General features: G+C 42.5%; 80 protein-coding genes (1 of these 80 only partly in view). 31 read left to right on the forward strand and 49 right to left on the reverse strand.

Annotated elements, in window-relative coordinates; all coding sequences use genetic code 11:
• The 4 genes from LHL20_RS08445 to LHL20_RS08460 all read left to right on the forward strand — a co-directional run.
• Nucleotides 1-162: the end of a VC0807 family protein gene (locus tag LHL20_RS08445; RefSeq protein WP_159627074.1), read on the forward strand. It extends 540 nt beyond the left edge of the window; only the last 162 of its 702 coding nucleotides appear in the window; its start codon lies beyond the left edge, outside the window; the stop codon is at nucleotides 160-162.
• 157 nt (nucleotides 163-319) lie between these two features.
• Nucleotides 320-1,036: an ABC transporter ATP-binding protein gene (locus LHL20_RS08450; RefSeq protein ID WP_226432975.1), complete on the forward strand. Its 717-nt coding sequence runs from the start codon at nucleotides 320-322 to the stop codon at nucleotides 1,034-1,036.
• Entirely contained in the window at nucleotides 1,033-3,645 is a 2,613-nt protein-coding gene (locus tag LHL20_RS08455; protein WP_226432976.1) for an ABC transporter permease, read from the forward strand. The genes LHL20_RS08450 and LHL20_RS08455 overlap by 4 nt, the downstream gene beginning before the upstream one ends.
• Nucleotides 3,642-4,916 carry a lipocalin-like domain-containing protein gene (locus LHL20_RS08460; protein ID WP_226432977.1) on the forward strand — a complete coding sequence of 425 codons (1,275 nt, stop codon included), beginning with the start codon at nucleotides 3,642-3,644 and terminating at the stop codon, nucleotides 4,914-4,916. Before LHL20_RS08455 ends, LHL20_RS08460 begins: the two co-directional genes overlap by 4 nt.
• A gap of 10 nt (nucleotides 4,917-4,926) precedes the next feature.
• On the opposite strand, the gene glsB is transcribed toward LHL20_RS08460, so the two are convergent.
• The 3 genes from glsB to LHL20_RS08475 all read right to left on the reverse strand — a co-directional run bounded on the left by glsB (nucleotide 4,927) and on the right by LHL20_RS08475 (nucleotide 8,706).
• A complete protein-coding gene (glsB, locus tag LHL20_RS08465) occupies nucleotides 4,927-5,835 on the reverse strand; it encodes a glutaminase B (RefSeq protein WP_226433040.1) in 909 nt (302 codons plus the stop codon).
• An 87-nt stretch (nucleotides 5,836-5,922) separates the two neighbouring features.
• On the reverse strand, nucleotides 5,923-7,377 hold the full coding sequence (locus LHL20_RS08470; RefSeq protein ID WP_202262067.1) for an alkaline phosphatase: 1,455 nt from the start codon (nucleotides 7,375-7,377) through the stop codon (nucleotides 5,923-5,925).
• A gap of 372 nt (nucleotides 7,378-7,749) precedes the next feature.
• Nucleotides 7,750-8,706: a chemotaxis protein CheV gene (locus tag LHL20_RS08475; protein ID WP_226432978.1), complete on the reverse strand. Its 957-nt coding sequence runs from the start codon at nucleotides 8,704-8,706 to the stop codon at nucleotides 7,750-7,752.
• Nucleotides 8,707-9,104: 398 nt separating this feature from the next.
• Here LHL20_RS08475 and LHL20_RS08480 point away from each other — a divergent pair, with 398 nt between their 5' ends.
• From LHL20_RS08480 to LHL20_RS08500, 5 genes are all read left to right on the forward strand, one after another.
• Nucleotides 9,105-10,700 (forward strand): isocitrate lyase, encoded by a 1,596-nt coding sequence (locus tag LHL20_RS08480; RefSeq protein ID WP_202262069.1) that lies wholly within the window; start codon nucleotides 9,105-9,107, stop codon nucleotides 10,698-10,700.
• 312 nt (nucleotides 10,701-11,012) lie between these two features.
• On the forward strand, nucleotides 11,013-11,957 hold the full coding sequence (locus LHL20_RS08485; RefSeq protein WP_159627081.1) for a LysR family transcriptional regulator: 945 nt from the start codon (nucleotides 11,013-11,015) through the stop codon (nucleotides 11,955-11,957).
• Between the two features lie 104 nt (nucleotides 11,958-12,061).
• Nucleotides 12,062-14,242, forward strand: a complete 2,181-nt coding sequence (locus LHL20_RS08490; protein WP_226432979.1) for a malate synthase G — start codon at nucleotides 12,062-12,064, stop codon at nucleotides 14,240-14,242.
• A gap of 226 nt (nucleotides 14,243-14,468) precedes the next feature.
• Entirely contained in the window at nucleotides 14,469-15,419 is a 951-nt protein-coding gene (locus LHL20_RS08495; protein ID WP_226432980.1) for a hypothetical protein, read from the forward strand.
• 135 nt (nucleotides 15,420-15,554) lie between these two features.
• Complete coding sequence (locus LHL20_RS08500) at nucleotides 15,555-16,430, forward strand: patatin-like phospholipase family protein (protein ID WP_226432981.1); 876 nt, start codon at nucleotides 15,555-15,557, stop codon at nucleotides 16,428-16,430.
• 98 nt (nucleotides 16,431-16,528) lie between these two features.
• On the opposite strand, the gene LHL20_RS08505 is transcribed toward LHL20_RS08500, so the two are convergent.
• Genes LHL20_RS08505 through LHL20_RS08525 form a run of 5 tightly spaced genes read right to left on the reverse strand, consistent with a single transcriptional unit; the run spans nucleotide 16,529 to nucleotide 20,430 of the window.
• Entirely contained in the window at nucleotides 16,529-17,545 is a 1,017-nt protein-coding gene (locus tag LHL20_RS08505) for an NAD-dependent epimerase (RefSeq protein ID WP_226432982.1), read from the reverse strand.
• Nucleotides 17,546-17,573: 28 nt separating this feature from the next.
• Nucleotides 17,574-18,692 carry a nucleotidyltransferase domain-containing protein gene (locus tag LHL20_RS08510; protein WP_226432983.1) on the reverse strand — a complete coding sequence of 373 codons (1,119 nt, stop codon included), beginning with the start codon at nucleotides 18,690-18,692 and terminating at the stop codon, nucleotides 17,574-17,576.
• Entirely contained in the window at nucleotides 18,676-19,545 is an 870-nt protein-coding gene (locus LHL20_RS08515; protein WP_226432984.1) for an HprK-related kinase A, read from the reverse strand. The genes LHL20_RS08510 and LHL20_RS08515 overlap by 17 nt, the downstream gene beginning before the upstream one ends.
• The gene (locus tag LHL20_RS08520; RefSeq protein ID WP_202262076.1) at nucleotides 19,536-19,766 is read right to left on the reverse strand and encodes a hypothetical protein; all 231 of its coding nucleotides are present in this window, start codon (nucleotides 19,764-19,766) and stop codon (nucleotides 19,536-19,538) included. Before LHL20_RS08520 ends, LHL20_RS08515 begins: the two co-directional genes overlap by 10 nt.
• A complete protein-coding gene (locus LHL20_RS08525) occupies nucleotides 19,759-20,430 on the reverse strand; it encodes a hypothetical protein (RefSeq protein ID WP_202262077.1) in 672 nt (223 codons plus the stop codon). The genes LHL20_RS08520 and LHL20_RS08525 overlap by 8 nt, the downstream gene beginning before the upstream one ends.
• A 292-nt stretch (nucleotides 20,431-20,722) precedes the next feature.
• Between LHL20_RS08525 and LHL20_RS08530 the strand changes: the two genes are divergently transcribed.
• Entirely contained in the window at nucleotides 20,723-22,381 is a 1,659-nt protein-coding gene (locus LHL20_RS08530) for an FAD-binding protein (RefSeq protein ID WP_226432985.1), read from the forward strand.
• A gap of 36 nt (nucleotides 22,382-22,417) precedes the next feature.
• On the opposite strand, the gene LHL20_RS08535 is transcribed toward LHL20_RS08530, so the two are convergent.
• Nucleotides 22,418-23,194: a S1 family peptidase gene (locus tag LHL20_RS08535; protein ID WP_202262079.1), complete on the reverse strand. Its 777-nt coding sequence runs from the start codon at nucleotides 23,192-23,194 to the stop codon at nucleotides 22,418-22,420.
• 28 nt (nucleotides 23,195-23,222) lie between these two features.
• Here LHL20_RS08535 and LHL20_RS08540 point away from each other — a divergent pair, with 28 nt between their 5' ends.
• Together LHL20_RS08540 and LHL20_RS08545 are read left to right on the forward strand one after the other, a co-directional pair.
• Nucleotides 23,223-23,972, forward strand: a complete 750-nt coding sequence (locus tag LHL20_RS08540; RefSeq protein ID WP_226432986.1) for a YdcF family protein — start codon at nucleotides 23,223-23,225, stop codon at nucleotides 23,970-23,972.
• Nucleotides 23,973-24,088: 116 nt separating this feature from the next.
• The gene (locus LHL20_RS08545) at nucleotides 24,089-24,916 is read left to right on the forward strand and encodes a PEP-CTERM/exosortase system-associated acyltransferase (protein WP_226432987.1); all 828 of its coding nucleotides are present in this window, start codon (nucleotides 24,089-24,091) and stop codon (nucleotides 24,914-24,916) included.
• A gap of 167 nt (nucleotides 24,917-25,083) precedes the next feature.
• On the opposite strand, the gene LHL20_RS08550 is transcribed toward LHL20_RS08545, so the two are convergent.
• The 3 genes from LHL20_RS08550 to LHL20_RS08560 form a co-directional block, all read right to left on the reverse strand.
• The gene (locus LHL20_RS08550) at nucleotides 25,084-25,959 is read right to left on the reverse strand and encodes a PEP-CTERM sorting domain-containing protein (RefSeq protein WP_226432988.1); all 876 of its coding nucleotides are present in this window, start codon (nucleotides 25,957-25,959) and stop codon (nucleotides 25,084-25,086) included.
• A 132-nt stretch (nucleotides 25,960-26,091) separates the two neighbouring features.
• Nucleotides 26,092-28,806: a tetratricopeptide repeat protein gene (locus LHL20_RS08555; protein WP_226432989.1), complete on the reverse strand. Its 2,715-nt coding sequence runs from the start codon at nucleotides 28,804-28,806 to the stop codon at nucleotides 26,092-26,094.
• A 10-nt stretch (nucleotides 28,807-28,816) separates the two neighbouring features.
• The gene (locus LHL20_RS08560; protein WP_226432990.1) at nucleotides 28,817-29,896 is read right to left on the reverse strand and encodes a glycosyltransferase; all 1,080 of its coding nucleotides are present in this window, start codon (nucleotides 29,894-29,896) and stop codon (nucleotides 28,817-28,819) included.
• 84 nt (nucleotides 29,897-29,980) lie between these two features.
• Between LHL20_RS08560 and LHL20_RS08565 the strand changes: the two genes are divergently transcribed.
• The gene (locus tag LHL20_RS08565; RefSeq protein ID WP_226432991.1) at nucleotides 29,981-31,093 is read left to right on the forward strand and encodes a GNAT family N-acetyltransferase; all 1,113 of its coding nucleotides are present in this window, start codon (nucleotides 29,981-29,983) and stop codon (nucleotides 31,091-31,093) included.
• Here LHL20_RS08565 and LHL20_RS08570 read toward each other — a convergent pair.
• From LHL20_RS08570 to wecB, 4 genes are read right to left on the reverse strand one after another with little or no spacing between them, the layout of a single operon-like run.
• Nucleotides 31,083-32,141 carry a FemAB family XrtA/PEP-CTERM system-associated protein gene (locus LHL20_RS08570; protein ID WP_226432992.1) on the reverse strand — a complete coding sequence of 353 codons (1,059 nt, stop codon included), beginning with the start codon at nucleotides 32,139-32,141 and terminating at the stop codon, nucleotides 31,083-31,085. The genes LHL20_RS08565 and LHL20_RS08570 overlap by 11 nt on opposite strands.
• Nucleotides 32,134-33,162 (reverse strand): hypothetical protein, encoded by a 1,029-nt coding sequence (locus tag LHL20_RS08575; protein WP_226432993.1) that lies wholly within the window; start codon nucleotides 33,160-33,162, stop codon nucleotides 32,134-32,136. Before LHL20_RS08575 ends, LHL20_RS08570 begins: the two co-directional genes overlap by 8 nt.
• A gap of 27 nt (nucleotides 33,163-33,189) precedes the next feature.
• Nucleotides 33,190-34,440 carry a UDP-N-acetyl-D-mannosamine dehydrogenase gene (wecC, locus tag LHL20_RS08580; protein ID WP_226432994.1) on the reverse strand — a complete coding sequence of 417 codons (1,251 nt, stop codon included), beginning with the start codon at nucleotides 34,438-34,440 and terminating at the stop codon, nucleotides 33,190-33,192.
• A 4-nt stretch (nucleotides 34,441-34,444) separates the two neighbouring features.
• On the reverse strand, nucleotides 34,445-35,566 hold the full coding sequence (gene wecB / locus LHL20_RS08585; RefSeq protein WP_226432995.1) for a non-hydrolyzing UDP-N-acetylglucosamine 2-epimerase: 1,122 nt from the start codon (nucleotides 35,564-35,566) through the stop codon (nucleotides 34,445-34,447).
• 216 nt (nucleotides 35,567-35,782) lie between these two features.
• Here wecB and LHL20_RS08590 point away from each other — a divergent pair, with 216 nt between their 5' ends.
• From LHL20_RS08590 to LHL20_RS08610, 5 genes are all read left to right on the forward strand, one after another.
• Entirely contained in the window at nucleotides 35,783-36,739 is a 957-nt protein-coding gene (locus tag LHL20_RS08590; RefSeq protein ID WP_226432996.1) for a polysaccharide deacetylase family protein, read from the forward strand.
• Entirely contained in the window at nucleotides 36,732-37,958 is a 1,227-nt protein-coding gene (locus LHL20_RS08595) for a glycosyltransferase (protein WP_226432997.1), read from the forward strand. The genes LHL20_RS08590 and LHL20_RS08595 overlap by 8 nt, the downstream gene beginning before the upstream one ends.
• Nucleotides 37,959-38,077: 119 nt before the next feature.
• Complete coding sequence (locus LHL20_RS08600; protein WP_226432998.1) at nucleotides 38,078-40,690, forward strand: hypothetical protein; 2,613 nt, start codon at nucleotides 38,078-38,080, stop codon at nucleotides 40,688-40,690.
• A gap of 265 nt (nucleotides 40,691-40,955) precedes the next feature.
• Entirely contained in the window at nucleotides 40,956-42,005 is a 1,050-nt protein-coding gene (locus tag LHL20_RS08605) for a glycosyltransferase family 4 protein (RefSeq protein WP_226432999.1), read from the forward strand.
• A complete protein-coding gene (locus LHL20_RS08610) occupies nucleotides 41,998-43,041 on the forward strand; it encodes an acyltransferase family protein (protein ID WP_226433000.1) in 1,044 nt (347 codons plus the stop codon). Before LHL20_RS08605 ends, LHL20_RS08610 begins: the two co-directional genes overlap by 8 nt.
• Here LHL20_RS08610 and LHL20_RS08615 read toward each other — a convergent pair whose 3' ends face one another.
• From LHL20_RS08615 to LHL20_RS08680, 14 genes are all read right to left on the reverse strand, one after another.
• Nucleotides 43,042-44,475 (reverse strand): oligosaccharide flippase family protein, encoded by a 1,434-nt coding sequence (locus tag LHL20_RS08615; RefSeq protein ID WP_226433001.1) that lies wholly within the window; start codon nucleotides 44,473-44,475, stop codon nucleotides 43,042-43,044. It lies immediately after the preceding gene.
• 259 nt (nucleotides 44,476-44,734) lie between these two features.
• Complete coding sequence (locus tag LHL20_RS08620; protein WP_226433002.1) at nucleotides 44,735-45,559, reverse strand: sulfotransferase domain-containing protein; 825 nt, start codon at nucleotides 45,557-45,559, stop codon at nucleotides 44,735-44,737.
• 8 nt (nucleotides 45,560-45,567) lie between these two features.
• Nucleotides 45,568-46,740, reverse strand: coding sequence for a glycosyltransferase (locus LHL20_RS08625; RefSeq protein WP_226433003.1), 1,173 nt, complete (start codon nucleotides 46,738-46,740; stop codon nucleotides 45,568-45,570).
• Nucleotides 46,741-46,746: 6 nt separating this feature from the next.
• Nucleotides 46,747-48,627 carry an asparagine synthase (glutamine-hydrolyzing) gene (gene asnB / locus LHL20_RS08630; protein ID WP_226433004.1) on the reverse strand — a complete coding sequence of 627 codons (1,881 nt, stop codon included), beginning with the start codon at nucleotides 48,625-48,627 and terminating at the stop codon, nucleotides 46,747-46,749.
• 184 nt (nucleotides 48,628-48,811) lie between these two features.
• Entirely contained in the window at nucleotides 48,812-49,126 is a 315-nt protein-coding gene (locus tag LHL20_RS08635) for a hypothetical protein (protein WP_226433005.1), read from the reverse strand.
• 3 nt (nucleotides 49,127-49,129) lie between these two features.
• Nucleotides 49,130-50,707, reverse strand: coding sequence for a GMC oxidoreductase (locus LHL20_RS08640; RefSeq protein ID WP_226433006.1), 1,578 nt, complete (start codon nucleotides 50,705-50,707; stop codon nucleotides 49,130-49,132).
• A complete protein-coding gene (locus tag LHL20_RS08645; RefSeq protein WP_226433007.1) occupies nucleotides 50,697-51,998 on the reverse strand; it encodes an O-antigen ligase family protein in 1,302 nt (433 codons plus the stop codon). Before LHL20_RS08645 ends, LHL20_RS08640 begins: the two co-directional genes overlap by 11 nt.
• 10 nt (nucleotides 51,999-52,008) lie before the next feature.
• On the reverse strand, nucleotides 52,009-52,404 hold the full coding sequence (locus tag LHL20_RS08650; RefSeq protein WP_226433008.1) for a hypothetical protein: 396 nt from the start codon (nucleotides 52,402-52,404) through the stop codon (nucleotides 52,009-52,011).
• A complete protein-coding gene (locus tag LHL20_RS08655) occupies nucleotides 52,388-53,533 on the reverse strand; it encodes a glycosyltransferase (protein ID WP_202262100.1) in 1,146 nt (381 codons plus the stop codon). The genes LHL20_RS08650 and LHL20_RS08655 overlap by 17 nt, the downstream gene beginning before the upstream one ends.
• A complete protein-coding gene (gene asnB / locus LHL20_RS08660; RefSeq protein ID WP_226433009.1) occupies nucleotides 53,511-55,436 on the reverse strand; it encodes an asparagine synthase (glutamine-hydrolyzing) in 1,926 nt (641 codons plus the stop codon). The genes LHL20_RS08655 and asnB (LHL20_RS08660) overlap by 23 nt, the downstream gene beginning before the upstream one ends.
• Nucleotides 55,437-55,441: 5 nt before the next feature.
• Nucleotides 55,442-56,251, reverse strand: coding sequence for a glycosyltransferase family 2 protein (locus LHL20_RS08665; protein WP_226433010.1), 810 nt, complete (start codon nucleotides 56,249-56,251; stop codon nucleotides 55,442-55,444).
• A gap of 4 nt (nucleotides 56,252-56,255) precedes the next feature.
• On the reverse strand, nucleotides 56,256-57,746 hold the full coding sequence (gene xrtA / locus LHL20_RS08670) for an exosortase A (RefSeq protein WP_226433011.1): 1,491 nt from the start codon (nucleotides 57,744-57,746) through the stop codon (nucleotides 56,256-56,258).
• Nucleotides 57,727-58,563, reverse strand: a complete 837-nt coding sequence (locus tag LHL20_RS08675; RefSeq protein ID WP_202262104.1) for an XrtA system polysaccharide deacetylase — start codon at nucleotides 58,561-58,563, stop codon at nucleotides 57,727-57,729. Before LHL20_RS08675 ends, xrtA begins: the two co-directional genes overlap by 20 nt.
• Before the next feature lie 2 nt (nucleotides 58,564-58,565).
• Nucleotides 58,566-59,978, reverse strand: a complete 1,413-nt coding sequence (locus LHL20_RS08680) for a TIGR03013 family XrtA/PEP-CTERM system glycosyltransferase (RefSeq protein WP_202262105.1) — start codon at nucleotides 59,976-59,978, stop codon at nucleotides 58,566-58,568.
• A gap of 149 nt (nucleotides 59,979-60,127) precedes the next feature.
• Here LHL20_RS08680 and LHL20_RS08685 point away from each other — a divergent pair, with 149 nt between their 5' ends.
• The 4 genes from LHL20_RS08685 to LHL20_RS08700 are packed head-to-tail and all read left to right on the forward strand — an operon-like array spanning nucleotide 60,128 to nucleotide 65,018.
• Nucleotides 60,128-60,760 (forward strand): XrtA/PEP-CTERM system exopolysaccharide export protein, encoded by a 633-nt coding sequence (locus LHL20_RS08685; RefSeq protein ID WP_202262106.1) that lies wholly within the window; start codon nucleotides 60,128-60,130, stop codon nucleotides 60,758-60,760.
• A gap of 31 nt (nucleotides 60,761-60,791) precedes the next feature.
• Nucleotides 60,792-62,360, forward strand: a complete 1,569-nt coding sequence (locus LHL20_RS08690) for an XrtA system polysaccharide chain length determinant (RefSeq protein ID WP_226433012.1) — start codon at nucleotides 60,792-60,794, stop codon at nucleotides 62,358-62,360.
• Complete coding sequence (locus LHL20_RS08695) at nucleotides 62,360-63,367, forward strand: XrtA-associated tyrosine autokinase (RefSeq protein WP_226433013.1); 1,008 nt, start codon at nucleotides 62,360-62,362, stop codon at nucleotides 63,365-63,367. Before LHL20_RS08690 ends, LHL20_RS08695 begins: the two co-directional genes overlap by 1 nt.
• Nucleotides 63,336-65,018: a TIGR03016 family PEP-CTERM system-associated outer membrane protein gene (locus tag LHL20_RS08700; RefSeq protein WP_226433014.1), complete on the forward strand. Its 1,683-nt coding sequence runs from the start codon at nucleotides 63,336-63,338 to the stop codon at nucleotides 65,016-65,018. The genes LHL20_RS08695 and LHL20_RS08700 overlap by 32 nt, the downstream gene beginning before the upstream one ends.
• A gap of 132 nt (nucleotides 65,019-65,150) precedes the next feature.
• Here the strand turns inward: LHL20_RS08700 and LHL20_RS08705 are convergent, their stop codons facing one another.
• Both LHL20_RS08705 and hldE read right to left on the reverse strand, forming a co-directional pair.
• Nucleotides 65,151-66,218, reverse strand: a complete 1,068-nt coding sequence (locus LHL20_RS08705; RefSeq protein ID WP_226433015.1) for an XrtA/PEP-CTERM system-associated ATPase — start codon at nucleotides 66,216-66,218, stop codon at nucleotides 65,151-65,153.
• Nucleotides 66,219-66,331: 113 nt separating this feature from the next.
• Nucleotides 66,332-67,762, reverse strand: a complete 1,431-nt coding sequence (hldE, locus tag LHL20_RS08710; protein ID WP_226433016.1) for a bifunctional D-glycero-beta-D-manno-heptose-7-phosphate kinase/D-glycero-beta-D-manno-heptose 1-phosphate adenylyltransferase HldE — start codon at nucleotides 67,760-67,762, stop codon at nucleotides 66,332-66,334.
• Here hldE and LHL20_RS08715 point away from each other — a divergent pair.
• Nucleotides 67,761-68,138: a GIY-YIG nuclease family protein gene (locus tag LHL20_RS08715; protein ID WP_319003220.1), complete on the forward strand. Its 378-nt coding sequence runs from the start codon at nucleotides 67,761-67,763 to the stop codon at nucleotides 68,136-68,138. The two genes, hldE and LHL20_RS08715, sit on opposite strands and share 2 nt — an antisense overlap.
• A 31-nt stretch (nucleotides 68,139-68,169) precedes the next feature.
• Here the strand turns inward: LHL20_RS08715 and LHL20_RS08720 are convergent, their stop codons facing one another.
• Entirely contained in the window at nucleotides 68,170-69,075 is a 906-nt protein-coding gene (locus LHL20_RS08720) for a DUF350 domain-containing protein (RefSeq protein ID WP_226433017.1), read from the reverse strand.
• Nucleotides 69,076-69,172: 97 nt separating this feature from the next.
• Between LHL20_RS08720 and glnE the strand changes: the two genes are divergently transcribed.
• Complete coding sequence (gene glnE / locus LHL20_RS08725; RefSeq protein ID WP_226433018.1) at nucleotides 69,173-72,076, forward strand: bifunctional [glutamate--ammonia ligase]-adenylyl-L-tyrosine phosphorylase/[glutamate--ammonia-ligase] adenylyltransferase; 2,904 nt, start codon at nucleotides 69,173-69,175, stop codon at nucleotides 72,074-72,076.
• A 30-nt stretch (nucleotides 72,077-72,106) separates the two neighbouring features.
• Here glnE and LHL20_RS08730 read toward each other — a convergent pair whose 3' ends face one another.
• The 4 genes from LHL20_RS08730 to LHL20_RS08745 all read right to left on the reverse strand — a co-directional run bounded on the left by LHL20_RS08730 (nucleotide 72,107) and on the right by LHL20_RS08745 (nucleotide 74,975).
• Nucleotides 72,107-72,724 carry a TcpQ domain-containing protein gene (locus LHL20_RS08730; RefSeq protein WP_226433019.1) on the reverse strand — a complete coding sequence of 206 codons (618 nt, stop codon included), beginning with the start codon at nucleotides 72,722-72,724 and terminating at the stop codon, nucleotides 72,107-72,109.
• Nucleotides 72,725-72,964: 240 nt separating this feature from the next.
• The gene (lpxL, locus tag LHL20_RS08735; protein WP_226433020.1) at nucleotides 72,965-73,894 is read right to left on the reverse strand and encodes an LpxL/LpxP family Kdo(2)-lipid IV(A) lauroyl/palmitoleoyl acyltransferase; all 930 of its coding nucleotides are present in this window, start codon (nucleotides 73,892-73,894) and stop codon (nucleotides 72,965-72,967) included.
• Nucleotides 73,895-74,019: 125 nt separating this feature from the next.
• Nucleotides 74,020-74,277, reverse strand: a complete 258-nt coding sequence (locus LHL20_RS08740) for a DUF3081 domain-containing protein (RefSeq protein WP_159627118.1) — start codon at nucleotides 74,275-74,277, stop codon at nucleotides 74,020-74,022.
• Between the two features lie 143 nt (nucleotides 74,278-74,420).
• Nucleotides 74,421-74,975: an outer membrane beta-barrel protein gene (locus tag LHL20_RS08745; RefSeq protein WP_226433021.1), complete on the reverse strand. Its 555-nt coding sequence runs from the start codon at nucleotides 74,973-74,975 to the stop codon at nucleotides 74,421-74,423.
• A gap of 266 nt (nucleotides 74,976-75,241) precedes the next feature.
• Here LHL20_RS08745 and LHL20_RS08750 point away from each other — a divergent pair, with 266 nt between their 5' ends.
• Nucleotides 75,242-77,491 (forward strand): acyl-CoA dehydrogenase, encoded by a 2,250-nt coding sequence (locus LHL20_RS08750; protein ID WP_226433022.1) that lies wholly within the window; start codon nucleotides 75,242-75,244, stop codon nucleotides 77,489-77,491.
• 173 nt (nucleotides 77,492-77,664) lie between these two features.
• Complete coding sequence (locus tag LHL20_RS08755; protein WP_226433023.1) at nucleotides 77,665-78,339, forward strand: hypothetical protein; 675 nt, start codon at nucleotides 77,665-77,667, stop codon at nucleotides 78,337-78,339.
• A gap of 121 nt (nucleotides 78,340-78,460) precedes the next feature.
• Here the strand turns inward: LHL20_RS08755 and LHL20_RS08760 are convergent, their stop codons facing one another.
• Entirely contained in the window at nucleotides 78,461-80,965 is a 2,505-nt protein-coding gene (locus tag LHL20_RS08760) for a TonB-dependent receptor (RefSeq protein WP_226433024.1), read from the reverse strand.
• Nucleotides 80,966-81,447: 482 nt separating this feature from the next.
• Between LHL20_RS08760 and LHL20_RS08765 the strand changes: the two genes are divergently transcribed.
• The 3 genes from LHL20_RS08765 to LHL20_RS08775 all read left to right on the forward strand — a co-directional run bounded on the left by LHL20_RS08765 (nucleotide 81,448) and on the right by LHL20_RS08775 (nucleotide 87,250).
• Nucleotides 81,448-83,466 (forward strand): putative bifunctional diguanylate cyclase/phosphodiesterase, encoded by a 2,019-nt coding sequence (locus LHL20_RS08765; RefSeq protein WP_226433025.1) that lies wholly within the window; start codon nucleotides 81,448-81,450, stop codon nucleotides 83,464-83,466.
• A 12-nt stretch (nucleotides 83,467-83,478) separates the two neighbouring features.
• Complete coding sequence (locus tag LHL20_RS08770) at nucleotides 83,479-84,057, forward strand: thymidine kinase (protein ID WP_226433026.1); 579 nt, start codon at nucleotides 83,479-83,481, stop codon at nucleotides 84,055-84,057.
• 289 nt (nucleotides 84,058-84,346) lie between these two features.
• Nucleotides 84,347-87,250, forward strand: coding sequence for a TonB-dependent receptor (locus LHL20_RS08775; protein WP_226433027.1), 2,904 nt, complete (start codon nucleotides 84,347-84,349; stop codon nucleotides 87,248-87,250).
• 50 nt (nucleotides 87,251-87,300) lie between these two features.
• Here LHL20_RS08775 and LHL20_RS08780 read toward each other — a convergent pair whose 3' ends face one another.
• On the reverse strand, nucleotides 87,301-88,326 hold the full coding sequence (locus tag LHL20_RS08780; protein ID WP_226433028.1) for a LacI family DNA-binding transcriptional regulator: 1,026 nt from the start codon (nucleotides 88,324-88,326) through the stop codon (nucleotides 87,301-87,303).
• Nucleotides 88,327-88,463: 137 nt separating this feature from the next.
• Complete coding sequence (gene upp / locus LHL20_RS08785; RefSeq protein WP_226433029.1) at nucleotides 88,464-89,093, reverse strand: uracil phosphoribosyltransferase; 630 nt, start codon at nucleotides 89,091-89,093, stop codon at nucleotides 88,464-88,466.
• Nucleotides 89,094-89,398: 305 nt separating this feature from the next.
• Here upp and LHL20_RS08790 point away from each other — a divergent pair, with 305 nt between their 5' ends.
• The gene (locus LHL20_RS08790) at nucleotides 89,399-90,682 is read left to right on the forward strand and encodes a pectinacetylesterase family protein (RefSeq protein ID WP_226433030.1); all 1,284 of its coding nucleotides are present in this window, start codon (nucleotides 89,399-89,401) and stop codon (nucleotides 90,680-90,682) included.
• A gap of 11 nt (nucleotides 90,683-90,693) precedes the next feature.
• On the opposite strand, the gene LHL20_RS08795 is transcribed toward LHL20_RS08790, so the two are convergent.
• The 8 genes from LHL20_RS08795 to LHL20_RS08830 all read right to left on the reverse strand — a co-directional run bounded on the left by LHL20_RS08795 (nucleotide 90,694) and on the right by LHL20_RS08830 (nucleotide 99,823).
• Complete coding sequence (locus LHL20_RS08795) at nucleotides 90,694-90,915, reverse strand: XRE family transcriptional regulator (RefSeq protein ID WP_159627131.1); 222 nt, start codon at nucleotides 90,913-90,915, stop codon at nucleotides 90,694-90,696.
• Nucleotides 90,916-91,231: 316 nt separating this feature from the next.
• Nucleotides 91,232-91,741 (reverse strand): WbuC family cupin fold metalloprotein, encoded by a 510-nt coding sequence (locus LHL20_RS08800; RefSeq protein WP_226433031.1) that lies wholly within the window; start codon nucleotides 91,739-91,741, stop codon nucleotides 91,232-91,234.
• 24 nt (nucleotides 91,742-91,765) lie between these two features.
• Nucleotides 91,766-93,826, reverse strand: coding sequence for a glycoside hydrolase family 97 protein (locus LHL20_RS08805; RefSeq protein ID WP_226433032.1), 2,061 nt, complete (start codon nucleotides 93,824-93,826; stop codon nucleotides 91,766-91,768).
• 102 nt (nucleotides 93,827-93,928) lie between these two features.
• Nucleotides 93,929-94,933, reverse strand: a complete 1,005-nt coding sequence (gene ylqF, locus LHL20_RS08810) for a ribosome biogenesis GTPase YlqF (protein WP_226433033.1) — start codon at nucleotides 94,931-94,933, stop codon at nucleotides 93,929-93,931.
• 49 nt (nucleotides 94,934-94,982) lie between these two features.
• Nucleotides 94,983-95,744: a TrmH family RNA methyltransferase gene (locus LHL20_RS08815; protein ID WP_226433034.1), complete on the reverse strand. Its 762-nt coding sequence runs from the start codon at nucleotides 95,742-95,744 to the stop codon at nucleotides 94,983-94,985.
• Nucleotides 95,745-95,837: 93 nt separating this feature from the next.
• Entirely contained in the window at nucleotides 95,838-96,626 is a 789-nt protein-coding gene (locus LHL20_RS08820) for a transglutaminase-like domain-containing protein (RefSeq protein WP_226433035.1), read from the reverse strand.
• Nucleotides 96,623-97,861 (reverse strand): hypothetical protein, encoded by a 1,239-nt coding sequence (locus tag LHL20_RS08825; RefSeq protein ID WP_226433036.1) that lies wholly within the window; start codon nucleotides 97,859-97,861, stop codon nucleotides 96,623-96,625. The genes LHL20_RS08820 and LHL20_RS08825 overlap by 4 nt, the downstream gene beginning before the upstream one ends.
• 15 nt (nucleotides 97,862-97,876) lie before the next feature.
• On the reverse strand, nucleotides 97,877-99,823 hold the full coding sequence (locus tag LHL20_RS08830) for an aminotransferase class V-fold PLP-dependent enzyme (RefSeq protein WP_226433037.1): 1,947 nt from the start codon (nucleotides 99,821-99,823) through the stop codon (nucleotides 97,877-97,879).
• Nucleotides 99,824-100,049: 226 nt separating this feature from the next.
• Between LHL20_RS08830 and LHL20_RS08835 the strand changes: the two genes are divergently transcribed.
• Complete coding sequence (locus LHL20_RS08835) at nucleotides 100,050-100,706, forward strand: crotonase/enoyl-CoA hydratase family protein (protein WP_226433038.1); 657 nt, start codon at nucleotides 100,050-100,052, stop codon at nucleotides 100,704-100,706.
• Nucleotides 100,707-100,817: 111 nt separating this feature from the next.
• Here LHL20_RS08835 and LHL20_RS08840 read toward each other — a convergent pair whose 3' ends face one another.
• The gene (locus tag LHL20_RS08840) at nucleotides 100,818-101,336 is read right to left on the reverse strand and encodes an Mpo1 family 2-hydroxy fatty acid dioxygenase (RefSeq protein WP_226433039.1); all 519 of its coding nucleotides are present in this window, start codon (nucleotides 101,334-101,336) and stop codon (nucleotides 100,818-100,820) included.
• Nucleotides 101,337-101,669 lie beyond the last annotated feature (333 nt).

Below are 101,669 nucleotides of genomic sequence, written 5' to 3' on the forward strand. Positions count from 1 at the left end.
GGCACCACTGCCTACACAGAAGAGCTTGGCCGAATGACAGCTCTCAGCTACCCCGTCATTGTTATTCCAAGCATGGTGCTATTGATTGCAGCGCTATGGTATTTATTTGCTCAGATAAAAAAGGTTACTGGCGAAGAGCTTGACGACTTCATCAATCAATAAGCACATCTACACCACCTGATTACAATATGAGTTTACAAAAGCGGCACTGACAAGTAGTGCGCTTTTGTTTTTATCATTTGGTTTTTAACCAAAATGCCATTCTGTTGCGTATACTGAAGACACTGTTTTGTTAGCGTTTTTTTGAGTTTACGCATTTATGCTTACCATCAATGGTCTGTCTAAGTCCTTTTCTTCTGATGTACTGCTTTTAGACCGTTTGTCACTAACGGTCAAGGCAGGTGAATCAGTGAGCATTCAAGGTGCATCAGGGTGTGGAAAATCTACCCTACTCTCACTTATTGCCGGTTTCGATGCACCTGACGAGGGTCAAATCTATGTAGGAAACGAGCGCATTTTTGATAGCCAAGTCGCTGCCAGCAAAGGCGCATCTATTAAAAGGCCTGCTACCACAGGCAAACTTGATGATTTTCGCAAGCAATACCTTGGCATTGTATTTCAAAGCTATAACCTTTTTGACTGTTTCAACGCTTATGACAACATTGCCTTTACCTCACGGTTAAAAGGCAACTTTGATGCAGAGTATCAGCAGCATTTAATGCAAGAGTTGGGGATCGCTCATCTTGCCAAAAAGCCAATACACTTGCTATCTGGTGGTGAGCAACAACGCTGCGCCATTGCTCGCGCATTGGTACACCGCCCTGCTTTGGTACTTGCTGATGAACCTACGGGAAACTTAGACGAAGCAACCAGTGATGTAGTCTCAACATTATTGTTTGATGTTTGTCGCAGTACTAACACCGCGCTTGTCGTAGTAACCCATAGCCAAGAAGTGGCAGAAAAAGCCGTTATGGAAACCAAACTTCACGCTGGAAAGCTGGTTTCACTTACCAATAACCAAAGTGCATGCGGATGAAAAGCGCCCTGCACACTTTCGGATTAACATTAAAAACGCTTTTTGCAATGGCAAAAAAGCGATGGCTCGAGCCGCTTCTTATTATTGCTGCTATTGCAGTGGCGAATGCAGGTCTTATAACAGTATTGCTTATCAATGAAGGCGCCGAACAAGGCGAGTTATTAGAAAGCAAAGACAAGCTATTTACCGACAATGTATTGGTCCCCATCAACAGCGACCTGTCGCTAACTAAAGAAGATTATGTAAAAGCGCGATTGGTGGGGTTTACTCAACTTGCCGCGCTTGCTCAGCGCACTGTGCGCGTATCGTGTGGCGACGCGACATCAAGAACATTTAATGTCAACATCATGGGCGTAGACACCCAAGTACTGATGAGTCACTTTGTTAGCGTATCGAATTTACAAAACGGCGGCGCATGGCTTAGCACAGAAATGCAGGGGCAAAACAATACTGCTGTAAGAGGCCTCATGCACCCTGCTACATTGGGCGAAATAGCATGTAAAAACCTTGTGTCGTCAGACGTAAAATGGCCATCGATTATCAATCCTGTTGTGAGTGCTGCTGTTCCCCAAGATACTATAGTTATCGCTATTGCCGACTTTTATCGGCACGACGTCACTGTGCAAGATACGCCGCTTTCAGGTTTGTTATCGCTCATGCCGTTGTCCAGTCAGGACATTGAAGCGCTAAACAGCATTACCTCAGTCACATTAGTTAAACCTCAAAATACGTTTGCCCAAGAAACAGGGTCACTCCCAGATAGCTTTAAGCTTAACCTTTGGGCAATGAGTGCACTTATGGGTGTTGTTGCACTATTCATCGTGTTAAACGCGCTTAACCTGATGTACCGCACACGTTTGCCCAATATGATTCGACTAAGACAGCTAGGCATTCAAAGCTATATTCTATCCTTAGCACTTGTTACTGAGCTTCTGCTCTATTGTGTGTTTGGCATCCCCCTTGGCATGATTGCTGGTTTTAATGCGGCCTCCTGGCTATCCCCAGTGATTAGCGGTACGTTTTCTTCTTTGTTTAGCGCTGTCTTCATAACGCCAGACGTCAATTTGCTCTCGATATTTTTATTTGCGCTTACTGTGACCTTCACTTCGCTAGTTGTCTTTTCACTATTGCCAGTCAGCCAACTAGCCAATGCCCTCTCACACCGTAAAATAAAGCAAGAAAGCCAGGCTTCTCTAGCGCAAGCTAGTGTGATTTCATGCATAGTGCTTTTAGTACTTTATCTGTTGTCACACTTCGTTTCTTCCACAACACTCGCACTTGGCTATGTTGCCGCATTACTGCTTAGTAGCTGCGCGTTGGTCTTACTTTGGTTGCCTATATTGACCACATGGCTTGCTAAAGTTACGCCAAAACGTTGGGTGGTGTTATTTTTTGTTGTTTCAAATATGCAGTCGCTGTCATCTAAGTCACGATTGGCCGTTTGCGCATTTTTTATCGCACTTACCGCCAATATTGGTATGAACACCATGACAAGCAGTTTCCGAGACGCGACTGTTGACTGGTTAAAGCAACGCCTTTATGCCCCTGCATACCTTTATACTGATATGCTGTATTCAGATATCGTGTTGCCAGACAGCCTCGATGCAACCCCCTTGATGAGGTTAAAAGCCACCTTGAATGAGCAGAGCATTTCTGTCTCTAGCTACCCCCTTCATACCGAGGGAAAAATCGCATTGCTACTTGATAATGCGATGGATGATGCGTGGGAGCAGTTTTCAAAAGGCCAAGGGGTTTTTATTAATCAACAATTGGCACTGATGAACAACGTGCGCATTGGCGACACACTCTCTTTGTCGAACTATTCATTGGCAACAAATAGAAGCGGTTTAGACAAGAACATCACTACCCTTACGGTTGATAGCGACACCCTAGACGATACCCTGTTTAGTAAAAAGCAAGCGTGGCGTGTACTGGGTATATACCCTGACTACGGCAATACACAAGGGCAAATATTTGTCCCCCTTCCCCGTTTATTGTCAGCTCGTAAGGAAAACAGTGGGCTAAATAACATGTTGTTTTCTGGGGCTATGGCACTGTATCCAGCTACTCAAGATTCTGCTTCTGCAAGCACACTAATAGACAGCACACTAACAGACAGCGCAATAACAGAGTTGGCGGCACCATTTGGCAATGCCTATTCAAAAACACACCTACTTAACCAGTCGCTTAAGGTTTTTGATCGCACGTTTTTGCTAACCGATGGACTGAATATCACCACGCTCGTCGTCGCCGGCATTGCCTTTGCGGTATCGCTAACGGTTTTAGCTTTAGGTAACGCTCCGCAATTGAATACATTGCGGGCACTGGGTGTCAGTCGCCTACAAGTGAAAAGCGCGCTGTTTACACAGTATTTTTTGCTTTGCCTTGTAACCGCGATATTGGCCATTCCCTTTGGTATTTTCTTAGCTTACGTGTTTATTGTTATGGTAAACAGGTACGCATTTAACTGGGTGTACCCCATTGTCATTCAGACTGACGTAATAATGTCCAGCGTGATGCTCTCGCTTGCCATTGTGTCAGTGGTTTTACTTTTGCCACTCGGGAAACTTGAACCAAAGGTCGACCTTCGCCAGGAGGTACAGCTATGAATAAGTCATTGAAACGCGTAGGTCTATTCTTAGTTGTCGCAGGCATTACCGTGTTTTTTAGCTTTTTGCTGATACCAGAAACAAAGAACACACCTAATAAAGACAGTGCGCCTTTAGCCCAAAACGACAGGCCTCGACAATTTTTCGGTGGCATAACCGCACAAGATGCAGACATTGCCGCGCAAAGTTTCGCGCAAGTAACGAAAGATAAGCTTCTAACCTTGCCTAACGATCACAAAAGCCATCCAGATTATCAGTTAGAGTGGTGGTATCTCACGTTTGTGTTAGAAGATGACCACAAAAATGAGTACGGCCTTCAATATACGTTGTTTAGATTTAAGCCCCCTAGCAGTAGTAAAGTCGCTGAAAGCAATTGGGCTAATACTCAGCAATGGATGGGGCATGTTTCACTACACACCAACACACAGCACTATTTTGAAGAGAGATTCGCAGCAGGCGGTGTGGGTAATGCTTATGTAAATGGCAGTCCGTTCGAAGCGATTATAGACGACTGGTCATGGCGTACCTCGGCTCCAAACAATATTCAATCCATGTTCCCGTCATCCCTAAAATTATCACTGAAGAACAAAAATGCCACGGGAAAAAGTTCGCCATCACGAGACCAAGCACTTGCATTAGGCGAATCAGTGTCTATTGATTTATCGCTCGATACTTCAGGCCCATTTGTAAAGCAAGGCGATAATGGATATAGCCGAAAAACGCTAGATGAACGACTTCGCTCTTACTATTACAGCCAACCGTTTATCAACGCAAAAGGAAACCTACTAATTAATGGAAAATCAATTGGTGTTAAAGGGCTTGGATGGTTTGACCATGAATGGACCAGTCATCTTGCCAACAGCGATGCCATGGGATGGGATTGGTTTTCGCTGCATTTAGACAATGGAGACAAACTCATGGCATTTCGTATGCACTCTACTCCATCAAGTTCTGCAACTGCCCTGTCAGATATTTTTACTACTGGTACTTATATGACCTCAAGCGGCCTTAAAAAGACGTTATCAGATGAACAATTATCAATAATACCAGTAGAAAACGAAACTATTACAACTCGAACTGGGCCGCGCGATGTCCCCACGTCATGGCGTATAGTGCTTAAAGACACGGCCAGTGATCTTGCACTTGATCTTAATATAAGCCCCTTTAAAGCCAATCAATGGAACGAAAGCGCATTTCCCTACTACGAGGGACGCGTTAATCTATCGGGTACTCATACTGGAACAGGCTTTTTAGAGCTAACCGGCTACTAATACGTAAGGCCTAGTAAATTGACCAATTAATACGCTCACTAAGCGATGTTAATGCCGCTACACCCAGCTGTGAATTGCCCACACTATTAAGCGCTGGCGAGAATACGCATATAGAAAAACGACCAGGCACTACAGCAACAATGCCACCCCCTACACCACTTTTACCTGGAAGGCCTACCTTAAAAGCAAAACTTCCTGCCTCGTCATACATACCACTTGTTGCCAATAACGCATTAACCTGCTTGGTTTGGTATGGCGTGAGTACTTGCTCATTGGCACATGAAGACATGCCCGCATTCGCTAAAAAGCTGGTCGCACGCGCTAAGTCTTCACAGCTCATTTCAAGGGCACAGTTATGGAAATAATTGCGAAGTACATCTTCAACCTCATTCTCAAAGTTACCGTATGCTTTCATCAAGTAAGCCATAGCGGCATTTCGAGAACGGTGTTCGAACTCAGATTCTGCCACCACCTTGTTTACAACAATATCGCCATTGCATGACAATCTTCGTACGAAGTCACGCATAGCAATATGGGGGGAGGCAAACCGCGACTGAACCATGTCGCTCACCACCAGTGCGCCTGCATTGATAAATGGATTGCGTGGAATACCATTTTCATATTCAAGCTGTACTAGTGAGTTAAAGGGCAAACCAGAAGGTTCACACCCTACCCGTTCCCACATACTTTCACCATAGTGATTAATGGCAAGAACAAGGTTAAACACCTTCGAAATACTTTGAATTGAAAAAGGGACGCCAGCATCACCAATAGACGTAATTTGACCGTGAGTATCACAGATAGCAATACCAAACTGACGAGGGTTTACAGACGCCAATGCGGGTATATAGTCGGCGACCTTACCCATTCCCAGCATGGGTTCGACCTCGTCAAAAATGTCCTGTAGCAAGTTGTACATGTCGTTATTCATCAATACCACTTCTGTTATTGGTGTGTATAAAAATAAAGCGCCTCAAGGGCGCTTTACCAATACAAATCGTTTGTGTTAGTTGCAGTGCCAATCTTCTTTGAAGTTACATGCATCATCGTCATCGGTAAGCTCGATATTGGTTTCTACTTTAGTTTCAGCAGGAACGTTCTTTTTAAACGGCTTTTTATCTAAAAAACTGAAAATCTTTTTCGCAATATCAGTGTTATCAATTTGGCCCATAAAGCTGGTGTATCCAGCACCGAATGCAAATACTTCTACGTCTACACCCGTGTGGCCACCGGTAGTCCATCCAGTATTGGTTTTGGTGTCTAAAAACGCCTTAACCGCCATAAAGCGAGATTTGTCATCTTGGTTAGCTACGCTTTCAAGGGTAGCAAGTTCTTCTTCCGTTAACGACAAGCCAAGATTCTGAGCGACATACTCACCTGGTTTTTCTTCGTTAGGCATTGCCATAGCAATTGTCATTACTGATGCCTGCATATTTTTGAGGTGCTCTGGGCTCCAGCGATAATCACCATTTGCACCAATGGTAAGTCCACCTGTGCTGTGGTCAGCAGTAAGTATTACCAAGGTGTCAGGGTTAGCTTTAACATAGTCGCGCAAATACTCCATAGTTTGCGCAAGGTCGTGCATTTCTGCCATAGCAGATGCGATGTCATTTGCATGGCCTGCCCAATCAACTTGGCTCGCCTCTACCAGCAAGAAAAAGCCATTGTCGTTCTCAAGATGCTTGATCGCATTTTTCGTTAGGTACTGAAGGCGATTTTTACGCTTGTCATCGAGTACTGCTGGCAACGCTACAGGCGCAAATAAACCAAGTACATTACTACCAGCAGGAATTGATGCTAGACGATTATAAGAATCGGCATATTCATATCCTGCATCGATAAATTGCGCGAGAATATCGCGATCTTCACGCTCGAAATAAGACGTTCCACCACCTAACATAACGTCGGCAACAAATTTGCCGTCTACACGGACGTCATAAAAATCTTCAGCAATTTCGTTGTAGTTTTTACGGCTTTCATTGTGTGCAATATAAGAGGCAGGCGTTGCATGAACAATTTGCGAAGTCACTGCAAGTCCAGTACGCATGCCTTTACTTTTGGCATAATGCATTACGGATTTAACAGGTTTCTTATTAACGTCTACGCCAATAGCGCCATTATAAGATTTTACGCCAGTGGCCAATGCAGTCGCAGCCGCAGCAGAATCAGTTACATAACCAGAGACTTTTGCAGGATACGTTGAGGCATTGCCCACTAAAATGTCGTCAAACACAACCGTTTCAATATTGTCAGTGGCAGGGTCATCAACATAGTTGCGATAGGCTGTGGTATACGCGGGCCCCATACCGTCGGCAACAACCATTATAATGTTTTTTGGTACATTACTTTGAGACGCTGTTGTTGGCGCAGAAGACGCTGCGTTATCAGTGATGCCACAGCTTGCTAAGAACGTAACTGACGCACATGCTAGTAACGATGTACGAACAAATTGTTTAATCATCTAAACTTCCCTGAAGTATGTACGCACTACCTAGTGATTAATAGACCGGTAATGCGCATAAAAAATGCTTATTTCTCTGTCGCGCTTAAGTGTGCTTCTTTAGACTTTCGCCCTGAAACGCTTTTTTGTCAGAGCACGCTCTGCGCGTAAGTTTATATTATACGAGTGTTCTCTGTGCACTAGCGAAAAGCACATTCCACCTGCACACGGCGACAGGTGCCATTAGTGTAAAACACACACAGTGTATCCTCAAAGCTTTCCGCAAAAATAATAAGTATTACAAAAATATTGGCCAAATACAGATTTGGTCACACAAAGGCGTGAACCGCCGTCAAATTAAGGCGGAGGTAAGAGAAAGCAGCGGTAGGAAATTTATTTTTGACTGGCTAAAAATTCTCGCAGGCGCTGCTGCGCAACATCAACAAGCATATCTGGCTGAAACTTTGAAATAAAACGGTTACACCCTACTTTTTCAACCATCGCATCATTAAAACTGCCACTAAGTGACGTATTAAGCGCAATAAACAGGTCGTCCATTCTAGGGTCATTTCTAACCTCTGAAGTAAGTCTATACCCATCCATTTCCGGCATTTCAGCATCGGTAAACATCAATAGAATTTCGTCCGATGGGCGTTTACCTTCATCTGCCCATGACTGCAATAATTTAAGCGCTTCTGCACCGTTTTTACGCTCAATAATTGACACGCCTAATTGTTCTAGTGTGTCGCGTATTTGTTTACGGGCCGTGCCTGAATCATCAACTATCAAGATTTGTTTACCGTTGAAGTGATTTACAATTTCGGTATCAAGCACCTCTTCTGAAATCGAGGTATCGTAATCAATGATTTCAGCTAATACTTTTTCAACATCAATGATTTCTACAAGCTCAGTTTTTCCATCAATATTCACCTGAGTTATAGCGGTTAAATAGTTTGACTTGCCAATACCACTAGGTGGCGGTTGGATATCGCCCCACGACGTATTAACTATGCTTTTGACTTCACCAATAATGAAGCCCTGAACACTGCGGTTGTACTCTGTGATAATAACGTTTTTGGCAAAGTCTTCTGCAACTGTAGAGCGCATCTTAATTGCCTGGCGAAGGTCGATGATGGGGATAGATTTACCTCTATAATTCATCACCCCTTTTAAATTATAGTGCGAACCTGGCATCATATTGAGCTTGGGAACGTTTATTACCTCTTTGATTTTAAAAACGTTCATTGCAAAAATATGACGAGTGCCTAACTGAAACATCAAAAGCTCAAGCCTATTCTCGCCAACAAGCTTGGTTCTCTGATCGACCGACGATAAGACACTGTTACCCATATCACTCACTTTTCTTTATAAATCAATGCACTTAATGATACATATAGCATCATCGCGACAATCTACCTTGCACTTGCGGGCAAGGCAATTACTCTTTTCGGTAATCTATCAATTAAATTGTAGACCCACGCGCCTTACTTTGCTGTGAAGTGCAAGGTGTAGCGCATAGTGCGTAGGTTCACAGTAACATTAACTCATCACGTATTTGCCCCCTACTCCACTCGATACTCTACCCGACACCCACCCACAAACATTCACCAAATGAATGGCGGCAATGCTGATTATATATTTCTATTATTCAACTTTGCGCACTAGGATGAAATGGAACTAACGGGAACGCCCTACAGCGTAAACGCTAATAACGTTAAGTATTTTAATTATAGTCGGGAGAGACGCTCATGTCGCAATATCAACAAGACATTGATAACTTCGCCACATTAAAAGCAGCACAGAAAGGAACATGGGAAGGTATTAACCCTGAGTTCGCTGCTCGCATGAAAATTCAAAACCGTTTTAAGACGGGCCTAGACATCGCTCGCTATACGGCAAGCATCATGCGCAAAGACATGGCTGAATATGACGCAGATTCGTCTCAGTACACACAGTCACTAGGTTGCTGGCATGGCTTCGTTGGTCAGCAAAAAATGCTTTCAGTTAAGAAGCATCAAGGTACCACGAATAAAAGCTACCTTTACCTATCAGGTTGGATGGTAGCAGCGCTACGCTCTGAGTTTGGTCCACTTCCAGACCAATCTATGCATGAGAAAACATCAGTATCAGCGCTTATCGAAGAACTTTACACTTTCCTTCGTCAAGCTGACGCTCGTGAGCTAGGAGATCTTTTCCATAAACTCGACGACGCAAAGAAAAATGGCGGCGATGTAGCGGCTATCCAAGCAGAAATCGACAACTACGAAACACACGTAGTACCAATTATCGCTGATATCGATGCAGGTTTTGGTAACGAAGAAGCGACTTACCTTCTAGCTAAGCAAATGATTGAAGCTGGCGCGTGCTGTATTCAAATCGAAAACCAAGTGTCAGATGCGAAGCAATGTGGTCACCAAGACGGCAAAGTAACGGTTCCACACGAAGACTTCCTAGCTAAAATCAACGCAGTTCGCTATGCGTTCTTAGAACTTGGCGTAGATGAAGGTGTTATTGTTGCACGTACCGATTCACTAGGTGCTGGCCTTACTCAAAAGATCCCTGTGTCTACTTCTGAAGGCGACCTAGCTGCACAATACAATGCATTCTTGAAAACGACTGACGTTGCAAGCGCAGACGACCTAGCTGAAGGCGACCTAGTACTTAAGCAAGGCGGCAAGCTTGTTAAACCTGAGCGTTTACCAAACGGTCTATTCCGCTTCAAAGAAGGTACAGGTTTTGACCGCGTAGTACTTGACTGTGTGACTTCACTTCAACACGGCGCAGACCTACTTTGGATTGAGACTGAAAAGCCTCACGTGGGTCAAATTGCTGAAATGGTTAACGCTATCCGTGAGCAAGTACCTAACGCGAAGCTGGTATACAACAACTCGCCATCGTTCAACTGGACGCTTAACTTCCGTCAGCAGGTATTTGATGCATGGACTGAAGAAGGCAAAGACGTTTCTGGTTACGACCGTGCGAAACTTATGTCTGCAGACTACGACGACAGTGAACTTGCAGCGGCAGCAGACGAGAAGATTAAGAGCTTCCAGGCTGATGCAGCGCGTGAAGCAGGCATCTTCCACCACCTTATCACTCTGCCGACTTACCACACTGCGGCACTGTCAACTGATAATCTTGCGAAAGGTTACTTCGGTGAAGAAGGTATGCTTGCATACGTTCGCGGTGTTCAGCGTCAAGAAATCCGCCAAGGCCTAGCGTGTGTTAAGCACCAAGCAATGGCTGGCTCTGACCTAGGTGACACGCACAAAGAATACTTCTCTGGTGAAGGTGCACTTAAGGCATCTGGTGAAGACAACACCATGAACCAGTTCGACGTATAAGGTACGTTGGAAATAAGTTAACTGGAAAGCATCCCAACCTTTCCAATGGGCACCTTCGGGTGCCCTTTTTCGTTTTTATCAAAAAGCGACCTTAAACGCCTGCCCCACAACATTCATCTCATTTATTTTTTTCGCAAAAAGAAATTTTATACTTTTTTAACTAAGATTCATCAAAAAAACACATAAAACATAAAATTCAATAACTTAACGCACAATTCATTTAAAAATTAAGACTAAACGCTTATCTGACATTCAAAAAAAAAACGCGTACAATAGATATGTTTAATTAGGTTCAAAAAGAGCATTACAATAATGAATATAGCGAAGGTCGACCTTAATCTATTAGTTTATTTAGATGTACTGTTACGAGAAGGGAGCGTCACAAAAGCCGCTAACCAGTTGAGCATTACACAACCGGCCATGAGTAATGGTCTAAAACGCCTGCGCGACTTATTTAAAGATCCACTGCTGGTACGCACCAGTGACGGCATGACACCGACAAAACGCGCGTTAGAACTTCAACCCATTATTCGCGACGTATTAAGCCGCCTAGAAAGCTCGATTCAACCAGAAACCGACTTCGACCCACTTACGAGTGACAGAACCTTCCGCATTATGACCAGTGACTATGCTGAAAGTACATTGTTACTCGAACTCGTTGGAAGACTTGCAGATTTAGCGCCCAACATCACCCTCGATTTAATTACTCCCAGTGACGTAACGTTTCACGATGTGGAGCAAGGCAAAGTTGATATGGCCATAAACCGTTTCGACGAATTACCACTGTCATTTCACCAAAAAGTCATTTGGTACGATACCTTTAGCTGTGTGATGAGTGCTGACCACCCGCTAGTGGCAAAATGTGATTTAGACGGCTACTTGCGCGCACAACATATTTGGGTAAGTAAAACAGGCTTTGGCGTTGGCGTGGGCATCGACCCCAACGAAGTCCAAAAATTAGGTTGGGTAGATGCTGAGCTTACAAAAATTGGTAAGCAACGCGCAATTCGCGTTTTCACTCGTCACTATCATGCTGCATTACAAATTGCGAAAAAGCAGAAACTTATTGCAACCTTGCCAAGCAAAGCCGCGCGCTTGTTCAAACACGATCCTGATGTGGTGATCAAGGAGCCACCTTTTGATATACCGCCTATAGCGCTAAAAATGGCGTGGAGTGCATTGTTACACCACGATGCAGGTCATATCTGGCTGCGTAGGCTAATTAGCGATGTTGCTAGTGAGATGAATGCAGGTTAACGCCTATCATTCACAAAATATATGACAAAGATACAAACCATAAATTAAAAAACTATCTCTATACACACTACACTGAATGCACAGTTAAATGTATAGAGGTAGTTATGCAAGGATATATTACTCGAGGCCGTCTACAGGTTGCCGAACAACTCGACAACTTCATTAATCAACAGGCCCTCCCAGGAACAGGCGTAGAGCAAGACGCCTTTTGGAAAGGTGCAGAAGCCCTCTTCGCAGAATTTATTCCTCAAAACCGAGCGCTGCTAGAAAAGCGAGAACAATTACAGCGCGCTATCGACGACTACCACAAAGCCGGAAACCCGGTGAATGGCAGCGAATACACTGAATTTTTGAAATCAATCGGCTACTTAGTAGAACAACCATCAGACGTGTCAGCAAAAACAACCAATGTCGATGCTGAAATAGCCACAATGGCTGGCCCACAACTTGTCGTTCCTATCAACAACGCTCGCTATGCACTTAACGCGGTAAATGCGCGTTGGGGCAGCTTATACGACGCCCTTTATGGTACTGATGTTATTAGTGACGAAGGTGGCGCAGAGGCAGGAAAGACCTATAACCCTGTACGAGGTGCAAAAGTCGTTGCAAAAGCCAAAGCCTATCTTGATGCTATGATCCCACTTGCTAAAGGCAGCCACGCCGATGTGAGTGCTTATAGCATTGAATTGGGTAAGCTTTCGGTAACACTTGTCGATGGTGATGTTACTACGCTTGCCAACAGCGAACAGTGGCAAGGCTATCAAGGTGATATTGCTGCACCTAGCGCTTTACTGTTTGCGCATAACGGTCTTCACTTTGAAATTCAGATAGACCCTACTCATCCAATTGGTGAAAGTGACCCCGCTAACGTAAAAGACGTACTTGTAGAAGCAGCACTTACTACCATTATGGACTGCGAAGACTCTGTGGCAGCGGTAGATGCCGAAGACAAAACCCTTGTTTACAGTAACTGGCTAGGCCTAATGAAGGGTACGCTTAGTATCGAGATGACCAAAGGTGGGAAACAGCTGGTTCGCGCTATGCACGAAGACCGCGTTTATTCGCCATCTAAGCATGTTGCACATCAAGGCGAACTTTCATTAAGTGGAAGAAGCTTAATGTTTGTGCGTAATGTTGGCCACCTTATGACAAATGATGCCATGTTGTTTGACGGCGAAGAAGTTCCTGAAGGCATTATGGACGGACTTGTAACGTCGCTTATTGCAAAGCACGACTTACTCGGTAACAGCACGTTCAAAAATAGCCGTGAAGGCAGTATTTATATTGTTAAACCGAAAATGCATGGTCCAGAGGAAGTTGCATTCTCAAATGCACTTTTCGGCAAAATAGAAACGATTATCGATGTGCCTGCCAATACGTTGAAAATGGGTATCATGGATGAGGAACGCCGCACCAGCATTAACTTACAAGCGTGTATTGCCGAGGCAACGTCTCGTGTTGTGTTTATTAACACCGGTTTCTTAGACAGAACCGGTGATGAAATTCATACCTCAATGCTGGCTGGCCCATTTGCTGAAAAAGCAGCGCTAAAAACCATGCCATGGATAAAGGCTTATGAAACAGCGAATGTTGCTATTGGTTTGCGCTGTGGCTTATCAGGTAAAGCACAAATCGGCAAAGGCATGTGGCCAATACCCGATGAAATGCAAAATATGATGGACGCTAAAATTGGTCACCCTAAGGCGGGAGCGAACACAGCATGGGTTCCCTCACCTACGGCAGCAACTCTGCATGCTCTTCACTATCACGATGTAAATGTGTTTGACGTACAAAAGTCATTAGATGCAAATTTTGATGGTTTAAGCGACATATTAACCATTCCATTATTAGAAGACGCGTCGACACTCACACGCGATAGCATTAAGCGTGAAATTGATAATAATGTGCAAGGTATTCTCGGCTACGTGGTACGTTGGGTACATCAAGGTGTTGGCTGCTCTAAGGTACCTGATATAAACGATGTTGGTTTAATGGAAGACCGTGCAACCTTGCGAATTTCATCACAGCACATAGCAAACTGGCTGGAGCACGGCATTGTCAGTGTCGACCAAGTTAAAGAGTCGTTGGCTCGTATGGCGGTGTTGGTTGACGAACAAAACAGTGGCGACGCTGAATATATCCCTATGGCACCTGATCTTGAGAATTCGATTGGATTCTTGGCTGCCAGCGACCTGATATTCAAGGGTAAAGAACAACCAAGTGGTTATACCGAACCACTGCTTCACGCTCGCCGCAAAGAAATGAAGGCTAAATTGGCGGGTTAATAGTTTGCAATTCGGCACGCTCATATTCTCAAATTGAGAATATCTTTTCGCAAAAGGCACCACTCGGTGCCTTTTTTGTGTCAGATAATTTTACAAAAATATGACGTACAAATATCACATCATGTTAAATATTTGTAAACAAAGAAAACTCCAAAGCTGGTACGTAGTATGCAGCATGCAACAGTACATAGTAGTTCCGATGCAATTGCAGAATTGGAGTTAGCTAATGAAAAGCATAATTAAACGCTTAGCCATTTGTGTAACACTGCTTATCGTTTCTGGTCTTGTTAATGCCACCATAATAAGTTCTTCAGTGGGCTGTAACGTTAACAATGTTCAGTTAACCAGCATGACAAATGTCGGCAGCAATACCAACTTATTAAGCCAAGACTATAGTGCAACGGAATGTGCTTTTTATTACGGAAATGATGATGCCCACGGCGTAAGCTCACCAAATCCGAATATTGGACAGTTAAACGATGGCTTATTAAACGGGGAAGCAGGATTTGACTACTTTCACTTCATTGACCCAAGCGATCTCCAAATACTTGATATAGACCCATCAACTGGTCAGCCCGATGGGGTGGCAGATGATCCAGGCTGGATCCACCTTGCAAATCTCAATAGTAATTTTGTAGAAACATACTCTGACATAGGGCCTGCGCCGCTAGGTGATGGCTCTGTATTGCAAGGGCAAAAATCTTCACCCAGTGATACTGCTCCAAGCCTTGATACCCTGCTAGACATTACATTTGCATGCACAAGTGGAACAACGGGCGATTGTAATGCTGGTACATGGAATTTAGATATTCTTGATTTGTCAGGATTAGTGAATACCGTCAGTCAACTACTTGGGCGCGCAGCCCTATTTGATCAGCTCGCCATATCAATAAAATCAGGTACGCCTGGTGGAGCGCATACTTCCATAATTTATAATATCGACTTCAAAGACATTTTTGCCGCGGAAAACAATCCAGCAATACTCAATCTTCAAACGCCCTATAACTTAGGCGGTACATTTAATACGAACGACATTGGCGGAAAAGGTGTATCGCATATCAATGTGTGGGCTCGAGACCCCGCACAAGCAATCACGGTTTCAGCACCTTCCATATTTATGCTTATGACCCTTAGCCTCACGATGCTAATGATATCGAGACGCTTGCGATTTAATTAAACCAAAGTGGTCGTTAGTTGAAAAAGGATGAAGATAGTTGGCCGTATCTGCTTGATGTATAGACGATGGTCGGGGTGGTTATATAACTGTCCTCGGCTATTATTAATTTATCAGCAGTTCTGTAGAGTCTTATAAATGTCCGCATTACCTACTTTAACACCCACTGTACAGTCTCGTATAGTTCCTATTTTTTCTGGTGGTGGCACACGTTTAAGTGCACATATCGGTATCATATCAGCGCTGCAGGACATGACCATAGGTTTCGATACTCTGGTCGGAGTGTCTGGAGGTTCTATTATTGCCTCTTTGTATGCCAAAGGTTACTCGGTAAGTGAAATGCGAGAATTAGCGCTGCTTACTGACTTCAAACAATTCACTGACTTTTCGTTAATACGACTGTTACGCGAAGGGGGGCTTTCTTCGGGTGATGTGTTTCAAAAATGGATTGATGCCCAGCTTGAGGGAGCAACTTTCGAAGATTTGTCTCTGGATCTCCACATTCTTGCGACTGACGTAAACGGCGGCGGCCCGGTTTTATTCAATAAAAAAACCGCTCCACAAATGAAAGTTTCAGAAGCGGTGCGGTATTCCATGTCTATACCGCTTATTTTCTCATTTAAACCGTTTAAAGAGCACCTTTTGGTGGATGGTGCCATTTTGTCTGAAGACGCGTTATTTGAGGATTGGCGAGGTGATGGCACACCTTCAGTGTGCTTTAGACTTCAAAGCACCGAACAAAAGCGCAAAGCAATAAAGAAAAACGTTCTACAACTCCCTCAGTACGTTGGCATGCTTATTCGTACATTTATGACAGCAATATCCAGAGAATATGTGAATGCTAAGTATTGGCACAATACCGTTGTTGTAAATACTGGCGATATTTCAGCAGTAGACTTCTCTCTGTCTCCGGAAATAAAGAATACGCTATATGAAATGGGGTATAGGACAACGAAAGAGTTTCTACCCAAAAAATGTGCAGGACTTATGGCTTATGAGTCAACGCATCTATAAGGCAAAGCGCTATTTTATAAGAAAGAGAATGTGGCTTGATAAACAACAGGTGGTACACTACTACAATAATAGCATTGGCGCAGTGTACCTATTCTAGACTACACCTTATAGAAGTTGCGGTACCAATCGACAAATGCATTAACGCCTGTCTCAACATCAGTATTTGGCTTATAGCCCGTATCTTTTACCAGTGATGAAACATCTGCGTAAGTGTCAGGTACATCCCCAGGCTGCATTGGCAACAAGTTCTTCTTCGCTTCAATGCCTAATGCATTTTCTAGTGTTTCAATGAATTTAAGCAAGTGTACCGGCGTTTGCGCGCCAATATTGTACACTTTATATGGCGCCTTACTTGTACTCGGGTCAGGGTTGGCACCATCCCAGTTGTCATTTGGTTTCGCTACGTTATCGAGAGAACGTACTACACCTTCGACAATATCGTCTATATAAGTAAAATCACGGCGATGATTCCCGTAATTGTATACGTCTATAGTCTTACCTTCTAAAATAGCCTTCGTGAACTTAAACAGCGCCATATCAGGGCGGCCCCATGGGCCATACACGGTGAAAAAGCGCAATCCTGTAGTTGGCAAGTTGTAAAGATGGCTATAAGTATGCGCCATTAATTCGTTAGCTTTCTTAGATGCTGCATAAAGACTAACCTGATGATCTACATTGTGCTGTTCCGAAAACGGCATAGTCTCATTGGCGCCATACACCGAACTTGAAGAGGCATACACCAAGTGCTCAACGTTATTGTGACGACAACCTTCTAAAATATTACCGAAGCCCACAATGTTTGAATCTATGTAAGCGCTTGGGTTTTCAAGTGAATAGCGAACACCAGCTTGTGCGGCAAGGTGTACAACTCTATCAAATTTGTGCGCTTCAAACAGCGAAGACATTTTTTCACGCTCTTCAACGCCCATTTCAACAAATGAAAACAAGCTAGAGGCATCAGAAGCCTTCAATTGGGCCAAGCGCGCGTGTTTTAAGTTCACATCGTAATAGTCGTTTATGTTATCAATACCGACTACTTCGTCACCTCTATTAATAAGGTATTGTGATACTGCTGCCCCAATAAACCCGGCAGCGCCGGTGACTAAGATTTTCACTTTTCTCTCCCAAAAATATTAGCGTGAGCTATTTAGATGTCCCTTCAGTTTCGAAGACGTGCTTTCCAAAAATTTGCTCTATAAGTGCTCTGATCGACTTAACAGAAAGATGATAAATCAGCAGCATCAATGGCATTTTGCACCAGTGTCCCCTGACCCAAGCCATAAAGCTAGCAATATTCCTGCCTTTTACGTCACACAATGGATGATGAGGCGACAATGCTTTGTTCATAAAGCTATCCAACACGAAAAGCTTATGAGCTGTGTAAGGTATATCTTGCGTCAGCTTGCTGGGCAGTGGGAAACCTAGCTTCTTGCTACTGTATCGGCAAGCCAAAAATAACTCGCGGTAAAAACCGGTTTCTTTCGCTAAACCAATAGCTTCGTCCCAAAAATCATCGTTGCCAAAGTCTGCAATTAGAGACGCTATGTCATAAAGATCGCGATGCGCCTGTTTGAACGTCTCGTTAAATATTAAATGGATACACGAGTGCACAAGCATTGCATGCGGCTTTAGTACTGTAACGCCATTGACTTCCATTGTTTGTGCAAGAAACGCATTAATGTCGGGCGCTTTCCCTGAAATGGGCGGTACCAAATTATGATGGATATCCACCACCGTCCCTCGCCTAGATTGCACCAATGGAGGGATCTCATGTGCCCACTCTCGATAATAGCGCTCGTCATAGTCATTAATAGGTTTACTCATCCAACCTTTGAATAAAAGGCTCTTTTCCACTTTCTCCAAGCAGTTTTTAGGTACCAGAACGTCAATATCTGAAAACAATCGTCCCTTTGCCACTGACAAATCTGCTAAGCAATAAGCAGCGCCCTTTAGATAAAGGCATTGTGGTGTAACCGCTTGAATTGAGCTCGACAATAGTGAAACCTCATACTTCAAATGGTCGGCTTGGCGATTTGCCATTATTCGCGCATTCTCTAAATGCCCTCTTACGACACTGGGAAACGTGTCTAATAAACCATGCTCTTCACTTTTAAATGCGAACAGTGCTAACAAGCGCTCAAATCGCAAAATTTTAATGAAGCTAGACCACCAAGCGTCGCTTTTATCAAGGCAAGAAGCTGGGTTTAATACCGCATCAATAAATGCTTGTTCTGTGATCGTCTGTTTATGAGAGGACATCATTTTCCAAGAAACTCTGGAGCTCTTCCAAATTATTATATCTAACTTCAAAGGTCTTACTTTTCTCGACTAAGTTAGTTAGCGTAGAAAAGCCCAAACCGCCCAAAACACCATAATTAAAGGCATTAGTAGTAAGCGTTGAAAAAGCCTCTGCTTTACTTAATTCATAAATATCACAATACGTATCAGCTGAGTACTGAGGATAGACAATCGCAACTACTTCAGCCTTTTCCCGACGCGCGTCCCAAGAAGCTGTTGGTGGAGATAAATGAACGACATCGCCTTTGTGGGTATTAGGTGATATATGAGAAAAGCGCCCCGAAGGAAACCATGAATTGGCTAAATTAATCGCATTATTTTTTAGGCAAATGGGCCGTACAAATGGCGTTACCTCAGTGGTATTAGGTGTCATTAGAGCCATTTCATCGGAAAGCAGACGCCAGCCATTGTGACTGAGCCAACTAGTGAGTGTACTTTTACCAGAACCAGGTGGTGCAGGAAATAATATCGCTTTGTTATTTTTTGCCAGCACTGCGGAGTGTAAAATTACATGCCTAAACTCGTGAGCACTTACTATCCAATTGAGTCCCCACTCGAACATGGCGAGCGATTTATCAGATGGCATGGGTAAAAACGGTTCTCGCTGGTCACAGAAAAATTGTGTTTGTGGTTTTAGCAAGCGCCGGAGCAGGCTGGCATGTTTAATTTCTACATCATAGGTGGGCAGCGTCAGCGTTGAGTCATCTCGCAAAACGTCGCCATAAAGCATTTCAATGCTGTCGGCCACTTGCGGTATGTCTGTTTTTATTGCAAAGGAAAATGGATGGGTATCCAGCAAAAAACTACTTAATGCCATTCTGCTTTAATAAATCCTTTTTTGACGAGCGCCTTTCTGACTTGCTCAGCATTCTCGTCCACATTTTCATTCGCCTCAAATGCGTTTATTAAACTTTGAGGACCCACTGTTGCAACGAAAACTTCATTACTAAATGTAGAATAAATCGTCATTCCACTATGATCAGAAAAGGCGTGATAAATCACGCCTTTTTCAAAGTACAAATGCAGACCATTACACATGATGGTCCACTAAGAATGTAGCTAACTCTTCTGCTACAGCTTTCTCATTGCCACTAGCGTTATTGTGCAAATATCTTGCAAACTCGTACTCATCAGCGAACAGACCCGGATTGCTCGACCCGCCGAGACTAGAATTAAATGTCTTTAGAATTGGAAAATGAATAGTTTCACCACCAATAGTCTGGCCGTGGTTTGCAGCATTAAGGATCATCTCTGCAATGTAACAATTGATATTACTAGGCCCAGAACGCTTGCCTTTAATATTGCCGTCGCCACCACCAACATTTTTTATTACTTCATAAAGCGTGACATCTAACATTTCAGAATTCGTAAGAATATCGCCATTTTTATGCTTCATGATACCGGCATTACCATAACCAAATGGTTTGTTACCCGTGTATTGAGAGTACTTTGCATTGATTGAAACTGCGCCCCAATGACTCGTCCAGTTCTTCCACTTTCCAGGTGAAAGTAGAGCAATCGGAGTTGTTCCAGCATAATCAGAACCGTGACCTGATGCGGCGATGGAACCAGCAATAAGAGAGTCCTGCCCCCACACTGATGCAGCAGGAAGTGACGCTAGGATTGCGCCAGCAGATGTTCTCTTTAAAAACTTACGACGAGAGCTTCTTTTCGCTTCATCGTTTTTATTCATATTGTCCATTCTAACCACATCCTCAAAGACTTAACTCAACTACGATTGCATACTTTGCAAAAATCAAGCCAAGAAATAAAACATTGATTTGATTGAAGTTTAATTCGCGCCAGTTGAAAACTGTAAAAAATACTAACAGTAAAATATACTGCTACTTTCAGATTATAAGCTATATGAAAATTTCGACAACCTCGATACAGAAGTATTTGACGGGTAGATACGCTTTAACATTGATTTCGTATTGTTAATCTGCGCTTCTAACTATACTCTGCCATAACAAACCAGTATTTAAGGTATATATATGAATCCTTTGATCGACATTCTCTCTCGCGAATTGGCTGATATTTGTGAAATTACTGCCTCTGAAAGCGCTAGAGATAATAAGTTGCTCAACACAGAAGGATTCGAATCAACTATATCCATTATCGCTACGCCATCCGATAAACAGGCAATACAAAAAATTCTTCATATCGCAAACTCCCCCGACGTATATGATGTACCTGCGTTTAGCATATACCCTGTAGGCACCGGCAAGAATTGGGGGTATGGGTCTGGGTTACCGAGTAATCAAAGCGCTACAGTGGTATTACTCGACCTCTCAAAGCTAAACGATATTACGTATTTCGATAGTGAAAACGGCATTGTCACACTTGAACCAGGTGTCACTCAGCAACAACTATTTGATTTTTTAACTGAACAAAGCGCACCATTTATGGTGCCCGTTACGGGCGCAGGGCCCAGCGCAGGTATAGTAAGTAATGCCCTTGAACGTGGCTATGGAATAACTCCAACTGCAGATCATTTTACCGCCGTTACGAATTTGAAAGGCTACCTGGCAGACGGCAGCTTTTACGAATCGTCGTTAAAGGTGATGAGTGATGAAGCGGGTGGTGATGAAACCAACTGCTATGTCGATAAAACCTTCAAGTGGAAACACGGGCCTTACCTAGATGGTATTTTCACGCAGTCAGGCAATATGATTGTTACTGAAATGACAATAGCACTTGCTAGGATAAAACCCGCTTTCGATTCGTTTTACATGCGCTTTTATGAGAAGGACAGCTTTGAAACAGCTTATAGCGTAGTGAAAGAAATATTCAACAACTTGGAAGGCGTTGTTGGCTCAATCAATTTAATGGATAAACGCAGAATATGTTCGATGGTCGCGGAGAACCCTCAAGGAGCCCAAAGCCACTCGGTTATGACTGAGCACCAAGTTGAAGCAATTGCAAAGCAATACGACGTGCCAGAATGGACCGTAGTGGGTACTATTTATGGCACAAATAATGTAGCGAAAGCTGCCAAGCGCGACATTCGTAAAATTGCAAAAGGAAAGGCAAACCAAATATTATTTTCAAGTAGCTTGCTAGTAAAAATAGGGCAACTGGTAACCAAGTTGCTGCCATTAAGTGCACTAGATAACGCAAGAATACAACTAGAAAAGCTTGAAAAGGGAATGGAAGTAATGCGCGGCAAGCCTAGTGAAGTCGCTCTACCTCTAGCGTATTGGCGTAATCCACGAGTAAAACCTGGCGTTCAATCTAAGCTATTACACCCAGCAAAAGATAGCTGCGGCTTATTATGGTACGCGCCATTAGTCCCCGCCAAAGCTCCAGATATGTCTAAGTTCATCGAAATGATTAGGCGCATAACGCCCAAATACAATATCGAACCAATGATTACCTTTACTAATTTAAGTGGTATATCAACGGATAGCACAATACCCATTGTATTTGATCGCGAAAACCCTCAAGCGATTAAAGACGCGCAAGCGTGTTTAAACGAACTGGTCTGTGAAGGTTTGAAGCGTGGGTTTATTCCCTATCGATTAAACATAGAGCAGCAAAAGAGCCTGAATGCTACGAGTACCTACTGGAAGGCAGCGGGAAAAATAGCTGCCGCACTCGATCCCAACGGCATAATAAGCCCAGATAGGTATAACCCTTATAAACCGCAGTAATTTACATTTTATGAATGGCCACACATAGGAACAAGTCTATAAGCCGTGCTGCTTCAGTAATGACAATGCATGAGTAATTGGGATTGCGTAGCTAATACCGCTTGGCGCTGACAATGCCGACTCTTTACCTTGACTGACAAATACCTTGTTAATCACGCCAACCGCGTGTCCTGTTTTGACATCATAAACTGGGCTTCCAGAGTTCCCTGGATACGCAGTGGCATCGAGCTGATACACTAATTCAGGTTGCTTTAAGCGCTTGAGCATACTAACTGTTAACTGATCTGCATTTTGCGCAGGTATTGCGTCTGGTGTGATAGCCGAGATCATTCCTTTGTGGGTAGCAGGATATAGCCCTATCGCAGCACCTATTGGGAACCCAGTGAAGGCAACATCAGTCCCCGGGGGCAGCAAAGCGCCCTCTGCTAGATTGACTGGTTTCAATTTACCTTCGAACTTTAATACGGCGAGGTCGTGCACAGGGTCGATACCCAACACCTCAGCTTTATAGGTTTTAACGTCTCTGCCCTCCCCCGAAATAACGACAAAATACTGCACAATTGTTGGGTCGAGGATCTTTGATACAACGTGATAATTCGTAATAACATGTTTGCCATCAGCAACTACAAATCCCGTCCCTAAAACCTGATTGCCGTTCGCTTCAAGCGGTGTATAAAGCCCAATGGCAACTACGGACGGCGTGACTTCTTTCACTACCTCAGGAAACACCGCAAACGCTTTAGCGCTAAAAAGCATAAAGCTGAATACAAATGAAGTTAGCAGGCGACGAGTAAATATCGTAGTCTTTGCCATACATACTCCTTTTAAAGTTAAATTAAACATGGAATTACTTAAGCTTATAGTGGTTGAGTTGGTATCACCACTAAAGTTTTCATTCTTACTAATGCTCTTAGCGCTGCTATTAAAAATAATGAAGCGTGAACGGGGCTGTTACTGTGTGAGTATATTTGCAGTAGCGTGGTTGTTACTTTGGTCGCAACCCTACGCTAGTAAGTTACTGCTAAGCAAAGTGGAGTATCGATTGCCCACTCACGACGATACCTCTCTTGATAGTCCTGACTACATTTTTGTTCTTGCTTGCTATTACAATACCGAAGGCGCTCTACCAGAAATAAGCCGGTGGCAAGAGTGCTCATTGCAAAGGAATGTAGAAGCAGCGAGACTTCACTTCTTAACAAAGGCGCCAATAATAATCAGCGGCGGCTATTTCTTAGACGACGAGAAAGTCAACTTCAGCGACAAAGCCGCAGATTTTTTTCAATCGTTAAACATAAATGCATCTGAACTTATTCTTACACGTCAAGGAACAAACACTCATGAGGAAATTGTTTCAGTAAAACCATACATTACTGATAAGAACATCTGGGTTGTTTCGTCAGCTAGTCATATCGCTCGAATTAAACTGGAACTTGGATCGACTGCAAATTCAGTAACGTACTTTCCGGTTGATTACCATCACAATGGCGACACAACATTTTTCATCACATGGCCTTCAGAAGACTCACTTCAAAATGCGAGGAGGGGGTTATACGAACTTTTGGCGAGAGTTAAATATAAACTGCTAAATTAGTGAGTTATACGAAAGTAGTGAATAGAATAAAGTGTGACTTATAACGAATTATTGGTTCCGCATTGTAAAGATAATCTGCTAAGCTTAGAAAACGTTAAAAATAAAAATGATTGTGTATGAGTAACCAGAAACAGAAAAGCGTACTCGATAGAGTCACTCAACTTGTGGGTAAAAATAACAAGTTGGGCAAGTTGTTGTCTGGTTACAGCAAGCTTAAAGAAGCTAGCTATATCTCAACGCATTTCTCGACCTACCTCACGCCCTGTGTTGCGCTTGAAGAAGAGCTTCGTAAAGAAGTATTCAAGATTAGACATAACGTTTACTGTGAAGAGCTTGGGTTTGAGCCAATAAAAGATGACGGATTAGAACTCGATGAGTTTGACTCCTTCTCACTACACTGCTTAATTCAGCACGTAAGCTCAAAAAACTATGCGGGCACAGTGAGAATAGTTCGACCTACTGAACCCCATCAACAGTTGCCTATAGAAAAGTACTGTTTAAATTCAATTACCGACGACAAACTGAATCCAGCGAATTTCGCCAGAGAAGATGTGTGTGAGGTATCAAGGTTGGCAGTACCCAAGCAGTTTAGACGCCGTCAAATGGATAACCATGACGGTGCAGCGGTTGGTATCATTAACCAACAAACCTATTCAGAAACTGAGTTGCGCTGCTTTCCGTTTATTGCTGTCGGGTTGTATTTTGCAGCTGCTGGCTTAACGATAGAGAATAATATTAAACATGCTTATGTAATGATGGAGCCTAGATTAGCGAGAAGCATGGGCTTTGTGGGTATTAAGTTTCAGCAGATTGGCCCTGTGATTGACTATCACGGAAAGCGCGCCCCTTATTACATAAATCAAAAACTTTTAGAAACTAGTCTTTCACCTAGCTTTGCCAAAATGCTTGCTGATATACGGAAAGGGTTAAATCAAAAACATTGACTCTTAACTTATCCAAATAATACCTATTAAAAAACACGGCAATGCCGTGTTTTTTATTGCTTTTAATTCTTGTAAATTAATTCCAGTAATCAACAGACACAAAAAAGCCCAGCTACTGCTGGGCTTTAATATTTAGTGTGCTACGCTTTCGCGTGACAAGTCGTTGATTATGCTTTACGACGACGAGTCATTGCACCTAGACCAACTAGCGCTAGACCAAACATAGCAATAGTAGAAGGAGCAGATACTGTAGCAGCTTCAACGTTACCAGAACCACGTACGCTGTACTCAGAAATGTTTAGGTCAGCAGGTGAAGCAGGAGCACGGCTGTTATCGTCGAAAGTAGACGCTAGACCAAATGCATCAGCTTCATACGCACCAGCGAAGAAGTCAGAGATGAAGTTAGACTCAGCGATACCGCCAATTACTTCACCGTAGAACAATGTTGTACCAGAGATTAGTGGCTCACCAATGTTTGCATACGCAGGGTCTGCATAGTATTGGAAGTCACGTAGGTTTAGGCTTAACCATAGGTCGCCATCAACTGCACGAGCAGCGTGGTCAGTCGCGTCAGCGAAGTTATCCATTTGCGCTTCGTCAAATGCACCACCTACTTGATCGTAATCAACATAGATGTTTAACCAGCCGTCAGTAGAGTCGATTGGCGCATTCGCATTTTGAGGGTCAAAGAATAGACCACCAAAGCTGAATGTAAGCTCACAACCGTTACAGTTTGGCTCACCTAGACCATTACCTAGGTTGAATTTACCAGCACCAACTAGCTCTGGTGCATCACCACCTGCGTAAGCATTAGAAATGCTTGAAAGAGTTGGAGAAATTGTTTCAGCTGAAACAGCAGTATTTAGGTCAGCAACACCAGTAGTGTTAGTAACTGTCCACCACTGTGTGAAATCGATAGTAGCGCTAAAGTTTGGAAGTCCACCATCTACTTCCCAAGACACACCACCAGCTGCACTTACTACACCAGCGTTCGCTGCAGAGCTTGCTGCTAACATTGCGGTTGCTAATAATAATTTTTTCATAACGTCCTCATTAAAAGAAAATGGTTTCATTCTATCGATATTAGTAAAGCAACCAGTGTGCCAACTTTTATGCCATTGATTTTAAACAATTTTCCAAAAACCCATTTTATCAATGTAAAAAAACCAGACAGTTTAAACAGGCTTGCTATTTAGAATGCGATTAATTTCCTTATCCAACTCAGCTGAACGTCCAGTAAGTGGAGACAACATATTCTCAGCACGGCCCATTTTACCAGCTGAAACCAACGCTTCGGCATAATGCAACAATATAGAAAGGTTGGTTGTAGCCAAGTTGTGTGCCTTATTCAAGATAGCTTCAGCCTCAACCACGCTATCTAACCTTAGGTAAATCATACCTAGGGTATCGAGGTAATCAGGGTTATCCCCTTCTATTTTTACTGCTCGCTCAGCGTATTCTAGTGCCTTATCATTTCTTGAATTAACATGATGCAACCACGCTAGATTATTAAGCACCATCGCACTTTCAGCGCCATTTCTTAACAGTCTTTCATAATGCATGATTGCTTTGTCATGATCTGTTTTTATATAAAGCTCTGCAACATATAGAGAAACACGTGGATCAACACCATTTGTATTTATGTAATCTTCACAAGCTTGAGTTGCCTTCTCTATCGCTTTTTGGCCGCGATACGCCTGAAGCAACAACATTAGCGAGTCATATGTCTTGTATTCGTTATAATACGATTCTAATTTCTCTTGAGCTTCATCAAAATTCTCATCAGCTAGCGCGAGGCGTCCAGCAATGAGGTTATATGGCAATCCAGCTTGTGCTAATGAAGGCGTGCTATTTACGATTTTTCTAGCACCGCGAATGTCATTGGTGCTCAATAAGGTCGACGCTAGTAGCAGTTTGATATCGTTATCATTTGGAAATGCTAACTGTGCTTTTCTTAGAATACGTACTGACTCGGCGTAATCGCCATCTGCCTCGAACAAATTTGAAGCCAGTAACACAGCTGGCTTGTAATCAGGAACAATTGTCACCCATTTTTTTGCGAGTTTTTTTGCAGCTTCATCATTACCTAGTACAGACTCAGCCTTAATCAACGTTAACCAAAATATAGGTTTTGCAGCACTATCCACCGAAAAATCAGACAGCACGCGTTTTGCTTCAGACGCTTGCCCCTGATTGAACAGTTCTGATGCATATAATGAAGCTATGTTTACATTTTGCTCTTCTTGCTCATAAGTGCGCTTTAGAAACGTAAGCAATTCTTCGTCTCTTTCCATAGAAGACAGCACTTTTATATGTGTGGTCACCGCAATTACTGAGCCTGGTATTTGATTTTGCAGACGCTCAGAAAACGCAAGTGCCTGTTCATACTGTTCCGCCTCAATATTCTCATTAATAAAATAGAACAAGGCTGGAAGCGAATTTTCGTCAAGCTCAAACAACAAATTGAATTTTTCAGATACATCTGGAGCTTCTTGCTTTAACGCAATAAATGCTTCGATCACTTTGGCGGTATAAAGGGTTTCTTCAGACTGCGCAAAGTCATCTGCAATTTTCGCAGCTTTATCAAATTCATTGCGAGATAGGTAAAAAGAAGCCAATGCCGTTTTTACTGAATCAGAAGATTGCGCTTCATCGAGAGATTCTAAGTTAGCTAGTGCATTCAAATCATCTAGAGCAAGTTTATTAATATTGAGCTCAACAAAAGTGTCAGTTTCACCCTCAACTAAGTTGTCAAAGCGTTTTAGCACTGAAAGTGCCTCATCTGATTTATTAGTGCTAGATAACGCCTTTGCTGCAGATGTGTAGAGCGGCAAGTCACTGAGGGAAACGTTATTCATTTCTTCTAACGCTGAAATCGCTTTTTCCTTATACCCCAGGGCAAGCAGCGTCGATGAATAAATACGATACTCTGGAGAATCTTTGCTTAACACTCCAGCAATCGATTCAAAGTGATTGTGTGCCTGCTCAAACGCTTCAAGGTTGTAAGCGCTAATTGCAGCTATCAAACGCGTTCTAGCATTATCAACACCGTTTTGTATTGCTTTCTCGGCAAACGATTTACTACTTTCAAAATCCTGTTTTTCAAAACTAACAACCGACTTGAGGTAGTTTAGGAAACCTTGGTCTGGATATTTTTTTAGTAGTGGCGTGATTTTAGATTCTGCTTTTTCAAATTGCTTGTTTCTTACTAAAGCGTCCGCGTTTAATATTTGAAACATTGCAGACTGCCCAAACGCGCTCGCTAGCTTAGCAACAGCATCGAGAAAGACCTCGTGTCTACCTTCATACATAGAGTATGTCGCTAGTTCATAGAAATATTCGTTGTCGTCACCGTCCTTTGCACTTTCTATACAATCAACAGTTGTAGTGGCACCGCGCTTTGCCGCAGATATACATTCAGCGACTTTGAAAAAACCCTTAGAATCGGGAGTGGATTCGGGCATATCAGCATCGCGCCCTGCTTTGCTAGCATAATAGTACGCAAGATCTTTCGGTAACTTGCTCTCATGTGAAGACAGTACATTATTTATCTGTTGAAGGCTGTCAGTAAACAGCAAAGACTGAAGCCAGTATCTAACTGTTGTAGCGTCAATATCATCTGCATTTTTTAGCTTTTCAAACTCTTTAAGCGCACTTTCAAACTCACCTTGGAAATAATAAGCAGTACCAAGTTGCAGGCTTGCAGCACTGGATGTTCCGCTATCCAGCAGTACATTCTTGGCAATGAGTTCTGCTTTTTTATATTCCCCTTGCTCGATAGCCTGTTGAGCTTGTTTCAACTGTTCTTCAGATGTTTCACTTGAACATCCGCTGATAGATAAAGTACCAGCAACAACAGCTGAGAGAACGCTAAGTCTGAAAGGTGACATGTTTAAATTCCTAATTCTTATTGTAGTAAATTGATGTATAGCGAGCAGACATGGCTTGTAGCGAGTAACTGCTCTTAACAAGTTCGAATGACTTTTTTATTTTTTCTTGTTGTTCAGGCAAATATTGTAAGGAGCGTAACAAATGATCTGCTAACTCCTCTGCCTTGCCGGGCGATGAATATGCAACGTAAGTGTCGTCAACAAAATGCCTTATTCCCCCGACATCCGTTGTTACAACAGGGCAGCCTACCGCCATCGCCTCCAAAATAGTCATGGGCATGGCCTCATAATGTGAGGACAGTACAAAAACGTCGCTCGTTATAAGCTGCTCTCGCACATCCTCACGATAACCCATAAAATCTACAAATTGTGCAACCTCTAGCTGCGCAGCCTCGCGCTCAAGATTTTCGCGTTCAGGACCATCCCCTACTATCTTCAATCTTGCATTAGCACATCTATCGTGCACAATTTTAAACGCATTGAGGAGCAGCGTTTGATTTTTAACAGGGTCAAGCCTCCCTACAGTACAAATAATAGGTGATGTGGGTGCCGTTGTTTTTATATTTGAAAGCGAGTCAGGTACTTCAACGCCATTTTGGATAAGATGTAAACGATTTGGCTTTACACCAACCACCTTAGTTACCCAATCCATTAGGTCTTGAGAAACTACAACGTAGTCATTGATAAACAATGATGACACTTTACGAATAAAGTTATTCTTTTTGTTTAAACCGTCTTGGGCATCGCCGCCATGTCCGTGATCACTGTGAACGCGCGTTTTTACGCCAGCAAGAAATGCAGTGACGTGATACTCAATAGTTCCGAAGTTGTAGGTATTAATTGCATCAGGGGAAATCTTCTTCAACAACTTATATAAGCGATAATGACAGCCTATATCTTTGCCTGGCTTTTTGTCTAAACAAAATATTTCGACGTCGGGAATGATACCTGCCGTCATTTCGAACTCAGGAATTAACGAGATAATGATGTGTTCAACATCGTCGTACGAGCCATTGATGAGATTTACAATTACTTTCTCTAACCCTCCGCACCCCATACTGTAAACAAGATGCACTACCTTCTTTTTCATTGACTCACCGATTCTCATTTTCCATACTGAGGTTAATATGATGCTGGAATACTATATTCGATTTAACAGAAGAAAAACATTGTTTTGAGTGAAACCATCCCATCGTCCGAGATTATCGTTAAGTCTCATAAAGTAAATTCCACGGCACAACTTCTCCTTTTAGAAAATAAGTGGACCACTCTTTTTAATCGTGCTGATTGTGCATTCTTCTTGAGTTGGCGTTGGATAGCCAGTTTTGCTCACAATGCATTGGATAGTGGCTATACACTCTACCTCACCGAGGCTGTGCATTGCGATGAAACAGTTGGTCTAGGCCTTTTTGTTAAAACACAAGAAACCCGAAATATTCTATTTCGCTATACACAATTGTATCTTCACAAAACTGGTGATGACGCACTGGATAAGAGTTGGATAGAGTACAACGATTTTGTGCTTGATGCGCGTGCCCCAAGGGCTATTCGCGCGGCAATGTGGTCTTTTGTCATCTCTCATTTCCCTGATGTTGACGAGTTTATTTTAGGTGTTAGCGAAAAAGGCGTGTGCGATGAAACAAGTGCAATTCTCAAAGGTTTCTGGGTAAGAGACTACCTTCATTCAGTTGGATACAAGCTGCCAATAAGTGCTGACGGCGATACCAAGTACAAAAGTGCACAAGCACGCTCTCAAATTAGAAGAAGTAGTAAATTAATTGAGCAGATGGGTATCGCTTTTACCGTTTCCAGAGATACTGAGGATTATTTGTCTGCACTTACTAAATTGCAGCCAATGCATGAAAACACGTGGCAAGAAGAAAGCGGATTTTGCACCGACGCTTTCGTCAGTCACATCGAATTACTAGCAAAATACAACGACAATACTGAACTGATTAGTGCCGAATTGTCAGATGCAAACAATGTTGTCGCAGTGCTGATTGGATTTGTGCACAAGGATACGTTTTATTACTACTTATCAGCCAACGAGAATAGTACCAATAACAAAATAAAATATGGCCTCAGTCTTCATCACTTTGTGATTCAGTGGTGCTCCCAACAGGGCTTAAAGCATTACGATTTTTTGGCGGGAGATTACCGCTACAAGCGTTCATTTACTGACAACACACTTCAGTTCAGCTACTTATTCTTCCAACGCCCTTCTTTAAAGACGAAACTTGAGCATTGGTTAAGAGGAATAAAAAAAAGGCTATTCTCTAAGGAATAGCCTTTACAATATGTGGCCCGATTATTTTGGTAATTGGTATTGGCAGCTTTTGCCATACTTTTATTGCCAAACCAAAACTTTCGTTATCAGGAGACAAGTCGGGAAGATCTTTCCCTTTTGGTACATAGTGGTACCAATAACATTGCTGTGGCTGTGCCCCCCACTGCTTTTTAAACTTGTAGGTACCCGCATCAACTGTCGAGCGCCCAAAATCAAACTGCTTAAAGCCAGTTTCAATGGCATAAGAAAGAATTTGCCAATACAAATACATGTTTACTGAAATTCTGTTGGCATAGCGCACAGTACTTGCCCACGGAATTTCTAATCGATCTTTATAATGCATTAAAAAGCCTGTAGATACTGGCTTTCCTTCCCAATACACAACACAGATTTTTGTGTTTTCAGGAAATATTTCAAATATGCTCTCGAACAATTTTTTACTGTAAACAGGTGTACCTAAGTCTCGCATGTTGATGCAGAACACTTCGTAAAAATCATCAACTAATTCTTTCCCACCAATTTTGTGGCTTACACCTTCTCGAATTGGCCGTTTAATTTGAGAGCGACGTTTCGAACCAATCGATTTACCTAGCGCATCTTGTGACTCTGGTAAATCTAAAATCATATTAACTTTGTGCGTAGCAACTGGGAATGTCTCTGGCATACACTCAGAAGAGCAACGATACTGAACATGCGACACGTTCAGTTTATCTGCAATGTCTGTCGACGCGTTAACCAGCGCCGAGGCTATCTCTTCGCTATCAGCTAAAACGCCTCCGTAATTAAAATACGGCATAGACACCAAAAAGTTCCCGAACACTAAACTCTTTAAATTGACGAGAGGCAAAACACCTACAATTTTCCCACTAGAGTCTTGTGCCTTTAGGTAACGAGGAGTTTGACCTAAAGTCTTTCGAATAAGTCCAGCCCAATCGGCTTTGTGATAAAGCGTCCCTTCTGGATGTCTATCAACGTAGCTATCCCACGCCGCTGCATCACTGTCTGAAAATTCGCTCACAACATAAGATGCGTTATTTCCATCAATCATTTTGTGCTTCACCAATAATTCTTATTCTGTCCATTACAATTTGTTTTTCATGGATTTGAGGTAAATAGGGCGCTGATGTAACGTGTGCTTTTGCTCTAGACATATACCACAAATTGCCTTCAACAAACTCGTTTGGGTTATTAAAATCCCCAACAAATACGTTACCACTTATAATACGCTCATCTTCCAAACGACTTCGCACCAATACATTTGCTTGTCTGCGGTCAAAGAAAATCAAGTTATCTTTAATTACTATTTTATTAATCTCAAACTCTTGTTTGATTTTCTTTTCCAACCCATAGGCAATGAGTTGGCTATTGGAAGAGTTGTTACCCTGCTGAAGTATACTGTCGCGAACTATTAGCTCGCCGTAATTTGCCATATCAATTAAACGGCTATCTACCCCATCAAGAGCAGCAATTATACTATTTTCAACAACAACCTTTTTTGAGCGAGACTTAATTCCCGACCCCTGCATTTTGGTACTCAAAATGGAAGAGTAGCGAAAATGCAATTCATCAGCTTTGACATACAACGCATGAGCGTAACCATTGCGGTTGCCAAGCCTTTCAAACCGAGAATATGACACCTCGACTTTTCCGGCATCACTGGCGGTCATAATGCCCGACTCACAATCATGAACATGTATATCACGTGCAACAAGATTAGCACCTTCAAAGCGGATACATGCGCCATTACCCGCAGGGGCTGAAATATTCGCGCACTCTACTGACTCTACCTCTACGTTATCCCCGGTAAGAACCAGAGCCGCTTTGCCATCGGCCAATGCGCCGTCAAAAACAACACCTGGCTCACCTAAAATAGCAATATTACTCGCCTTGATGTATGCACCTTCGGTATACACGCCAGCCTCTAGATAAATTCGACTGCCATCTTTTATGCTAGAGATTGCACTTTTCAATGAAGCGAATGGTTTACCGTCTACGAGCACACCATTCGCCGACGCATTAAATGAAAATGCAAGGAGACTACAAACAACTGTTGCAACAGATTTGATCATGGAAAGCGCAATCCTAAGGGCTAGCTATTACATGATGCCACGCGTATCGATAACAACTTTGCGCGCTAAACTTGTTTTATCTGCAGCTTTAAACTCTTTATGGTCAACCAGAACAACTATAACGTTGGCGCGCTCAATTGCTTGGCTGAAGGATACGAGCTCAACACCTTTTTCTGCCAATGACGGGGGCAATTCATGAATGTTTGGCTCTACCGCTAACAGTGATGCTTCAGAGTTTGCACATAGTGTTTCTACAATTTGAAGCGCCGGACTTTCTCTTAGATCATCGATATCAGCTTTGAAAGCTAAACCCAAACAAGCAATGACAGGCTTCTTAAACTCATCAGCAGCTGAAAGTACCTGCTCAACAACATAATGCGGTTTTGCATCATTCACCAAGCGTGCTTGCTTGATGATTTTAGCTTCCTCTGGGCAGCTGTCTACAATAAACCAAGGATCTACAGCTATACAGTGGCCGCCTACGCCTGGTCCTGGGTTGAGAATATTTACTCGAGGGTGACGGTTTGCCAGTTTAATTAATTCCCACACATTAATCTGCAATTTGTCACAAATCACGGAAAGCTCATTTGCAAACGCAATATTGACATCGCGGAAAGAGTTTTCTGTAAGTTTTGCCATTTCTGCGGTTCTTGCATTGGTAACAATACATTCGCCGCGAACAAAAGTACTGTAAAGCGCCTTCGCTTTTTCACTACACGCAGGAGAAATACCGCCGATAACGCGATCGTTAGAGACGAGCTCCTGTAATACATAGCCAGGTAAAACGCGCTCTGGGCAGTGTGCTATATTGATATCAGCCTGTGAACCCACATCTTGCGGGAATGATAAATCAGGTCGTTCTTCTTTCAGCCACTGCGCTAACTTTTCAGTTGCACCGACGGGGCTTGTAGATTCAAGTATGACTAAATTTCCCTTTTCCAGGGCAGGTGCAATAGCTTTTGCTGCGCTCTCGATATAGCTAAGGTCAGGGCTATTTTGATCTGCATTGCCTTTCTTAAAAGGTGTAGGCACCGCAATCATAAATGCTTCAGCAGGCTCAACTTCAAGTGTAGCTTTAAGCTTACCAGTTGCCACAACTGATTGAACAACAATGTCTAGGTCAGGTTCAACAATGTGGATATCACCACGATTAATGGTGTCTACTGCTTTTTGATTAATTTCTACACCAATTACTTCAATACCTCTTGAAGCAATGACTGCAGCTGTAGGTAACCCGATGTATCCTAGGCCAATAACCGATACTCTCTTAAACTCCATTATTTTAGTCCCTTACTAAAGTTGATACGATTCGCTCACATGCTTTGCCATCACCGTATGGGTTATGCGCTGCAGACATTGTGGCATAGTTATCTTTGTCATCTAGCAATGAAATAGTTTCATTGACTATCTTTTCTATGTCTGTTCCTACCAATTTGACTGTACCTGCAGCAACTGCTTCGGGACGTTCTGTCGTATCCCTCATCACTAAAACAGGCTTACCCAGCGATGGTGCTTCTTCTTGTACACCACCCGAGTCAGTAATGATTATGTGACTCTCATTCATTAAATACACAAAAGGAAGATAATCCTGAGGCTCAATTAAAAATACATTATCAAGCGACGACAGAAGGCGATTTACCGGCTCTCTAACATTAGGATTGAGGTGCATTGGGTAGACAATTTGTACGTCGTTTCGCTGTTGCGCTATTTGACTAAGTGCTTGACAGATTCGCTCAAAACCTCCGCCAAAGCTTTCTCGTCGATGACCCGTTACCAGAATTAGCTTTTTCGTTTTATCTAGAAAATCGAAACGTTCCGCTAGCTTATTAGACAGTGCAGTGTTAGAGGATAACTTCTCTCGCACCCACAACAATGCATCAATAACCGTGTTACCTGTTACTACAATGTTATCCTCACTGACTGTTTCTGCGAGTAAATTATCGCGTGACAGGGCTGTGGGGGCAAAATGGTAACGCGTTAAGCTACCTGTGAGTTTGCGATTAGCTTCTTCAGGCCAAGGTGAATATAAGTTACCAGTTCTTAAGCCAGCTTCAACATGACCAATATCGATTTGTTGATAGAAGGCAGCTAAAGACGCTGAAAAAGTTGTTGTAGTATCACCGTGGACCAAGACTACGTCGGGTTTAAAGTCCTCAAGTACTGGCTTCATTCCCTCTAGAATACTGGTAGTGACTGTATAGAGGTCTTGTCCCGGCTTCATAACATTTAAGTCATAATCTGGCACAATGTCGAACAATGCTAATACTTGATCAAGCATCTCACGATGCTGCGCAGTAACGCACACTCTAGATTCAATATTCTTTTCACTCGCAAGCGCGTGGACTAGCGGAGCCATCTTTATTGCTTCCGGTCTTGTGCCGAAAACGGTGAGCACTTTCTTCATTGGTAAGCCTTACTAATTTTTATCTTATTATGCGCATCCTTGAATACACATTATTCTGCCCTACCTTTTGCTATAATTACAGCCAATAATGCGTAAACTATACACTTATCAATTCACTTCAATTCATTCACCATGTATTCTGGTTGCAATATTTGATTGAAGGTAAGCACCATAACATAAGCTGCCTAACTAGAATTGACTCGGGAATGGAAATATATGCTTTCTGTTGTATTAAAAGCAGTGGATGCCGTTAATAAGATAAAGCTTAAAAGTACCCCTCTCCCAGTGTTGTATTTTCACAGAGTACTCCCCACTGCCACTGCGTTCTGCCCAGACGATTGGCACCTTGATAATTTTCAATTATTAATTAGAAAGCTGAGTAAGCACTTTTCCTTGATGTCACTGGAAGATGCATTGCAGTGCCTAGAAAATAATACACTTCCTAGTAACGCCCTGTGTCTTACGTTTGATGACGGGTATCAGGATAATTATGAATTAGCAGCACCTGTTATCGAGTCTGTAGGAGGCAAAGCCAGCTTTTTTGTTTCAACACAAGGTACTGAACGTGGCTACCTATGGAACGACGAACTGTTGGAAATAGTAAAGTGCACTAAAGCAAAGAGTTTAGTGTTTAATGGCAAGCATTTTAACCTTGATACAGAAGAGCAAAAAGCCGCCGCTTACTTATCTCTTGTCGGTCAGTTGAAAGTACTGCCCAATAGCACACGAGACAGCCACCTAATAGAATTACAACAAACTCTTGGGAAGGCAGAAACGCCACGGTGCATGATGACAGCGCCTCAACTGGTTGATTTACAAAACAGAGGCCATTGCATTGGCGCCCATACACACACCCATAGTATTTTGGCTTATCAGGCAGACGATGTAGCTTTCAACGAAATCGAGCTCTCTGTGATGTTTCTTAACAAGCTACTTCCCAAAAATGTAACGTGTTTCGCCTATCCAAATGGTTGGTTTGGTCGAGATTTTAACGAACAACATGAAGAGATGTTGCGGCAAAGCGGTGTAGCGTATGGTTTTGCCACCAATGATGGCGGCATTACGTTAAACAGCCCTAAAACAAGACTTCCCAGATTTATGCCTCACAGAAAAGAGCTCAATCAGTTTTGTATTTCAATAAAAAAAATAGCAGGAGAGAAACTCAGTGACTAATCATGGCAAAACACTCTTAATGATAGCCTTTGAGTTTCCCCCTAGTAACGGTGCGTCGGTGCCTAGAATAGAAAGCTTCTATCGTTACTTGAAACAATGGGGATGGAAAGTGGTTGTATTGACGGCCTCTTCTAAGGCCTATCAACGCATTGATAATAGCTATCAAGACGGTAAAGAAGACTTAGTTTATCGAGCGATGGCACTTGATGTACCACGACATCTATCAATAAAAGGCAAATACCTATCTTCAATGGAAATGCCTGACAGATGGGGGTTAACGTGGATCCCATGTGCACTTGTGAAAGGCAAAAAGCTGTTGAAGCAATACAAACCCGATATAATCTGGTCGTCATCGCCCATACCCAGTACACATTATATTGCTCAGAAATTATCTTCTGAAGGTAACATTCCTTGGGTTGCAGATTACAGAGACCCATTTCATTACATGAACGGTTCTGCAGGCAAGCGCCTTGACAAACAGCATAAAAAAATAGACTCACAAACATTAAAGCAAGCCAGCACGCTTACATTTGCCACGCAACAAGTGCGCGACTTGTATTGCAAAGAATATGGTGACCTAGTAAGTGAAAAAAGCATGGTCATTGAGAATGGTTTTGACGAAAGCAACTTTAAAAAGTTAGCTGAGTTACCCGCTATGGAATCTCCGTTTTCAACTGACAAGTTTAGTTTATATTATTCAGGCGTATTGTATCCTCATGGCAGAGACCCTAAGCCAATCTTCAGTGCTCTTGCATTGTTGCAACGTGAAGGAAAGATCAACGAAGACAACTTTGAACTTATATTTCAAGGCGCTGGTGATGGCCAAGACTTTCATCATACGCTTAATGAATTAGGTATAGTAAACCTTGTCAAATTTATTCCTCCCGTTCCTTTCATTAACGCTTTGTCTAATATGATGCAGTGTAGTGCACTTTTACTTATACAGGACGAAAGGTTTAACAAGCAGATACCTGGAAAACTTTACGAATACTTGAGAACACAGAAACCACTTTTGGTTAAATCTCCTACAGGTAGCGCTACGCAAACTTTAGCCGCAAATCACGCTGGCGTAGTAAGTTGCTATTCTGAAGCAGAATCAAAAGTCGCACTTTTGGCTATCATTGAACAGCAATCCGCTGAAATAAAAAGAAATCTTGACGGTCACAGTAGAGAGAACAAAGCAAGACAATTGCACAACGCGCTTATAGCACTGGTTTAGGTTAAGAATGAATGCTCATAACTAGTTTCTTAAACACACACCCAATGTAACTTGAACAAAAAATGTACATATCTACACTTGTAATCACTTTGTTGTTAGGTGCTTTCAGGAGTAGTTGTATGAAGAGCCTATTGAGTGTTTTTACCGCTGTTACAGTAAGTACAGCACCCGTTATTAATGCAGAACCAGATGTTTTTATGTCGTTCGATTTCCAGAACGGTGAATTAGAGCGCGGCTTTGACGATTGGTATTATTCGGATAAGGGAGAAAATCCCTGCCAAATATACAATGGCGAAGCGCAATCTAAGCTTTGTCGAGCAGATGGTTCCAAGTTTTATCCCTATTATAATGAAAGAAACTCTGATCATATGGGTTGGCTTCAATACGGATATATTGACTCAAGTTCTGAGTTTTCTGTCGAAGGAACATCGCTTCGAGTTCATCTCACAGGCGGAATGTATAAAGATGCTAACGGTAACTCACAATCCGATGGTACACCGCTTAGAAGTAAAAAAGAGTTCATCTCTGATGAAGACTTAGGTGTACAGTCGCTTCTACCAGGCGATATTGCCTTGTATTACAAGGGCCCGACACCAACGAGTAAGATTGAACAGTTTTCGGGAAAGAACCGCTTAACGGTGTGGGTTTTAATGCCTAAAAATAGTGTAGATATCGATAAGTATTCTACAGAGTTCTATAATTCACCGGTCAAAAGCTTCTCGTTTTATCCATTTATAGATACGAGCAAAGGTGCTCATTACTACCACCATGCTTCTAATATTCCTATGGGGGGATGGACTAAAATACAGTTCGATGCAAGCCCGACACATAAAAACAGTGGCGGCGAAAACGACCTTCACGCTTTTGTTGAAGGCGGGTCTGAATATGCAGGCAGCGGTACAGATTATTTTGCCAATATTGCGGCATTTAACCTTCGAGCTGATTTTTCTAAATATCTACCAGCAAACAGTGTGTATTACATTGACGAAGTAAGCACAAATTATAAGCCTTACGAAAACGAAGAAACTATCAAAACACTTGCGGTAGGCTACTCGCCCGACTCAAGCGAATTCGACATTTCTTTTGAAGATAAATATCGTTGTTTAGATTGCTCAGCAAAGTATGAGGTACGGTACTCTTTCGAGCCAATTGACAATAGTAATTTTGAGGGCGCATTCACACCAGCTTTTGTCACAAATTTCGACAGAAGACAATCAAATGCAGAAGGCGTTATCTACAAACCTAATAATGGCTACAATCTACTTTGGGCATCATTAAAACTAAGAGATGAGCACCTTACTTACCTATCGGAAGGTAGCACTGTCTACTTCGCCGTTCGCGATATTTCAGAGCGCGCTGAAGGTAATTATTATGAAGAAGACAATATGCTTGTTGATGTTCCAGGGGTTGGCCAGGTAGCGAAGAAGAACCTTGTTAAGACTATCGACTACACTATTGTAGATGTTAATTACCCATTGCAAATCAAGACGTCTGAAATCAATCAACCGGTTGTTGGTTATAATTACGAGCAGGAAATTGTGGTTGAAGGTGGTAAAAGCCCCTACAATCTTCAAGCAATAGGGCTGCCCAATGGCCTAACGTTAGAGGGCAACAAGTTAGTTGGTGTCGCATCACAAGCAAGCTCCGACACCGTCATCCTTTCTGCGATTGATAACGTAGGCCAAACAACTGATGTTGAGCTAGAAATAGATGTACGAACTGAAGACCAATTGAGAATTGGTCAATGCAAAGTGCTAGTAGAGTTCGGCCAAACCTATTTACCATCAAGCTACTTCGACAGCGTTTTTCATGACATATACACGGGCGTATATCAAAGTGGAATGACGACTTTAGTTGGCTCCAACGCTGAGTATAACTACCAAGGGATTTCAGGTTCAGGCATCTATCTGGATGCAGGTGATAAAATAAGACTTGTTTGGAAAAATATTGGCGAAGACGCTATTTCATTTGCTCCACGCCTGTCTTTTTCAGCACAACATCGCTTTAACCAAGCCGAAAGTCATGAGTGGGTATCGCTAGATATTGTGAATGCAACGAGTGGAAATTTTGCCGTTTCCGAGCTAATGGTAGCTGCACCATTAAATCCGTACAGCATTAATATAAACAGCAACTTCTCTAACAACAAAACACTTTTGTTAGAAAGAATCGAACTGGTAAGTGCACAATTCGACCAATCTGATTACTGTGAAATGCCAATAAACTTTACGAAGGCGATAGAAGCGCAAGCATTTCAAACAAGTGTAGTTTTGGCAGACTTTTCTTTACAAAATTCGAATGAATTCGAACTTCATGAAAGCCTAAACTCGGTATTTATGGATAACTACACAGGGTTTTACGAACAGGGGCTGGGCACAGTTATTGGAAATAACGGAAAGTATAACTACCAAGGAATAAAAGGTGACGGCATTAATATTGAAGCTAATGCGCAGTTAAAAGTTACCTGGAAGAATTTTAGTAGCGAAGAATTAGTGTTTACACCAATGATTTCTTTCGATTATGAGGGTAGACAAATTCAAGGGGGCACTTGGCTTGAACTATCACAAACAACAGTTTCTGGCTTCGATCAAGTCGCGCAAGAGCCTGGCACAGGGTACAGTCAGTTTGAATTAGCTGATTTAGACATTACATGGTTGGATTTAATAAACATTAGTTCAAACGTATCAGTTAACAGTTCGCTAGTTGTTAAAAAAATAGAGCTCCTTTATATGTAGCTTGCTAAGAGGGCAGGAAAATGTGCGGAGGGCGCCAGTAACTCTCCGCCGACATTAAGTTTACATAAACTTTGTTTTATATACGTACTAGCCGCAAATCTTAGCCTACACAGGCTGTTCGTTAAGCTGTCTCAATCGCTTTTATCGTTGCTTTTGATAAACGAAAAGATCGGGGCAGTATAAGACTCTATTCAGATTCAATATTGCATATTTTATTGATAGACTAATCACTTGAAATTTGGCTAAACATTATCGTGGGCGGTACATGAACCTTGAAAATTTAAAGGTCGGAATTGTAACTTATGGCGCAGTTTTTCAACGGGTTGGAGGTATTCAAGTCCAAATTAACGAAACCATAAACGCATTAAGGCTATTGGGACTAGAGGTTGATGTAATAGACGACCGCACTGAGCAGTTATCCGACTTTGATCTAATTCATGTCTTCGCAGCTGCACATGCAAATTATGTATGGGTAAACGAAGCAAAAAGACAAAAAATACCCGTAGTATTTTCACCTGTATTTCAACCCAATTACTCCAAATTACAGATTGGCAAGATACTTTTTTTTAAATGGATAACTAGTTTTCTTTTGTCCGGCATCGCTGGTGAAAATATTTTTTCATCTATTAAGTACACTCACAAAGCAGTGAAGCAAGCCGACCAGGTAATCGTTCAAAGCGAAAAAGAAAAAGAAGTCCTTAGGCAAATATTTGAATTATCGCCGAAAAAGTGCACAATTCTCTCTAACGGCGTATCTTCAAAATTCTTTGAGGCTTCAGTAAGCAACAATAAAGAAGGGTACATTTTTATACCAGGTGCGGTATATAAGCATAAAAATCAGTATACAGCAGTGAAATTAGCCTGTGAACTGGGCTACGACGCCGTTTTGGCCGGCGAAATAATAGACACAAACTATTACAATCAGATCATGTCTGATTTTAGTAATGTCAAATATGCAGGCGTTTTACCTCCACAGAGTGAATCGTTACTATCTTTCTATAAAAATGCTACTGCAACTATGCTGCTAAGCCACAGTGAAACATTTGGTTTAGTCGCTATTGAGTCATTGGCAGCTGGAACTCCCGTGATTATGACCAAAAATACAGGGCTCGATAGTCAAGCACTAGAGCATTGTTTGCTTAAAGTTGACCCCGAGTTACCTTTAAGAGCGATTGAAGAAGCTCGAACTTTCTTGATGCAAGATTTCATTGCGACGGAACTCAGAAACTCAGTTAAGAGCTATTCATGGCGTGAAATCGCAATAAAACTAGAGCACGTTTACAAGAAAGTAGTAATGGAGATGAATAGTGCGTAGAGATTTTTCACTGTACATGGATGTGATTCGCTTTTTTGCAGCCATGGTAGTTTTCCTCTCCCACAGCTCTAGTCAATCATTGACAGGTGGATTATTTTGGCAATTCAAAGACTATGCCCAAACCGCAGTAATCGTTTTTTTTGTACTTTCAGGTTACGTTATAGCTTTTGTTGTTGAAGGAAAGGAAACTAATTTAAAGTCTTATTCTTTTGCGAGAATTGCAAGACTTTATTCAATACTGCTCCCAGCGCTAGTGTTAACAGCGGTTCTGGACCTTGCTGGGATCTATTTAAATCCTGAGTTTGACCCCTTGTTAACTGCTAGTTATTTAAACTTGTCACAGTTCGAAAACTACATTTTATCTTTTTTCATGCTTAACAATATTTGGGGATTACAACAGCCTCCCGGAATCAACGGGCCATTTTGGTCATTAAGTTATGAAGTATTTTACTATGTTATTTTTGGAATCGTGTTTTTCGTAAAAAAGACTTACAAGTGGACGCTAGCAATTACTGCTTGCATTCTAGCAGGCCCATCAATACTTATTCTGTTTCCTACGTGGCTCTTCGGGTATTTCGTTTATAAAATGCATCAAAGATTTAAAGCGCCGCGCAGTAAGCTAAAAGCGGGTATTAGTGTTGTTGCCATTGGCTTTATTATCGCCTTTGCTCCTGATTTGCGAAGCATACCAACTTCGTTACCATTTATTGAGCGAGAGGAATTAGCAGGAGACTACTTCGACGCAGTCTTATTTAGTATTCACTTATACTATGCGCCTCACCTAACTTCCTTCTTCAACTTTTCTTCAGAAAGAACAGTTAAAGTAATTAGGCTTTTAGGAAGCGTTACTTTTTCCATGTATTTATTTCACAGGCCAATAATTCAATTCTTGGCCGTAGCATTTAAAGACTCTATGGATTCAATTTATTACCACATAATGTTTTATAGTATTTCTTTTTTCTTAATATTTTTGCTTAGCCATCTCTTCGAGGACAAGAAGACGATTATCAAAAAGTATCTTAATAACCGTTTTTAGCTAGTCGCGGGGGACTAATCTTTGACTCCCCGTTAAGCTCAAGAGCATTTGAAGTAAGGGGTGTTTCGTTAGGTAAAGGGAAGTTAACCATACTCCGCATACTAATAATGAGTGTAAGACTACGACAATCAATGAGCTTGAATCCCAATTCAATAAATGAAAGGGTATCAAGGGCACTAAGCAAAAAAGCATTACTATAAAACTCTTGCTGCACGCCGTTAAAATATCGTAAGGGCTTATGTTTAAGTATTTGTTTATGTAGAAAGAGGTTATTACAAACTTAAACAACTCAACCACAACCAATGACATGACAATTGCAACGAGTCCAAACGATGCAACTAATATGAGAGTTGTTAACCTCACTGCAGTTACAACAATACTAATTCTAAGTAATTGTGATTCCAAACCAGTGCTCGTTAGTAATTCACTCACGTAACGGCTTATAGTAGCAATTGCAAAAGCTGTGCATAGAAAAGGAATAAGAGCTATAGCTCCAATCCACTGCTTTCCAAAGAGAACTAGCACTACAATTTCTGCATGATACCCAAGATAAACTAAAAATGGCCATGCAATACATGTAACTACACAAACTATTGTTAGATAAGTACTTTGAACATTTTTTCTTTCCCTTTTTAATTCCGAAAACAATGGAACTAATACTCTTTGGATAGCGTTAAACACAAATTGATCGAGCATCATTATCGCAGCAAGCCCTTTGTCCAGGATGGCCACGGCATCTTCTTTTAGCAATTTACCAACAATAATAGGTTGCCCTTGCTCATTGGAACTATTCAATATATTCGCGCCACCGACACGAAACACAAAGGGCAAAACCAGCTTTGCATGTCGCATAATTGGCAAATGTAGTTGGCGACTAGGCACTAGAATTTTAACCATGATAATTGTCGTTGTCGTTGCCGCCAGCGACGCATATGCAAGGCTCAGGGCGCCACACTCCTTGTAAGCAAAAAATATTGCGATCGTTAGGTGTACACTTTGACTCAACACAGTTATACCCGCTAGTCGCTTGAAGTCTAATTTTCTTCTCAAGTGGCTTTGTTCAAGTATACCAATAGGGATAAGCAAAAGGTTGATACAAAAAATATTGAGGATTTCGCCAATTTCAGCGTTCGAATAATATTTTCCAATCGAATCGGAAGAGCAATAAATTATAAAACTGAGTGAAATACATATAAACCATGAAACAAAAAGTGCACCCGACTTTTTTTCATCAGTTAAATGCTCTTCTTTTATCAAATAGCTTGATAGCCCCATATCTCTAAACATCTGAGCAACGGCGAAAATAGCACCTGCTATTGCAAATGTTCCGATTTCTGTTGGAGTAAGCAACCGTGCAAGAACAACTACAGAAACAATCCTAATAATGACTTCAAGATAATTTGATGCAAAAGACCACAAAAATGCACTTCTCACGGATATACCTGTAGTGAAAAACGGAAGGAAAAATATAAGAGCTAGACAAGCTATTCTGCTCGCTAAACCTCAAATCTAAATTAAAGTGGTAGATAAGTCTGGCACAATTCCATTGAAAAAAAACCAAGTGTTATCTACGCTGCCAATATTACTTGTTTCTTATAAGCTTGTCTTAACTAAGTACTTCTTTAATTGGAGCTAAGTACCGAGAAAAGCCTAAAGACTTTCTTTTTAAATGAGCCTTAAAGGTTGCACTTAGTTAACGCACGCAATGTGCATCAAGTTTAGTCATCAACGTTTGACAAAGCCTCTCCACCTCAACATTTAACTTAGTACCACTTTCTTTTTTTATGGAACTTTTTGAAAATGTCTTTGAAAAATCATAGTCTAAAAGGTTTACTTTTAGTTTGTCAGATAACTGTGAAAAATGTTTCTCTGGTTCAAACATGAGGTTTTCATATTTCCACAGAACCACATCGTCACGCCTTTCCAACCCTTGGTAGAAAAATAGTGAGTTTCTTACAAACCAAAACAGACAAGCACAATCCAATTCTGTGAGTGAATCTGAATAAACTGCCTTTACAGTTTCAACTAATTCTTTAGGAACGTTTTGTGAGCGCCAATTATTCTCATCACGATCGAGAATAGGTTGCAAATTTCCTCGGCCAGATGTATTTGGAAACTTTTTAAGGTCAGAGAGTGCCACATCGAGATAATTCCGATATAACCAAACAGCAGTAATATTCTCAAGCGTGTCCAATAGACTAATGGCATTTTGGCTCTCGACTAAGGGCTTCATGACTATTAGAGGAGCTTTGACTTTACCTAGTGTCACTTTTACATCTGATAAAGCGTTTAATCTTATGTTATTCGGGCATTCTGATGATAGCGAACTAAATTCTCCAAAAGTACGAGTGTAGGTAAAAGAGTCGAGTACTCTGGATAGTAATGTTGTGCCTGACCTTTGACATCCTAGTATCGCGACGATTCTTGACGACGAGTTAGTGGCATATCTAATTTGCTGATAGAACGGCTTAATATATTTTGAAATTTTTGTTGTGGAGTCTGTAACTTTACTTTTCATTTCGCGTTTTACTCATCAAAGGTTTGCTTTGCACACCAATCCCACGTGTACTTTCCAAATACTTCAGCACGTTGCTGCCTATCATTTTCTTTAGATAAAAGCTGTAATAGGGCATCTCTCATATTGTGGCTGTCGTCAACGTCAACCAAAACACCCAAATCTTTTTCGCTCTCCATAATATCAGGCGCACTGCCAACCTTGGTACTTACCGCAGAACAACCACAAGCCAATGCTTCTGTAAGCACATTGGGGCTCCCCTCCCCTCTACTTGATAAACAAAAAACATCTGCTGCATTATACCAGTCGACTAGTGTTTCGTTAGGAACGGCACCTACAAAATGCACGAAATTTTCTAACTCTTTTTCTCTTACCAGTTTTTTCAACTCACTTCTGTAATCACCTTCAGGCCCCTCTGAACCTAATATGTAGAAGTGAAACAGCTTTTCTTTCGATTCAATTTCAGCCATGGCCTTAATGACAACATCAAAGCCCTTTCGATGAATAAGCGATCCTACGCCAAGCACAATTCTATGCTCTTTCGGCAGCTTTAAAAGTGCTCTACTCTCTTCAATAGGCTTGTAGAAAAACATTTCGGTGTCTACGCCATTTCGAATTACCGTGACCTTTTCCGGGCTTACCCCCATTGATATTGCTTGATTAGCCATCTCAGTACTGAGCGAAATAATGCTACCAACTTTATTTAAATACTGTGCTACAGACCCCTGACGTACGTCACCATCTTGAATATGAAAGGCTTCCATCCCTCTAAGTGTTACTCTATACGGCACACCGTAACGGTTACTTAAATAGTCACCTGTTGGAAGGTCTGGGAAGGTCCAATGCAAGTCAATCAAATCAAAATCGAAGCCGATGTCGTTAATCACCTTTTTCACTGCGCTGCGATAGGTAGGAATTTCAATCCCTTTTGCATATCCTGGAATTGACAGGTATCTGGGGTGATATATGGTCAGATTACCGCGCTGGGTCTTAGCAGGAATATCCCTTAGGTGTTTAAACTTATCAATAAAGGAATGCAACGGTGACCAAGGTATAGGGTTAATAACCGTGACATCGGCATACTTAGCCATGGCATTTAAGCGGTTATACACAAATATACCGTGATTAGGTTTTTCCGAATTTGGAAACAAATAACTGATAGCGAGTATTTTTTTTCTATTCATCGTATTCTAGCTATTTTTTCTCAACCACTCTTCTAACACCACCAATTGCCACAAGGTTTTATGATGGTCATACTTATCAGCGTTGTGTTCCTCGATCAGCTGCGCAATACGCTCCTTTTTAAAGAACTTGTGAACTCGAGTGTCTTCAGCCAATAGTAGATTGGTTGCATACTCTCTGAGCTCATTTTGAAACATTAACTTTAACGGTGTAGGGAAGCCCATTTTCTTACGGTAAATAATGTCATTAGGCAAAATACCTTCCATCATTTTCTTCAATGGATATTTACCTTCACCTTTATTGATTTTGTGTTTAGAAGGAATGCTAGCGGCAAACTCTACAAGTCTGTAGTCCAAAAACGGAACACGAAGCTCAACCGATGTAGCCATGCTCATTCGATCAGCTTTAATCAACAAATCGTCTACTAACCACGTCTTTGTATCGAAATAAAGCATCTTACTTAGTTGGTCGTTGCCTTTTGTTTTATCAAACAACTTCGCTGAAAAGGCACCATGGCCAGTTTCTGTTTTAGCTTTTTCTAGCTCTACTTTAAAATCAGGACGGTACAAAGCCTCTTTTTGTGCATCGGGGTATGTCGACATACCTTTGTAACGCTTTTCTATTGGTTGCGTTGCCATATTTAAGTATTTAGATACTTTGTGGCTTTTACCCAATACTTTATTGGCCATTCCTGCAAAAATTTCTGTGCCTTTTTGACCAACAACACCGCGGTACTTTTCTAACACATTCATATACTGATACAGGTCGTACCCAGCAAATATTTCGTCAGAACCTTCACCTGAAAGCGCAACTGTCACTTTTTCTTTTGCCAGTTTTGAAACAAAAAACAGGGAAATAGCAGCAGCCTCGGTAACTGGCTCATCCATTAAGTGAATATATTCAGGAATAAAGTCGGCAAACTGTTGAGGGGTAATCTTTAACTCATGATGATCAGTACCAAACTTGTCTGCCACCATTCTGGCGTACTGTGTTTCATCAAAGTTCTTACCAAAATCGTAGGCTATCGAAAACGTTTTTAACGGCTCTTTAACTTTGTCTGCAAGCAGCCCAACTACTGCACTTGAATCAATGCCACCACTTAAGAAAATACCGAGCGGCACATCACTTCTTAACCGCAAATCGATGGCACTTTCAAGTAACCGTTTACTCTCATTTAAGTAATAATCGAAGCCTTTGTCTTCGTCATTGTTAAATGTTAAATCCCACCATTGCGTGATTTTCATTTCGCGACCTTTCACAATGGCGTAGTGCCCTGGCATTAGTCGGTTAATGCCTTTGTGCAAGGTTTTTTCACCAGGTATGTATCCAAAGCTCATGTAGTCATCGATGAGTTCGACATTAAGGTCTGGAAGCGCGCTTAACCCTTTTAGTATTGCTTTGGTTTCAGAGGCGAAGATAAGCTCATGCTCATCTTGATAGTAATAAACAGGTTTAATGCCCAAACGGTCTCGGGCTAAAAATAGGGTTTCGGTTTCATTATCGTATATAGCAATGGCGAACATACCATTGAAGCGATTTAAGCAATCTTCGCCCCATTCAATGTACGCACTTAAAATAACTTCAGTATCAGTGCCCGTTTCGAACGTATAACCTTTTTTCTGAAGTTCGGCCCTAATTTCAATGTAATTATACACTTCGCCGTTATACGAAATAACGAAACGACCATTCTCTTCTACCCTAGGTTGATGGCCAGCGGGCGTCGGGTCTAATATACTTAAACGCAAATGAGCAAGACCACAGTGCAAATTGTTAGAAATCCAAATTCCGTTACTATCTGGACCACGATACGGCATTGTGTCTCGCATTGAGGCAAGTCGTTGCTCATCAACCGTATTAGTAAAATTTAGCGTTCCTAATATCCCGCACATTTTCAGAAAATCCTATTAACTATATTCATACTCTTTTCCAGCAGCGGGCAGAGCGTGTTGTATTTATCATTTTTTTTGAATAACAGAGATTGTTTATTTTTTCTCATGCTTCATTTCTTTACCACTACTCTTTTTCAACCCAAAATAAAGTCGTAAAAGCAATGCATTCATAAGGTTGGGGTAGCTACAATGTTAGTAGCGTTGATATCCCTGCGGCTTCTGTTTTGCTTAAGATCACACCGTCAAATTCAAAAACATCATCTGTCAAAAAATCATGTTTGATTTTACTTTTGTAAAAAGAAGGGTCTTTAATCTCATTTCCCAAAGAAGCTAGATAACTCTCCGGAGTTTGTTCATAGTGGTTGGCCCAGCTTTCGTATAATGAAGTCAGATAGTCCAGATTCCCACTATCTGCGGTTGACTCAAGACCAAAGCACTTTGTAACAGATAATGAACTTGCGGCCAAAACAGTTTTAAGAAAGCTTCTTCTACTTGTCATGTTTTACACTCCACTCTTAAGGTGTTCTGCTAATCGTGCAGACATTGCGGAAATTGTCAGTGTAGGAGGTACGTGGCTACCCGTTGGAAAAACACTAGAACCAGCAACATATAAATTGCCAACATCAAACACTTTACAGTTTTTGTCCACCACGCCATTCTCTGGAGTATCTGACATACGAGTAGTTCCCATGTGATGATGCCCAAAGCCCATTTGATCGCCAAAAAGTCTTGATGCTCTCTCTTTTAGCAACCTGAGTCTTCCGATTGAGGTAATACCCATGTCTCTTGCAAAAACTTCAAGGGATCGCCACATTAGCTCTCTATTTCGCTCTGAGACCTGCCAATCGATTGAAAGCTTGTTTAAGCCAAATTTATCTTTTTTAGATGAAAGATATATTCGGTTATTCTTTTCAGGAATTTGCTCTACCATCATGGGTATTTGAAAACCAGCGCTATTTTTAGCACTTTCAAAAACTTTGGTATCAAACTGCTTTCTAGCAATCGCTTCTATAACCATATCCGCATCGAGGATCAGATTGCCATAATGAGTGAACAAATCTTCTGGGAGCTCACCTCTAATCAATGCATTTTTAAGAATATGAAATGAAGAAATTCCATCAGACATTCCATACTCAGTACCACTTGTAACTGGCATGCGGAGGTTGATTAACTCATTCTCTTTCAGAACTTTTTCTTGCAGTTCAAAAAATGCAACCAAAAACCTCTGACCTTCAAAGCGGGTCATTGATTCTAATTTTGGAAGATCACTAATAAGGTGAGCGGCATTCATTGTGGGGTGATCCATAAAATACCTTCCCACAATATCGTTCTTATTACCTATCTTGTTTTTATACTTCTCGTTAAACAACAGAAGCATACGCGCATTTTCCATACCTCCCATAGAAAGTACAAATCGATCCGCTACCACTTTATGTGTTTTACCATTGTAAGATGTAAAAGTAGCAGAAATGATGCGTTTATCAGACTCATCAAACTCTAAATCAACTACACTTGCATACGTATAAAGTTTTACGTTATCACTTTCAACAAGAGGCTTACCATGTGACACGTAGAAGCGTGTAGGAGGTAAAGACGCTTTAGCTATGCCTAGTCGAGAAAACTTAGCTTCTGAAAGCAGGTCGTTTAACCCCATTAAAGGCAACCAATGTTCACTAGAGTAACCATCATCTCCTGTTTGACAGTACACAGCAGCCTTCTGATAATAAGGCACCATTTCGTCGTAGCTGATGGGCCAACCACTGTTCCCTATCCAATCCCGCTTTTCAAAGTCAATAGGCGAAAAAGGCGACGTATTGTTTCCCCAGTGATTACTAGCACCACCTAGAAAACGAAGTCGCGATATTTTAGGGTCAGGATAATACTCTGGAACGCTGTCAGCTTCGTAAAGCTCTTGAACTTGGGCTTCATACTGTTCTCCGCCAGCATCTAATAGAGCTACATCTAAAGCGTTTCCATTGAGTTCATTTGCCAATGTTATCCCGGCAGGCCCACCGCCTAAGATACAGATGTCAGTATTGATTACTTCACCTTCGTTCAGTGTGCGTCCATCAATTAGCATTTTGATTCCTACTTAATGACTGTTCTAAAAGTCTGTTTATTATTGGTATTAGCGCAATAAGCCACACGGCAATCTCAAAGATTTTGTTGTTTGAAAACATTCCAGCAATTAGGTAACAAACAAAACCCAAGCACAGCCCAGCTTGAATTAATAGTAACTCGTTATCAACTTTTGCTTCGGCCTTAATCACTTTTCTCACTTTGAGTAAACTCTTAAATAAAGACAAGCAAATCAGCCCATATAAGCTAACACCGATAATCCCATGATCTGTTAGCATACCCATTAAAAAGTTATGTGACGCCCTTCTTTGTACTACTTGCTCTCCAGACTTCACTTTGGACAAATACTCTTGAGGGATATACAACGGACTTAAAACCAATGTTGTACGGTGCCCCTGACCTAATAAAGGCTTCTCTTTAAAAATTTCGTATTGCGCTTTAATGATAACAAGCCTTGAAGCTGCGCTCTTATCCTGAATTTGCCCATAACTATTTTTTTGAGTACTCTTGAAACGCTCGATGATTTGAGGCCCCATTAGCAACCCAAAGGCTACCGCACCAAGAATGGCCAATGAAAAGAAGACTTTTTTAACGCTAGGCGGCACAAAGAAAATAGCAACTACGCCAGTGAGCACCAGAGATAACAATGCCCCACGACTCTCTGTTAACATAATGGTATTCAGAATCACCAGCACGGCGAAGAGCAATAAATACTTTATCTTTCCAATTTTTATTAATAACAGATATGAAGAGATAACAAGCAGAATCGATAGATGCTGGCCCAGCCCATTAGCAGACTCGACTCCGGGCCCACCAACGCCCTCAAGCCTTCCTCCACCATACGAATACCCTAAATAACCAAAATATAGTGCCCCAAGCGCGTTACAGATAATAAAGCCAATAACGTCTTCTTTGGTTTTTAAACATTGCTGTATTAAGAGAATAAGAATGAAGTATTTGACCACTAACAACACAAAAATTGTGTGAAAAGCACTGTTCAGCACCCAAAGGTATTGAGCTAACAGGTAAAGCAAAAATACTAAGTAGTACTTTGACTCTTTTGAGCTGAGCCAACGCCCCTTTTTCTTTGAAAAAAATACGGCTATCAAGGTGACGAGCGCCGCTAAGAAAGACCACCTTAGATCTGGCAGAGACTGTCCCCACCAGCGGCCAACGGGGTGTGCATAGAATGCTAAAAGATAAGCATATAACCCCCACTTGGGATCTTTGCTAAACGCCCTGAATAAACATCCAAAGTATGCAGCAAGAAATGCTATTGCTGTCAAAGACAATGCGAATCCTCTACTTTACCCATATACGATCAGCTAAGAGATAGCCTTGTTCGACTTCTCTAGCGTGTACTTCTATTGTGAAATTGTGCTGCCGAGCCAATAACGCCATATCAAACATTGCCCGGCCATGTGAACTTTGAATATCAAAGGCAAACGCACTTCCTGAAGAAATAGCATATCCAAAATCAGATGCACTCTTAGTGTCAATATTACCGTCGATAAACACCAAACCCAGACCATCACTATTCAGATAGACTTGTGTGGTTTTACCAACAAATTTACAGTACGGCGTTGACGTTTTACTTGGCTTACAAATCGCAATTGATTCATTACCTTTTAGAACAAGTACACTACCCAACGCTATAAGTAATACGAATAACACAGCCAGACTAATTATGCGCTTCATTTGCTACTCTCTTTGCCAAATCAACAACCTTTCTCGCATTCTCTTGCCACACAAACTGCTTATCTAATACGCTTTGCTTAACCGCTCTGCGTTTGCAGTCTAAAACTTTGTATGACGTGATTGCAGTAGTAAGCGCTTTTTTGAAGTCAGCCTTGTCGCCTTTTTCGAAGAAGAGCGCTGTATCGTCACTTAGTATTTCCTGAATATTCGACGTTTTCGGTGCCACTATTAAAGCACCAACGGCCATATACTCGAACATTTTCAAAGGTGATGCATAAGCGGTTACATCAGGCTGTAACGCAATGTCGAACTCTTTTACAAAATCCAATACTTTATCTCGTGTAACTAGACCTTTGAACTCCACTTTTTCCGAAATGCCTAGCGTCTCAGCTTGCTGCCGTAAGTCAGGTAAAATATTCCCATCACCCACACAAATTAAGCGCAGCGGAAGTTCCTTGTGTTCTGCAATTGCCTCTAAAGCTTTGTCCATTCCGTGCCATGGGTGAATAAAACCTGTAAACCCAATAACAATTTCTTGTTTATTAACGTTGATGTCATGTTGCATCATTTCATCAATAAACTGCTGCCTTACACCATTGTGAATAACCGTTATTCTTGACTCTGGAATATCGGCCTCTCGCATGTAATCAGCCAAAACATCAGTAACAGGCAAGCAATGTGTGGCGCCTCTCCAGGTAAAGTCTTCTATCTTTTTGGCAAAACCTTGTAACGCCAGACCACTATATTTTGCGCGTTCTTCAGCAAGAGGGGCATTAATTTCTAGTAGCAAAGGAATATTGAATAACTTTGCTGCTAGCACTCCCGCAGGTTGATAAAGGTTGTAACGCTCATAAATAACTTCGGGCTTAAACTTTAAAATAGCAACCACAAGCTTGATGAAAACCCATGCGCTGTAGCTCAGCTCAAGGATTTCATACAATGCTTTAGGTAATGCTTTTTTGAGTTTACTTACAAAACCGCCATCACCACCAAAATCCGCATTTTCATTAACTTGCGGCGCAACAAAATGAAGTTCGTGCCCTAACTCGTCAAGCGCGTTAGTTAATTCTTCGACATGAACATACTGCCCATCTTTCGAGGCAATTCTATGGTGATACAATATTTTCACTTTTTTGTGTTCCAAAGTGTTTTTCTAAAAATGCGTTAAAAATAAGAAGTGACCAAATAGTCATCCCATGCTCGTGACCACGCTCGTGATGTTCATCTAGCAGTATGCTGATACCGTCTAGAGAAAATAGCCCAGTTTGCGCCAGTGCCCCGTCTGAAAGTCTACTTTTCAAACTCTCTTTGGGAATCTGTCGAAGCCACTCGTCAATGGGTGATGAAAACCCCATTTTGTTTCGCTTAGTGACAAATGAGGGAAGCAAGTGTTTAAAACCGTTGACCAGAAGTCTCTTGGTTTGGCCCCACGATAAATTGAGCGATGGAGATGCGGCCAGCGTGCGCTCTACCAGGTGATGATCTAAATAAGGCACGCGCACTTCAAGCGAGTTTTTCATGCTTGCACGGTCTACTTTGGTAAGAATGCCACCTGCAAGATAGGTTTTAAAATCTATAAGCTGAATAGCTTTGAGGCTGTTAGTGCTTTTGCATTTCTTCGCTATATCATCAAACATGTTCAAACTACTGTAGCCATGTAATTGCGCTTTAAGTTGCGGCGAATACAAGCGGGCTAATTCATTTTGATGCGTGATTGAAATAGCATTGTGATAACTGCTTATTGCGCTACCAGATAAAGCGTTTAAGGTTGTTTTACCGCGCAAAAATTTCGGAGCAGTTTTAAGGTTGGGATAAAGTTTTGCCAATGTACCAAACATTTTTTTGCGTACGCCGTCTGGCAAACACTTGCGGATTTTCTCTTCAACCCACAGCATTTTGTGGTTGCGATAACCGTATAACAGCTCATCAGCACCGTCACCAGACAGCGCTACTTTTACATGCTGCGCCGCAACACCCGATAGTATGAATGTTGGAATAGCCGAATTATCTGCAAAGGGTTCATCGTAAATATCAACCAAGGTCTCCATAAAGGTTAAATCATTAATGGAAACACTGGTGTTCAAATGCTTAAACCCTAACTGCGTGGCCAACTGCTTCGCATAAAAAGATTCATCATACTTAGATAAGTCAAAGCCAATTGAAAAGGTATTTATAGGTACTTCAGAGTGCTTTTGCATTACAGCAGAAATCACTGATGAATCAATACCACCTGAAAGGAAACTGCCTAACGGAACATCAGCTACCATACGTAGCGTAATCGCCTCTTCCGTCAGCCGAGCGAACTCTTCGCCTATGTCTTGCTCGCGGGTAATTTCATCAGAAACAAAATTTTCTATTTCCCAATAACACTCGGGAGTTACATCACGCGTTGGGTCGCTTAAATCTATTGAAATAACATGTGCTGGCGGTAATTTGAATACATCTTTAAAAATGGTTTTAGGGTCGGCCACATAGCCTAGCGAGAAAAAATCTTCTATGGCACAGGGGTTCAGTTGTTTTTCAATATCTGGATGCGCAGTAATAGCTTTAAGCTCAGACGCAAATAACAAATCGCCTTGTGATGTTCTTGCCCAGTGTAACGGTTTAATGCCTAAACGATCTCTGGCTACAAACAGTGTATTTTGAGGCTTGTCATAAATAACAAATGCGAACATGCCACGCAATTTATGAACCGCTGATACGCCCCACTCTTTCCATGCGAATAACAACACTTCAGAATCGCATTGCGAAGCAAAAACATGCCCTAAAGCTTCTAGTTCAGATTTCAGTTGCTTGAAATTATAAATTTCTCCGTTGTAACTTAATACAACGCCATCACTTTCAAGGGGTTGCTTGCCATTTTCAACATCTAAAATTGATAGTCGCTTGTGCCCCAACCCCACATTGCCGTCAATATAGAACCCTTCTCCATCAGGGCCTCTATGATGAAGCGTTGCTGTCATTGAACGCAAAGTAGACTCGTCAACTTTTCCGTCAGTTGTCGCTTTTACCCAAGCCACTACGCCACACACGCGAGCTATCTCCTTTGAATTCGCTTGTAAAGTCCATTTAAACCCCAGAAGTATCTATGCTTTTTCATAAGGTAAAAAATGCCCGCGAGATGCGAAAAATGGAATTTATTTAGCTTAAAACCGCGCGACAACTCCTGCGCGTCATGAATTACGGATACATCTGGAACGTAGTGAATCTGGAAGCCAGCCTCCCAAATACGAATGCAGTAATCGACATCTTCTGGGGAGTAGAAGATCTTTTCATCTAACATTCCCACTTTATCTACAACGTGCTTAGGCAACATCCAACATGCTGATATAGCATAATCAACCGCAACAGGATCGCTGACTAAAGATAAGTCATTGGGTTTTTGTTCCATCTTCTTCAAGAATAGGAAACGCTTTGCTTTACCCCATAGCGTGGGAAACTTGTCACATGAAAGCTGGAAATTACCAGATGCATAAGTCACTTTTGGCACAGCTAAGCCCACTTGCTTATTTTGCTCTAGGTAACTGATTAATCGCTTAAGTGCTTCTGCATTAACGTAGGCATCGGAGTCTAAAACTAACACGTGCTTGCCTGATGCACGCTTTAGAGCTTGATTTCTTGAAAATGTTGTACCGGTGTTTTCACCAAGATTTATTACGTGAAGCGCGCTACCAAACTTGTCAGCGTATTGGTTAATACATTCAAGTGAATTATCCACCGATCCATTTTCAACGACAAAAACTTCGCCGGTTAACTCTGCACTTTGTAATGCGTCAAAAAGTGCGGTTAAGCACTTGCCTATATGCTTTTCAGAGTTAAAAGACAGAATTACGACTGAAATATCCACTTGCTCACTCACTCTTTTGTTGTTCTAGTTTTATCAGCGCTTCGATCAAGCTTTGTTGTGATACGTTCCCTTCAGATGCAGCATATAATGCCACACCACCAAAGTCATTAAGAGAAAGCTTATTCAATACTTGCATCCCTTTCACAGTGATAGGATTTACCGTGTATACATCACCAACTTTCCACATATATACCAGGTGAATTGATCTGCCCATGCCATTTTTCAGCTGCAAATACTTATAGTGGAAGCGCTGCTGCGCCTTATCTATTACTCGCGCCTCAGACTCTGCCACCGACCAAACTTCAGGGTCATATGGCTTGTTGTTCCATGTAACTAACTCTTTCTCTTCGTTTTCGGTCACATAGGTAATTTCATGCAGTATGATAGTCGCTTCGTTGATTTGAACTGTCTCAAAACGATATTCGTCAAAACCCGTATAAATTGGTTGCCAACCCGATAGTGATTTAATGTCGGTTAGTACTACGCCATCTTCACTCACTTTCTCCAGTGCCTGTGTTTGCTGACTATGGAAAGCCCCCATGAAAACAGGACCTATTGCGATTACAATGACCGCTGCTGCGAAACGCTTCTTAGGCAACGCCACTGTCGTTGTACTGTCATTAAATTTGGGCACGTACTTTTCGTCATAGAATAGGCGTGAAAATGCCAGCACTAAGGCTGTAACAAAGAAGAAGAATACCCATCCGTAAACAAGATGATCAAACCCAACGGCTGCCTCCATATTACTTACATGGCCTATGTAAACCATGATAAATGCGCGCATACCATTGGCAAGGATTGGAATAACAAGTACACAGGCAAGAAAAACGGCTTGTTTAATTCTGGAACGAATTTCCAAGTGCGCAATAAGTAGGCCAATGGTTATAGTAGAAAATAAGAAGCGAATACCGCTGCAGGCTTCAGCGACATGGAAAAGTCCCTCAGGAATTTGTAAATACCATCCCTCACGGTAAACGGGCACGCCTACTACTTTTAGCATCATTACAGTTAAATCGGCCGTCACTTCCTGAAGATGCGGAATCATAAACTCGCCGAAAGGCACAGACATTATTAGGAAAAAAAGCGGAAAGAACAAATGCCGCAGTGTGACAAAGCCAAAAATTCCCCATACAAAGAAAAGGGGCATAGACATAAGCGCAAATTGCTGCAATGCGTTTATTAAAGATAGTTTGCCCACCACAAAAAGCAGAACGGCCGCTAGCAATCCAGCAAAGCCTAGGATCACATCTATATTGCGTCGACGAGCCAATCCGAAGGCATAACGCTTTCGGTAAATCAACCAAATAGCAATGGGTGCGATAATAACCGCATGTTCAAAGGTGGTCGACTCGAACCACGTTAAAACAATTTTTTCAAACGTACTGAAATAGGCAATCAGCCAAAGCACTGCAAGGGCCAGTAAGCAGGCCGCTTGCACAGGCGCTATAGTAACGTTTCGATATGTATTAGGGACATCATTTGATATAGACGTCATACATGCTACCCCAGTTAAAATCCTTTAACAGCTTTTCAATTTTGGATTCCATTCTTGAGAGGTTGATGTAATGCCTGAACTTAGACCGCCAATTTGCCTCTTTTATATATGGCTGATCAGGGTCTATTTCCCAAGGGTGAAAGTAAAAGCTATACGGAGCACTTTCCGCTTCCATGAACGCCATAATACGCTTTTTAGAAAGCCAATACGGGTAGAGCCTATAAAAGCCTCCGCCGCCTATGCCCACGTTTGTTCCCTTCTTGCGAATGGTAGGAATAGGTATCTCAGTGATACCCTCCTTGCGTTCGTATTTAAATCTTGGCCACTGCGGAACACCATATAAATCGTGTTCTATTGGATAGGTGCTAGATGAATAGACGAAACCTTGTTCAACAAGTACGTCGTACACCCACGTATTCGAATCGTTGACTGAAAAGCTAGGCGCTCTGTAGCCTTTTATTGCAGTACCGCCCACGTCTTCAAGGATAGATTTGCTCGCATAAACATCTTCCTTGAACTGACTTTGTGACATAGTTGTCGCGCGTTGGTGTTCTAAACCATGACTTGCAAGTTCATGACCTTCGTCGACAATTCGCTTAATTACGTCAGGGCAACGCTTAGCCACCCAACCTAACGTGAAAAATGTCGACTTCACGTTATTTTCGGCAAAAAGATCGAGTAAGCGATGCGTATTTTGTCCAACTCGCAGCTGTTGAGAATCCCAGCTTTCCTTATTGATGACATCTTCAAAGGCAGATACTTGAAAGTAATCTTCTACATCTACAGTCATCGCATTAAGGCGACTATCTAACTTCATTTCTATCGCCCTTTACCGAATAAAACAATTTCAACGGTTCTTATCAAAATTAGAATATCAAGCAGCAAACTTTGATGTTTTACGTAGTAAAGATCAAATTTAAGCTTTTCCATAGAGTCTTCAACGCTTGCACCGTAGGGGTAATTCAACTGTGCCCAACCCGCCAATCCTGGCTTCACGTTGTGACGTTGATTGTAGTAAGGCACTTCTCTTACAAGCTGCTCTACAAACTGTGGTCTTTCAGGACGTGGACCAATAAACGCCATCTCGCCTCTAAAGACGTTCAGTAACTGAGGTAGTTCGTCTATGCGGTATTTACGGATAAAATGACCGATACGTGTAACACGATCATCATTTTTACTTGCCCATTTCGCACCGTCTTTCTCAGCGTCTGGGCGCATGCTTCTAAATTTTATAATTTTGAACAGTTTTCCATTCAGTCCAACACGCTCTTGTTTGTAGAAAACAGAAACGCCTGTGCGTCTTCCATCGTCTAAGTAAATGAAAGCGGCAGTAAATAGCATTATGGGCCAAACAAAAAACAGAATGAATATAGCGAGCACGGCATTTAAGGTGTAATCCAATGCATCTCGTAAATAGTTCTGGCTCTGAAAACCATTTGAATAAATAACCCAGCTTGGGTACATCAGATTCACAACAATTTGACCAGTCTCGCGCTCCATAAAATCGAGTAATTCAGTTACTTCGATTCCACGTAAACGACAGTCAAATAACACCTCAACAGGCAAAGTACCTCTGCGTTGGTCACATGCGATAACTATTTCTTCAATGTCGTTGTCAGCAATAAATTGCTGGAAGCTATCGTCAATTTTCAGATGTATGATTTTTTCTTTTCTAATGCCGTCTTCGCGGTTATCGCCAGGAATAGGAATAAAACCCACTAACTCAAAACCAATTCGGTCTACGTCGCGGCGCATTCTCTTTTCAATAATGGAAGCACGTTCTCCTGCACCTAATACAAGAATGCGAACTTTCCCTAAGCCAAGCAGCCCTAAACGATTAGTGAAATACCTGAATACCACTAGTGTGATTATAATTGAGCTGACAGCAGCGGGTAAAAAGTAGGAGTCCATTACCAGTTCGTCAAAGAATGCACGACTAAGCACTTCAACTAAAAAGTAACTAAGACCTACACTTACAAAGATACGACGAATGATGCCGCGGAATGTTTCACGAAGCTTGGCCTCGTATAATCCCACTGACAATGAACAAAGCAGTATAGAAACGGTGAGCATGCCCACATTAATAATGAGCTTTTCTACCGAGACCGTTGCTGACATACCTATTTGAGTAAGTATGAAATGGGAAATATACCCCATGTATGCAATGAGCAACGCCTCTGTTACTACTAAAATATTTGAGCGTTTATTTTGATTGCGCTTGTTTACTGCCACCCCTGGCCCCCTAAAACTACAGCGATATTTCCCATCATAAAGGGATTTATTCCAATAGACTAGAATTGTTATTGGCATTATAGTGACATTTACCGTAGGGTAAACGACTAAAGTACAATTTAACCATAATGAGTGTAGGATGATCTCTTATGTTCCGTTTTAGAACGCTACTTACTTGCTGTGCAACATTAGTTTTAATAGGCCTTAGTGGTTGTAGTAACACTGGCGTTTTGCCACAAGCAACAACCCGCGCGTCGCTAACTACCGACGTTAACGACTACCAATACCTTATTGGTCCAGGTGATTCGCTGACCATTTTCGTCTGGCGTAACCCTGAAGTGTCTGGCAACTTTATTGTTCGCCCCGACGGAAAGGTAACCACCTCGCTAGTTGAAGATATTGACGTTGCGGGAAGAACTCCTACCATGCTCGCTCGTGAAATAGAAGAACAACTCTCTACATATATTAACAACCCACGCGTGACAGTAAGTGTTAACAACTTTACAGGGCCATTAAGTGAGCAGGTTCGAGTTATTGGTGAAGCAACTAATCCAAGCGCTGTGAGTTACACAGAACACATGACATTGCTAGATTTGATGATAGCGGTGGGTGGTCTTACCGAATTTGCTAACGGTAACGGCGCAAAACTTGTACGTGTAGTAAATGGTAATCAGAAAACGTTCGATATTAATATTGACGATCTTATTCGCGACGGTGATATCTCAGAAAACGTGGATATGTTACCGGGTGATATCGTTATTATTCCAGAAGCCTGGTTCTAGTTGTTAAGTAGTATACGGAACAAAAAATAAAATGCAGGATTTACAGCAAACGCTCACTCAGATCCTTGACTACGTCAAGGGTGTCTGGATAAAGAAGCGTTACGTAATTATATTTTCATGGCTGATCTGTCCGATCGGCTTTTTATATGTAGCAACACTTCCGGACGTGTACTCTTCAAAAGCTCAGGTTTATGTAGATACACGTTCAGTACTTCAACCGCTTCTTCGCGGCCTCGCCATTCAAACTAACCCTGACCAAGAAATTCAAATGATGGCGAAAACATTACTAAGCCGCAGTAATGTTGAAAAAATAGCGCGTGAAAGTGATTTAGATATTACCACATCAACCGAGGCTGAGTTTGAAAGCTTGGTTACGTCGTTGTCAAAAGATATTGCACTGCAATCGACAGGAAGAGATAACATTTTCAATATTTCATTTGAAAATGAATCGCCCACCGTGGCTCAGCGTGTTGTACAAGAAACCTTAGACTTATTTGTTGAAGGTGCCTTGGGTAACAATCGAAAAGATACTGACACGGCGGGTCGCTTTCTCGATGAGCAAATAGCCGAGTATGAATCGCGATTGTCTGAGGCTGAACAGCGTCTGGCTGATTTTAAGCGTCAATACAACGACATTTTGCCACTTGCGGGTACCTATTATACTAGTTTGCAGTCGCTCAATAGCGAGCTAGAGGCAACACAGCTTCAAATAAAGCAAACACAACAACAAGCTCAGTCACTAAAAAATCAAATTAACAATGCGAAACGCAGCGATAGTTTTGGTGTTACTGATGCGGAAGAGCCCGTGCTTCGTACCCGATATGACGACCGTATTAAAACACTGGAAGAAGAGCTTGACCGATTAAAGCTTCGCTTTACCGATAAGCACCCAGATGTTGTGGAAGCAACAGCGTTACTTGAAAGCTTAGAAAAGTCTCGTCAAACTGAAATAGACGCGTTTTTAAATCAAGCTGATGACAACGGAAACCAACCACTAACAGAACTCAATCGCGAAATATCCCTTGAGGCAAGTCGCCTTGAGAGTCAGATTGCGTCTCTTCGCGTGAAAGAAAATGATCTTGAGGGTAAAATTGCTGCGCTTGAAAGCAAAGTAGACTTGATACCCCAAATTGAAGCTGAGTCTAGTGCGTTAAACCGTGATTACGGTATTACAAAGCGTAAGTATGAAGAATTACTTTCTAGAAAAGAGTCTGCGGATTTATCAAGAAGAGCTGATGTATCTGCAGAAGACTTGCAGTTTAGAATAATTGAGCCGCCACTACTGCCCAAACGTCCTTCAGGCCCTAATAGAATAATTTTCTATACTGCCGTGCTAATTCTTGGCTTTGGTGCAGGTATTGCTATTGCGTTTTTAGTTAGCCAGCTTAAACCGGTACTAATACGACCTAAGCAGTTACTTAGCGTATCTGACTACCCTATTTGGGGAACAGTAACTCACTTAAATATTGAACAAATTAATAAAACCAATAGGTCTCGCTTGATTATATTCTTAATGTCCAGCGGTGCTATTGTCGCGATGTACAGTGTTTTAATTGCCGCGGAAATTATGAATATTGATTTATTCGGAGGCTTATTTTAATGAAAAATACAATTGAAAAAGCACTCCAGAAACAAAGAGAAGCAAAGGCGAACAGTAAGAAAGCCAGCACGGATGATTTGAATCAAGAATCCCCTCAGGTGGACGCACAGGTTAACGCGCCCACAGAGCATTCTGCTGACTCTGTTCAAGCCAATACGCCAGTTACAGGCGAAACTCCAGCTCAAACAGTTACTCAAGAAGCAGAGTTACCCAAAGGTGAAGCTCAGCAATCACCCGCTTCTAGTAATCAACCACAGCGTTCTCCACTTCCTGAGTTCGTGATTGATTTCGAACGTTTGGAAAAGAATGGTCATATTTCATTAACCGGTGAAAGAAAGCAGATTAACGAAGAGTATCGTGAAATAAAGCGTAAGCTTTTAGCAAACTCTTTCGGTTCTCTGTCAAAAACGCTTCATAACCCTAATATTATTATGGTGACAAGTAGTCGACCGTCTGAAGGAAAAACCTTTACGGCAACTAACCTTGCAATGAGTATTGCGTCAGAGCAAGACAAAACTGTACTGCTTGTTGACGCTGACGTGCTAAAACCTAATGTATTAAATACGTTAGGTTTAGAGCGTCGAAAAGGTTTGATGGAGTATTTGACAGGTGATGTTGAAGATATCGCTGATGTGTTGTACCCAACGAATATCGACAAACTTAAGATAATTCCGGCGGGTAAATCACACCACTTGTCTACGGAACTGCTAGCCAGTCAGAAGATGCACGACACTGTAGATGAATTTGCCAACCGCTATCCTGATCGTATTGTTATTTTTGATACACCACCGCTTATCGGTATTAACGAAAGTGCCATACTTGCTAACTTTGCGGGTCAAGCTGTTGTTGTGGTGGAAGAAGGTAGAGCGAAAATAAATGACATTAAAATGTCGGTTGAGCGATTAAACCCAGATATGGCAATTGGTTTTGTTGTGAACAAATCAATACATAATGACACCGATGGAAGCGGATATTATGGATACTATTACTCAGAACGAAGCAACTAAGTATTGCTTTGCGAAAAAGCCGCTTTGTGCTGTTGTCGCCACTTTACTGCTTGCAAACAGTAATGTGGCGCTAGCGAAACTAAAAGTCACAGCAAACGCTTCGGCCGAAGGTATATTTCAAGATGTTGACTCCGAAGAAAATGGCACGTTTTCGTTAACGACACTTTCGGTTAATCCAAGTATTAACGCCTCGTATGAGTCTCGGACATTCAACGGGTTGTGGCAAGGTAAGCTTACTCATTTAGAACGTGACAACGACGATGCTAGCCGAGAAGATACCTATGGCGAGTATAGCTATTCTGCTAATTGGGCACCTTTTGATGAATTATTGGAGTTTGAAGCATCTGGTGCATTGAATTATCGAAATGCCCAGGCTGGAAACTTCTTAGTATCTGACTTTTTCACAAACGCAGACGCACTAGCGAAGACACGCTCAAATCGTATTGGCGTGTCTACTGCCCTAACGCAAGGCGACTGGGTGCGAGGCCGTGGTCAAGCTTCTTATTCAGATGTAGCATCTGAACAGAATGCGCTGAATAACGGCTTTGCACTGAACAATGACACTTATCAGATGTCAGCTAACCTTGTTAATGGTGATAGAGCAGAATACGTAATTTGGAATGTTACGGGCAGCTTCCAAAACACTGACCGCGCACAAGCAGGACAAGGTGACTTTATATCGCGCAATGCGTCGGGCTTTTTAGATATTCATTTCGTAAAGCACTGGGCACTTCGATTAACCGGTGCTCATGAAGGTAACCAAGTATCAGACAGAAATGATACTACAAGCTTGGTTCGCAAGTTTAATTCTTATGGTGCCGGTTTAACGTATCGCCAAAGCCAAAATAGGTACATTTCATTCACCGCCAATACCACTGATTCAGATATTGAAAATGATGACGGCGAAAGCTTTGTTGGAGTTGACCTTCAGTGGGCGTTTAGTTCACGCACTAGTTTGAGCGCAAACTACGGCCGCCGGTTCTTTGGTGAAACGGCTGGCGCCAATATAAGTTACAATTCAAAGTATTTTCGAACGTCTTTTGGGTACACAGAAGATGTGACAAATACAAGCCGATTATTGGCTGACCCAGAAAACTTGGGCGTGTTTGTTTGCCCTGTCAACTCAGGCTCAATTGCAAGTTGCTTTCAGCCAAATAGCTTAAGCTATGTGCCAAATGCAGACGAGCAATTTGTACAAATCACCACGCAGAACCTTGAGTTTAACGATGACATCATTGTTCGTAAAAGTAGTAACTTTCAAATGGGATACGACTTTTCACGGGTAACGCTAGGTATGTCGTGGCGCTATTCAGAAGATGATGCGCTTGATCAAGATAGGCTTACACGTACATATTCTTTGGGCTCTACCTTGGCTTATCGTATTGGTAATTATACTAATGTGAATGCAAGTGTTAACTACGCCAATATAACTCAACGTTCTGAAACGCTTAACAGTGGCGAAAGTGACAACTGGAATGCTACGCTAGGTATTGAGCGTACGTTTGGTCGCGTATTGAAGGTTTACACGAATTTGAACTATGTCGATAGAAGTGGAGACCTAATAGGTGGTGGCGGTATCAGTAACGGCTTCTTTGGCGCCAACTTCACCGATAGACGCATAACGTTAGGCATCACCTACACCTACGATTAATTCCCTATCTGTCACCGAAGACGGCATGAACGAATGCTGAATTGACAACAACGGTCCACTAAAAAAGCGCCTGTACGTAAAAACGTATCAGGCGCTTTTTTTGTTGTTTGCGTTTTAACTGAGCGAGTAGTTTTACTGCTCTTTTTTGTCATCACTCTTTAAGCGAACGTAGGTTTTAAACTTTTTCTTCATCAGTTTATCTACGTACTGTGTCATTTTCACTTTTTGCGATATCGCGTCGTCTAACGCATCTACAAGCTCAGCTAACATATCAAGATAATATTTAGTATCGCGTATTACATTACCTTTAGGTGTCATCACTGTTTTACTTTCAGGGCTGTCTGCGAAGCCCATATGCTCGGTCACTTCCGCGCCAGTTTTATCTGGCTCAAACATTTCCGCTTTAACTTCTTCTATGACTTCATCGACAGCTTCTGCTGAAAATGTATCTAGCTCTTCAAGGAAGCCGTAAAGCATGACGCGGTCCATAAGGGTATTAATTTTGCGCGGTATCCCACGTGTGAACAAGTGAATACGCTTGTGCGCTTCATCACTGAACAATTGTGAACCGTTCCAACCTGCATGATGTAAACGGTAGTCAATGTATTCCTTACACTCTTCAAGTGTCAGTGGCGCAAGATGGCATGAAGCCACGATGCGTTGTCGGAATTGTTCCATATTTGGTGCGCGTAATATTGGCTGTAACTCTTCCTGGCCCAACAAAAAGCTCTGAATAAGCGGCTTTCCGTTAAGCTGAAAATTACTTAGCATCCGCAATTCTTCAATCGTTTCCAGAGGTAAGTTTTGCGCCTCATCAACAAGCAATAACGCTCTGCGCCCTGCTCTATTTAGGTCATACAAGAATATCTCTAGTGCCTTGAGAATATCTGCTTTTGAGCGTCCTTCAGTGGCGATATCAAACTTTGCTGCCACCATTTTTACTAATTCATCAGGTGATAACTTAGGTGTCACGATTTGTGCTGCGGCAATATCGTCTTCAATCTCTTCTAGCAGGCTATTTGCAATAGTCGTCTTACCGGTACCAATACCACCTGTAATAACAATGAATCCTTCGGCTTGCGACAGGCCATACTGCAAATAAGACATGGCTCGTTTGTGCCACTTACTGGCGAAGAAGAAGGCAGGATCTGGGGTTAACTGGAACGGTTTCGAGTTAAGTCCGTAATAACTTTCGTACATGCAAAATTACCGTTGAATATCGTGTTTAAAAAGCGCGCAGCTATAGTACCCAACAACACGCTTATATCGAAGTGTTAAATGTGCGCAGAAGATGATTTTACATCATTCATCGCTTATCGAAGTTTGTTTTGCGTAATGCGCTCAATGATACCGGTAGTAGAAACGCCATCTTCGAAGGATAACACCTCGACACGACCACCATTAGCCATCACTTCTTTACCACCAGCTATGTCTTCTACTTTGTAATCGCCGCCTTTCACAAGTATATCGGGAAGTAATCGTGCAATTAAGCGCTGAGGCGTGTCTTCTTCAAACGGGACTACCCAATCAACCGCACTTAAGCCAGCTAAGACCGCCATACGACGATTAACATTGTTTACCGGACGACCAGGGCCCTTCAACGCGGTAACAGAGGCATCGGTGTTCACCGCCACAATCAGCCTATCACCCAGCTGCGCCGCTTCCTCTAGGTAAGACACATGACCGGAATGTAAAATATCAAAACACCCATTGGTCATTACAATTCGTTCACCACGTGCTTTAGCTGCTTTTAGCGCTATAGCCAGTTGGTCTTCTGTCATAACCCCACCGTCTAGATGCACAGACTGCTCGCCTAGCGCAAGAGCAAGCTCAGTGTTAGACACCGTTGACGTGCCAAGCTTACCCACAACCACACTAGCCGCTAGGTTAGCCAACACACAAGCGGCCTGAAGTGGAAGGTCACACGCCATAGCCACTGATAAGGTTGATACTACCGTGTCGCCAGCACCGGTCACGTCGTAAACTTCTTTGGCCTTTGCGGGTAGGTGAAATTCAGTATTGTCACTTTCAAATAGCGTCATACCGTCTTCTGAACGGGTTACAAGCAGCGCATCTAACGCTAAGTCAGATTTTAATGTGTTGGCTTTTTCAACTAAGGTTTTCTCTGAATCAACATCACCAACAATTCCGCGTAATTCATCCATATTAGGCGTAATAAGTGTAGCGCCAGCGTACTTAGAAAAATCACTGCCTTTGGGATCAACCACTACGCGCTTACCTTTTGCTCTTGCACGTGCAATCAGTGTTTGAGGGTTACTCAAGCATCCCTTGGCGTAGTCACTTAAAATCACGACATCAACATCATCTAAGGCATTGTCAAAAGCCTTTTCTAAGTCTTGCTTATTGGCATCAGCAAAACTCTTTTCAAAATCGAGTCTAAGCAGTTGTTGGTTACGACTCATAACACGCAATTTGGTAATTGTGTCAAAACCTGGAACGGCGAAGAATTGGCAATTGATATCGTAGGTTTGTAAACGCTCTTTTAATATGCGGGCATTTTCATCATTACCACACATGCCCAACAAGGTTACCTGAGCGCCTAAGGTTGCCACATTTACCGCAACATTTGCAGCTCCACCGGCTCGATCTTCAGCACTATTCACATTGACCACAGGCACAGGTGCCTCGGGCGATATACGTCCGGTGCCACCACTCCAATAACGATCTAACATTAGGTCGCCAACAATAAGCACTTTTGCTTTTGTAAAATCTGGTAATATCATGCTGAAAATAACTTATAAGACAGTGAGTACATTGGCACAGAGTATAACAGCCAACAAGGGCAATACCCACAGTAGCGACGTAAATAACCCTTGGTATCTTTACCTAATCGAGAACAAGTTAGGTCAGCTTTACACTGGCATTACCACCGACCCAATTCGGCGAATTGCACAACACCGCGGTGAGAAAAAAGGCGGCGCAAAAGCCCTAAAGGGGAAAGCACCACTAGAGTTTCGCGCTGTTTTTAAGATAGAGGGTAAATCTCAGGCGGCTAAGCTTGAAGTGCAAGTAAAGCGCCTTAGTCGGTCACAGAAAAACAAGGTCATCGAGCAAGGTGTACTCAATGACCTAGTATGTATTAAAGAACAGTTTAGCTGAGTAAGTAGAGGGTTCTTTTGTAGGAAAACGGTTAGCCGCCTAATACTGCATTGATAATCATTGCATTGCCGATACTTAAGGTAAATCCAAGCGCGGCGACGCCGACATTATGCTGTTGGTCAACTTCCTGTCGATAGTTCATACCAAACAAAATAATTTTCTTACTTACCAACACAAGAATGTGCAGAGCCACCGCCATACAAACACTCACAATCAGCCAACCAGTAACATTACTCACATACCCCGATGGACTGTAAATCAAAAGGTTCTTCGCAGCAGACACTATCATAGCAGTACCCAATAAATTCCCTGTGTGCTCTATTGCTAACGCCAGTTGACCTTTTTCTAGCGCACCTTGAAAAGAATCGTTTTGGTTGTCTTTAGCATACCTAAATTCCAAAATACGCGTCATGACGAGCAACATAGTGAGAACCACTGAGAAGCCTGTGACAATAGCGATGAGCGCATTCATGTCACTGCCGTCGACCCAAAGCATGATATTTCGAAGTACGATGGCGCTTGCCACCAAACTGGCAGCGTCTACTAGCGCAACACTTACACTGCGCTCGGCAATCATTTCATGGGTATCTATTTTGTTAAGTACTAACTTATCGTGCGCGAATCGGCCTAGTTTCACGAGTAATATACCCACTACACCAAACGTAACCATGCCAATTGCCGCTTCTTTAAAGCCCTGCCCTACATGTCTACCTACAACAGAGCTCAGTACAATACAAAGCGATAACATGCCACCGGCAATACTTATTCCAAACGCGAAATTGTCCTTAACGCCTAGCTCTTCAGTAACAGAGTACTCGCGTACTGCCCCCGTCACCCATTTCATGATCATCAATAGTACTAGTGCTATGCCTACATCCATTGCAAGATAGATCAATAATTCTTCCGATAGAGGTACTAGTTTTACCAAGGCTTCCACGTTATCTTTGCTCCCTGAACTCTTTTTTTAGTTCGTGTGTATTCGATTAGGGCCTGCTTGCCCATGCAAGGCTACCAATAAGTAATAAGCGAGTATTATGCCAATAGACGACGAAAATAGCATGACAAACCGAGAACACGGCGAAAAGTTGTGGCAGCAATTGTTGTCATCACCGCATTCAACCGAGCAGAGCAATGCAGCCATTGAAGCCCATAAAACAACATTAATTACGGCATTCTCTCGCTCGTCGTTTCTCGCTGACACTCTAACAAAATACCCTGATGCACTAACAACCATCATGCAAACGCCCCCCACAAAAGCGCATTTGTCTTTTTATAAAGGGCTGTTAGCAGAAGCGTTGAACGAGGTTTCTAATGAAGACCAATTGATGTCATGTTTGCGTAACATTCGCAATCAACAGATGGCATGCATTACCTTTCACGATGTACTAAACAAACAGTCAATTGAAGACTCGTTGCATCAAGTGTCAGCACTAGCAGATGCTCTGATTTGCTCAGCTTACCAATGGTTATACCACAATCTTGTAAATCGTTACGGAAAACCCACGTGTGATAGCGATGACATGCACATGTATATTCTTGGCATGGGCAAGCTAGGTGGTAAAGAACTCAACTTTTCTTCTGATATCGACCTCATTTTTGCCTACCCTGAAAAAGGGGAAACCCAGGGAGGGCGGAAATCTATAGAGCACCAACAGTTCTTTACCAAGCTAGCCCAAAAGCTCATTCAAGCCCTTAACAAGGTTACCAATGATGGGCAAGTCTACCGCGTTGACATGCGCTTGCGCCCCTTCGGTGACTCTGGTCCATTAGTCATGCATTTTGCTGCGCTGGAAGACTACTACCAAGATCAAGGTCGACATTGGGAACGCTTTGCAATGGTGAAAGCACGCATAGTGAATGACGATAACACTGACAATGCGAAATGGCTAAAAAGTATTCTTCATCCTTTTACGTTCAGACGTTACTTAGACTTCACTACGCTTGATGCACTTCGCAATATGAAAAAGCTTATTGCCACTGAAATTCGCCGTCGTCGTTTAAGTAACAACATCAAATTGGGCGCAGGCGGCATTAGAGAAGTGGAATTCTTTGCGCAAAGCTTTCAGCTCATTCACGGTGGCAGAGAGCTTTCACTACAAAGTAAGTCATTACTTACTACGCTTTGTGCGCTTCATGAGATTGGAATTATTGAGCAATCAGTAACACAGCAGCTAACCAAAGACTATTTGTTTTTACGTAAAGTCGAACACACCCTTCAACAATGTGAAGATAAACAAACGCAAACACTACCAGATTCGCTCTGGCAGCAAAACGCGTTAGCTGAAGTCATGAATTTTGAACGCTATGAGGATTTTTTAAAATCATTAGAAGCAACCATGGCGCGAATCCATGGTCATTTTAATGAGCTAGTCGAGGAGTCGCACGAAACCCACGGAGAAGAAGATGCACTCTTTTCTGCTTGCCAAGACGCATGGCGCCTTTCACTTCAAGAAGAAGAGTTTCGTGATGCATTCTGCAACTATTTATCTAACATTGAAATAAGCGGTATTTTTGGCGCCTTATCTGACTTTAAAGAAAAACAACGTCACTATCGCATGGGGCAAAAAGGTGAAGACACACTAAATAAACTGCTTCCTGAAATTTTATATGTGTTGGTAAATCAACACCCAACCAATGCAATCTATGTGTTACACCGAATACTAGGTGTGATTGAGGCCATAACAGGCAGAACAACATACCTTGACTTACTACTTGAAAACCCTGACGTATTGCGACAACTAGTCCGTTTGTGTGAACGCAGTGAATGGATAGCACAGGAAATTAAGCGCTTTCCATTATTGCTCGATGAGTTACTCACGCCGCTCTATTTAGGCCAACAAAATACCGACATTGTCACCAGCAAACGCGAATACGAGCTAGAACTAAGAGAAACCATGCTGCGCATTGAACAAGACGATGTTGAAATGCTGATGGATGCATGGCGACAGTTTAAGCTTTGTCAGCAGCTACGTATTGCGGCAAGTGATATTAGCGATTCTTTGCCCATCAACAATGTAAGCGATAAATTAACAGTTTTAGCCGAAGTTATTCTAGACAATGTAGTTAACGCTGCATGGATACAGATGCAGGCCCGTTTCGGGATCCCCAGCCACTTAGAAGGTACTGACAAAGGGTTTGCTGTCGTTGGTTATGGCAAGCTTGGCGGCTATGAGCTTGGCTATGGCTCTGACCTTGATTTAGTGTTTTTGCACAATGCGCCTAGAGGTAGCACAACAAATGGCACTAAATCCATTGAGTCACAACAGTTTTATATCAAACTTGCACAACGCATTATGCATCTGCTCAACACCAAAACCTTGTTTGGGCAGTTGTACGAAACCGATTTGAGGCTGCGTCCGTCTGGTAACGCAGGGCTGTTGTGTTGCCATATTGATGGCTTTGAGAAATACCAAAAAGAAGAAGCGTGGACGTGGGAGCATCAAGCACTAGTAAGAGCTCGCGCTATATGTGGCGATACATCTCTGCTTGAAGCGTTCAAGCATGTGCGAAAGGCAATATTGTGCCAAAAAAGAGATGTCGCTACCCTTGCTGAAGATGTGTGTAAAATGCGTATAAAAATGCGCGAGCATTTACTGAATAATAGCGATGATAAAGTTGATTTGAAACAGTGTGAAGGCGGCATTACTGATATCGAGTTTATGGCGCAATACTGGGTTTTAGCCCATGCACATCAGTTAGACGCACTTACTGTATACCCTGACAATCTGCGTATCTTTGATGCTGCAGCATCGGGAAACCTAATTAAACAAGAAACGGCAAACGAACTGCAAAAGGCCTACTTAGCATTGCGTGAGCAATACCATCATCTCACGCTGGCTGACACTAAATTTGCTGATCAAACAGAAGAGCTTGAAGTCATTCGAGAACGTGTAACAACACAATACAACGCATTATTTGGGAAGTGTGGTACATCGTAGTACCACACTTAACAGATTACATCGGTTAATTTAGCCTCTAACAATTTCACAATTAGTGGTTAGAAACTCAGTTTCATTCGCCGTCACCACTAACGAGCGCTGACGGGCACATAAGTACGCTTTGACTTCACCTTCAAAACTACCATCAATGGCACTGGCAATTTTAGCCAATGAACCAGACACGGTATTGTCTAATTGGAATTGATATTTAATGACAAAGTCTTGCTCGAGGTTCCAAATCAGTTGCATACCTTCCGCTTGGGCGTATTGTGAAATGGCTTCTCTTAAGGTGTTACCTTCCTTAAAGGTGCGATACTTATGCTCGCCAGTCCAGTTCTTTTCCACTGGACGAGTTTGGCTAGACATTTGCGCAAGCTTGCTATCTAAATTTGGATCGACACCAGCGATATCAAGAACAAAGTCACCCTGCTCTTCTTCCACAGGGTCAGTCGCTGACATTCTAAAGTCTCGGTAAAAATCGCTGAGTCCGCGGGAAATGGATTTTTCCTCAACTTGCGACTCTGGCACAGCGCTTTGTTCTCTATTTTGTAGAACAAAGATAAGTACACCTGCAATAACGACAAGTGCTACAGCAAGCCCTATTTGTTTTGCCCAAAATGATGAACTTGAGTAACCTGTTTGTGCCATAATTCCTTTTTACCTACTGCTTTATTAGTGACATTTCATATTTTTTATATCAAATAATGCTGTAACACATTACGTGCTGAACATCGCTTTATTCAACTTATATTCTTTTATTTTAGTCTAAGTAGTGTGGTTAACCCATTAGCCTATTTATCTAAATTTGCCACTGTAAAGGCCAAAATCAAACAGAACGCCCAATACCAGCTAAATCAAAGACATCACCAATGAATGCGCAAAAATGCTTTAATCATAAAGTGATGCAGGATTGTGTGGAGGTCTTGTTTTAAATCGTTTGTGCATCCAAAGATAGCTTTCGGGCTGCTCTTTCACTGCCGCATCAATATGCACATTTAACATGGCAAGTGCGTCTCTATCTTCCATTTCACCAAGACCGTGAAGTGGTGGATAAATCTTAATTTTGTAACCGCGCTTAGTATATTGTGATGTAATGATCATCGGCTCACTGTTACTGCGGCGAATAAACATCAATGTCGCTGTAGTTGTTGCTGTTTCCTTAACACCACCAAAAGGCACAAATATACTTTGTCTAGGTCCGTAATCTTGGTCAGGTAAATACAAACACAATTCTCGCTCATCTAATGCAGCCAACAGCGCCTTGGCATTGCGCTTGTCTATCATATATTTATTAGAACGATTGCGACCGTGATATTGAAGGTAATCAACTAACGGATTGTTATGCTTTCTGTAAAACGCGATGCTCGGGTGAAAAAAGCCAATCCCACGACATGCAAATTCAAGGTTCATATTATGAAGTGCCATGCCAAACACCCCTTTCCCTTTAGCAAAGGCTGCTTCAACATGTTCGGTACCTTCTATCTCGATAGCTCGCTTTACGCGCCACGAAGGCCACCACCAGCCCATAGCCGTCTCAAATAAGGCCATTCCCGTGCGGCGCACGTTTTCTTTAAATAGAGCTTCGACTTCTTTCTCGCTAAGTGCTGGGTTCCACAAGGCTAAGTTTTTTTTCGCGACTTTTGCTCGCTTAGGTACAATTAGTGCTATCAAGCGCCCAGCACCTGCACCGATAAGTCTTATCACGGGTAATGGAAGCCACGTAATAAGATACAAAATAAATACACCCAGCCACACTGGCCAAAATTTAGGCCCTAGGAAGGCGAGTTTAAATTGAGGAGCTTTGATTGCCGCTGCCAATGTCGATTTCCTTACAATAAACGAAGCGAGCATTGTAACAGAAGGAATTTTTTGCGGCTATGTGGTGCAAGTCAGGATACGGTGAGTACCGAGTGAAAATAGGATAAAAGCGCGCTGGTGCGCGCTTAGTAGGCTTTATCGATTTGCTTTAGTTTTTTCTCAAATGCTTCGTATTGTTCTTTGGTGTCATAATCAAAATGATATTGATTGTGAAAACCAAATTGTAACTTAACTGTGGCATCTTCAATAAACAGGGTATAGCCATCGTGGTCAGTAAACGCAGTTATACCCATCAAATGGTATTGTTCGTTTTCTTTTGCGCCGTTTTGACGAATCTTATCGAATACTTGAAGAAGAAACTTGCTGTCGAGTTCGTTTTTCATAATTAATCCGTTGTTATTTCGTTATGTTTGATACACACAACACCAAAAGTTGGATTTGCTTTTAGAAAAAATATGTTCGCCAAGCGGTGGGCGCGTTGACTAATTCACGGCAAATAACTTGCCACGCTTCGACACCACTTGCTTTAAAAGTTATACCTGAATCCCAAGTTAAGAACATGAGCGGAAAAATCGTCTTTCCCACCAAAATACGAATATTCAAAACGCAACATGGATTGGTTGCCTACGTAGTAATCGAAGCCAAGCCCTACCAATCCAGCAATAACATCGTCGTCGTATCCACAAACCAATACATCGTCACCGCACGCACCGCTATTAATCGACGCTTGTTCAATATCGATGTTAGCCACACCTATTTTGTAAAAAAGCTCACCTTGTTGACTACTTGCTTTCCCTAATAAGGCAACATAAGGTCCCTTGCTAGACAGTATTTGTTCGTCAGTATCGACATCAATAAGCGATACGTAACCACCCTCTACATACCACTGCCTATGAAATTGATATCCAATAGCTGCTGAATAGCTGACGTCACTTTCGCTGTCCACCTCGGTATCAACATTTCCATAACCAATATTAACTACACCGTAACCGTTCGCTGAAGCATTTGTCGAAAACATTGCTGTTGCTGCTAGCACACTTAAACCGGCCGCTCTCATCAGTGGACTAAGACACTTAATCATTAACTTACCTCTCCTTGAAGTTGACTCTCAACTATAAAAGAGAACCTGTGGAAATCAACTTGAATGCGCACAATTTTAGGCAGCACGTAATTAACAAATGTTAAAACGGCGCAATATTAAACAATTGTTTGAATTATTTGAAACAGCCCCTGTCAAACCGAATGAATAAACACATGAATATTAATTAATTTTTACAAAATTTGATCTTTTTCGAATCTGGTGTAGTATTAATACACACAACTGGTCAGATGAGCGGATGAGTTATTATGAGTATCAGAACTAGCTTAAAGAAAGTATTACCCCCAATTTCAATCACAGAACAAGAAGCCCTAGATGCGGGTGACGTGTGGATTGAATCTTCTATTTATCAGGGTAAGCCTGACATGCAGGCACTACGCGATATCCCTCAGGCTAAACTGAGCGCAGAAGAACAAGCATTCATGGACGGTCCAGTAACAGAATTACTGAACATGGTCGATGATTTCGAACTAGGTAACGGCAAGCACATTCCTCAGGAGATTCTTGATTTCCTAGGTAAGAACCGTTTCTTCTCAATGATCATTCCAAAGAAATTTGGTGGTCTTGAATTTAGTCCATATGCAAACTCGACTATTGTTGCAACGATTGCAGCAAAAAGTGGCGCGATTGCGGTAACCGTAATGGTTCCTAACTCGTTAGGCCCGGGCGAGCTACTAATGCACTATGGTACTAGCGAGCAACAAGATTACTGGCTACCTCGTCTTGCTGACGGTCGCGATATTCCATGCTTCGCGCTAACAAGCCCAGAAGCAGGTTCAGACGCAGGTGCTATTCCTGACGCAGCTATCGTAACGAAAGGCGAATACAACGGTGAAGAAGTACTTGGTCTGCGCGTAAGCTGGGACAAGCGTTACATCACGCTTGCACCAATTGCGACAGTTCTTGGTCTTGCCTTTAAAGTATTCGACCCAGACCAACTTCTAGGTGACAAGTTAGAGCTAGGTATTACTTGTGCTCTTCTACCTAAGTCACACCCTGGTGTTGAGCTTGGTAACCGTCACGATCCTATGGGCGTGCGTTTCTACAACGGTACAACTCGTGGTCAAGACGTGTTTATTCCAATGGATTTCATCATTGGTGGGCAGAAGAACATCGGTCGCGGTTGGCAGATGCTAGTTAGCTGTCTTGGTGCAGGTCGTGGTATTTCACTTCCAGCAATGGGCGTGGCAACAGCACAGTCAGCATTTAAAGGTACGGTTGAATATTCATTTGTACGTGAGCAATTTGGTCTTCCAATTGGTCGCTTCGAAGGTATTCAAGAGAAAATGGCAGACATCGCTGGTAAGACATTCTTACTAGAAGCGATGCGTGTATTAACTACTGAAGGCCTTGGTCTAGGTGTTAAGCCATCTGTTGTAACGGCTATCGCGAAATATCACATGACTGAATTAGGTCGTGATGTAATGAACTCTGCAATGGATATCCAAGCAGGTAAAGCGATTCAACGCGGCCCACAAAACACGTTAGCCGGCGGTTACGCGGCATTGCCTATCGCCATTACGGTAGAAGGTGCAAACATTCTAACGCGTAACCTTATGATCTTTGGTCAAGGTGCAATGCGTTGTCACCCTTACCTAAAAGACATGGTTGACCTTATTCACAGCAACGAAAGTTCTGCGGATAAAGAGTTCAACAAAGTGCTTCGTAAGACTGTAGGTTTCAGTGTGAAGAACGCGTTCCGTAGCTTCGGTAAGGCATACCTTCCGTTCCTACGCGGCAGCGAGTCTGCTCTTCCAGAAGTACGTAAGTACGAGAAGCGTGTTAACAGCATCTCTGCGAAACTAGCACCTCTTGCTGATTTGTCACTTGCGGTCCTTGGTGGTGACTTGAAGAAAGCTGAGCTTCTATCTGCACGTTTAGGTGACGTAATGAGCTACCTTTACGGCGCAATGGCTGCAATTCGTTTCTACGAGCAGCGCATTGAAGATAGAAAACTTGCGCTACCATACTTTGAGTATGCAATGCAGTGGTCACTACAACAAGCTGATCAGGCAATTGTTAATTTCATCAACAATTTCCCGAGCACAGCAACACGCGGTTTAATGCGTCTGCTAACAAACACGTACTCTAACAGTGTTGCTGGTATCAGCGATGATCTAGTGCGTGAGCTGTCAGTTGCATCTATGCAAGACAACAGTGTTAAAGCACAGCTAACGCACCTTGTGCGCGTAAGCCCAGGTGACGGTAACGACATTAACGAGCAGGCGTTTAAAGCCAAGCACGCAGTTGCTCACCTTCTTGGTAAAGTGCAAAAAGCACTGCGCAAAGAGCCGGTTGTACCGTTTATCTCTTTCGAGCACGCGCTTAACAAGCTTCAAGAAAAAGGTGTAGTTAATGCCGATGAAGCGGCTAAGCTTCACGACTACAACGAAAAACGCAAACTTGCGGTACGTGTAGACGAATACACATTTGACATGGAACTTGTTCCAGCGTCACAAACGCTTAAAGCGATTGATGGCGGTCAAAACGCAGCCTAAACAGCGTTAGTAACCCAAAGCCCTGGCAATAGCCGGGGCTTTTTTTTACCTGAATTAAATTTAACTTCTAAACGCGCCACTTCATTAGACAATACCTCAACTATAGTCTAACTTTTGTTGCGATATCCCATAGCTGCAAATATGCGTATTTTTCGAGATTCAAGGATGTAAGAGTGAGAATTGCGTTTACTTTTCTGTTAGCAATAACATTGTTGTCTATTGGACTTTGTGTTTCAGCAAACGAAGACCGCTTTATTATTGGTTACGTCAGTCACCCCAGAGTACTAAACCATTACAAACCATTCATGGAGCAGGTGTATGCCGATATTGGTATTACTGCCGAATTTGTTGAAGTGGGTGGAGAGCGAGGTTTACGCTTGCTAGAAGAAGGAATGACTGATGCCGACGTTATCCGGTACGACGTTGTTGCCACACCTTCAAACAATATAATAGCGATTGAACCGCCTTTCTCACAGGGTGCCTCTTTCTTGTTGTGCATTCGCAATGCACCGTGTCACAGCGACATTATTAATGACGCCAGTAATGCTATAGCGGTAACAACTCGTTTTTTTTCTAACATGGGTAAACCCAAAGCCAGTATTGCGGCTAACATTTTCGAGTTTGATGATTTCAACCATGTTTTGGAGCTGCTTGTGAATGGTCGTTTTAATTACGCCATTCTGCCCAGCGACTTTACACAAAATGCTATTTTCGAAAAGCAAGGCATTGAGTTTTTGCCCATTGTTGAGCATAAATTGGTACATGTTATAAACAAGAAGCATGCATATCTTTACAGTGCATTGTCAAATGCAATTGCCAGTCGCCTAACGCAGGAGGAAAACGAATAGCTTTGTGCTTTTTCACCTGCCTTATCCTATGGAAATCGTGAGCATTACCATAAAAAAACGCCCGCGCTAGGCGGACGTTTTCAATCATCTAGTAGAGTGAGTTCACACTCTGCACTGCGTATTAATCAAACATATATTTAAGTGATAATACTGTTGTACGTCCGTTCAGTGGGCGGGCACGTACATAGCTACCAACGGCCGCAGAACCCTCTTCAGACTCGGTAATAATGAACTCATCTGTTGCATTATTTACGTTAAGCGAAACCGAAAATTGATCGTTCACCCAGTAAGTAGCGAATAGATTAACTAAGTTATAGCCTTCCTGCTTAAGGTCATTGTTGTCTTGTACGTAGTACTCTGTAGAACCTTGTAATGATGCGCCTACAGACCACGTATCAGTGACATACTCAGGCGTTATGGTCCAAATCCAGTCAGCCTGACGACGAGGCGTATTCCCTTCAAGCGCAGGGTTGTTCACGTCATCGCTAATTTCAGCGTCTGTCCATGTCAGGTTACCAGACACAACAAAGTTATCAGTTGCATTCCAACGACCTTCAAGTTCAAGACCTGTAGCTTCGTATTCGCGCATAAACGTAAGGCCACTGGTGACCTCTGCTTGCGTGTCCTCAGTAACAGTATCAAACAAGGTAGCGTTTACCATTAAGTCTTTGGTGCCGTATTTATAACCAATTTCAAGCTGCTTAGTGGTGTCATAACCTGATGTTGTGTTTGTTAGACTACCGTCAGCATTTAGCGTACCGCCAATTTGTAGTAAGCGGTCAGCAATCGCTCGCCCACCTTTTGAGTAGCGCGCGAAGAATGTTTGACTGTCACTTAGCAAATATGAACCACCAAAAGAGTATGATGTATTATTGGCTGAGTAGTCGACAATCTGTGACGCCGCACCAGCGCGGTTGAGATTGATTACACCACCGCGAATAAAGCCACTGTTCGTTGCAGACGCGTCTTCAATTTGTTCTATTACGCCGTTACCGTTAAGGTCGAAGTCAGTGTTACCACCGCAGCACGAACTGATCAATTCACCAGACGCTTCTGTTGTGTCATGACGCACCGATGCATCAATAATGATGTTGTCAGACAATTCAAAACCGACATTCATATAAGGCGCTTTGGTGACGTAGTTTAAGTCCCACTCCCATGACAAGAAGCTCGCCGACAGTAAACCATCAGACACTAATTCAACACCATCAGCGTCTGTAATATTTAGAAGCTGAGAGTTGTCTCCGTCTAACGTCTGAATAAAGGTTTGCCAGCTTGACCAGCTAGTGGCGATATCTTGATTCGAATAGTAGTAACCTACCGTTAGATTAACACCGTTGTCGAACTCTTTACGCAAGCTGAAATCGTTAATCATATTGCCAAGATCATTAATGCGCGTGTCAAACTGCAGATTAGTGAAGGCTTGGCCTGTGTAGACATCTCCAGCACCTGGGCCATTTGCCAACGTCACTGTCGTGCTGTCGCAGTTAAGCGCGTTACCATCGCCGTCTGTCGCACCTGAACATAATGCAGATGCAAAGTTAGACACATCACCCGGGCCTGCTGGGAAACCATCAGTGAAAGGCGCAATAAAACCGCCTGAGATATCAGAGATGCGGAATTTGTTTAAAAGAAACAGATTTTCAGCAACTTCTAAATCAACTTCCACGCCAAATGAACTTACTTTTGATTCTATGCCATCGCGAACGTCACGATTTTCTGGGTTACCATAGCTATCAAACGTTGAGATATTTGTGTTGTACGCTGAGTTTAGTGCCTGTGAGCTAGCATCGTAACCAGGTACTGGACCATATTCACCGTCACCTTTCACCAAAACAGGTGAAGGTAGATAGGTAGACACTTTGTCATCAAGGTTTTTGTAATAAAAACGAATGTGACCTTTGTCGAGCATCTTGGTGATATTGAATTTCACCTGGCCGCCTTGATCGCCGTTGTAGCCTGTTTCACGAGGCCCTTCTCCGCCGCGAGCAAATCCAGCAATGTGATAATACAAATCATCGCTGATTTCACCGCCATAGCGAAAATCTAGGCGAAACTCTTCATAGTCAACGCCAAATGAAGTGCCGATTGCACCACCACCAATCTGGCCGGTGTTACTAATCATATTGATAACGCCACCAGGTGAGTTACTTGCGAAGGTAGAAGCAGAACCACCGCGCACTGCTTCTACATTTGCCACAGACCAGTCGTAGCGTAGAAAGTTATCAGCGTTACCAAAGTTAATATCACCATATTCTAAAACCGGCAGACCGTCTTCGTGGATTTGTAGGAACTTAGAACCACCGGTTGCTAGCGGAATACCGCGGATAGTGATATTGGCATTACCGCCACCACCTGAGGATTCTGCGCGAATACCAGGAAGCGCGCGGAATACTTCCGCCGTAGAACGAGGTGCTAGCTTGACAATATCATCTTCGTCAAATGCACTGACTGAAACACTGGCTTCTTGCATAGTTGTACCGCCGGGTGTCGCAGTAACAACAATTTGTTCGTATTTTTCTTTGCTGCTTGTGTCTTCTGAAACCGCTTCTTGAGCAACTACAGAATTCGATAGAGCCGCGCAAACAGCCAAGGTTATTGTGTTTAATGTGTGTTTTTTATTCATGTCTTCTCCAGCGGTTTAGGTTGGCGCCGTTAAATACAAATTCGTGTGTGATGGTAGATCAAGAAAACTTAATCGTTTAAGAATTTATATCATAGAAAAATATTTGTAAACATTCTGTGAAATAAAAAACAGAAAAAAACATTAATAAAAATTATATTTAACTGAGTCTTAACAAAATTTTTCTGCTAATGGAGCTAGAAAGCAAATTATGAGAAGAACTCATAATCGATTAAGACATAAGGTACTAGATAAAATAATCTAAGCCATTAGTCACTCAATAATGAGATGAAGTGTCGGGATTTGTAATATATGAACAAAGCAATATGACTCGATGCTTCGCGGGTATAAAATCGCGGGTATAAATTTACTCTGCTAGCCTTATAAGGTATATAAGATAGTGTGACATGCTCATACGCTTTATAGACTATCTAGAGCCGTGTGACGTCGCTTATTTGCTCAAAGTAGATTAGGTAATCCAACCATTGCAGCTTGAACAAAACACGATATCTACAACAGAAATAAAACGCGATACTGCCAACATGCTTGTGGGCAACAGTTTTGTCGGTTTGTTAATGACCATATTTGCGTTTTCTGGCTTAGTATTCTTTTTTGAAACAGATAATGAATCGCTAGTTTCGTTAAAACACAAAGTGTGGCTAGTGATGATGATAGTGTGCTTGCTGCGCTTCATCGATGCCTGCTACTGGCGTTTTGGTTTGGCACACAAATCTTTCGCTCCCGACGCCGTCATAAAGCGTTTTTCTGTCGGTGTTTGTCTTACCGCAAGCGTATGGGCCTTCTATTCGGTAGTTTTCTATCCCTCCATGGGCGCAGTAGAACTCTCAGCCACCATGGTAATACTGTCAGCAATGTCAGGTGGTGCTGGTACAGTGCTTTCACCAAGCAAGCGTTTGGTTTCCTTTTATTGCACCGCGCTCCTTGTACCTATGTCGATGTGTGTATTAGCTGACGAGTCTGGAGAGTTTTTTATTCTCGGGGTGCTCGGCTTAGTATTTTGGATAGGTATATTCCTTAGTGCTTCTCGCTACAACCGCTTCTTCGTAAATACGCTTTATCTAAAAGAAAACAACGAAAAGCTGCTAGCACAAATGCGCGTCGAACGAAGCGAAACTGAAAAGGTCAATCAGCTACTCATTGCCACCAATGAAAAACTCGACGCATCTAACGCCAATCTTGAAGCAGAAGTTGAGCGTCGTACAGAAGACCTATTTAGGCTATCAAATCGAGACCCTCTTACTAATTTACTTAATCGCAACGGTTTTCTTAAACACCTCAATAATTTGCTAGACACTACAAAAGTGCTTAATAACTCGCTTGCCATTTTGTTTATCGATCTGGACGGCTTTAAACAAGTCAACGACAGCTCAAGCCACAAAGTTGGCGATATAGTGCTGGCAGAAATAGCCGCTAGGCTTCGCAACTATAGTGAGAAGAATCATTTAGCGCGCTGGGGGGGCGACGAATTTGTAGCCGTTATCCCTTATGCAACAGTAGACACAGCAAAGGCCGTAGCACATGCAATGCGAAGCGGCGTGACGATTCCCATCATGGCTAACGACAATCAAGTTACTCTTGATGCGACCATCGGGATTGCCATGTATCCAGAGCATGGCGATAGTGCGGTTGACCTTATTCAACAGGCCGATCTCACAATGTACGATCAAAAGCGTAAACAACGTGGGTCAGTTGGGGTGTTTAATGAGTTGTTGCATGCAGAAATTAAGCGTGATCAACGGCTATGCGAACGTTTACGTTGTGCGATAGATAACGGCGAACTCAGCGTCTTCTATCAACCCATCATCGACGTTAAATCTGATAAAGTTTCATCTGTAGAAGCCCTGCTCAGATGGAAGTGCGATGATGAAATGATCACGCCTGATGTTTTCATTCCTCTTGCTGAAAGAAGCGGATTAATGCCAGAGATTGGCGCTTGGGTGCTCAACCGAGCGCTTATCGACTTGTCACACTGGCAGTTTGCTGAAAGTCTGTGTATGTCAGTTAACGTATCAATTACTCAACTTCTTGATGATGGCTTTGTGAAAGTGCTCGATAGCGCGTTAAACACAACTTCAATAGCACCGCAACGCCTGTATTTGGAAGTAACTGAAAGCGTGTTTGCCAATAATGCGGAATTAGTTACTCAGCGGTTACATGATCTTGTTGACCGCGACGTAAAAATATCCATTGATGATTTTGGTACGGGATACTCTTCTCTCCACCGTTTACAATCAATGCCTTTTGACTTTATAAAAATTGATCGTTCATTTGTACAGAATACCTCTGAAGAGAGTGATACCATAATAAGAGCGACACTGTTGATGGCACGAGAGTTTCGTTGTAAGACTATTGCAGAAGGTATCGAAACTGATGCGCAACGAGTCCACCTTGCAGACCTAGGTACAGACTATTTACAAGGTTATTACTACGCAAAACCCATGAGTGCCAGCGACTTTATTTCTTGGTATAACAAAAACTATTAGAGCCTCTCAACCATGGCACAACTTTATTTTTATTACTCTGCAATGAACGCAGGTAAATCCACATCGCTCCTTCAATCTGCATACAACTACCGTGAACGCGGCATGCACTCTGTAATATATACCGCAGCATTAGACGATAGATACGGGGTGGGCAAAGTGACTTCTCGTATTGGCCTTCAGGCTGACGCCAAACTTTATGCAAAAGGTGATGACCTATTCGCTTCGATAAGCAACGACCACAATACACGCAAGTTAGACTGCATATTTATAGACGAAGCACAGTTCTTAACGAAAGAACAGGTTCGACAATTAGTAGATGTTGTTGATGAGCTTAAAGTACCCGTTTTGGCTTATGGGCTTAGAACCGATTTCCTTGGCGAAACCTTCGAAGGAAGTCATTACCTCCTTGCGTGGGCTGATAAATTATCTGAGCTTAAAACCGTATGTCATTGTGGTAGGAAAGCCAGTTTTGTTGTGCGCCTAGACGAAAACGGCAATGCCGTTAAAGGTGGCGATCAAGTCCAGATTGGTGGCAACGACACCTATGAGTCCATGTGCCGAAAGCACTTCAAAAGCCTAGTTTGGGATTAAAGTTTTGCAAATGCGTGGCGCTTTTACAAACTTAGCGCTACGCTTATGTCACAAATGGCGTTGATTCACTAAAAGCGCAATACTTTTTCCTCACCCCTTCATCTCAGTCTTCACATCGTAAATGCATTAAGTAAATACTATATACCCCCAGGACTAGACAGACATACTGCGGCGGCACAACACTTAATCAATTAAGAAAATCCTTGCCAACGTTTATTTTTCAGACTATTGTTAAAAGGTTGTAAAACAAAAAACCTGCATTTAACACACTTTTAGCAAGGTAAAGCATATGAAGCACACTGGAAAATTCAAACCTGCGGTTATTGCATTATCAATTACGGCAGCACTCCACGGTCACGTTGCATTAGCACAAGAAACACCAGACGAAGACAATTTAGAAGTTATTCAAGTGTCAGGGATTCGCGGTTCACTCATGCGTGCCCAAGCGGTTAAAATGGACAACGATTCTATTGTTGAAGCTATCTCAGCGGAAGATATAGGTAAGTTACCCGATTCTTCTATTGCTGAATCGCTTGCTCGCCTTCCGGGTCTATCTGGTGAACGAGTAGGTGGTCGTACGTCAGGTATTTCAGTTCGTGGTTTCAAAGAAGACTTTACCGGCACATCACTTAATGGCCGTGAATTAATTGGTATAGGTGATAACCGCGGCGTTGAGTACGACCTCTACCCTGCGGAAATCATGACAGGTGCCACAATTTACAAAACCTCTGATGCAACGCTATTAGTACAAGGAATTGGTGGTACCGTTGATCTTCAAACAGTCCGCCCTCTATCTGCGCAAGAAACCCTCACAGTAACGGGTGTATACGAACTTGGCGGCAACGACTCAGACAACCCTGAATTTGATAATACGGGTAATCGTTTTGCGCTTTCTTTTGTTGAAAAGTTTGCTGACGATACTATGGGCTTGGCACTAGCCATTGCGTCTACCGAGTCTCCGCGTAACGAAAGAAAGTACGGTGTATGGGGTTATGGCGAAAATGATGACGGCCAAGTACTGCCATTTGGTCTTGATACACAAGCTATTAGCCGCGTACTTGAGCGCGACACGGTGTCTGCAATATTCCAGTGGCGTCCCACCGATAGACTCGACATTGTCGTTGACGCTCTTGATATCGATTATTCAGATTCTGGCGTAATCCGTGGTTTCATCGAACCATTCGCCGCTGCGAATGTTACGGGCAGTGGTGTTAATAATACGGGTACTCAAATTAACGCGAATCCGGTTTTGCGTACCGATCCAGCACAAAAAGACGGTGAGTTACAAACTTTCGGTTTAAATATTCGTTACGACATTAACGACGAGTGGTCGATGACACTTGACGTTGCTGATAGCGAGTCGAGCAAGCGTGACCTACGTGGTGAGTCTTATGCGGGTCTTGCTCGCTCAGGCGCGCTAAGCAATGATGAACTTGGTTCACGACAGTTCCAAATGAGTGCTGATGGTATTTTCTTTACCGACAGCACAGGCCTTGACGCCTTTTCCGATCCTGCGCTACTGCAGCTAGCGGGCCCACAAGTATGGGGTGGTGGTATGGCAAACATTGCAGACCAATTTACTACCAATGAACTTCAGGCCAATGGCGACCCCTATAGCTACTTTAATGCGCAAGACGGCTTCCTTAACTTTGCTGACTTTGAAGAAGAGTTAACAACCGCACGCTTTGAAGTGACTGGTTTTGTAGATTGGAGTATTTTTAACACCTTTACCGCAGGTGTGAACTACAGTGATCGCTTTAAGTCTAAGGACAACAAAGGCTTCTTCGCGACAGCCTCTTCTTATCCGTTCTCCGAGTCAATTCCTTCACAGTACCTCTATAACGGATTAGCTGACCTTACTTGGGCGGGTCTAGGCTATGTGGTTGCCTATGACGGATTTGCACCATACAACGATGGAGAATATACGCTAAACGATGCAGGTCTTCTGGAGCCAGACAGACTTGGCGACTCATACACGGTAGATGAAGAAGTAGTCACTCTATACGCTCAGTTAGATTTTGAAACCGAAGTAAGCGGATTTAACGTTAAAGGTAATGTCGGTGCACAGTATGTTCAAACCGATCAAAGTTCTACAGGTTTCATCGGCATAGTGGGCGATAACTTCGCGGTTTGTGATGACGATGGCAACCAGGTTGTAGATGCCGATTGTATTATTACTGATGGCGATGACTACTCACACTTCTTGCCAAGCTTGAATGTGAGTGTTGAGTTGACCGAAAACCGCTACTTGCGTTTCGGTGCATCGAAAACGATAAGCCGCGCGCGAATTGACCAGATGAAAGCTTCTGGTTTTGTGAAGTTCGACCAAAATATTGAGCTAATTGCTACACCAAATACACAAGCAGCTGTAGAAGAGTATGGTTCACCTTGGTCGAAGTTTACTGGTAACCCAACACTTCAACCTCTAGAAGCTAATAACTTCGATTTGTCGTTTGAAAATTACTTTGAAGATGAAGGCTATATATCCATTGCCCTCTTCTACAAAGACTTAGTTAACTGGACCCGTGACGGAAACCAGCTAATAGACTTTACCAATGATGAAACGAACGGCGGTGCTAACTACTTCATTCCAGGTTTCCATGACCGTGTCATTGATGTTGATGGTAACTACGGACCAGAAGACACACCATATCAAGCTGGTGATCTTGTTACACCACCTGACTTAGGTTTCTATTCATTCTTCGAAGATGGTCTTGAAGGCAGTATGAAAGGTGTGGAGCTAACCGCGAATATTCCACTTCGTATGCTGACTGATTCGCTAGACGGATTTGGTATTGCTGCTTCTGCAACTATTCTTGATGCTGAGCTAGAAGATGGAACGGCAATTCCTGGTCAATCTGATAACACATACAGTATTACGGCTTACTACGAAATGAATGGTTTTGAAGTAAGGGTGGCTGCAACAGACCGTTCGGAATTTTTGACCTACCAACGTGGTGGCTCGAACAAAATTGAAGCCGCAACACGTGATGCTGTAACTCAGGTAGATGCTCAAATCAGCTACGACTTTGCACAAAGTGGTATTGAATATCTGGAAGGCTTACGTATCGCGCTTCAAGGTGTAAACCTGACCGATGAAAAAGAAGAGACAATTGACGGAAACGGCATTGTTACCTTGCGTCGAGAATTCGGCCCATCTTACATGCTTAACCTAAACTACTCTTTCTACTAACCTCACAGTGCGCCGTCCTTGACGGCGCATTGCTTTTTTCTAGACAGTCGTTACACCGTTTCGCCGTATCTCACTTCAAACGGCAAGACTGTTTTATCTTGAATTTGCTCAAGTAACGCATCGGCAGCTTTAATGCCTTTTTCTATACTTGATTGGCATACCGTAGTTAGGCTAGGACGCGCTCGCTCCGCTTCCTCAATTCCGTCAAACCCAGTTACTCTCAACTCTTCTGGTACCTTAATACCCATTTCCAGTGCCATATGTAATAGCTCAAGTGCAATAATATCACTCATACACAACACTACGTTAGGGCGTGGAGAACTCGTCAGCACCTCTTTCGCGGCTTGACGGGCAAAGCTTCGCTCACTCTCCGGCAAGTGCCAAATACGCTCGCGACTAATCGCCACTTGCTTTTCCTCTGCAGCTCGTAAATAACCATCTAAACGTCTGTGAGAAATAGAAGAATCTACACCGATAATAGGATTATCGTAAATACGGCAAGTAGAAGGTGAGTCGATTAGACGCAAACCAAATATCGCCACGTTATCGCCTTTTTGTAAGGCGTGTTGCGCCACTTGATAAGCGGCTTCTTCATTGTCTATGTTGATAGAAGGCTTACCTTCAATATCAAAGTCTACCGTGACAACAGGTTTAACCGACACTGACAATTCGTCAACAAGCTTTACGTTTCGTGGTTGACCGTAACAGATAAATCCATCGACAAAATCGACAACATCAAGAAGACTATCAGAGTCGCCAGCGTAAAGTAAAAGGTGTTTACCCTGCTCTCTTAATGCCGTGGAGACTCCTTTAATAAACGTACTTGCAACAGGGTCGCTGACCATATAGGAAATACTATCGGCTAGCACCAATGCAACTATATTTGACGTCCCTTTTCTTAAGATTTGCGCCGCCTTATTTGGGCCGCTATAACCAATCTTTTTACATTGTTCTAGAATTTCTTCGCGTTTCGCCTTTGACAACTGATCAGGGCGGTTAAATGCATTCGAAATGGTTGCTGTAGACACACCAAGCTGATGTGCCACATCTTTTAGGGTTAATTTTGTTTTGTTCATTATTATTAGCTCTTGTCACGAACGCTAACGTCTGTCGTGTCCTATTACTACATAAGAACTATAACATTTTCTTAAACGTTTAACCCATGTAATTTAACGTCTAGCAGATATACTGTAATCTTTTTAAGAAGAAATGATTAACGCGTGCCGAAAATCTTATCACCTGCATCACCAAGGCCAGGCAAAATATAACCTTTATCATTGAGTCGTTCGTCAATAGCCGCGGTAAAAATATCAACATCGGGGTGTGCATCAACAACGGCTCGAATCCCTTCAGGTGCTGCTACCAAAAATAGCCCCATAATTTTGGTGCATCCCTTTTCCTTTAACAAATCGATAGTGGCAATCAATGTTCCACCTGTTGCTAGCATAGGATCAACAATCAGCGCGGTGCGCTCATCAATATTTTTTACGACCTTGTCAAAGTAAGCCACAGGTTGCAGCGTTTCTTCATCTCTATACAGCCCAACCACACTTATTTTGGCATTTGGAATTAACTCTAAGACACCTTCCAGCATGCCCAATCCAGCACGTAAAATAGGTACAACAGTAATTTTTTTGCCTTTTATTTGCCTAACTTCTACTTCGTCTCCCGACCAACTGCGTATTTTGGCTCGCTCGGTCGGCAGTGTCCTTGTTGCCTCATAAGTCAGTAGATTGCCAACTTCTGAAGCAAGTTCGCGAAAGTCTTTGCTGCTTATTTTAGCGTTGCGCATTAAGCCTAGTTTGTGTGCAATAAGCGGGTGTGTAATTTCATGAACAGCCATGACGAAGCTCCTGTTGAGTTAAATTAGTAGAACAATACCTCAAGCGACCTTTAGAGATGTTTCTATTTTGTATGACACTTCAGCAGACCTATAAAATCTTGCTCAAAGTATAGACAGTATTTATATTTCATTTAATCTGTATCTACATGGTGTAGTAGAAAGCGTTGTTGTACAAATCTCTACTCTCCATATCGTTTGTATTTTACTGATTTGAGCGTTATTAGAAAGTAATGCTCTTAGTAAGCCTCTAAAAGATAATCATTTATTACCCTGTTAACAATGAAATGACAAAAGGAAATTGCTTTATGAATTCGCTATCTACGTGCATTCGCCTGATAGTAACCAGTGTTTGTTTGGTGGTATCGTCAAACGCTTTTGCTGACTGGCAGCGCATCACCCCTGATTCAGAAGTTGTCGTTACACTCCCAAGTGGCGCTGAACAAACTGTTTATCCCTCTTGTGCCTTGCCTGCACTCGCTGGTCCTCAAGGAATAGAGCCAAACCCGTTTTCATTCTATTTTGAGCAAGGTGAAAGCGATAACTTGCTAGTTTACTTTAACGGTGGCGGCGCGTGTTGGGACAGTTCAACGTGCCTAGCATCAATGCAGCTAGAGTTCGACAACGACCCGATGAGTAGAGCTGCTTATAATCCTTCTGCGCAATTTGAAAACACACCTGAAGTAGCAGGTGGAATATTCAAAGATGTAGAAGAGAATCCATTCAAGTCGTGGTCAAAAGTATTCATTCCTTATTGCACCGGCGACCTTCACTTGGGCTCGTCTGACACAACGTATACTGACGACTTAGGCATAGTAACGGGACTTCCAGGCGCTGACGTCACAATTAGACACAGAGGTCATGATAACGCCATGGTTGTTATGGATTGGCTAAGAGTTCAACTGCAGCAAAATACGCTTTCACCCAACAAGGTGTTATTAAGCGGCAGTAGTGCCGGTGGGTATGGCGCAATATTCAACTTCCCTTATGTGCAACAGCTCTTTGGTCGTAAAAAGGTTGCTCTATTTGCAGATGCGTCTCTTGGCGTAATCTCAAAAGGCTTTACAGAGACTGTGTTGAACTATGGTGGTCCGTGGGCTATTGAGGACACACTACCTGATAATTTCCAATCGCTTATCGGCAATTTCAGCCACCTTTCACTCAATAAGCAAGTTATGCTTCGCCTTGCTTATCAATATCCTTGGAATAGGTTTGCGCAATATTCTACCGGGACCGACTTTGTTCAAATACAGTTTTCTAAAATTTCAGACCAAGTAGCAAAAGGTAACGTTGATCCCACAACATGGGGAGTAAACGAGTCTGATTTGGGTTACATTTTAGGTTGGCAAATTCAAGCACACTCATCAGTGCATGCCCTATCTGCATTCACATGGAACTACCAATTCTATTTGGGAGAAGGTACCTGCCACATGGTACTAAACGACTTCTGTGAGGATAATGCATTTCCGGTCTCGTCACCCAGCCCATTTTACAATGAGCGAAGTGCCAAAGGTATCTCGTTTAACGAGTGGCTATATACATTCGCAACAACAAGACGCTTTAGAGAAAACAGCGTAGCCTACTATCACTAAATTCCACATCGCTACCCTACTTGTAGGGTAGCGCCATCTGGCATAGTTACCTCAATTTTGACATTTCCTCCAACAGCTGCCAAATAGGCAGCAGCGCGCTGCAAAGAAACATCTTGAATACGTTTAGATTCCAGCTTGCTTACGCCCGATGCTGTTACTGATAACGCCATCGCCACAACTTCTTGCTTCACCCTGTGTTGCTTTCTAATTTCGCCTAATGTGAGTTCTTTCATTGTTCTTTACCGAGAATAATGGGCATTAAAAAAGCCCAGATAGTTTACACCTTCTGGGCTTTTGCAAAACGTTCTACCTGCGTGCCCAGAAGCCAATAATTGCCCCTGAACACCGATGGTCAGGTGCAATCAGTAATTAAAATTATAAAAATAGCCTGTAGAAACGTTTCGCATGATAATTCTCTTTCTCACAATAAGTGTGGTTGCGCAGTGCTCTTTATACGCAGACTGCTTGTGTCATTTATCCTTTACCATACCATCAAAATAAGCAATAGCAACGACTTTCCAAATCGGAAAGTCGATAGGTAATCTGATGCTATACGCTATCCATCACATCTACCGCCATATTTTGCCCCACTGTGGCCGTTTTAAGACTGGCCAAAAACGTGCTCACATCGTTGCTTCCCTCAGTAGGCGCCCATGCTGCAAAACCTTTATCATCGGTTACCTCATAAGGCCCCTGTTTAACTTCCATAAATACGACAGGTGCATGACACACAGTGGCGTGCCATACGTTAGGCGGAATTTCCACACCCGAGCAATCTCCATTACTACTCAACGTCAAGCGTTCTGAGACAGTGCCTTTATCATCAAAGAATATGAGATCTAATTCCCCCTCTAGCACCATGAAGAACTCCCATTTGTGCATTTGGCAATGACGGTGTGGACGCACATAAGAGTCAGGCATCATTGCAATAAACAAACGCTGCACGACATCTTCATAAGAATCATGCACATTGAGATTCGCTCTGCGCCGTTCACTTTTTGCCGCGTTTTCCAGTAATGCCTCAAATGTCCGTTTATCAAACCGTTTTAACTGCTTCACGTTGTAATCCTGTGTTTAAAAATCTTAGGGCAGCTTTCTAAAACGCACAGCCGCTCCACCTGATGACGCCAGTTTCAGCGTTAGCGTATCTTTGGCGCTAACTTGCTTGTGGGTTATCGACAATGCATAGGGGTTAGTTTCCCAATGCGCGTCTTCACCATCACTGTATATTTGCGCTTCGTAACGCTGGCCTTCGTCTAAGAAACTAAGTGGAATGTCTAGCGAGATCGCGTTCTCGTCAGTAACGGCACCTAAAAACCAATCGTCACCGGAATAGTGCTTATGTTGGCTTTCCTTTCGTGCCATGACAATAAAATCGCCTACTTCGCCTTGCAACGCAATACTTTCAGACCAGTCAGTTGGCACATCTTTAATAAATTGAAAAGCATTAGGCTTGGCTTCATAATTTTCGGGTAGATCTGCGGCCATTTGTATAGGGCTGTATAGCACCACGTATTGAGCCAACTGTTTGGCCAGTGTAGTTTGCGGGCGCATTATATTACCTTTACCCCACTCTACGCCGCCATCTTGTTGACGGATGTAATCAAAATTGAAAATACCGGGCGTAAAGTCCATAGGGCCAGCAAGCATCCTAGTAAACGCTAGCATAGGAATATGTTCTGGTGGATTTGGTGCAGCCCAACCAGAGTTATACTCTTGCCCGCGGGCACTTTCTCGAGAGATCCAGTTTGGGTAAGTACGGCGAAGGCCCGTGTCTTTTACCGATTCGTGAGTATTGATAGCAAGCTCATATTTTGCGGCTGTTTTTACGTTGTGCAAAAAGTGATTCACCACGCGCTGACTGTCAGTATATTCATAGCGAACATGGCCTTGGTCATCCTTTACTTTTAGATTTTGTCCGTGTGCAACGTAACCTGTTTTAATTTGAGAGACGCCTAATTTTTGGTAAAGCGCGAATCCATCCTCCATTTGCGCTTCATAATTACTAATACCGCCAGAAGTTTCATGATGCCCAATAAGCTTTACACCTTTGCTTTTACCGTACTCTGTAATTCGTTTGATATCAAAGTCTGGATAGCTTTCAGTAAACGAAAAGAGCTCGGAGTTAGCAATCCAGTCGCCATCCCATCCTTTGTTCCACCCCTCTACCAAAACGCCATCAAAACCATTGGCTGCGGCAAAGTCCATATACTCCATGGTTCGCTCAGTAGTTGCACCGTGCTTATCTGAAGAACCCCACGTAAACTTGTCGATGTGCATTCCCCACCAAATTCCCACATATTTACCAGGCTCTACCCAGCTTACCTCTCCCAACTTGTTTGGCTCATTGAGGTTAAGAGAAATAAACGAGTTAGCTAAGTCGACGGCTTTATCACCAATCGTTATTGTTCTCCAAGGCGTAGTAAACGAGCCATGTTTTCGAACCAAAACACCATCGTGCGAAGGCGCAAGAGCAGCGGCAAAGCGACCCAACTCTTGCTTATCAAGACTCATGCCGGCATAGTCGACAAGTGCAGCTTCGTGCACGGCAACATGAACACCGTTTTCATAAGCAACTGTAAATGGCGTGTGAGCTTTGTATACTTCTTGAAGTGGGGTTTTGCGATATAGATATTCGTATCGCTCGCGGCCATGAGCAGGGATCCAATACGCCGTTGCCTGATGTGAGTTGACAAAATTAAACTCTGTCAGCTCTCGCGTAATTTCCCGTTTTCCATCAGTCACAATTTCATATCTAATACCGACACCGTCGTTGAAAACCCTGGCACGCACCTTAAAGCGATTTTCATTATTGCCATTGTCGATGAATTCAACTACTAATTCGTTGTGGTAGTCGCGGATTTGAGTTTGCTCTCCCCATGGCTGTGTCCATGTGGTATCTACACGATTTCGACTGATTTCTTTAACAGAAAAATCGCGATAAATAGGTGCCGCACTTGCAAACGTAAAACCTAATTTACTTGATGCAAAAAGCGGCTTACCGCGATAGTCAATGCGATACTGCGCGATATTTTTGTCGCTATTAAAGGTGAGTACGATTTGTTCGTCCGGCGATTTAACAACAACTTCGCTGGCGAAAACGGAGGTGGCAGACAGTAAAAGTAACAGGCAAATTGCTCGCATGGACTAACCTTAACATTGTTAATGTTATGTTAGTATCAAGCAGTTTGCCTATTTTGCAAGCAATTTCTTAAACGATTAAGGTCAGCTAATTCAATTACACTTTTATTTTCGCGCTTTTTTCATTCTACGGCTTTGTTCTTGACGCTTTTCTTCACGTTTTTCTTTGCGGTCTTTTTTATCTGGCGTTAACGAGCCAGTCTTAAATTTTTGCTTGCGCTTGGCTTTTGCTTCAGCTTTTCTTGCCGCCTCTTTCGCCATTTCTTCTTTTTCTTTTTCGAGCATCTCTGGCGTTTCTAACGTAATACGCCCCAGTTTTCCCGACTGAAGTTCTTTCAGTAATATCTCGCATATTTTATGTAAATTAACCCTACCCCCAGCTTGAATTGCGCCGCGATTTTTTGCCGCTGCTTCTAGGAACTCAATTTCTGTGTCTGGCAGTTCATCAAGCTTATAGCGCTCTTGCATAACTTCTGGGTACGCTTTAATAAGGTAATCAGCCGCGAAAAATCCCACGTCGTCGTACTCCATTGCCGTATTTTTTACTGCACCAGAGGATGCTAAACGGTAAATTGAATTTGGGTTTTCTAACTTAGGCCAAAGTACTCCTGGCGTATCAAAAAGAATAATGCCGCTGCCAAGGTTAATCCGCTGCTGACTTTTGGTAACGGCTGGTTCATTACCCGTTTTAGCAATAATTCGCTCGGCCAATATGTTAATCAAGGTCGACTTCCCCACATTAGGGATACCTGTGATCATTGCCTTAATCGCTTTCGGTTGAGCGTCTTTATGGGCGCAAATGCTTCTTATCATCTGCATTATTTGTTTACTATTACCCGGGTTATCACTTGATGTGGTAATCGTTTTAACGCCGCGTTCTTTTTCTAAACTTTCCTGCCAGCGAGCCGTAATGTCAGGGTCTGCTAAATCATATTTATTCAGAATTTTTATACAGGGTTTGTCGCCACGAATTTTTGCAATTTCCGGGTTTTCGCTCGAATATGGGATACGCGCATCAAGCACTTCTATTAGAATATCTACTTGATTTAACGACTCTTTAATTTCTTTCAGGGCTTTGTGCATGTGCCCTGGGAACCATTGTAATGCCACGGTTTATTCCTATATTTTGCGAGTATTAAGGGGTTGCAACAGCTGCGAGTTAACGCGAAAGTTCATAGACACACATATTGACGGCACTGGCCAGATTCAATGAGTCAATTTTGCCACACCCTGGAATGGTGAATGCTTCTGCGTTGAGGCTAGCTAACACTTCTCTAGGCACGCCTCTCGCTTCGTTACCAAAAAGATAGCACTGATAATCACCAAATGTGGGCGACATTACTTTTTTCCCATTCATGTCTAAGTAAGCAAAGTGCTGGAATCTATCATTCAATGACCCAAGGGGCACATTAAGCTCCATATCAACGTGGAATATAGCCCCCATGCTGGCTCGCACTACCTTTGAATTGTAAGGATCAACACTATTTGGGCTCATCAATAATGTGACGTTGCCAAACCATGCCAAGGTTCTTAATATCGTGCCTAAATTGCCTGGGTCTTGTGTTTCATAAAGGTACACACAATAGGTGTTCGCCGAGGTTTTATTGCTTGTTTCGGTCGAGCGCTTTTTCGGTAATGGAACAAGGGCAATAATGCCCTGAGGTGATTTAGTATCGCTCAACGATACCATTTGTTGTTCACTAAGAACTTCAACCTTATAGTTTGTTGACAGCTTGTTAGAAAGCCAATCGGCGTACTGTGAGGTTGCATAAAAGGTGATATCACTCAGATTCAAAAATACCTGTTTATTATTAATGGCCTTAATCAACTCAAGTACCAGATGCTCTCCTTCCACCAAATAATAGCCGAATTGAGACCGGTATTTCTTTTGGTGGAGCTTTTTTACATCACTGAGTTTCATTAAACCTGACCTTAAAATCTTTTGCGGCGCAAGTGTAAGCCAAACAGACGAAAACTCAAGTACTGCGTGGTACACAACAAACTATTGTTACGCCTATTTTCGCCCTCTTACATCGGTTATGCGCTGTGGTAACGTAAACATGCTTTTGCCTAGCGCTAACGCGTACCCAGGTCCCTCGTTATCAAGCACGTAACTCGGTAAGTAAAACACGCGCGCGTTTTGCTGATTGGTTAACGCCGCATCAATACGCTGCCACCTGTTGTCGATATACAGTTCGTTCCAAGCATGACCAAACGCTTCTAGTGTTTTATCGACCTCCACAAGAACTGAGCCCACAACCACGCGAGCGGGCACATCAAGACCTCTAGCCAACGCCGCAGTCAACACCGCAAACTCTGTACAGTCACCACTTTTACTTTTAGCAACGGTAGAGGCAAACGCAAAATTGTGAATGTAGCTAGGTTCAGTAATATACGTCGACACGTACTGCTCTATGCTTTGCCCAAGCAAATGTGGCGTTGATACCGGATTAGCTTGCTTAAACTGCGTTAGAACGGATTGAACTTGAGGCTCGTCATAATCAATTACAAAACTACTCTGGGTGTGCTTATTAATGACCGGCGCATTCGCTACGTAGTGTTCACTCAGTGATAGCGTGAGCGTATTACCTAACACGCTATCTACTTGCACACCCTCCCAGCCAGCTAAGAGAGCTTGATACTCAGACGGTTTATTCACCACCACTTCAAACTGGATATTTGACGGTAGCGGTAATGCTTGTTCCGAATGAAGCGTTAATTCGATTTGTGCGAAGGTAGGCGAGCTTTGCCCGTGGGCAACACTTGCAAGTAGCCACAACACTAACGTGCATAAACGCATCATAACGCTGTAGGTTTACCGGAAACGAAAAGCGGTTTTATTAACATGGAGACAGGCCCAATACTCATGGTAGCGGATTGCATTATAAGGTCATCGTTGGCCTTATATTTTACCTCAAAACCTTCCATATCAGCCTTATACAGATATAGACCATCCTGCTTGCCCTCTTTCAACATGGTTGTCGTAGTTGGTACTGTCGGGTCAGTATCGGCAGACCAAGTTACATACGTGGTTGTTTCTTTGTCGGTCTTATTCAGTTCGTCAACCACTAGGTAAGTGCCAAAGTTAGAAACAAACTCACCTTGATATTCTAGCTGTGCTGAAATGGGCTTACCTTGTATTTCGCCTTCAACAGCCCATACACCTTCAGATTCCGATAACGATAGCGACGAAGACATTTCACTGTTCTCTACCGAATAGGTATAGGCGTTAATTAACTCTCCATCAGCATAACTCCATGAACGCGTAACAGTATCTGTTGTAGCGACATTGTTTGCATCTACGGGCAAAATCATTGAAAGCGCTTCTCTAATTTCGACATCACCATCAGCATCTTTAGTGAACTTCTCAACCGCAACACCAACCAATTCGTTATTCATAAATACCGAATTAACTGAGTTAAAAAACGGTGTTGCATGAGCGCTTTTATCCGTTGCATTAACAAACGAGGTAAAGACATCCTTAAAGGTTTCGCGATAGCCAATTTCGTTGTGTAGACACACTTGAAGACCATTAGGAGACTCGGCGGATAACCCCTTCATTAAACCGGTTAACTGCTCTGCACCTGTTCCCAAGTTATAAAGCACCTGATAATCAAGTACTGCTGTATCGGCAATATTTTCCACATTTAGTGAGTAGTTGTACTGGCTGGTTAGTGCTCTTTTGTGCAATGTAGCGATATTCTCTGTCGCATACTTCATCATATTGACAAGTGAATTTGCGGGGCCATCGTAATCTTGAAATGCCCAACACTCCACTGGGGTGTCAGTGCCGATGTCAACGGTGTAATACCAATACGTATCGGCTTTCTCTACATCAGACCACTTTCCCAAAATTGCAGCGCTTAGCGGAAACTCTGCAAGTGTAACATTCGACTTTTCAGTAATTTTTACCTCGCGTTTCACCGCGTCGTTGAACCAGTCGGGAAGCTGTTCTTGTGAAATATAATCTTTCGCTAATGCTTGGGTAACACTGCACGCCAGTGCCAAACCCATTAATGATGCGTTTACTTTTTTCATTATTGTCTTATTCCTTTACTCGTCTTCCACTACGTATATTTCACCATCGTAAATTCCCTGCACGGTAAGCTTTTGACTCGCTAACGCCTGCAAGTAATCAATATGAGCTTGCTCAATTTTTTGTCCTGGCACAATCAGTGGGATCCCAGGAGGATACGGCGTGATTAAACCTGCTGCAGTACGCCCTACACTACTTTGCCACGCTATTGCCTCGCGCTTGCTAAAAAACGCTTTCGAAGGTAAATCGTCCAAATGAATGGGCGGTATATCAGCCGGCAGTGGGCTTTTGCTTTTGCGCTTACTTAAGTTTACGGCACCATCGTCTAAACGCTTTAACGCATTGTATAGTCTTACTATCTTAGAGCGCATGCCGCCCAGCGTTAACAATACCAAGATTGTACTGTGCGTAAACTTTTCTATTTCAAGACCCACTTCGTCCATTAAGAATCGATGAATTTCTTGGTTAGAATAATCCAATGCGGAAACATCAATAAGGATTTTAAGTGGATCATGACCAATGTTATCGCTTTCGAAGTGCGAAAACATTGTGGCAAAATCTTGTGGACTTAACACCCGCAAACGCTTGAATTTAGCCATTTGGGCTTTTAACTCAGCCACATTGCTCAACAACTCATTGAGAATTTTATACCCTTCCATCTCTAACTGTTGACGACAGACGTCTAACGAAGCAATGAGTTGATACTTTGGCGACGTACTGGTGTGTATTGCAAAGATCTCTTTAAAGAAGTCTTTGTCGAAGTCGGGATCATTGACATGAATGAATGACGCCTGAGAAAACGCAGAAACCACTTTGTGCGCTGAATGCGTGATGTAATCGGCGCCAGCCGCAATAGCAGAATAATCACGCAATGCTGGGTGAAATAGCGAATATGCAAACCAGGCTTCGTCAATGAAAACCTTAATGCCATGTTCATGCGCAAGTTGAACCACTTGCTTTAGGTCGGTGAGCAAACCATCGTACGTACAACCGGTAAGAACAATGAGTTTTGCATCAGTATTTTGCTCTATAAGGTTTTTAATTTGCGCCATGCGCGGCGGTGAAAAAATACCATACTCTGGGTTAAACACACTGTCGAGATACACTGGCATTGCGCGCGCTTGAATAATGCCGTAGTGCACAGATTTATGACAATTGCGATCGGCTATAACTTTATCACCCTCTCGCAGCAACGTTTGCAGAATTATTTTATTCGACGTTGAAGAACCGTTAGTGACAAAGTAAGAATGACGCACTTCAAATGTATTCGACACAGCAGCCTGCGCTTTACCAATGGCATGTGTGCCATCTGATAGCGATCCCAATGAGTCCACACTCACCGAAAGGTCACTGACAAACACGTTGCGTCCAAAGAAGCGGTAAAAGTCACTGATGTAAGGGGAGTTTCTAAAGCTCGCGCCGCCGCTGTGTCCTGGTGTATGCCAAGAGTCGTTTGCTTCTACAACATAATCTTTGTACTCAGTCCAAAACGGCGTTTCATTTCTATCATCAAAGTCATTAATGATGTAACCCAGAATAGATTCTGGGTCTGAGATAATATCATTGCGATAAAAGAATGACTCTATACCGTTGGCCTGATTAACGATGTCCAGTCCTTTAACCGCATCACCCAATACGTAAACCGGCAGCTCAGGGCGTATTCGTTTGATGGCATCAATAACACGAGCGTTGTTTTGAATAACGGCACCTTTGTCGTCAGAGTCAGCAACCTGACTAACGAGTTCGTGTTCTTTTGCTACCACGTCCCAGCTAAACACAACCGCTTGAATGTCTCCGTCGTCACGCACAAACTGTAACGCTTTTGCTACCGCACTTGCCTCTATCAGACTTATTTCTACATCATCACGGTCAAAATACGTGATGGTATTGCTAATACTTGTGGTGATTTGCTCAAGCAAATCAGCGGCATCTTCTATAACAAGAATTTTCAAATGAGGGCGCATCAAACATCCGTGATAAGTTACTTAGCGCATCGCGCTAACGTGGTTACTAAAACTAGAGTGTAACGCTGAATTTCATGTTGTGTGAAGTTTTCATTTGCTCTATCACCATTATAAATCGCACTTTATTACTTTCTCGAAGTGGGCATTTTACGTTGTGTATAGGTATGATAGTGGCCCTTTTGAGATTTGCCCTTTGTCACTTACTGAAATGGAGCTAAAACACAACATGGCTTTCGATTTAAAAATAGATAATGATATTGCTGTAATTACCTTTGACGACGGAAAGGTAAATGCGGTTGGCTTCACGCTAATAGAACAACTTAACAACGCACTAGATGAGGCCGAACAGAGAGCAAATACCGTAGTGCTTCACGGCGGTGAAGGTAAGTTCTGTGGCGGCTTCGATTTGTCGGTAATGAAAGCTGATGACAAAAGCAAACAGCTTGAACTTGTTCAAGCAGGCGCTGACCTTATCGTTCGCCTGTACAGCTTTCCATTACCTGTGGTGGTTGCAGCAGAGGGTCATAGTATCGCGATGGGCGCCATTTTATTGATGGCAGCAGATTTGCGTATTGGTAAAGATGCAGACACCAAATACGGCCTTAATGAAACCGCAATTGGTATGGTATTGCCTCCTTTTGGTATGGAGCTAGCAAAAGCAAGACTTGCCAATACATGCCAAACAGAAGCGCTGTTATTCTCTCGTATTTATGAAGGTAAAGAAGCGGTCAAAGCAGGCTTTCTGGATGCAGCCGTACCGCAAGACCAAGTACTGGCAACGGCGCTAGGTTATGCAGACAAGCTTAAGATGCTGCCACGTCAGGCTTTTGCAGAATCTAAGATGCAGTTAAGGAAAGCCACTCTCGCTAACATGAAAGGCTAGCTTTAATTTAAATAGCGCGCTAAGCCATAGCAGGCAAAACCGAAGAGGCCTTTGCCATCTTAGCCTAGCGTGCTGTCATAACACCCTTAAAACACGCCTTTAAAACACACTTTAGTGTCGAATGGGGCCACAACGCTGTTCAATGTCTTGCTTCAATTTATTGCGAAGCCCCATCTCAAACGCCACTTCCGCTAGTACAAACAAGGGACCAATTGCCAACCCCATAATATCGTCAACAAAAGCAGGCTTTTTTCCTTCAAAGTGATGGCCCACGAATTGAAGCGCCCAACCACCCACAAAAATACCTAGTGACACAGACAACCAAGCGATGACACCAAGCGCGGCAACTGATTGAGCAAAGTACACCATAACGGCGGTAATTAAGGCCATTACTGAACCCAGTTTTTTATCGAGCTTAAAATAAAATAGGTTTCCAATAACCCATACTACTATAGCGGGGCTCACTATAGTCTCGCCCAAAAGCAGTACATCCGTTAAAAGTGCAGGCTTACTTAAAAGACAAAACACCGAAAAGACAATAAGTGGTATACCCGCATAGTGAGTATATATATTTCTCGGATCTCTATGATATTGGCCGTATTCGCCGAGGTATTGCTCTAATGTCTTCATAAGTTTTTACCACATTTCACACATTGAGCAATAAGTGTATGTCTGCTTTTGCACTTAAACTGTCGCCTAAAAGACATTTCACCATTTTTGAAAACACATTAATTCTCACCAAGCAAAATAGTTAGACTCCGAACTATTTTTAAATTTTCACTTGTGTAACCAAACTCCTTGAGGACAATACCTTATTTACCACAAGATTTAACAATAGCCGCAAAACCTAAGAAAAACCTTTTAAAATCAACAAGCCACATCAAAGGCAAGATTAAAAAAAGCGTTCCATACATCAATTAATAAACTTATCAAGTTGAAAAATTAATTAGAGCACTATACAAT

It is taken from the genome of Alteromonas sp. McT4-15, from assembly GCF_020515205.1.
Classification (GTDB): domain Bacteria; phylum Pseudomonadota; class Gammaproteobacteria; order Enterobacterales; family Alteromonadaceae; genus Alteromonas.

Excerpts from the sequence above, each read along its gene's own strand:
- LHL20_RS08450 (WP_226432975.1), top strand. The coding sequence starts at position 320 with ATGCTTACCATCAATGGTCTGTCTAAGTCCTTTTCTTCTGATGTACTG.
- LHL20_RS08455 (WP_226432976.1), top strand. The coding sequence starts at position 1,033 with ATGAAAAGCGCCCTGCACACTTTCGGATTAACATTAAAAACGCTTTTT.
- LHL20_RS08460 (WP_226432977.1), top strand. The coding sequence starts at position 3,642 with ATGAATAAGTCATTGAAACGCGTAGGTCTATTCTTAGTTGTCGCAGGC.
- glsB (WP_226433040.1), bottom strand. The coding sequence starts at position 5,835 with ATGTACAACTTGCTACAGGACATTTTTGACGAGGTCGAACCCATGCTG.
- LHL20_RS08470 (WP_202262067.1), bottom strand. The coding sequence starts at position 7,377 with ATGATTAAACAATTTGTTCGTACATCGTTACTAGCATGTGCGTCAGTT.
- LHL20_RS08475 (WP_226432978.1), bottom strand. The coding sequence starts at position 8,706 with ATGGGTAACAGTGTCTTATCGTCGGTCGATCAGAGAACCAAGCTTGTT.
- LHL20_RS08480 (WP_202262069.1), top strand. The coding sequence starts at position 9,105 with ATGTCGCAATATCAACAAGACATTGATAACTTCGCCACATTAAAAGCA.
- LHL20_RS08485 (WP_159627081.1), top strand. The coding sequence starts at position 11,013 with ATGAATATAGCGAAGGTCGACCTTAATCTATTAGTTTATTTAGATGTA.
- LHL20_RS08490 (WP_226432979.1), top strand. The coding sequence starts at position 12,062 with ATGCAAGGATATATTACTCGAGGCCGTCTACAGGTTGCCGAACAACTC.
- LHL20_RS08495 (WP_226432980.1), top strand. The coding sequence starts at position 14,469 with ATGAAAAGCATAATTAAACGCTTAGCCATTTGTGTAACACTGCTTATC.
- LHL20_RS08500 (WP_226432981.1), top strand. The coding sequence starts at position 15,555 with ATGTCCGCATTACCTACTTTAACACCCACTGTACAGTCTCGTATAGTT.
- LHL20_RS08510 (WP_226432983.1), bottom strand. The coding sequence starts at position 18,692 with ATGATGTCCTCTCATAAACAGACGATCACAGAACAAGCATTTATTGAT.
- LHL20_RS08515 (WP_226432984.1), bottom strand. The coding sequence starts at position 19,545 with ATGGCATTAAGTAGTTTTTTGCTGGATACCCATCCATTTTCCTTTGCA.
- LHL20_RS08520 (WP_202262076.1), bottom strand. The coding sequence starts at position 19,766 with ATGTGTAATGGTCTGCATTTGTACTTTGAAAAAGGCGTGATTTATCAC.
- LHL20_RS08525 (WP_202262077.1), bottom strand. The coding sequence starts at position 20,430 with ATGGACAATATGAATAAAAACGATGAAGCGAAAAGAAGCTCTCGTCGT.
- LHL20_RS08530 (WP_226432985.1), top strand. The coding sequence starts at position 20,723 with ATGAATCCTTTGATCGACATTCTCTCTCGCGAATTGGCTGATATTTGT.
- LHL20_RS08535 (WP_202262079.1), bottom strand. The coding sequence starts at position 23,194 with ATGGCAAAGACTACGATATTTACTCGTCGCCTGCTAACTTCATTTGTA.
- LHL20_RS08540 (WP_226432986.1), top strand. The coding sequence starts at position 23,223 with ATGGAATTACTTAAGCTTATAGTGGTTGAGTTGGTATCACCACTAAAG.
- LHL20_RS08545 (WP_226432987.1), top strand. The coding sequence starts at position 24,089 with ATGAGTAACCAGAAACAGAAAAGCGTACTCGATAGAGTCACTCAACTT.
- LHL20_RS08550 (WP_226432988.1), bottom strand. The coding sequence starts at position 25,959 with ATGAAAAAATTATTATTAGCAACCGCAATGTTAGCAGCAAGCTCTGCA.
- LHL20_RS08555 (WP_226432989.1), bottom strand. The coding sequence starts at position 28,806 with ATGTCACCTTTCAGACTTAGCGTTCTCTCAGCTGTTGTTGCTGGTACT.
- LHL20_RS08560 (WP_226432990.1), bottom strand. The coding sequence starts at position 29,896 with ATGAAAAAGAAGGTAGTGCATCTTGTTTACAGTATGGGGTGCGGAGGG.
- LHL20_RS08570 (WP_226432992.1), bottom strand. The coding sequence starts at position 32,141 with ATGATTGATGGAAATAACGCATCTTATGTTGTGAGCGAATTTTCAGAC.
- LHL20_RS08575 (WP_226432993.1), bottom strand. The coding sequence starts at position 33,162 with ATGATCAAATCTGTTGCAACAGTTGTTTGTAGTCTCCTTGCATTTTCA.
- wecC (WP_226432994.1), bottom strand. The coding sequence starts at position 34,440 with ATGGAGTTTAAGAGAGTATCGGTTATTGGCCTAGGATACATCGGGTTA.
- wecB (WP_226432995.1), bottom strand. The coding sequence starts at position 35,566 with ATGAAGAAAGTGCTCACCGTTTTCGGCACAAGACCGGAAGCAATAAAG.
- LHL20_RS08590 (WP_226432996.1), top strand. The coding sequence starts at position 35,783 with ATGCTTTCTGTTGTATTAAAAGCAGTGGATGCCGTTAATAAGATAAAG.
- LHL20_RS08600 (WP_226432998.1), top strand. The coding sequence starts at position 38,078 with ATGAAGAGCCTATTGAGTGTTTTTACCGCTGTTACAGTAAGTACAGCA.
- LHL20_RS08605 (WP_226432999.1), top strand. The coding sequence starts at position 40,956 with ATGAACCTTGAAAATTTAAAGGTCGGAATTGTAACTTATGGCGCAGTT.
- LHL20_RS08620 (WP_226433002.1), bottom strand. The coding sequence starts at position 45,559 with ATGAAAAGTAAAGTTACAGACTCCACAACAAAAATTTCAAAATATATT.
- LHL20_RS08625 (WP_226433003.1), bottom strand. The coding sequence starts at position 46,740 with ATGAATAGAAAAAAAATACTCGCTATCAGTTATTTGTTTCCAAATTCG.
- asnB (WP_226433004.1), bottom strand. The coding sequence starts at position 48,627 with ATGTGCGGGATATTAGGAACGCTAAATTTTACTAATACGGTTGATGAG.
- LHL20_RS08635 (WP_226433005.1), bottom strand. The coding sequence starts at position 49,126 with ATGACAAGTAGAAGAAGCTTTCTTAAAACTGTTTTGGCCGCAAGTTCA.
- LHL20_RS08640 (WP_226433006.1), bottom strand. The coding sequence starts at position 50,707 with ATGCTAATTGATGGACGCACACTGAACGAAGGTGAAGTAATCAATACT.
- LHL20_RS08650 (WP_226433008.1), bottom strand. The coding sequence starts at position 52,404 with ATGAAGCGCATAATTAGTCTGGCTGTGTTATTCGTATTACTTATAGCG.
- xrtA (WP_226433011.1), bottom strand. The coding sequence starts at position 57,746 with ATGACGTCTATATCAAATGATGTCCCTAATACATATCGAAACGTTACT.
- LHL20_RS08675 (WP_202262104.1), bottom strand. The coding sequence starts at position 58,563 with ATGAAGTTAGATAGTCGCCTTAATGCGATGACTGTAGATGTAGAAGAT.
- LHL20_RS08685 (WP_202262106.1), top strand. The coding sequence starts at position 60,128 with ATGTTCCGTTTTAGAACGCTACTTACTTGCTGTGCAACATTAGTTTTA.
- LHL20_RS08690 (WP_226433012.1), top strand. The coding sequence starts at position 60,792 with ATGCAGGATTTACAGCAAACGCTCACTCAGATCCTTGACTACGTCAAG.
- LHL20_RS08695 (WP_226433013.1), top strand. The coding sequence starts at position 62,360 with ATGAAAAATACAATTGAAAAAGCACTCCAGAAACAAAGAGAAGCAAAG.
- LHL20_RS08700 (WP_226433014.1), top strand. The coding sequence starts at position 63,336 with ATGGATACTATTACTCAGAACGAAGCAACTAAGTATTGCTTTGCGAAA.
- LHL20_RS08705 (WP_226433015.1), bottom strand. The coding sequence starts at position 66,218 with ATGTACGAAAGTTATTACGGACTTAACTCGAAACCGTTCCAGTTAACC.
- LHL20_RS08715 (WP_319003220.1), top strand. The coding sequence starts at position 67,761 with ATGCTGAAAATAACTTATAAGACAGTGAGTACATTGGCACAGAGTATA.
- hldE (WP_226433016.1), bottom strand. The coding sequence starts at position 67,762 with ATGATATTACCAGATTTTACAAAAGCAAAAGTGCTTATTGTTGGCGAC.
- glnE (WP_226433018.1), top strand. The coding sequence starts at position 69,173 with ATGCCAATAGACGACGAAAATAGCATGACAAACCGAGAACACGGCGAA.
- LHL20_RS08730 (WP_226433019.1), bottom strand. The coding sequence starts at position 72,724 with ATGGCACAAACAGGTTACTCAAGTTCATCATTTTGGGCAAAACAAATA.
- LHL20_RS08740 (WP_159627118.1), bottom strand. The coding sequence starts at position 74,277 with ATGAAAAACGAACTCGACAGCAAGTTTCTTCTTCAAGTATTCGATAAG.
- LHL20_RS08745 (WP_226433021.1), bottom strand. The coding sequence starts at position 74,975 with ATGATTAAGTGTCTTAGTCCACTGATGAGAGCGGCCGGTTTAAGTGTG.
- LHL20_RS08750 (WP_226433022.1), top strand. The coding sequence starts at position 75,242 with ATGAGTATCAGAACTAGCTTAAAGAAAGTATTACCCCCAATTTCAATC.
- LHL20_RS08760 (WP_226433024.1), bottom strand. The coding sequence starts at position 80,965 with ATGAATAAAAAACACACATTAAACACAATAACCTTGGCTGTTTGCGCG.
- LHL20_RS08770 (WP_226433026.1), top strand. The coding sequence starts at position 83,479 with ATGGCACAACTTTATTTTTATTACTCTGCAATGAACGCAGGTAAATCC.
- LHL20_RS08775 (WP_226433027.1), top strand. The coding sequence starts at position 84,347 with ATGAAGCACACTGGAAAATTCAAACCTGCGGTTATTGCATTATCAATT.
- LHL20_RS08780 (WP_226433028.1), bottom strand. The coding sequence starts at position 88,326 with ATGAACAAAACAAAATTAACCCTAAAAGATGTGGCACATCAGCTTGGT.
- upp (WP_226433029.1), bottom strand. The coding sequence starts at position 89,093 with ATGGCTGTTCATGAAATTACACACCCGCTTATTGCACACAAACTAGGC.
- LHL20_RS08790 (WP_226433030.1), top strand. The coding sequence starts at position 89,399 with ATGAATTCGCTATCTACGTGCATTCGCCTGATAGTAACCAGTGTTTGT.
- LHL20_RS08795 (WP_159627131.1), bottom strand. The coding sequence starts at position 90,915 with ATGAAAGAACTCACATTAGGCGAAATTAGAAAGCAACACAGGGTGAAG.
- LHL20_RS08805 (WP_226433032.1), bottom strand. The coding sequence starts at position 93,826 with ATGCGAGCAATTTGCCTGTTACTTTTACTGTCTGCCACCTCCGTTTTC.
- LHL20_RS08815 (WP_226433034.1), bottom strand. The coding sequence starts at position 95,744 with ATGAAACTCAGTGATGTAAAAAAGCTCCACCAAAAGAAATACCGGTCT.
- LHL20_RS08820 (WP_226433035.1), bottom strand. The coding sequence starts at position 96,626 with ATGATGCGTTTATGCACGTTAGTGTTGTGGCTACTTGCAAGTGTTGCC.
- LHL20_RS08825 (WP_226433036.1), bottom strand. The coding sequence starts at position 97,861 with ATGAAAAAAGTAAACGCATCATTAATGGGTTTGGCACTGGCGTGCAGT.
- LHL20_RS08830 (WP_226433037.1), bottom strand. The coding sequence starts at position 99,823 with ATGCGCCCTCATTTGAAAATTCTTGTTATAGAAGATGCCGCTGATTTG.
- LHL20_RS08835 (WP_226433038.1), top strand. The coding sequence starts at position 100,050 with ATGGCTTTCGATTTAAAAATAGATAATGATATTGCTGTAATTACCTTT.
- LHL20_RS08840 (WP_226433039.1), bottom strand. The coding sequence starts at position 101,336 with ATGAAGACATTAGAGCAATACCTCGGCGAATACGGCCAATATCATAGA.